Origin of the sequence: Burkholderia sp. MSMB1078WGS, from assembly GCF_001528895.1 — a bacterium.
Taxonomy (GTDB): Bacteria; Pseudomonadota; Gammaproteobacteria; order Burkholderiales; family Burkholderiaceae; genus Burkholderia.
The window spans coordinates 1-103,216 of record NZ_LPDI01000001.1 but is presented as its reverse complement, the minus strand read 5'-3'; the positions used below and the strand labels follow the sequence as shown (position 1 = coordinate 103,216).

General features: G+C 67.5%; 93 protein-coding genes, 1 tRNA gene, 1 pseudogene and 1 riboswitch. Of the genes and pseudogenes, 42 read left to right on the top strand and 53 right to left on the bottom strand.

The genetic code is table 11. From position 1 onward, the window contains the following. The 8 genes from WT24_RS00460 to recA form a co-directional block, all read right to left on the bottom strand. Nucleotides 1-864, bottom strand: an 864-nt coding sequence (locus WT24_RS00460; RefSeq protein WP_179949297.1) for a pilin glycosylation ligase domain-containing protein, incomplete at its 3' end; no start/stop codon positions are given. Between the two features lie 156 nt (nucleotides 865-1,020). Next, complete coding sequence (locus WT24_RS00455) at nucleotides 1,021-1,617, bottom strand: pilin (RefSeq protein WP_060030397.1); 597 nt, start codon at nucleotides 1,615-1,617, stop codon at nucleotides 1,021-1,023. Between the two features lie 102 nt (nucleotides 1,618-1,719). Next, a complete protein-coding gene (locus WT24_RS00450) occupies nucleotides 1,720-2,424 on the bottom strand; it encodes a TerC family protein (RefSeq protein ID WP_034208295.1) in 705 nt (234 codons plus the stop codon). 157 nt (nucleotides 2,425-2,581) lie between these two features. After that, nucleotides 2,582-3,463: a succinate--CoA ligase subunit alpha gene (sucD, locus tag WT24_RS00445; protein WP_006477916.1), complete on the bottom strand. Its 882-nt coding sequence runs from the start codon at nucleotides 3,461-3,463 to the stop codon at nucleotides 2,582-2,584. A gap of 146 nt (nucleotides 3,464-3,609) precedes the next feature. Further along, entirely contained in the window at nucleotides 3,610-4,776 is a 1,167-nt protein-coding gene (sucC, locus tag WT24_RS00440; RefSeq protein ID WP_006477915.1) for an ADP-forming succinate--CoA ligase subunit beta, read from the bottom strand. Between the two features lie 68 nt (nucleotides 4,777-4,844). Continuing rightward, nucleotides 4,845-5,453 carry a DUF2889 domain-containing protein gene (locus tag WT24_RS00435; RefSeq protein ID WP_059504556.1) on the bottom strand — a complete coding sequence of 203 codons (609 nt, stop codon included), beginning with the start codon at nucleotides 5,451-5,453 and terminating at the stop codon, nucleotides 4,845-4,847. Between the two features lie 145 nt (nucleotides 5,454-5,598). Beyond that, nucleotides 5,599-6,462: a recombination regulator RecX gene (gene recX / locus WT24_RS00430; RefSeq protein WP_060030395.1), complete on the bottom strand. Its 864-nt coding sequence runs from the start codon at nucleotides 6,460-6,462 to the stop codon at nucleotides 5,599-5,601. After that, nucleotides 6,462-7,532, bottom strand: a complete 1,071-nt coding sequence (gene recA, locus WT24_RS00425) for a recombinase RecA (RefSeq protein WP_059504553.1) — start codon at nucleotides 7,530-7,532, stop codon at nucleotides 6,462-6,464. The genes recX and recA overlap by 1 nt, the downstream gene beginning before the upstream one ends. Nucleotides 7,533-7,720: 188 nt before the next feature. Here recA and WT24_RS00420 point away from each other — a divergent pair, with 188 nt between their 5' ends. From WT24_RS00420 to WT24_RS00405, 4 genes are all read left to right on the top strand, one after another. Beyond that, on the top strand, nucleotides 7,721-8,449 hold the full coding sequence (locus tag WT24_RS00420; RefSeq protein ID WP_006497347.1) for a response regulator transcription factor: 729 nt from the start codon (nucleotides 7,721-7,723) through the stop codon (nucleotides 8,447-8,449). A gap of 17 nt (nucleotides 8,450-8,466) precedes the next feature. After that, a complete protein-coding gene (locus WT24_RS00415; protein ID WP_059504550.1) occupies nucleotides 8,467-10,014 on the top strand; it encodes a sensor histidine kinase in 1,548 nt (515 codons plus the stop codon). A 227-nt stretch (nucleotides 10,015-10,241) separates the two neighbouring features. Beyond that, a complete protein-coding gene (locus tag WT24_RS00410) occupies nucleotides 10,242-11,900 on the top strand; it encodes an MFS transporter (protein WP_034208301.1) in 1,659 nt (552 codons plus the stop codon). Between the two features lie 160 nt (nucleotides 11,901-12,060). Next, nucleotides 12,061-12,137, top strand: a tRNA-Met gene (locus WT24_RS00405). Nucleotides 12,138-12,610: 473 nt separating this feature from the next. Here the strand turns inward: WT24_RS00405 and WT24_RS00400 are convergent. From WT24_RS00400 to WT24_RS00390, 3 genes are read right to left on the bottom strand one after another with little or no spacing between them, the layout of a single operon-like run. Continuing rightward, a complete protein-coding gene (locus WT24_RS00400) occupies nucleotides 12,611-14,032 on the bottom strand; it encodes a TolC family protein (protein WP_060030393.1) in 1,422 nt (473 codons plus the stop codon). Further along, nucleotides 14,029-16,197, bottom strand: a complete 2,169-nt coding sequence (locus tag WT24_RS00395; protein ID WP_060030391.1) for a peptidase domain-containing ABC transporter — start codon at nucleotides 16,195-16,197, stop codon at nucleotides 14,029-14,031. The genes WT24_RS00400 and WT24_RS00395 overlap by 4 nt, the downstream gene beginning before the upstream one ends. An 11-nt stretch (nucleotides 16,198-16,208) precedes the next feature. Next, the gene (locus tag WT24_RS00390) at nucleotides 16,209-17,468 is read right to left on the bottom strand and encodes an HlyD family secretion protein (protein ID WP_060030389.1); all 1,260 of its coding nucleotides are present in this window, start codon (nucleotides 17,466-17,468) and stop codon (nucleotides 16,209-16,211) included. 609 nt (nucleotides 17,469-18,077) lie between these two features. On the opposite strand from WT24_RS00390, the gene WT24_RS00385 reads away from it, so the two are divergent. Further along, nucleotides 18,078-18,338: a hypothetical protein gene (locus tag WT24_RS00385; RefSeq protein ID WP_059794042.1), complete on the top strand. Its 261-nt coding sequence runs from the start codon at nucleotides 18,078-18,080 to the stop codon at nucleotides 18,336-18,338. 241 nt (nucleotides 18,339-18,579) lie between these two features. Here the strand turns inward: WT24_RS00385 and WT24_RS00380 are convergent, their stop codons facing one another. Together WT24_RS00380 and WT24_RS00375 are read right to left on the bottom strand one after the other, a co-directional pair. Beyond that, on the bottom strand, nucleotides 18,580-19,554 hold the full coding sequence (locus WT24_RS00380; protein ID WP_060030386.1) for a LysR family transcriptional regulator: 975 nt from the start codon (nucleotides 19,552-19,554) through the stop codon (nucleotides 18,580-18,582). Nucleotides 19,555-19,729: 175 nt separating this feature from the next. Further along, nucleotides 19,730-20,704: a GlxA family transcriptional regulator gene (locus WT24_RS00375; protein ID WP_059504539.1), complete on the bottom strand. Its 975-nt coding sequence runs from the start codon at nucleotides 20,702-20,704 to the stop codon at nucleotides 19,730-19,732. A 117-nt stretch (nucleotides 20,705-20,821) separates the two neighbouring features. On the opposite strand from WT24_RS00375, the gene WT24_RS00370 reads away from it, so the two are divergent. Continuing rightward, entirely contained in the window at nucleotides 20,822-21,505 is a 684-nt protein-coding gene (locus tag WT24_RS00370) for a DJ-1/PfpI family protein (RefSeq protein WP_060030384.1), read from the top strand. 59 nt (nucleotides 21,506-21,564) lie between these two features. Then, complete coding sequence (locus tag WT24_RS00365; RefSeq protein WP_060030403.1) at nucleotides 21,565-21,876, top strand: cupin domain-containing protein; 312 nt, start codon at nucleotides 21,565-21,567, stop codon at nucleotides 21,874-21,876. 87 nt (nucleotides 21,877-21,963) lie between these two features. Here WT24_RS00365 and WT24_RS34050 read toward each other — a convergent pair. Next, nucleotides 21,964-22,050: pseudogene (locus WT24_RS34050) on the bottom strand (PAAR domain-containing protein); the annotation flags it as partial. 324 nt (nucleotides 22,051-22,374) lie between these two features. Between WT24_RS34050 and WT24_RS00360 the strand changes: the two are divergent. Next, entirely contained in the window at nucleotides 22,375-23,262 is an 888-nt protein-coding gene (locus WT24_RS00360) for a LysR family transcriptional regulator (RefSeq protein WP_060030382.1), read from the top strand. Between the two features lie 245 nt (nucleotides 23,263-23,507). Then, the gene (locus tag WT24_RS00355) at nucleotides 23,508-26,615 is read left to right on the top strand and encodes a transglycosylase domain-containing protein (RefSeq protein ID WP_059794033.1); all 3,108 of its coding nucleotides are present in this window, start codon (nucleotides 23,508-23,510) and stop codon (nucleotides 26,613-26,615) included. 40 nt (nucleotides 26,616-26,655) lie between these two features. Here the strand turns inward: WT24_RS00355 and WT24_RS00350 are convergent, their stop codons facing one another. Then, entirely contained in the window at nucleotides 26,656-27,003 is a 348-nt protein-coding gene (locus WT24_RS00350) for a GFA family protein (protein WP_059504531.1), read from the bottom strand. 148 nt (nucleotides 27,004-27,151) lie between these two features. Here WT24_RS00350 and WT24_RS00345 point away from each other — a divergent pair, with 148 nt between their 5' ends. After that, nucleotides 27,152-27,397 carry a DUF1272 domain-containing protein gene (locus tag WT24_RS00345; RefSeq protein ID WP_006483256.1) on the top strand — a complete coding sequence of 82 codons (246 nt, stop codon included), beginning with the start codon at nucleotides 27,152-27,154 and terminating at the stop codon, nucleotides 27,395-27,397. 28 nt (nucleotides 27,398-27,425) lie between these two features. Here WT24_RS00345 and WT24_RS00340 read toward each other — a convergent pair whose 3' ends face one another. Continuing rightward, complete coding sequence (locus WT24_RS00340) at nucleotides 27,426-28,109, bottom strand: FadR/GntR family transcriptional regulator (RefSeq protein ID WP_034208310.1); 684 nt, start codon at nucleotides 28,107-28,109, stop codon at nucleotides 27,426-27,428. Nucleotides 28,110-28,254: 145 nt separating this feature from the next. Between WT24_RS00340 and dgoD the strand changes: the two genes are divergently transcribed. Then, nucleotides 28,255-29,403 carry a galactonate dehydratase gene (gene dgoD, locus WT24_RS00335; protein WP_059504527.1) on the top strand — a complete coding sequence of 383 codons (1,149 nt, stop codon included), beginning with the start codon at nucleotides 28,255-28,257 and terminating at the stop codon, nucleotides 29,401-29,403. Between the two features lie 165 nt (nucleotides 29,404-29,568). Here the strand turns inward: dgoD and WT24_RS00330 are convergent, their stop codons facing one another. Further along, nucleotides 29,569-30,501 (bottom strand): CopD family protein, encoded by a 933-nt coding sequence (locus tag WT24_RS00330; protein ID WP_059504525.1) that lies wholly within the window; start codon nucleotides 30,499-30,501, stop codon nucleotides 29,569-29,571. 378 nt (nucleotides 30,502-30,879) lie between these two features. On the opposite strand from WT24_RS00330, the gene WT24_RS00325 reads away from it, so the two are divergent. The 3 genes from WT24_RS00325 (at nucleotide 30,880) to WT24_RS00315 (ending at nucleotide 34,551) form a co-directional block, all read left to right on the top strand. Beyond that, entirely contained in the window at nucleotides 30,880-31,644 is a 765-nt protein-coding gene (locus tag WT24_RS00325; protein ID WP_034208313.1) for a c-type cytochrome, read from the top strand. Between the two features lie 19 nt (nucleotides 31,645-31,663). Next, nucleotides 31,664-32,962, top strand: a complete 1,299-nt coding sequence (locus tag WT24_RS00320) for a cytochrome c (protein ID WP_059794029.1) — start codon at nucleotides 31,664-31,666, stop codon at nucleotides 32,960-32,962. Between the two features lie 137 nt (nucleotides 32,963-33,099). Continuing rightward, on the top strand, nucleotides 33,100-34,551 hold the full coding sequence (locus WT24_RS00315; protein WP_059504521.1) for a DEAD/DEAH box helicase: 1,452 nt from the start codon (nucleotides 33,100-33,102) through the stop codon (nucleotides 34,549-34,551). Here the strand turns inward: WT24_RS00315 and WT24_RS00310 are convergent. From WT24_RS00310 to WT24_RS00300, 3 genes are all read right to left on the bottom strand, one after another. Then, the gene (locus WT24_RS00310; protein ID WP_060030380.1) at nucleotides 34,545-35,051 is read right to left on the bottom strand and encodes a hypothetical protein; all 507 of its coding nucleotides are present in this window, start codon (nucleotides 35,049-35,051) and stop codon (nucleotides 34,545-34,547) included. The genes WT24_RS00315 and WT24_RS00310 overlap by 7 nt on opposite strands. Before the next feature lie 69 nt (nucleotides 35,052-35,120). Next, on the bottom strand, nucleotides 35,121-35,948 hold the full coding sequence (locus WT24_RS00305; protein ID WP_034208317.1) for a ferritin-like domain-containing protein: 828 nt from the start codon (nucleotides 35,946-35,948) through the stop codon (nucleotides 35,121-35,123). Nucleotides 35,949-36,274: 326 nt separating this feature from the next. Next, nucleotides 36,275-37,915: a gamma-glutamyltransferase family protein gene (locus tag WT24_RS00300; RefSeq protein ID WP_060030378.1), complete on the bottom strand. Its 1,641-nt coding sequence runs from the start codon at nucleotides 37,913-37,915 to the stop codon at nucleotides 36,275-36,277. Between the two features lie 212 nt (nucleotides 37,916-38,127). On the opposite strand from WT24_RS00300, the gene WT24_RS00295 reads away from it, so the two are divergent. Both WT24_RS00295 and WT24_RS00290 read left to right on the top strand, forming a co-directional pair. Then, nucleotides 38,128-38,907 (top strand): DeoR/GlpR family DNA-binding transcription regulator, encoded by a 780-nt coding sequence (locus WT24_RS00295; protein WP_034208319.1) that lies wholly within the window; start codon nucleotides 38,128-38,130, stop codon nucleotides 38,905-38,907. A 301-nt stretch (nucleotides 38,908-39,208) separates the two neighbouring features. Next, nucleotides 39,209-39,406, top strand: a complete 198-nt coding sequence (locus WT24_RS00290; RefSeq protein ID WP_006477892.1) for a hypothetical protein — start codon at nucleotides 39,209-39,211, stop codon at nucleotides 39,404-39,406. A 90-nt stretch (nucleotides 39,407-39,496) separates the two neighbouring features. Here WT24_RS00290 and WT24_RS00285 read toward each other — a convergent pair whose 3' ends face one another. Then, nucleotides 39,497-39,865: a hypothetical protein gene (locus WT24_RS00285; protein ID WP_041489246.1), complete on the bottom strand. Its 369-nt coding sequence runs from the start codon at nucleotides 39,863-39,865 to the stop codon at nucleotides 39,497-39,499. A gap of 162 nt (nucleotides 39,866-40,027) precedes the next feature. Between WT24_RS00285 and glpD the strand changes: the two genes are divergently transcribed. The 3 genes from glpD to WT24_RS00270 all read left to right on the top strand — a co-directional run bounded on the left by glpD (nucleotide 40,028) and on the right by WT24_RS00270 (nucleotide 43,955). After that, nucleotides 40,028-41,551, top strand: coding sequence for a glycerol-3-phosphate dehydrogenase (gene glpD, locus WT24_RS00280; protein ID WP_059504515.1), 1,524 nt, complete (start codon nucleotides 40,028-40,030; stop codon nucleotides 41,549-41,551). 104 nt (nucleotides 41,552-41,655) lie between these two features. Further along, on the top strand, nucleotides 41,656-43,158 hold the full coding sequence (glpK, locus tag WT24_RS00275) for a glycerol kinase GlpK (protein ID WP_059794021.1): 1,503 nt from the start codon (nucleotides 41,656-41,658) through the stop codon (nucleotides 43,156-43,158). 80 nt (nucleotides 43,159-43,238) lie between these two features. Further along, nucleotides 43,239-43,955 carry an MIP/aquaporin family protein gene (locus tag WT24_RS00270; RefSeq protein ID WP_027785355.1) on the top strand — a complete coding sequence of 239 codons (717 nt, stop codon included), beginning with the start codon at nucleotides 43,239-43,241 and terminating at the stop codon, nucleotides 43,953-43,955. A 218-nt stretch (nucleotides 43,956-44,173) separates the two neighbouring features. On the opposite strand, the gene WT24_RS00265 is transcribed toward WT24_RS00270, so the two are convergent. Genes WT24_RS00265 through WT24_RS00255 form a run of 3 tightly spaced genes read right to left on the bottom strand, consistent with a single transcriptional unit; the run spans nucleotide 44,174 to nucleotide 46,857 of the window. Then, a complete protein-coding gene (locus WT24_RS00265) occupies nucleotides 44,174-45,427 on the bottom strand; it encodes an NAD(P)/FAD-dependent oxidoreductase (RefSeq protein ID WP_060030376.1) in 1,254 nt (417 codons plus the stop codon). Nucleotides 45,428-45,431: 4 nt separating this feature from the next. Further along, nucleotides 45,432-45,740, bottom strand: a complete 309-nt coding sequence (locus tag WT24_RS00260) for a non-heme iron oxygenase ferredoxin subunit (protein ID WP_059504510.1) — start codon at nucleotides 45,738-45,740, stop codon at nucleotides 45,432-45,434. A 34-nt stretch (nucleotides 45,741-45,774) separates the two neighbouring features. Further along, nucleotides 45,775-46,857, bottom strand: a complete 1,083-nt coding sequence (locus WT24_RS00255) for a fatty acid desaturase family protein (RefSeq protein WP_060030374.1) — start codon at nucleotides 46,855-46,857, stop codon at nucleotides 45,775-45,777. A 165-nt stretch (nucleotides 46,858-47,022) separates the two neighbouring features. Between WT24_RS00255 and WT24_RS00250 the strand changes: the two genes are divergently transcribed. The 5 genes from WT24_RS00250 to WT24_RS00230 all read left to right on the top strand — a co-directional run bounded on the left by WT24_RS00250 (nucleotide 47,023) and on the right by WT24_RS00230 (nucleotide 52,034). After that, nucleotides 47,023-48,087, top strand: coding sequence for a LacI family DNA-binding transcriptional regulator (locus WT24_RS00250; protein WP_060030401.1), 1,065 nt, complete (start codon nucleotides 47,023-47,025; stop codon nucleotides 48,085-48,087). A 140-nt stretch (nucleotides 48,088-48,227) separates the two neighbouring features. Continuing rightward, entirely contained in the window at nucleotides 48,228-49,283 is a 1,056-nt protein-coding gene (locus tag WT24_RS00245) for a hypothetical protein (protein ID WP_060030371.1), read from the top strand. Next, complete coding sequence (locus WT24_RS00240; RefSeq protein WP_060030369.1) at nucleotides 49,280-50,107, top strand: TIM barrel protein; 828 nt, start codon at nucleotides 49,280-49,282, stop codon at nucleotides 50,105-50,107. Before WT24_RS00245 ends, WT24_RS00240 begins: the two co-directional genes overlap by 4 nt. A 73-nt stretch (nucleotides 50,108-50,180) precedes the next feature. Next, a complete protein-coding gene (gene iolG, locus WT24_RS00235) occupies nucleotides 50,181-51,167 on the top strand; it encodes an inositol 2-dehydrogenase (protein ID WP_060030367.1) in 987 nt (328 codons plus the stop codon). A gap of 180 nt (nucleotides 51,168-51,347) precedes the next feature. Further along, nucleotides 51,348-52,034: an HAD-IA family hydrolase gene (locus WT24_RS00230; RefSeq protein ID WP_059504500.1), complete on the top strand. Its 687-nt coding sequence runs from the start codon at nucleotides 51,348-51,350 to the stop codon at nucleotides 52,032-52,034. Nucleotides 52,035-52,105: 71 nt separating this feature from the next. Here the strand turns inward: WT24_RS00230 and ribB are convergent, their stop codons facing one another. From ribB to WT24_RS00215, 3 genes are all read right to left on the bottom strand, one after another. Then, nucleotides 52,106-52,816, bottom strand: coding sequence for a 3,4-dihydroxy-2-butanone-4-phosphate synthase (gene ribB / locus WT24_RS00225; RefSeq protein WP_034208331.1), 711 nt, complete (start codon nucleotides 52,814-52,816; stop codon nucleotides 52,106-52,108). Nucleotides 52,817-52,934: 118 nt separating this feature from the next. Next, nucleotides 52,935-53,083: riboswitch (FMN riboswitch) on the bottom strand. A gap of 187 nt (nucleotides 53,084-53,270) precedes the next feature. Further along, on the bottom strand, nucleotides 53,271-53,957 hold the full coding sequence (locus WT24_RS00220) for a helix-turn-helix domain-containing protein (RefSeq protein WP_034208332.1): 687 nt from the start codon (nucleotides 53,955-53,957) through the stop codon (nucleotides 53,271-53,273). A 204-nt stretch (nucleotides 53,958-54,161) separates the two neighbouring features. After that, on the bottom strand, nucleotides 54,162-55,337 hold the full coding sequence (locus WT24_RS00215; RefSeq protein WP_059794093.1) for an MFS transporter: 1,176 nt from the start codon (nucleotides 55,335-55,337) through the stop codon (nucleotides 54,162-54,164). Nucleotides 55,338-55,484: 147 nt separating this feature from the next. Between WT24_RS00215 and WT24_RS00210 the strand changes: the two genes are divergently transcribed. The 8 genes from WT24_RS00210 to lnt all read left to right on the top strand — a co-directional run bounded on the left by WT24_RS00210 (nucleotide 55,485) and on the right by lnt (nucleotide 63,792). Next, on the top strand, nucleotides 55,485-56,417 hold the full coding sequence (locus tag WT24_RS00210) for a LysR family transcriptional regulator (protein ID WP_059504496.1): 933 nt from the start codon (nucleotides 55,485-55,487) through the stop codon (nucleotides 56,415-56,417). A 214-nt stretch (nucleotides 56,418-56,631) separates the two neighbouring features. Next, complete coding sequence (gene miaB, locus WT24_RS00205; protein ID WP_059504494.1) at nucleotides 56,632-58,017, top strand: tRNA (N6-isopentenyl adenosine(37)-C2)-methylthiotransferase MiaB; 1,386 nt, start codon at nucleotides 56,632-56,634, stop codon at nucleotides 58,015-58,017. Between the two features lie 33 nt (nucleotides 58,018-58,050). After that, nucleotides 58,051-59,097 (top strand): PhoH family protein, encoded by a 1,047-nt coding sequence (locus WT24_RS00200; protein WP_059504492.1) that lies wholly within the window; start codon nucleotides 58,051-58,053, stop codon nucleotides 59,095-59,097. 128 nt (nucleotides 59,098-59,225) lie between these two features. Further along, nucleotides 59,226-59,993, top strand: coding sequence for an rRNA maturation RNase YbeY (gene ybeY / locus WT24_RS00195; protein WP_059504491.1), 768 nt, complete (start codon nucleotides 59,226-59,228; stop codon nucleotides 59,991-59,993). A 12-nt stretch (nucleotides 59,994-60,005) separates the two neighbouring features. Continuing rightward, nucleotides 60,006-60,638 carry a gamma-glutamylcyclotransferase gene (locus WT24_RS00190; RefSeq protein ID WP_059794009.1) on the top strand — a complete coding sequence of 211 codons (633 nt, stop codon included), beginning with the start codon at nucleotides 60,006-60,008 and terminating at the stop codon, nucleotides 60,636-60,638. A gap of 71 nt (nucleotides 60,639-60,709) precedes the next feature. Continuing rightward, nucleotides 60,710-60,859 carry a hypothetical protein gene (locus WT24_RS34780; protein WP_164728356.1) on the top strand — a complete coding sequence of 50 codons (150 nt, stop codon included), beginning with the start codon at nucleotides 60,710-60,712 and terminating at the stop codon, nucleotides 60,857-60,859. Between the two features lie 292 nt (nucleotides 60,860-61,151). Then, nucleotides 61,152-62,039, top strand: coding sequence for an HlyC/CorC family transporter (locus WT24_RS00185; RefSeq protein WP_059504489.1), 888 nt, complete (start codon nucleotides 61,152-61,154; stop codon nucleotides 62,037-62,039). 52 nt (nucleotides 62,040-62,091) lie between these two features. Next, on the top strand, nucleotides 62,092-63,792 hold the full coding sequence (lnt, locus tag WT24_RS00180; protein WP_059794008.1) for an apolipoprotein N-acyltransferase: 1,701 nt from the start codon (nucleotides 62,092-62,094) through the stop codon (nucleotides 63,790-63,792). A 54-nt stretch (nucleotides 63,793-63,846) separates the two neighbouring features. On the opposite strand, the gene WT24_RS00175 is transcribed toward lnt, so the two are convergent. Continuing rightward, nucleotides 63,847-65,520: a tetratricopeptide repeat protein gene (locus WT24_RS00175; protein WP_060030399.1), complete on the bottom strand. Its 1,674-nt coding sequence runs from the start codon at nucleotides 65,518-65,520 to the stop codon at nucleotides 63,847-63,849. A 284-nt stretch (nucleotides 65,521-65,804) separates the two neighbouring features. Between WT24_RS00175 and glyQ the strand changes: the two genes are divergently transcribed. From glyQ to WT24_RS00150, 5 genes are read left to right on the top strand one after another with little or no spacing between them, the layout of a single operon-like run. Further along, a complete protein-coding gene (gene glyQ, locus WT24_RS00170) occupies nucleotides 65,805-66,809 on the top strand; it encodes a glycine--tRNA ligase subunit alpha (RefSeq protein WP_006477868.1) in 1,005 nt (334 codons plus the stop codon). Nucleotides 66,810-66,831: 22 nt separating this feature from the next. After that, nucleotides 66,832-68,931 (top strand): glycine--tRNA ligase subunit beta, encoded by a 2,100-nt coding sequence (glyS, locus tag WT24_RS00165; RefSeq protein ID WP_060030365.1) that lies wholly within the window; start codon nucleotides 66,832-66,834, stop codon nucleotides 68,929-68,931. A gap of 10 nt (nucleotides 68,932-68,941) precedes the next feature. Beyond that, complete coding sequence (gene gmhB / locus WT24_RS00160; protein ID WP_059504485.1) at nucleotides 68,942-69,505, top strand: D-glycero-beta-D-manno-heptose 1,7-bisphosphate 7-phosphatase; 564 nt, start codon at nucleotides 68,942-68,944, stop codon at nucleotides 69,503-69,505. A 43-nt stretch (nucleotides 69,506-69,548) separates the two neighbouring features. After that, nucleotides 69,549-70,313, top strand: a complete 765-nt coding sequence (locus tag WT24_RS00155; protein ID WP_059504483.1) for a 1-acyl-sn-glycerol-3-phosphate acyltransferase — start codon at nucleotides 69,549-69,551, stop codon at nucleotides 70,311-70,313. 45 nt (nucleotides 70,314-70,358) lie between these two features. After that, nucleotides 70,359-71,246, top strand: coding sequence for a M48 family metallopeptidase (locus WT24_RS00150; RefSeq protein ID WP_059504481.1), 888 nt, complete (start codon nucleotides 70,359-70,361; stop codon nucleotides 71,244-71,246). A gap of 108 nt (nucleotides 71,247-71,354) precedes the next feature. Here WT24_RS00150 and gloA read toward each other — a convergent pair whose 3' ends face one another. Further along, on the bottom strand, nucleotides 71,355-71,738 hold the full coding sequence (gloA, locus tag WT24_RS00145; protein WP_006477863.1) for a lactoylglutathione lyase: 384 nt from the start codon (nucleotides 71,736-71,738) through the stop codon (nucleotides 71,355-71,357). Nucleotides 71,739-72,196: 458 nt separating this feature from the next. Here gloA and WT24_RS00140 point away from each other — a divergent pair, with 458 nt between their 5' ends. Then, entirely contained in the window at nucleotides 72,197-73,132 is a 936-nt protein-coding gene (locus WT24_RS00140; RefSeq protein WP_060030363.1) for a DMT family transporter, read from the top strand. Nucleotides 73,133-73,217: 85 nt separating this feature from the next. On the opposite strand, the gene rsmA is transcribed toward WT24_RS00140, so the two are convergent. The 4 genes from rsmA to WT24_RS00120 are packed head-to-tail and all read right to left on the bottom strand — an operon-like array spanning nucleotide 73,218 to nucleotide 78,864. Then, nucleotides 73,218-74,045 carry a 16S rRNA (adenine(1518)-N(6)/adenine(1519)-N(6))-dimethyltransferase RsmA gene (gene rsmA, locus WT24_RS00135; protein WP_059794000.1) on the bottom strand — a complete coding sequence of 276 codons (828 nt, stop codon included), beginning with the start codon at nucleotides 74,043-74,045 and terminating at the stop codon, nucleotides 73,218-73,220. Nucleotides 74,046-74,092: 47 nt separating this feature from the next. Then, a complete protein-coding gene (gene pdxA, locus WT24_RS00130; protein WP_060030361.1) occupies nucleotides 74,093-75,082 on the bottom strand; it encodes a 4-hydroxythreonine-4-phosphate dehydrogenase PdxA in 990 nt (329 codons plus the stop codon). 11 nt (nucleotides 75,083-75,093) lie between these two features. Beyond that, nucleotides 75,094-76,452, bottom strand: a complete 1,359-nt coding sequence (locus tag WT24_RS00125; protein WP_060030359.1) for a peptidylprolyl isomerase — start codon at nucleotides 76,450-76,452, stop codon at nucleotides 75,094-75,096. Between the two features lie 51 nt (nucleotides 76,453-76,503). Continuing rightward, entirely contained in the window at nucleotides 76,504-78,864 is a 2,361-nt protein-coding gene (locus tag WT24_RS00120) for an LPS-assembly protein LptD (RefSeq protein WP_059793994.1), read from the bottom strand. A 221-nt stretch (nucleotides 78,865-79,085) separates the two neighbouring features. Here WT24_RS00120 and WT24_RS00115 point away from each other — a divergent pair, with 221 nt between their 5' ends. Both WT24_RS00115 and murU read left to right on the top strand, forming a co-directional pair. Continuing rightward, nucleotides 79,086-80,135, top strand: coding sequence for an aminoglycoside phosphotransferase family protein (locus WT24_RS00115; protein ID WP_059793992.1), 1,050 nt, complete (start codon nucleotides 79,086-79,088; stop codon nucleotides 80,133-80,135). 22 nt (nucleotides 80,136-80,157) lie between these two features. Further along, the gene (gene murU, locus WT24_RS00110; RefSeq protein ID WP_060030357.1) at nucleotides 80,158-80,880 is read left to right on the top strand and encodes an N-acetylmuramate alpha-1-phosphate uridylyltransferase MurU; all 723 of its coding nucleotides are present in this window, start codon (nucleotides 80,158-80,160) and stop codon (nucleotides 80,878-80,880) included. A gap of 234 nt (nucleotides 80,881-81,114) precedes the next feature. Here the strand turns inward: murU and WT24_RS00105 are convergent, their stop codons facing one another. Further along, nucleotides 81,115-82,986 carry an ABC transporter ATP-binding protein/permease gene (locus WT24_RS00105; protein WP_060030355.1) on the bottom strand — a complete coding sequence of 624 codons (1,872 nt, stop codon included), beginning with the start codon at nucleotides 82,984-82,986 and terminating at the stop codon, nucleotides 81,115-81,117. Between the two features lie 174 nt (nucleotides 82,987-83,160). On the opposite strand from WT24_RS00105, the gene WT24_RS00100 reads away from it, so the two are divergent. Next, nucleotides 83,161-83,556 (top strand): acyl-CoA thioesterase, encoded by a 396-nt coding sequence (locus tag WT24_RS00100; protein ID WP_006485741.1) that lies wholly within the window; start codon nucleotides 83,161-83,163, stop codon nucleotides 83,554-83,556. A gap of 35 nt (nucleotides 83,557-83,591) precedes the next feature. Here the strand turns inward: WT24_RS00100 and WT24_RS00095 are convergent, their stop codons facing one another. Further along, nucleotides 83,592-84,074, bottom strand: coding sequence for a nitrate reductase associated protein (locus WT24_RS00095; protein WP_059504464.1), 483 nt, complete (start codon nucleotides 84,072-84,074; stop codon nucleotides 83,592-83,594). A gap of 120 nt (nucleotides 84,075-84,194) precedes the next feature. On the opposite strand from WT24_RS00095, the gene fdhD reads away from it, so the two are divergent. Beyond that, on the top strand, nucleotides 84,195-85,019 hold the full coding sequence (fdhD, locus tag WT24_RS00090) for a formate dehydrogenase accessory sulfurtransferase FdhD (RefSeq protein WP_059504603.1): 825 nt from the start codon (nucleotides 84,195-84,197) through the stop codon (nucleotides 85,017-85,019). Nucleotides 85,020-85,071: 52 nt separating this feature from the next. Here fdhD and WT24_RS00085 read toward each other — a convergent pair whose 3' ends face one another. The 18 genes from WT24_RS00085 to WT24_RS35685 all read right to left on the bottom strand — a co-directional run. After that, the gene (locus WT24_RS00085; RefSeq protein WP_060030353.1) at nucleotides 85,072-85,839 is read right to left on the bottom strand and encodes an enoyl-CoA hydratase; all 768 of its coding nucleotides are present in this window, start codon (nucleotides 85,837-85,839) and stop codon (nucleotides 85,072-85,074) included. Nucleotides 85,840-85,930: 91 nt separating this feature from the next. Then, the gene (locus WT24_RS00080) at nucleotides 85,931-87,130 is read right to left on the bottom strand and encodes an acetyl-CoA C-acyltransferase (protein WP_059504460.1); all 1,200 of its coding nucleotides are present in this window, start codon (nucleotides 87,128-87,130) and stop codon (nucleotides 85,931-85,933) included. Between the two features lie 31 nt (nucleotides 87,131-87,161). After that, a complete protein-coding gene (locus tag WT24_RS00075; RefSeq protein ID WP_059504458.1) occupies nucleotides 87,162-89,597 on the bottom strand; it encodes a 3-hydroxyacyl-CoA dehydrogenase/enoyl-CoA hydratase family protein in 2,436 nt (811 codons plus the stop codon). Between the two features lie 113 nt (nucleotides 89,598-89,710). Next, nucleotides 89,711-91,498 carry an acyl-CoA dehydrogenase C-terminal domain-containing protein gene (locus WT24_RS00070; RefSeq protein WP_059504456.1) on the bottom strand — a complete coding sequence of 596 codons (1,788 nt, stop codon included), beginning with the start codon at nucleotides 91,496-91,498 and terminating at the stop codon, nucleotides 89,711-89,713. Between the two features lie 58 nt (nucleotides 91,499-91,556). After that, on the bottom strand, nucleotides 91,557-92,156 hold the full coding sequence (locus WT24_RS00065) for a TetR/AcrR family transcriptional regulator (RefSeq protein ID WP_006485742.1): 600 nt from the start codon (nucleotides 92,154-92,156) through the stop codon (nucleotides 91,557-91,559). A gap of 199 nt (nucleotides 92,157-92,355) precedes the next feature. Continuing rightward, nucleotides 92,356-93,630 carry a cardiolipin synthase ClsB gene (gene clsB, locus WT24_RS00060; protein WP_059793984.1) on the bottom strand — a complete coding sequence of 425 codons (1,275 nt, stop codon included), beginning with the start codon at nucleotides 93,628-93,630 and terminating at the stop codon, nucleotides 92,356-92,358. Further along, on the bottom strand, nucleotides 93,627-94,121 hold the full coding sequence (gene nudB / locus WT24_RS00055; protein WP_060030351.1) for a dihydroneopterin triphosphate diphosphatase: 495 nt from the start codon (nucleotides 94,119-94,121) through the stop codon (nucleotides 93,627-93,629). Before nudB ends, clsB begins: the two co-directional genes overlap by 4 nt. A gap of 157 nt (nucleotides 94,122-94,278) precedes the next feature. Then, nucleotides 94,279-96,081: an aspartate--tRNA ligase gene (gene aspS, locus WT24_RS00050; protein WP_006485737.1), complete on the bottom strand. Its 1,803-nt coding sequence runs from the start codon at nucleotides 96,079-96,081 to the stop codon at nucleotides 94,279-94,281. 67 nt (nucleotides 96,082-96,148) lie between these two features. Continuing rightward, a complete protein-coding gene (locus WT24_RS00045; RefSeq protein WP_012329208.1) occupies nucleotides 96,149-96,799 on the bottom strand; it encodes a DUF502 domain-containing protein in 651 nt (216 codons plus the stop codon). A 61-nt stretch (nucleotides 96,800-96,860) separates the two neighbouring features. Beyond that, on the bottom strand, nucleotides 96,861-97,214 hold the full coding sequence (locus WT24_RS00040) for an FmdB family zinc ribbon protein (protein ID WP_060030349.1): 354 nt from the start codon (nucleotides 97,212-97,214) through the stop codon (nucleotides 96,861-96,863). Between the two features lie 95 nt (nucleotides 97,215-97,309). Beyond that, a complete protein-coding gene (locus WT24_RS00035; protein ID WP_060030347.1) occupies nucleotides 97,310-97,936 on the bottom strand; it encodes an SAM-dependent methyltransferase in 627 nt (208 codons plus the stop codon). 17 nt (nucleotides 97,937-97,953) lie between these two features. After that, the gene (ubiB, locus tag WT24_RS00030) at nucleotides 97,954-99,531 is read right to left on the bottom strand and encodes a ubiquinone biosynthesis regulatory protein kinase UbiB (RefSeq protein ID WP_059504446.1); all 1,578 of its coding nucleotides are present in this window, start codon (nucleotides 99,529-99,531) and stop codon (nucleotides 97,954-97,956) included. A gap of 12 nt (nucleotides 99,532-99,543) precedes the next feature. Beyond that, on the bottom strand, nucleotides 99,544-100,170 hold the full coding sequence (locus WT24_RS00025) for an SCP2 domain-containing protein (protein WP_034208365.1): 627 nt from the start codon (nucleotides 100,168-100,170) through the stop codon (nucleotides 99,544-99,546). 164 nt (nucleotides 100,171-100,334) lie between these two features. Then, nucleotides 100,335-101,366 (bottom strand): Tim44 domain-containing protein, encoded by a 1,032-nt coding sequence (locus WT24_RS00020; RefSeq protein WP_059793978.1) that lies wholly within the window; start codon nucleotides 101,364-101,366, stop codon nucleotides 100,335-100,337. A 41-nt stretch (nucleotides 101,367-101,407) separates the two neighbouring features. Continuing rightward, nucleotides 101,408-102,139 carry a bifunctional demethylmenaquinone methyltransferase/2-methoxy-6-polyprenyl-1,4-benzoquinol methylase UbiE gene (ubiE, locus tag WT24_RS00015; RefSeq protein ID WP_059504442.1) on the bottom strand — a complete coding sequence of 244 codons (732 nt, stop codon included), beginning with the start codon at nucleotides 102,137-102,139 and terminating at the stop codon, nucleotides 101,408-101,410. Nucleotides 102,140-102,191: 52 nt separating this feature from the next. After that, nucleotides 102,192-102,605, bottom strand: a complete 414-nt coding sequence (locus WT24_RS00010) for a gamma-butyrobetaine hydroxylase-like domain-containing protein (protein ID WP_059504440.1) — start codon at nucleotides 102,603-102,605, stop codon at nucleotides 102,192-102,194. Next, nucleotides 102,602-103,045, bottom strand: a complete 444-nt coding sequence (locus tag WT24_RS00005) for an HIT family protein (protein WP_034208761.1) — start codon at nucleotides 103,043-103,045, stop codon at nucleotides 102,602-102,604. The genes WT24_RS00010 and WT24_RS00005 overlap by 4 nt, the downstream gene beginning before the upstream one ends. An 85-nt stretch (nucleotides 103,046-103,130) precedes the next feature. Next, the coding region (locus WT24_RS35685; RefSeq protein ID WP_124556541.1) for a DUF3400 domain-containing protein at nucleotides 103,131-103,216 on the bottom strand (86 nt) is incomplete at its 5' end.

Genomic DNA, 103,216 nt, shown 5'->3' with positions numbered 1-103,216 from the left:
CATCCGGTCGGCTGCCGACTCCGCGAGATTCAGGTGGTAGTGCACGTTGGCCCAGCGCACCGCGACGTTCACCGCGACGAACGCGACGGCGAGCACGACCGGTATCAGCCACGCACGCGCATTGCCCGGTGTGCGGCGCGATTCGACCCACGCCATCCAGAAGCCCGCGACGACCATCACCGCGACCTGCAGCCACGGCCCGCGCGACACCGTCAGCGCGAGACCGACCGACAGCACGAGCGACAGCGCGAGCCACGCCCACACCGCGAGCCGGCGAGTCTGCACCAGATACAGCGCGCCCGCGAGCGCAAAGGCGATGTAGCTGGCCAGGTGATTCGCCTGCGCCATGTTGCCGTACGGGCGGCGGTCGACTGCGATGTTGTACACCACGACGAACGGCGACACGGCCGACTCGAGGTGGAACAACTGCACGATCTGGGTACCGACCGCGAACACGCCGCCGACGAGCAGCGCACCGGCCATCATCCGCGACACGGTTTCCGCCATGCCGTCGCGCGCAAGCGCGTAGCCGGCCTGCATTGCAACCAGCGCGGCCGCGAGATAACCGACCGCCAGCCAGTTCATCGACGGCACCTTGAGCGGGATCAGCGCGACCTGCGCGATCAACACCGCCGCGAAGCCGAGCGGCGCGGCGAACGCAGCCGGCGCGGCAAACGGCTGGGCCGGCCGGCCGGTGCGCGCAAGCAGCACGACGGATATGCCCACCAGCAGATACAGCACCAGCGCGGAAAACTCGGAATAGAAGGTCGGGATCGGATACGTGTGATTCGTGATCGCGTACGGCACGATCAGGGCGACAGCCAGCGCAACGAGCGACAACGAACGGGAAAAAGTAGAAGGCATGAGCGAACCGGATGTCAGCAACCGGCGCACTATACAAAACTTTCCCTGCTCTGTGCGGGGCTGTCGCTGCGCGAGCCGGCGCGGCGCCGCAGCCCGCGCCGGCCGAATCGGCGGGCGGCGGGCCGCATGCGCGGCCGCCCTCCTTCTGCGCCAGCCTTACGCGCGGCACTCCGCCGGTGCATATTTCGCGGGCAGCGTCGCGGCGGCGCCAGGCAACGGCCCCGCTCCCGGTGCCGGCAGCGACGACGCGTCCTTGCCGGCGGCGAAGCATTCCCATGCAATCGCGCCCGCCTGTATCGCCCCCTTTTTGAGCGGCACGCGCGCGGTGGGCGCATCGGCCTTGTCCGGCGCAGACGGCACGAGCACCAGCGTATTCGCGCCGGCCGCGGCGACGCGTGCGGTGAACGCGACCGTGATCTGGCCGGTCGCGCCGTCGATCGTGACGGATTCGACGTTGCGGGTCGCGGCAGGCGGGCTATAGCCGCCGTCGAGGCTCGCGCCGCTCGCGGCATTGTCGGCGACCGCGAGCCGCGCGGACGACGCGAGCGCCAGCCCCTCGCCGACGCGCGACCGCGCGAGGTAATCCTGGTACGCGGGAATCGCATAGGCCGCGACGACGCCGACGATCGCCAGCACGATCATCAGTTCGATCAGCGTGAAGCCGGCCGGCCGCCAGCGCGGCGACGGCCGACGCGCGCGCCGGAGATCGGCGGCAACGCGACGGAACAGGGAAACGGAAAAGGCTTCGAACATGACAGGCTCCGGAAACGAAAAACGCCTGCCGATACAGGCAGGCGTCTCGATCGTAGCCAGCGGGCCGCGAGGCCGGCAGTCGGCCGGATGGCCAGTCAGTCGTCAATGCGCGTGCGGCACGCTGCGGCGTTTCCGGAGCGCGTAACCGATCGCGACGACGAACAGCGCGCCGGCGATGCTCGCGCCGTATACCACCGACGGCGTATCGAGCACCGGCCAGCGGTCGCCGACCGGGTCGTTCACGATCAGCCCGCCCGCGATCCAGCCGAGCAGCCCGGCGCCGAACGCCACGACGACCGGGAAACGATCGAGCAGCTTCAGCACCAGCGTGCTGCCCCATACGATGATCGGCACGCTGACGACGAGCCCGAATATCACGAGCGCGATCCGGTGCGACGGATCGGCCTGCTCGGCCGCGCCGGCGATCGCGATCACGTTGTCGAGGCTCATGACCGCATCGGCGATCACGATCGTCTTGACGGCGTCCCACAGCCGGTCGGCCGGCTTGATGTCGTCGTGCGCGTCGGCGGCCGGCGCCATCAGCTTGATGCCGATCCACAACAGCAGCAACCCGCCGCCGAGCTTCAGGAACGGCACGTCGAGCAGCGCGACCGCGAACGTGATCAGCGCGACACGTAGCAGGATCGCCCCCGCGGTGCCCCAGACGACGCCGCGCAGCCGCTGGTTCGCCGGCAGGTTGCGGCACGCAAGCGCGATCACGACCGCGTTGTCGCCGCCGAGCAGGATATCGATGATGACGATCTGGAGAATGGCGCCCCAGTGCAGCGAGGTCAGGAATTCGAGCATGGCGGTGAGGAAAGGACGGCGGCCGCCTCGCGGGCGACCCGGTTCATCGCCGGCACATGCAGGACGCATGCCCGGTGCTTACGAATTCATTGCGCGAGCATAACAAAAAACGCCGGCAAAGCCGGCGTTTTTTACAGGACGAGCCCAGTGGAAACAATTACAGCGCCTTCTTCAGCAGGCGGCCCATTTCCGACGGGTTGCGCGTGACGGTGATGCCGCACGCTTCCATGATTTCCAGCTTCGCTTCGGCCGTATCCGCACCGCCCGAGATCAGCGCGCCGGCGTGGCCCATGCGCTTGCCCGGAGGCGCCGTGACGCCGGCGATGAAGCCGACGACCGGCTTCTTCATGTTGTCCTTGATCCATTCGGCGGCGTTGGCTTCGTCCGGACCGCCGATTTCGCCGATCATCACGACCGCATCCGTATCCGGATCGTCGTTGAACATCTTCATCACGTCGATGTGCTTTAGACCGTTGATCGGGTCGCCGCCGATACCGACTGCCGACGACTGGCCGAGGCCGAGTGCCGTCAGTTGGGCGACCGCTTCATACGTCAGCGTGCCCGAACGCGACACGACGCCGATGCGGCCCTTGCGGTGGATGTGGCCCGGCATGATGCCGATCTTCAGTTCGTCCGGCGTGATCGTGCCCGGGCAGTTCGGCCCGAGCAGCAGCGTCTTGCGGCCTTCGCGACGCATGCGGTCCTTCACTTCGATCATGTCACGCACGGGAATGCCTTCCGTGATGCAGATCGCGAGATCCAGATCGGCCTCGACCGCTTCCCAGATCGCAGCGGCTGCGCCTGCCGGCGGAACGTAGATGACCGACACGGTCGCGCCGGTTTCCGCCTTCGCTTCCTTGACGCTCGCGTAGATCGGAATGCCTTCGAAATCTTCGCCGGCCTTCTTCGGGTTCACGCCCGCGACGAATGCTTCGCGGCCGTTTGCGTATTCACGGCAGGCGCGCGTATGGAACTGACCGGTTTTGCCGGTAATGCCCTGCGTGATGACCTTCGTGTCCTTGTTGATCAGAATCGACATGTATTTTGACCTCTGTTCGATCGGCGTCGCGTGCAAACCGCGCCGCCATACGTGTTCATTAGCGCGCCAAGAAAACGCCGGGCCGCCCCAAGTTTTCTTGACCCCCCGGGGGCCTGGCGCATAGCGCCAGGTCTGGGGGCGCTTCTTTACTTGCCTGCGGCAGCCGCGACGACCTTCTGCGCAGCCTCTTCCATGCTGTCGGCCGAGATGATCGGCAGGCCCGAATCGGCCAGCATCTTCTTGCCGAGGTCTTCGTTCGTGCCCTTCATGCGCACGACGAGCGGCACGTTCAGGTTCACGGCCTTCGAACCGGCGATCACGCCTTCCGCGATCACGTCGCAGCGCATGATGCCGCCGAAGATGTTCACGAGGATCGCCTTCAGGTCCGGGTTCTTCAGCATCAGCTTGAACGCTTCGGTGACCTTCTCGGTGGTCGCGCCACCGCCGACGTCCAGGAAGTTCGCCGGCTCGCCGCCGAACAGCTTGATGGTGTCCATCGTCGCCATCGCGAGGCCTGCGCCGTTCACGAGGCAGCCGATGTTGCCGTCGAGCGAGATGTACGCGAGGTCAAACTTCGACGCTTCGATTTCAGCCGGATCTTCTTCGTCCAGATCGCGGTACGCGACGATTTCCGGGTGGCGGAACAGCGCGTTCGAGTCGAAGTTGAACTTGGCGTCGAGTGCGGTGACCTTGCCGTCGCCGGAGACGTTCAGCGGGTTGATTTCAGCCAGCGATGCGTCGGTTTCCCAGAATGCCTTGTACAGGCCTTGCAGGATCGCGCGCGCTTGCGGGATCGAAGCGGCCGGCACGCCGATCTTCGCGGCGAGGTCGTCGGCCTGGGCGTCCAGCAGGCCCGTCGACGGCTCGACGATGACCTTGTGGATCAGTTCCGGATGCTTTTCGGCGACTTCCTCGATGTCCATGCCGCCTTCGCTCGAACCCATCAGCACGATCTTTTGCGAGATGCGGTCGACGACGAGGCTGACGTACAGTTCCTGCTTGATGTCGGCGCCTTCCTCGATCATCAGGCGGTTGACCTTCTGGCCTTCCGGGCCCGTCTGGTGCGTGACGAGCTGCATGCCGAGGATCTGGTTCGCGTATTCGCGCACCTGTTCGATCGACTTCGCCACCTTCACGCCGCCGCCCTTGCCGCGGCCACCCGCGTGAATCTGAGCCTTCACGACCCAAACCGGGCCGCCGAGCTCTTCCGCCACCTTGACGGCCTCGTCAACCGAGAACGCCGGCTTGCCGCGCGGTACCGCGACGCCGAATTTCCGCAGGATTTCCTTACCCTGGTACTCGTGAATCTTCATGCGTGATTCCCTTCAGTCTGAGAGTTGGATGAAATGTCGCTTGAGACGCTTCTTCGAATGATTTCCGTTCATTCCTTCGTGCTGCCTTCACCGGGCAGATCCGGCTGAATCGGGCCATACCAGCGCGGGTAGTACTGCCGCACGACCTCGCCGTCGAATCGCAGCGCTCGGCAGCGGCCGAGCTGAAACGGCGGTTCGGCGTGCACGCCGTCATTGGCCGGCCCTTCGCCGCCCTCCTCGCGCACGTTCCACACGTCACCGGCGAACGCCTGGATCGCGGCCGTCGGCAGCACGGCGCACAGTTCGGTGAGATGGGAACAGCCTGCGACGCCGGCGAGCAGCCGGTTCGCGTTGCGGCGGAAATTGCGGAAGAGATTGAGCCCGATGAGGGCCCGATAGGCAGGCGGGGCGGATTGACAGTGACCGGGATAGGGCACCCATTCCGAAGACGCTTCGGCGTCGACGACATTGAGGTCACGATCGATGGTCACGCGCAGCCAGAGTTCGTGGATCGGCAGGCCCTGGGGCCGGATGCCCGACGCAAGCGCGACATCGCGCGGCTTGTGGTCGGTCAGGCAGGCTTCGATGTCCCACAAGCCGTCGCCGCGCTCGTAGGCTTCCGCTCGGATTGCGCGTCGATGTCGCAACTGACGGGGCACGGGCTCGGATAGCGGCATGCTGGAGGTTGAGGCCGAAGAGGAAAACCCGTGGATTTTAGCATATCGGGTATTTGAGACAGTTTGCCGCGACGGCGGGTATTCCCGCCTGCCGGAAGCGGTTGCAATGCAGCAAAATCGCGCGCCACGCGCGCGACCGGGCGCGTCAGCCGTCGATCGGGAAATCGTCGCCGACTTTCAGCAACTTCACGATGGTCGCACTCGAGAAGCCGCGCGCGGCAAGGAAACGCGCCTGCTTCGCGCGCTCCGCGGGCGTTTGCGGCAGTGCACCGAATTTCTTGCGCCAGACGGCCTGCGCGCGCGTCAATTCGGTCTCGCGCAATTGAGCATGCACCTCTTCGACGAGACCGTCGCCGACCGCATGTCGCTTCAGCTCGCTGACGATGCGTGCGACGCCGACGCGCGACGCGCGACGATGTACGAGGCTCTCGGCGAAGCGCGCGTCGGACAGCCAGCCTTCCTTTTCCAGCGCATCGAGCACCGGCTCGACGGTCTCGTCCTCGCCGACGTAAGGCGCGAGCTTGCGCGCGAGCTCCGCGCGGCTGTATTCGCGCCTCGACAGATAGCCGAGCGCGCGCCCCTTCAACGAGCGCGGCGGCTTCGACGACTTGCGCTCGCCGGCGCCCGGCGCGTCGCTTGAAGCAGCGCCCGACGACGCACCGGCTGCACGGCGTGTACGGCGCGGATGCTGGCTGCTGCGCGTATAGACATCTTCTGCCGCGGGCGAATCGGCTGTGCGATCGCCCGGGAAACGGACACCGGACACGCGACGGCGCGAGCGATCGTGTGCATCGAACGACTCGTCGTCGTCGAACGGATCGTCCGGTACGGCAATCTCAAACGAAACGAGGGCATCGTCGGATGCCCTCGTCGCGGTGCGGTTCGCGTCGTTGCCGCCTGCGTCGCGCCGGTCGGCGCCCGAGGATCCGGTTCGCCGGCCGGAGCGCCCCGCCCTTTCGGGCGTGTCGCGCTCCTCCGGCTCGCCAGTCTGACCTCGGCGCGCAATCATTACTCTTCTTCGTCCAACGCCTCGGCTTCGTTGCCTACGCCATCGGGCATGCTGACGACACCGAGCGATTCGCGGATGCGGTTCTCGATCTCGCGCGCGATTTCCGGATTTTCGCGCAGGAATTCACGCGCGTTGTCCTTGCCCTGGCCGATCTTCTCGCCGTTGTAGCTGTACCAGGCGCCGGCCTTGTCGACGATCTTCGCCTGCACGCCGAGATCGATGATCTCGCCCTGACGTGAAATGCCCTCGCCATACAGGATGTCGAAGATCGCCTCGCGGAACGGCGGCGACACCTTGTTCTTGACGACCTTCACGCGGGTTTCGTTGCCGATTACCTCGTCGTTCTTCTTGATCGAGCCGATCCGGCGGATGTCGAGGCGCACCGACGCATAAAACTTGAGCGCGTTGCCGCCCGTCGTGGTTTCGGGGTTGCCGAACATCACGCCGATCTTCATCCGGATCTGGTTGATGAAGATCACGAGGCAGTTCGTGCGCTTGATCGTGCCGGTGAGCTTGCGCAGCGCCTGCGACATCAGGCGCGCCTGCAGACCCGGCAGCGAATCGCCCATCTCGCCTTCGATTTCGGCCTTCGGCACGAGCGCCGCGACCGAGTCGATGACGATCATGTCGATCGAACCCGAGCGCACCAGCGCGTCGGTGATTTCCAGCGCCTGCTCGCCGGTATCCGGCTGCGAGATCAGCAGTTCCGGCACATTGACGCCGAGCTTGGACGCGTACTGGACATCGAGCGCGTGCTCGGCGTCGATGAAGGCGGCCGTGCCGCCCAGCTTCTGCAGCTCGGCGATGACCTGCAGCGTGAGCGTGGTTTTACCGGACGATTCCGGACCGTAAATCTCGACCACCCGGCCGCGCGGCAGGCCGCCGACGCCGAGCGCGATATCGAGACCCAGCGAGCCCGTGGAGACGACCTGGATGTCCTCGGCCGCTTCGCCGTCGCCCATCCGCATGATCGACCCTTTGCCGAACTGCTTCTCGATCTGTGCGAGTGCGGCCGCCAGCGCCTTGCTCTTCTCGGCGGTCATCCCGGAGCCCTTCTTGCTATCTTCCATGAATCGTCCTTTGCTATGATGAGCAGCGTCTGTCAGAGGCGCGCCCGCTTCAAGCGCTGCCCACGAATGCAGACACTGTATAAAAAAACAGTGTTTTATGCAAGCCCGCAATGCAGGCTGCGTTGTACACGGATAATTTCGGAGACAGCCGCGCCGGCATGCACGCCCGCCGGCCATCGGTCAGCAACATGCGAATCCTCATCGCCGAAGACGACAGCATACTCGCGGACGGCCTCACCCGGTCACTCCGCCAATCGGGCTATGCCGTCGATCACGTGAAGAGCGGCGTCGACGCCGACACCGCGCTGTCGATGCAGACTTTCGACCTGCTGATCCTCGATCTCGGGCTGCCGAAAATGTCCGGGCTCGACGTGCTCAAGCGCCTGCGCGCGCGCAATTCCAATCTGCCCGTGCTGATCCTGACCGCCGCCGACAGCGTCGACGAACGCGTGAAGGGGCTCGACCTCGGCGCCGACGACTACATGGCCAAGCCGTTCGCGCTCAACGAGCTCGAGGCGCGCGTGCGCGCGCTGACCCGGCGCGGCGCCGGCGGCGGCCCGACCGTCGTGCGCCATGGCTCGCTCGCGTTCGACCAGGTCGGCCGCATCGCGTACGCGAACGATCACGTGCTCGATCTCTCCGCGCGCGAACTCGGCCTGCTCGAGGTGCTGCTGCAGCGGATCGGCCGCCTCGTGTCGAAGGAACAGCTCGTCGATCATCTGTGCGAATGGGGCGAGGAAGTCAGCAACAACGCGATCGAAGTCTACGTGCACCGGCTGCGCAAGAAGATCGAACCGAGCGGCGTGCGGATCTCGACCGTGCGCGGCCTCGGCTATTGCCTCGAGAAGGTCGCGCCCGCGACGCCGGCCGACACGGCGGCGCCCCAGCCCGCGGCGGCCGGCACGCCGCTGCGCTGACACCGCGCGGCGCCGCGATGGCCACGCCGGCCCATTCCCGCCACCCGACCGGCTCGCCGTCGTCGGCTGCCGACGAGGCGCGCGACGCGCGCTACGAGAACCCGTTCGCGCCGCCCGACGAAACCGAATCGCCCGAAACGCCGCGCCCCCGCTCGCTGTTCGGCGAAATCCTCGACTGGATGCTCGCGCCGCTGCTGCTGCTGTGGCCGATGAGCATCGCCGTCACCTATCTCGTCGCGAAAACGATCGCGAACAGCCCGTTCGACCGCGCGCTCGAGACCAACGCGTACGTGCTTGCGCGGCAGATCCATCCAGTCAACGGCGTCGCCGAGCTGACGCTGCCGGAGCAAACGCGCGACTTCCTGCGCGCGGACAACATCGACAGCGTCTACTTCCAGGTGCTCGGCACGCGCGGCGAGCTGGTCGCGGGCGAGGCCGACATGCCGCTGCCGCGCGACGAGGACCGCCCGCCGCCGGGCGTCGTCGTGTTCCGCGACGACCTGCTGCGCGGTAACGACGTGCGCGTCGCGTATACGACGGTCGCGCTGCCGCAGGCGAGCGGCGCGCAGCCCGTGCTCGTGCAAGTCGGCGAGACGCTCGACAAGCGCAACGCGCTCGCAAACGACATCATCAAGGGCGTGATCCTGCCGCAATTCGTGATCCTGCCGCTCGCGATCCTGCTCGTCTGGTTCGGGCTGTCGCGCGGGCTCGCGCCGCTCAACGCGCTGCAGGCGCACATTCGCGCGCGGCGGCCCGACGACCTGTCGCCCGTCGAGGCGCAGCGCGCGCCGCCCGAGATCGAACCGCTCGTCACGTCGTTCAACGACCTGCTCGCGCGCCTCGAACAGAACATGGCGCTGCAAAAACGCTTCATCGCCGACGCCGCGCACCAGATGAAGACGCCGCTCGCGGGCCTGCGCACGCAGGCGGAGTTCGCGCTGCGCCACCCGGTGCCGCCCGACGTGCAGCGCTCGCTCGAGCAGATCGCGACGAGCTCCGAGCAGGCCGCGCGGCTCGTCACGCAACTGCTGGCGCTCGCGCGCGCCGAGAACCGCGCGAGCGGGCTCACGTTCGAGCCGGTCGAGATCGCCGCGCTCGCGCGGCGCACGGTGCGCGACTGGGTACAGGCCGCGCTCGCGAAACGCATGGATCTCGGGTACGAAGGCCCGGACGACGACGCGCCGCTCGATGTCGACGGCAACCCGGTGATGCTGCGCGAGATGCTCGGCAACCTGGTCGACAACGCGATCCGCTATACGCCGGAAGGCGGCCGCATCACCGTGCGCGTGCGGGCCGAGCCCGCCGCGCGGCTCGTGCATCTCGAAGTCGAAGATACCGGCCCCGGCATCCCGGCCGGCGAGCGCGAGCGCGTCGTCGAGCGCTTCTACCGGATCCTCGGCCGCGAAGGCGACGGCAGCGGCCTCGGGCTCGCGATCGTGCGCGAGATCGCCACGCAGCACGGCGGCACGCTGACGCTCGACGATCACGTCTACCAGCACGCGCCGCGCCTCGCCGGCACGCTCGTGCGCATCAGTCTGCCGCTCGCCGCCCCCGCCCCGGATTAACCCTGACGCGCGCCGCCGCGGCTCAGCGCAAACACGTCGAAACCGGCGATTTACCGGCCGTTCGCACCACGATCGGCCCGCGAAGCGGCCGATTCGACACGGGTTAACGCGCAGTCGTTTTGTACGCGCGAGTCAGTGCGCCGTAAGTTTCCGTGCCAATAATCGTCGACAGGCCCGCCCCTCCCAAGGCGGCCGCACATCTATATCAAGGGACTTGGAGACGATTCATGGCAACGTTAGGCGGGCAAATTTCGCACTCGCCGATGACGGGCGAAGAGAAGAAGGTGATCTTCGCGTCGTCGCTCGGCACCGTGTTCGAGTGGTACGACTTTTACCTGGCCGGCTCGCTCGCGGCCTACATCAGCAAGAGCTTCTTCTCCGGCGTCAATCCGACCGCCGCGTTCATCTTCACGCTGCTCGGCTTCGCCGCCGGCTTCGCGGTGCGGCCGTTCGGCGCGATCGTGTTCGGCCGGCTCGGCGACCTCGTCGGCCGCAAGCACACGTTCCTCGTGACGATCGTGATCATGGGCGTCTCGACGTTCGTGGTCGGCTTCCTGCCCGGCTACGCGTCGATCGGCATCGCCGCCCCCGTGATCTTCATCGCGATGCGGCTGCTGCAGGGCCTCGCGCTCGGCGGCGAGTACGGCGGCGCGGCGACCTACGTCGCCGAGCACGCACCGGCCAACCGGCGCGGCTTCTACACCGCATGGATCCAGACGACGGCCACGCTCGGCCTGTTCCTGTCGCTGCTCGTGATCCTCGGCGTGCGCACGTTCGTCGGCGAGGAGGCGTTCGGCAACTGGGGCTGGCGCGTGCCGTTCGTCGCGTCGATCCTGCTGCTCGCGGTGTCGGTGTGGATCCGGCTGCAACTGAACGAATCGCCGGTGTTCCTGCGCATCAAGGCGGAAGGCAAGACGTCGAAGGCGCCGCTGACCGAAGCGTTCGGCCAGTGGAAGAACCTGAAGATCGTGATCCTCGCGCTCGTCGGCCTGACGGCCGGCCAGGCCGTCGTGTGGTACACGGGCCAGTTCTACGCGCTGTTCTTCCTCACGCAGACGCTGAAGGTCGACGGCGCCAGCGCGAACATCCTGATCGCGATCGCGCTCCTGATCGGCACGCCGTTCTTCCTGTTCTTCGGTTCGCTGTCGGACAAGATCGGCCGCAAGCCGATCATCCTCGCGGGCTGCCTGATCGCGGCGCTGACCTACTTCCCGCTGTTCAAGGCGCTCACGCACTACGCGAATCCGCAGCTCGAACTCGCGACGCAGAAGGCCCCGATCACGGTCGTCGCCGATCCGGCCACCTGCTCGTTCCAGTTCAACCCGGTCGGCACGTCGAAGTTCACCAGCTCGTGCGACATCGCGAAGAGCGCGCTCGCGAAGGCCGGCCTGAACTACGAGAACGTCGCGGCGCCGGCCGGAACGCCGGCCGAGATCAAGGTCGGCGACACGGTGATCCAGACCTACGACGGCAAGGCGGCCGACGCGAAGGCGCAGGGCGCGGCGTTCGACAAGACGCTCGCGGCGACGCTGAAGGGGGCCGGCTACCCGGCGAAGGCCGACCCGGCGCAACTGAACTGGCCGATGACGATCGTGATCCTGACGATCCTCGTGATCTACGTGACGATGGTCTACGGCCCGATCGCCGCGATGCTGGTCGAGATGTTCCCGACGCGGATCCGCTACACGTCGATGTCGCTGCCCTATCACATCGGCAACGGCTGGTTCGGCGGCTTCCTGCCCGCGACCGCGTTCGCGATCGTCGCGGCGAAGGGCAACATCTATTCGGGACTCTGGTATCCGATCGTGATCGCGCTGGCTACCTTCGTGATCGGCCTGTTGTTCGTCAAGGAGACGAAGGACTCGGACATCTACGCGCAGGATTGACGTTGTGCGTGGAGCGGGGAGACGGCCGGCGGATGCATGTGTTCCGGCGACCGCCCCCCGCCTGCAGTGAAGGCCGACACGGGCCGGCGGCAACTTTTTTCGGGAAAGATGGAAAAAGGTATTGACAGCCGGCCAGCCGATCGACATAATTCAAGTCTTCGGCGAATTAGCTCAGTCGGTTAGAGCGACGGAATCATAATCCGCAGGTCCGGGGTTCGAATCCCTGATTCGCCACCAAATGCAGAAAGGGCCCAGCGCAAGCTGGGCCCTTTTTCTTTGCTCCGCAAAGCCTACCCGCGCTCCGCAAACAGCATGCGACGGCAACACCAGCATCGCCAATCCTAACCTCGCGGCTCCGCACACGGGTTATCCGGAATCTGACTGGCCTGCTGCAGCCGGCCTATCGAAGTTCGCAACAACGGTTCCTTTTTCTAGCGCCCACAACGCGGCAGCTCTCGCTTCGCACGCCCTATCTTGCGATGCCGTTCGCTCTGGACCGACCGCAACGGCGCCCGTAACGACCTTGGCGGAGGTGGCGGCATAGGTCTTCGATTTCTTCTGACTGGTCTTATAGCCGTGCCTGCCAACCCATCGATCACTCCGACGACCACGCGCTCCGCTGCCCCTCGATCGCCCGCTCCGGAATGCATTGCGCCTCGCGGATCGTATAAGGCCTGCCTCGCCTGACTCTGGCTGGAACAGGATTTTTCCTATTGCTCGGTCGACATCCCCAACTTTCCCAGGCCGGCCGCGAGCCTGAGGCGCGCCGTTCGCCATTTCGCCACGGCGAGCACACGCTGCTTGCGCGCATCGACAAGCGCCGTCTGCGCATTCAGCAACTCGGTGAAGCTGCCGACGCCTTCCTTGTAACGCCCGCTCGCCACGTCCAGCGAGCGCTGCGCGTCGTCCAGCAGCGCACCGGACGTGGTCAGATTCGTGGTATCGGCTCGCAATTCCTGATAGCTCTTCCACACGTCGAGCGACACCTGCAGCTCGGCATTGCGCAGCTCCGCCTCCTGCCCGTCGGCCTGAGCCTCGGCCCGAGCGACACGATAGCCGGACGCAAAGCCCTCGAACAACGGAATCGTCACCTGGATGCCGATCGAGCTGCCGTGGCTACGCGAAATCGGAAACGATTCGGGTTGCTGTTGGTACGACGGATTGTTTTGCGTCAGACTGCCGGTCAGCGACACCGTCGGCCGGCCCTGCGCGCGGGCGGCGTCGACGTTCGCGCGCGCCGAGTCCAGTCGCGCGCGAGCTTCCAGAAGCTTCGGATTGCGATCCATTGCTTCCGCGATCAGGCGATCGACGTCTTCGACGTCCGCCACCTTCTGAATGGACTTCGTCGCGGCGATCCGAAACGGCGTGTTCGCATTGCGTCCCATCGCGACCGCGAGCGCGCCTGCCGCCACCTGTGCATCACCTTCGGCGCCGACACGATCGAGCACAGCTCGGCGATACAGTGTCTGCGCCTGCAACTGGTCGCTCAGCGTGCCGGCGCCGCCGTCGTGTTTCGCCGTGGCCGCCGCAAGGCTGTCGCTCGCGATGCGTTCCGCCTGCTTCGCCGCATCGACGGATGCTCGCGCGCTCTGCACCGCGTAGTACGCTTGTGCGGCATTGAAAAATACCGTCTGCAATGCGTCGCTTTGCGCGTCGTTGGCCGCCGCGAGCAATGCGCGCGCCCGCCGCAGCGCAGCGCCTCGCTTGCCGAAATCGAGCAATACCCAGCTCAGGTTGAGCGTGCCGTACTTGCTGGTCGATTTCTGCGACTGGCTCTGCGAACCGAGACCGAGCGCGCTGTAGTCGTAGGTCGTCGACAGCGTATCGCGCTGGACACCGGCCGTCCCGTTCAGCGTCGGCAGGTACGCCGCTTCGGCGATGCCGACGGCGGCCGCCTGCGCACGCGCGTTCGCCCATGCCTGACGTGCCTGCGGATGCGTGCAGATCGCCTGCAGGATCGCATCGTCGAGCTCGAGTGGACGGTCGTCCGGTACCGGGCTGCACGACGCGTCAACCAGCAGCGGCGTCGCGGGCCCGGCCGATACGTTCTCGCGTGTGCGAAACACGTCGAGCATCTGCGCGTCGGCGACGGCTGCCCACGCAATCGCGGCCAGCAAAAGCAGGCGTTTCATCGGCCGGCCTCCTCCGCGGCGGTCGGGGACGGGCTCGACGCGAGCGGCGCCGTCGGCCGGTCGAGCACGATCCGTCCGCCGTTCAGCATGACGACGCGCCCGGCGGACGCGATCGTCTCCGGTCGGTGCGCGATGATCACGCGCGTCATCTGCAGCGCGCCGATAGCCGCGTTGACCTGCTGTTCGCGGTGCAGGTCGAGATGGCTCGTCGCCTCGTCGAGCACGAGGATCTTTGGCCGTTTGTAGAGCGCACGCGCGAGTAGCACGCGCTGCTTCTGGCCGCCGGACAGCACGGTGCCCATGTCGCCGACCAGCGTGTTGTAGCCCATCGGCATCGCGACTATGTCCGCATGCACGGCCGCGAGCCGAGCGCACTCGACGATCCACTGCGGGTCGGCATCCGGATCGAAGAAGCCGATGTTCTCGGCGATCGATCCCGCGAACAGCACGTCGTCCTGCAGAACGGTACCGACTAGCGCGCGCAGCCGCTCGAGCCCGAGCAGGCCGACGTCGACGCCGCCGATCCGCACGCAGCCTGCGGTCGGCTGCAGCACGCCGAGCAACACGTTGACGAGCGTCGTCTTGCCGCAGCCGGACGGCCCGGCGACCGCGACCGATTCGCCGGGTGCGATCGCGAACGAAACGCCGTCGAGCACCGTCGGCTCGTCGTCCGCATAGCGAAAGGCGATCGCGTCGAACTCGATGCTCGCCGCGAGATCGTCCGCTTCGCCCGGCACATGGCGCATGCTCGCATCGGGTTCCGGCTTCGCGAACACGATGTCGGCGAGTCGCTCGCCCTGCAGTTGCAGCATCTTGACCTCGAAGTACTTGTCGATCAGGCTGCCGACGCGGCCATCGAACTGCCCTTTGTATGCGTTGAACGCCATCAGTACGCCAACCGTGAACTGACCTTCCATTATCATCCTGGCGCCGAGCCAGATGATCAGCAGCCCCTCGATGCCGAACAGCAGCCCGTTGAGCTGCTGGTAGAGCAACTGCAGCTTCTGCGCGTGCAGCCCCGCATTGACCTGCTCGACCAGCAGCGACAGCCAGCTCGCACGGCGCTCGTGCTGCCGGCCGAACAGCTTGATCGTCTTCACGCCGCGCACGGTCTCGAGGAAGTGGCTCTGCTGCTTCGCGGCCCGCACGATCTGCTCCTCGGTCGCGCGGCGCAGCGGCCGGTACCAGAGCCAGCGCAGCAGCGCGTACAGGGTCATCGCCGCGAGTGCGACACAGCCGAGCACGCGGCTGTACACGAACATCATCGCGAGCGTGACGATCGTCATCAGGCCGTCGATCACCGCGGTGAGAAACGACGTGGTCAGCGTCTGCTGGATCGTGTCGATCGAGCCGAAGCGCGACACGACGTCGCCGAGGTGCCGCCGTTCGAAGTAGCGCACGGGCAGGCTCAGCAGATGCGTAAACACGTTCGCGCGCCACTGCACGTTCAGCATCGTGCCGAAATACATCAGCGCCCACGCACGAATCGCGCTCGTCGCCTGCTGCATCAGCAGCAACAGGCCGAAACCGAGTGCGAGGACGGTGAGGAGATCGCGGTCGGCGCCGACGATCACCTCGTCGATCACCCACTGCAGGAAGAAGGGCTGCACCAGCGCGAACACTTCGAGCGCGAGCGCGAGCACCAGCACCTGGCCGAGCGAGCGAGACAGCCCGGACACGGGGCCAAGCAGCGCGCGCAGCTTGACCGCGGGTGCCGCGTCGCGCGTCTCGAAACCGCTCGTCGGCCACAGCTCCAGCGCGACGCCGGTGAACGCGCGCGACAGCACGTCGAGCGGTACCTTACGGATACCCTGTGCTGGATCGTGAATCACCGCGCCCCTGCCGCTCACCTCCATCAACACGACGAAGTGATTGAAATTCCAGTGCAGGATGCAAGGCATCCGCAACTGGCCCAGCTGGTCGAGGTCGAGCTTGAGTGCGCGCGTGCCGAAATCGAGCCGATGTGCGATCTCGATGACACGGGCGAGGCCGGTGCCTTTGAGCGACACCGGAAAGCGGCCGCGCAGCGTCGCAAGGTCCACGTGATGGCCGTGGTAACCGGCGATCATTGCGAGACAGGCGAGCCCGCATTCGGTCGCTTCGGTCTGCAGGATCATCGGCAGCTTGCCGCCAACGCCGAACGAGAGACGGTCGAGGAAGGACATGATCGATACGTTCAGAATTTTCCGGTGAGGCTGTACAGCGGTTCGAGCACCCATTCGTACAGGCGGCGGCGCTCCTGCAGGATGTCGGCCTTCAGCGCCATGCCGGCCTGCAACGGCTGCGGCTTTCCGTAGGCCGTCACGTGCTCGGATGCCAGCGCGGCGGTGATACGGTAGAACGAGCCTTCGCCGGCCGCGGGCGCGCCGCTCGTCGACAGTTCGGCCGTCGACAGCGCTGTGCGCGCGATCGACGTCACGCGTGCGCGATACTGGCCGAACTTCTGGTACGGATAAGCCTGATAGCGCACCAGCACGGCATCGCCGACGTGCACGAAACCGACCGCCGCGCTGGGCACGAAAAGATTCGCCTGCCAGTGCGCCCCGTCCGGCACGATGCTCGCGACCGGATGCGCGGCGTCGATCATCTGCCCCGGCTCGGCGATCACGGCCGTCGCCACGCCGGTCTCCGGTGCGGTGACGACGATTTCGCGCTTCGCCTCGCTCTCGATCAACGCCTGCTCGACGTCGATCACGCTGCGATCGATCTGCGACAGCCGGTTCTGCTGCTTGAGCGGCAGGCCATTGAGCTCGTTTGCGGTCTCATCGAGCGCCTGCGACACATTCGCTCGGTCGCGCTGCAGGCCCAGCAGCTTCGATCGCTGATCGAGCAGATCGGCTTCGCGCTGCTGGAACTGGTCGGTCGAGATGTAGTCCTGCGTGAGCAGGCGTCGATAGCGCGCGACGCCGTCCGCGGCAATGGATGTGCGCGAGCGTTGCTCGGCGAGCTGATCGTCGATGCGCGAAAGTTCGGCACGCAGGCTCGCGAGCTTGGCCCGCAGCGTGTCGCGCTCGTCCTGCTGCAACAGCCGCGTCTTGTCGATCTCCTGCAGCAGCGACGACTTGCGCCGCCGCGCCTGGTCAATCAGCGCGGCCTGGGTCCGGCCTCCGAAGGCACTCTGCAGGTCGGTGGAAACCGTATACAGCACCATCCCGCGCGTCACGTGCTGTCCTTCGAGCACGGCCTTGCGCAGCACGATGCCCGGCTGCTGTGCATACACCTTGACGAGACCCGCGTCGGGCACGATCACGCCGTCGACCGTCGTTCGGCGCGTATAACTGCCGAACGCAAACAGCAGCATGACGCCAAGCGCCATGCAGACAGCCGCGACCGCCAGGAACGTGAACGACACAGGACGCACCAGCACGATTTCGCCGAGCATCGATGTGCGTTGCGCTGCCCGCGCCTCCGGACGGAAAAGATTATCTATCGTCATAAGGCAATCGAGCTTTCCGACTGGGAATCGTTAGCCAACGAGAAGTTGAAATATTTAAACGAGCATTATTTACCTGAAATGCCAGCCCTCCAATGAGTAAAAATTCCCAGACCAATATGCGAAACCGATTTCACAACCGACTCCAAATTCTTTTTATAGATAACCCATTCAATCACTCGCGATACATAAGATCCGTATCTTTTCACAACCCACCCCCAGCCAGACGGCATGGACAGCATGCTTGAAATCATTGAATTCCATGCCGCAAACCAGTTTCATATTGCAGCAACCGCCCATCAAGCGGCTCGGATTTTGAAAGTTTTCGACATACCCACCAATCCAGTCAACTCATTCAGCAATTTATAACTTTAATTCAAAGAAGAAAGATATATAAAATTCTATAACGCTAATCGACAGTAACTTTCCGTATATAGAATCGATTCGTGTCACAACCGGCGATCCGGATTCTTTATATTGCTCAGCGCGATAGCACTCGATTGCGCAACGCGCTGCGACACGCGAGATTGGCCGGCGACCGCGACGGTCCGGGCCGATAACCCTGCCAGAAGGGGCATCTGGTAAGCATGCGACAATAAAGGAATACTAATCATGCAAGAACTCAACATGCAGGAAGTGAATGCCGTATCGGGTGCGGGCCTCGTCGGCGCCGTCCTGGGGCTGGTCAACGGTGCGCAATCGGGCGCGCTGACCACCGCCACGCTGGGCGGCTGGATTGCCGGCGAGTATGGAACCGCCGGCCTCGGCGCCCCGGCAACCTCGCTGACGGCCGCTGTTTTGGGCTATCTGGCAGGCGGAGCCGTGGGTGGGGTTGTCGGCGCAGTCGACGGGTTCTTCGCGCCGGGTGTGTAACTACACGGTGTAAGTCGGTCGGACAGCGTTCGCGCTGTCCGATTTCGTTTCCTGCGAGGCTAGCCCGATTTCCGTCCCGGTCGGCGTCCCCCGATCCGGACCATGCACAAATCCCTCCGCCTTACCCGCGCCCGCCCCCGGCGTGTACTACCTGTGCGCCTCACGCCCGGCGCTCCCTCGCGCGCGCCCCTTTTCGCAAGCCGCCTCGCCTGCTCGGAAAGGCCTCGCCCATTTACACCCACTACGCCGCCACCGAACTGCGCGGCCCCCGCGCCGCCTGCGCCCCCACCCGCCCCCGCCAATTCTCCCCACCCTCCAGCGCCGGCGTCGACTCGAACACCTCCGCGATCCAGTCGGCGAACACGCGCACCTTCTGCGACAGATGCCGGTTGTGCGGATACACGATCGAGATCGGTTTCGGCTTCGGATTGCAGTCCGGCAGCACCTCGACCAGCGAGCCGTCGAGCAGGTTCTGCAGCACCATGAACAGCGTCGGCTGGATCATCCCGAAGCCTTCGAGCCCGCATGTCACGTAGGCATCCGAATCGTTGACCGTGACGCTGCCGTTCATCCGCACCTCGAATGGTTTGCCGTCGATCATGAACACCCACGGAATCGCCCGCGCGCCGTGGCTCGAACGAAAATTCACCGCATGATGGTCGACGAGATCGGCGATCTCGTTCGGCTCGCCGTGACGGGCGAGGTAATCGGGCGACGCGCACGTCACACGCTTCAGCATCCCGATGCGCCGCGCGACCATCGACGAATCCTCGAGCGGCCCGACCCGGATCATGCAGTCGATGCCTTCCTCGACCGGATCGACGTAGCGATCGGACAGGCCCAGTTCGAGCGTGATGTCCGGATAGCGCTGCCGGAAGATCGACAGCGACGGCAGCACGATGCGGCGCCCGAGCGAACTGGGCATGTGGACGCGCAGCATGCCGCTCGGCTTGCGGTTGCCGGCCTGGAAGCTCGCGTCGGCCTCGGCGATCTCCGCGATGATCTTCATGCAATGCTCGTAGTACGCGGCGCCCTCCGGCGTCAGCGACAGCCGGCGCGTCGTCCGGTGCATCAGGCGCACGCCGAGCAGCGCCTCGAGATTCTGGATGATGGTCGTCACCGACGCACGCGGCATCGCAAGCGTGTCGGCCGCCCGCGTGAAGCTGTTCGCGTCGACCACGCGGGTAAAAACTTCCATTGCCTGGATGCGGTCCATGCTGCTTCCCCCTTCGAATCGCCAACGGAACAGAATAGAGCGCGCGGCGGGCGCGGCACAAGCCCCCGCCCATTGTTCTCAGATCCTGAATAGTTTCGACGCTTCGGACTGGAAACCGACCGGTTTCCGTTCAGTTCCGGGCGCCACCGCGCCGGCCTCGGTCATCCGCAGTACGTTACCGCACGAACCGCTCGCGATACGCCTGCGGCGACACGCCCAGCACACGCACGAAACTGCGCCGCAGCGTCTCCTCGGAACCGAAGCCGCAACGCCCGGCAATCCGCTTGACGGGCCACGCCGTTTCGCCGAGCAGGCGTTGCGCGGCTTCGACGCGGATCTGCTCGACCGCGCGCGCAGGCGTGCGGCCGGTCTCCGCGCGATAGTGGCGCACGAAGCTGCGCTCGCTCATGCTCACGCGTTCGGCGAGCGCGGGCACCGACAGGTCGGCCGTCAGGTGCTCGGCCATCCATGCGTGCAGCTCGCCGAACCGATCGGCGGTGCGCTGCATCGACAGCATCGTGCTGAACTGCGCCTGCCCGCCCGGACGCTTCAGGAACACGACGAGTTCGCGCGCGACGTCGAGCGCGGTCGCCCGCCCGAGATCCTCCTCGACCAGCGCGAGCGCGAGATCGATGCCGGCCGTCACGCCGGCCGACGTCCACAGCGCGCCTTCGCGGATGAAGATCGGGTCCGGCTCGACGCGCACGTTCGGGTAGCGCGCCGCGAATTCGTCGCAGCGCGCCCAATGCGTGACCGCGCGCCGCCCGTCGAGCAGGCCGGCCTCGGCGAGCAGGAACGCGCCGGTGCAGACCGAGGCCACGCGCCGCGCGCGTCCGGCCTGCTGCCGCACCCACCGCACCACCCGCGTATCCTTCGACGCCGCATGCACGCCCTTGCCGCCGGCGACGATCAGCGTATCCGGATGGCGCGCGGCCGCGCGCAGCGACTCGGCCATCACGACGAGGCCCGACGACGTCTCGACGGGCCCCGCTTCGACTGCCACCACGCGCGGCGCATACGGCGCCGGCTGCCCGCGCTCCAGCGCGAGCTCGTTGACCGACGCGAACACCTGCAGCGGCCCCGTCACGTCGAGCAGTTGCGCACGGGCAAACGCGAGGATCAGGATCGAACGCGGGGTGGCGGCAGGCATGACGATTGGCTGAAAACGTGGGTGATATGGCAATTTCGCCAAACACTACGCGCCTAGAATCGATCTGTCCATCCCGTGCCGAACGGCACACGTTCCCGTCCCTCCCGGAGCCTTCGCATGACCCTGCATATCGGCCTTCTCGTCTTTCCCGGCGTCCAGCAACTCGACCTCACCGGCCCGCACGACGTGCTCGCGTCGCTGCCGGACGCGGCCGTCCATCTGGTGTGGAAGTCGCGCGACGCGGTCGCGTCGAGCAGCGGCCTCGCGCTCGCGCCGACCTGTACGTTCGACGACTGCCCGCCGCTCGACGTGATCTGCATCCCCGGCGGGATCGGCATCAACGAACTGCTGCTCGATGCCGAAACGATCGCGTTCGTGCAACGGCGCGCGGCCACCGCGCGCTACGTGACGTCGGTCTGCACGGGTTCGCTGCTGCTCGGCGCGGCCGGGCTGCTGCGCGGGCGGCGCGCGACGACGCACTGGCGGTTCCACGCGCTGCTCGAACCGCTGGGTGCGATCCCCGTGCGCGAGCGCGTCGTGCGCGACGGCAACCTGGTCACGGGCGGCGGCGTGACAGCCGGCATCGATTTCGCGCTGACGATCGCCGCGGAGCTGGTCGGCGACGAAGAAGCGCAGGCGATCCAGTTGCAGCTCGAATACGCGCCCGCGCCGCCGTTCGACGCCGGCTCGCCCGACACCGCGCCGGCCGCGGTCGTGGAGCGCGTCACCGAGCGTTCGGCGGCCGGCTTCGCGAAGCGCAAGCAGATCGTCGAGCAGGCGCTGCGCGCCACGTCGCGCTGAATGCGGATGTCGGAAAAATCACCGGAAAGCGGCGCACACACGTGCAGGAGAACACATCGATGAACATCATCCGGAGCGCCGCATTCACGGCGGACCGCGCGTGGGGCGCCCTCGACATCGCGAATCTGAACGGCATCACGGTGCGGCTGCACTGGACCGACCAGCCCTATCGCTGGCATGTGAACGACGGCGAGGAGGTGTTCGCGGTGCTCGATGGCCGCGTCGAGATGCGCTATCGCGACGCAGGCGTCGAGCACGCGACGGTGCTCGAAACGGGCGACGTCTTCCACGCGACGGCCGGCACCGAGCACGTCGCGCATCCGCTCGGCGCCGCGCGCATCCTCGTGATCGAGACCGAAGGCAGCGTGTGACGGCTGGCGCGCGCGCATCGATGCCGCGCGGATGGCGACCGCGTCCGCGCGGCTGCATCCGCTTGGCGGGTTTCACGGCGAAATGGTCTAGGTGGGCTGCGACGCGATCAGTTTCGGCTGCGGCGTGCACTGGCACAGGTCGTGTTCGAGCGCGACGACCTTGCCCGTCACGGTCGGCACGATCGGACGAATCTGCCGGGGCGACAGGGACGCGTCCGGCTCGACATCGCGTTGCATCGAGAATGCCTGATGCTTTAAATAAAAAATCAGCCTATATTTTCGTACAATTACTAAATACAAAACCATCAAAAAGTTTTAATAGCGATCGAATCGAATCGTTGATTCGATGGCCGATTCACGCCGGAACCCTTTATTCTCAGGCTGCTCGCACACCGGATAAACAGGTGATTTCATAATAATCAATCGCCCAAACGAGTCGTTCAAATCACCAAATCGATAGATAGAATTCAATCACCGCTTTCTCTTTATCGACAAAAAATGGACGAACTCCTGCCGATGCGGTTATTTGTCAAGGTCGCCGAACTGCGCAGTTTTGCGCGCGCGGCCACGGAACTGAACATCTCCAATTCGTCGGCCACCCGGCTCGTCATGGGCATCGAGGACCGGCTCGGCGCACGCCTGCTGAATCGCACGACCCGCAGCCTGTCGTTGACCGACGCAGGCCATCTCTATCTGGCGCAGATACGTCACGTGATCGACGAAATCGACCGGGTCGAGGATACGATCGCATCGATGCATCACGAACCGATCGGATCGCTGAAGATCGCCGCGCCGGTCATGTTCGGCATGCACGTGCTCGCGCCCGCGATCGATGCATTCAAGACGTTGCATCCGGCCATCGTGCCGGAAGTCACGATCGTGGACCGCCACGTCGACCTCGTGTCCGAGGGCTTCGACATCGGGCTGCTGCTGTCCCAGCACATCAGCAACAACACCCTCGTGAAGCGCCCGCTCACGCGCATCGAACGGATCGTCTGCGCCGCGCCGCTCTATGTCGACCGGCATGGCGCGCCGGGCCATCCGCACGATCTCGCGTCGCACGCGTGCCTCGCATTCCATGCCGATTTCGCGGGCGAATACCTGTCGTTCGATCACGACCAGACGCGCATCACCGTGCGTCCGAACAAGTCCGCGTCGTCGAACAACGCCGGCCTGATCCGGAACTGGGCGCTGTCGGGCATGGGCGTCGCCGTGCTGCCCGACTTCCTCGTCGAGCGGGATCTCGACGACGGCCGGCTGCTCGCGCTGCTGCCAGGCTATCTGCTCGAGGCCCTCGAGATGAACGTCGCGTACCCGAGCCGCCGGCACTTTCCGCGCAAGGCCCGGCTTTTCGTCGATCACCTGATCGACCATTTCGTCAGTTGAATGAACGACGAAATCGCGCACCATTTTTCACGCCGACCCGCCGCCGCCCGCCCGGCCCTCGCGTCGCCGGGGCGGCCCGCCGGCAGGCGTTCGACGGCCGTCGGCCCATCGCCCGGCCGGCATGGGCACGCCTGTTGCGCCGGCGCATCTCGGTAGTCGACCGCCCTTGGCAGCCCGCCGCGGAGGACTACACTAATCCTTAATGGGGTGCGGCCGGATAACCGCGCCCTCAGGGAGACGCCGCCATGAATCGGCCGCTGAATCGTATCCTGCCGCGCGTGACCGGTCCGGCATCGGTCTGGACGTGGGTCAAGTGGTCTTTGCTCGCCGCATTGCTGATCGCGGTGGCGATCGTCGCGCGGCTCGTGCAGACCGAGATCGAAACGTCCCGGCTGCAGGCGCACTACCTGTCCGAGCTCACCCGCGACGTCGGCTACACGGTCGAAGCGGGGCCGAGCGACCACATCCGCTTCCCCGCCGACGGCCCGTACGACCGGCGCTTCGGCTACGCGATGATTCCCGCGTTCCAGCAACGACTGCTTGCACGCGGCTTCGTCGTTAGCGAACAGGCGCGCGATTCGCAGCGGATGCTGTCGCTCGGCCAGCGCGGGCTGTTTCTCCCTTACGAAGAGAAAGACCAGACAGGCCTGATGCTGTTCGATTCGACCGGCTCGCCGCTGTTCGCGACCGTGTTTCCGCAGCGCGTCTATGCCGACTTCGACACGGTGCCGCGCGTGATCGCCGATTCGCTGCTGTTCATCGAGGATCGCTACCTGCTCGATGCGAACGAACCGAACCGCAACCCCGCGATCGACTGGGGGCGCTTCGGCCGCGCGCTCGCCGACCAGGCGCTGCACGTCGTCAACCGCCACCAGGCACGCCCGGGCGGCAGCACGCTCGCGACGCAGATCGAGAAGTTCCGCCATTCGCCCGAGGGCCGCACCGCGACGCCGCCCGAGAAGCTGCGGCAGATCGCGTCCGCGTCGGTGCGCGCCTACCTGAACGGCCCGCAGACGATGCTCGCGCGCCGCACGATCGTCGTGCGCTACCTGAACTCGGTGCCGCTCGCCGCGCGGCCGCACGTGGGCGAAATCACCGGCATCGGCGACGGTCTCGCCGCGTGGTACGGCCGCGACTTCAACGACGTGAACCGCGTGCTGTCCGCGCCGACGACCGGCGACAACGTCGACCAGCAGGGCAAGACGTTCCGCGAGGTGTTGTCGCTGCTGATCGCGCAGCGCGCGCCGTCGTACTTCCTCAACCGCGGCTATCCGGCGCTGCAGAAGCTGACCGACAGCTACCTGCGGCTGCTGTCGAACGGCGGCGTGATCTCGCCCGCGCTGCGCGACGCCGCGCTCGCCGCGCAGATCGAACGCAGCGCACCGCCGGCCGCCGCGCGCGTGCAGTCGTTCGTGTCGCGCAAGGCCGTGACGTCCGCGCGCGCGTCGCTGCTGTCCGCGCTCGGCATCAGCGATCTGTACCAACTCGACCAGCTCGACCTGCAGGCCACCAGCACCCTCGACAACGGCGTACAGCAGGCGGTCGCCCAGCGGCTCGCGCAGGCGTCGACGCGCGACGGCGCGCAGGCCGCCGGCCTGTACGGTTTCGAGATGCTCGCGCCGAAGGACGATCCGTCGCATCTCACGTACAGCTTCACGCTGTACGAACACCGCAACGGCGCGAACCTGCTGCGGGTGCAGACCGACAGCGTGAACCAGCCGTTCGACGTGAATCGCGGCGGCCGCATCAACCTCGGCTCGACCGCGAAGCTGCGCACGCTGATCACGTACCTGCAGATCGTTTCCGACCTGCATGCGCGCTATGCGAACCTGTCGAACGCGGAGCTGGCGCGCGTGAAGCCCGATCCGATCGACGGGCTGTCGCGCTGGGCGCTCGACTACCTGTCGCATACGCGCGACCGCTCGCTGCAGGCAATGCTCGATGCAGCCGTCGAACGCAAGTATTCGGCGAGCCCGGACGTGTTCTACACGGGCGGCGGTGCGCAGGTGTTCTCCAACTTCGAGAAGTCGGACAACGGCCGCATCATGACGCTGCACGCGGCGTTCGAGCACTCGGTGAACCTCGTGTTCGTGCGGCTGATGCGCGACATCGTCCACTACGAAACGCTGCAGGCGGCCGGCCCGTCGTCGTCGTGGCTGGGCGATCCCGCGCAGCGCCAGCATTACCTCCAGCAATTCGTCGACGGCGAAAGCCAGGTCTACGTGAAGCGCTACTACACGCGCTATGCGGGCAAGGCGCCCGACGACGCGCTCGCGCTGATGCTGCGCGACGTACGCAAGTCGCCGCCGAAGATCGCGACGGTGCTGCGCAGCGTCGCGCCGAACGAATCGCTCGCGTGGTTCGATGCGCAGATGCGCGCGCAACTGAAAGGCACGCCGGCCGCGACGCTGTCCGACGACGATCTCGCCGCGCTCTATGCGAAGTACGCGATCGACCGCTTCAACCTCAACGACCGCGGCTATATCGCGAGCGTCCATCCGCTCGCGCTGTGGACGCTCAACTACCTGCGCGCGCACCCGGGCGCAGCGCTCGCCGACGTTCAGCGCGACAGCCGCGATGCGCGTTTCTACACGTATTCGTGGCTGTACAAGACCCGCTACCACGCGACGCAGGACCGGCGCATCCGCCGCATGGTCGAGCTGCGCGCGTATGCGGAAATCACGAAGTCGTGGCGCGCGCTCGGCTACCCGTTCGCGGAAGTGACGCCGTCCTATGCGGCCGCGATCGGCGCATCGGGCGACCAGCCCGACGCGCTCGCGAAACTGATCGGCCTGATCGCGAACGGCGGCCGGAAGGCGCCGACCGAGACGATCACGCGGCTCGATTTCGCGAAAGGCACGCCGTACGAAACCCGCTTCGTCCGCGCGGCCGCGCAGCCGCAGCCGATGCTGGCGCCGGAGATCGTCAACGTCGCGCACACGCTGCTGCGCGACGTCGTGCTCCACGGCACCGCGCGCCGCCTCGCGGGCGGGCTCACGCTGCCGGACGGCAAGACGCTCGACGTGTACGGCAAGACGGGGACGGGCGACCAGCGCTTCAACGTCTATGCGCGCGGCGCGCGGCTGATCGAGTCGCGCAAGGTCAACCGCAGCGGCACCTTCGTGTTCGCGATCGGCGACCGGTTCTTCGGGGTGCTGACGGCGACCGCGCATGAGCCGTATGCCGCGCGCTACGACTTCACGAGCGCGATGGCCGTGCAACTGCTGAAGTCGATGGCGCCGGCGCTCGCGCCGCTGATCGAACGCCCGGCCGACGCCGGCACGCGCACCGCCGGGCCCGCACCGCAGGCGGAAACGCCTGCGCCGAACGCGGCCGCCGTGCAACCGTCCTGAGCCGATTGCGGCGCATCGGCGCCCGCGCCCGGTGCGCTGCTCAGCGCGAGCGGCCGTCGTAGTGCGTGACGGGCAGCGCGTCGAGGTCGACGCCTTCGAGGCAACGCACGTTGATCGCGGCCATCGCGGTGCCGTCCGGGTGGATGCCTTCGCCGAACGCATGAATCCCGCAGCGCTTGCAGAAGCGATGCCGGATCACGTGCTTGTTGAACATGTAGGTCGCCAGATTCTCGTCGGGTGTCAGCAGCTTCATGCGGTCGCGCGGCACGAACCACATCAGCGCACCCTTGCGCTGGCAGATCGAGCAGTTGCACGCCATCACGCCCTGCAGGTCGCCTTCCGCGTCGAACGTCACGTCGCCGCAGTGACAGCTTCCGCGATAAAGCATGGTCGTCTCCCGGTGCGGCCCATGGGCGTCGTCGGCGCCCGGGCGGGCCGCCGTTGGCCGGGCCGATACAAACGCGTACAGTAGCGCTCGCATGCGCCGCACGCAATGTCCGGGCGGCGCCCATCCCTCACCGACCCAGGAGACCGTCATGCTCGAACTGCGCCCCGGCTGCGAATGCTGCGACAAGGACTTGCCGCCCGATTCGGCGGAAGCGCGCATCTGCACATTCGAGTGCACGTTTTGCGCGACCTGCGCGGACGACGTGCTGAAGGGCCGCTGCCCGAACTGCGGCGGCGACCTGGTCGCGCGCCCGCGGCGACCGGCGAGCCTGCTCGCGAAGTACCCGCCGTCGACGGAGCGCATCCACAAGCCGGGCGGCTGCGCGAACGCCTGACGCCGCGGCACCGGCCGCCCCGCTCCTGTCACGACGCTTCGATGCGCGCTCGCGTCACCGCGAGCAGCGTCGCCATCGCGCGGCGCGCGCCGTCCTCGTCGCGCACGCGGATCGCGTCGCTGACGGCCGTATGCTCGGCAAGCGACGCGTTGTATACGTCCGCCCGACGCGCATTCAGTTGCAGTTGCGCCTCGAGCGTGCGATCGATCAGCGCGCCGAGCGGCACCAGCAGCTCGTTGCCGCCGGCCTCCAGCACGCTCAGGTGAAAGCGCAGGTCGGCGCGCACCCATTCGTCGACGTTGCGCGCGGCGGCCATCGCGCGCGCCGCGCCCTCGATCGCGTCGAACGCGTCGGGCGTATGCGTGCGCGCGGCCAGCGCGGCCGCGTATGGCTCGATCATCTCGCGCATTTCCTGCAGCTTCAGCGCGAACGCGAGCGGCGGCGCGACGCGCGCATACCAGTCGAGCAGATCGGCATCGAGCAGGTTCCACGCACGGCGCGGCCGCACGCGCGTGCCGACTTTCGGCCGCGATTCGACCAACCCCTTCGACGTCAGCGTGCGCAACGCCTCGCGCATCACCGTGCGGCTCACGCCGTACATCTCCATCAGGTCGGGTTCCCTCGGCAGCAGCGATTCGGGCGGATAGTCGCCGCGCAGGATCGCCGTCGCGAGCCGGAAGGCCGTCTGTCCATGCAGGTCGCGTTGAATGATCGTTCTCCGTCGGGCGGGTGCCCACTATCTGCACATTAATGCTATTAATACTATTTTTTATTCGACTACGCTAGGATAACCGCGAAAGCACGGATCGCGCGCCGCGTCCGCACGGCCGCGCCGGTCAATCATGGAGACTCGCCTCATGAAAATCACCCGCCTCGAAACTTTCGTCGTCCCGCCCCGTTGGCTGTTCCTCAAGATCGAAACCGACGAGGGCATCGTCGGCTGGGGCGAGCCGGTCGTCGAAGGCCGCGCGCACACGGTCGAGGCCGCCGTGCACGAACTGGCCGACTACCTCGTCGGCCGCGACCCGCGCTTGATCGAGGATCACTGGCAGGTGATGTACCGCGCGGGCTTCTATCGCGGCGGGCCGATCATGATGAGCGCGATCGCGGGCGTCGACCAGGCGCTGTGGGACATCAAGGGCAAGCATCACGGCGTGCCGGTGCACGCGCTGCTGGGCGGCCAGGTGCGCGACCGCATCAAGGTGTATTCATGGATCGGCGGCGACCGGCCGAGCGACGTCGCGAACAATGCGCGCGCGGTTGTCGAGCGCGGCTTCAAGGCCTTGAAGATGAACGGCTCCGAAGAGCTGCAGATCGTCGACACCTACGACAAGGTCGAGCAGGTGATCGCGAACGTCGCGGCGGTGCGCGATGCGGTCGGCCCGCACGTGGGAATCGGCGTCGACTTCCACGGCCGCGTGCACAAGCCGATGGCGAAGGTGCTCGCGAAGGAGCTCGACCCGTACAAGCTGATGTTCATCGAGGAGCCGGTGCTGTCGGAGAACGCCGAGGCGCTGCGCGACATCGTCAACCAGACCAATACGCCGATCGCGCTCGGCGAACGGCTGTACTCGCGCTGGGATTTCAAGCACATCCTCGCGGGCGGCTACGTCGACATCATCCAGCCGGACGCATCGCACGCGGGCGGCATCACCGAATGCCGCAAGATCGCGACGCTCGCGGAAAGCTACGACGTCGCGCTCGCGCTGCACTGCCCGCTCGGGCCCATCGCGCTCGCCGCGTGCCTGCAGCTCGACGCGGTCAGCTACAACGCATTCATCCAGGAACAGAGCCTCGGCATCCACTACAACCAGGGCAACGACCTGCTCGACTACCTGCGCAATCCCGAAGTGTTCCGCTACGAAGACGGCTTCGTCGCGATCCCGCAGGGCCCGGGGCTCGGCATCGACGTGAACGAGGAAAAGGTGCGCGAGATGGCGAAGACGGGCCATCGCTGGCGCAACCCGGTGTGGCGCCACGCGGACGGCAGCGTCGCCGAGTGGTGAGTGCGATGCGCATCGCGCGCGGCTGCGGCCGGCGCGATACGCATTCGGTTGCCGACGGCCGGTTCCGGATGGCCGGTCTCGGATAGCCGGTTCCGAACGGCCGCCCGACAGGGCGGCCGTTTTACATGCGCGGCGCCATGACGTCGCGCCGCACGGAGCGCGCCGTCAGCCGAGCGCCGCGAACCCCGGCACGCTGAACGACAGCACGGCCGCCGCGACGAATACGCCGATCATCGTCATCCCTTCGAGATGCAGGATGTTGCGGAACGTGTACGCGTCCTCGGTCGACGCGGTGCGGCGCAGGCGCGGCAGCGCCGAGAAGCGGTTGAGCCCGCCGAGCACGAGCGCGAGCGCGACGAGCAGCAGCTTCAGCAGCAACACGCGCCCCCACGTGCTGCCGTCGAGCGGCGCGAGCGAGCCGCCGAGCCCGCGGATCGCGTTGAGCACGCCGGTGCCGAGCACGAAGACGACCGCGACGATCGACGTACGCGACAGGTGCTGGCCGATGCGGATCAGCGCGCCGCGCGCGACCGACGAGCCCAGCGCCGGCAGCACCGCGAGCCCACCCGCGAGCACGAGGCCGCCCCATACGGCGGTGGCCAACAGGTGCAGCGTCTGCACGCCGACCGCCGCGGACAGCACGCCGCTATCGGCCGCATGGCCGAGCGACGCCTTGCCGGCCGCGACCACGATCACCGCGAGCCACAGCACCGCATGCGCGAGCGGGCCGTCCGGCTTCGCGAGCGCGACGATCGCGAGCACCACCGCGCCGGCGAACGCGACGCTCCACGCGAAGCCCGTGTGCGTCTGCATCAGCATGACGGGCATCGCGGCGAACGCGCCGCCGAGCCCCGCGCCGCTCATCGCCGCGGCCTCGTAGACGAGCCAGCCGAGATCGGCGAGCACCAGTGCCAGCGCCGCCGCGACCAGCGAATGTTGCGCACGCAGCCATGCGGGGTGCGACGGCGCGACGACCGGCCGCGCACCGTCCTTGCCGAGCCACGCCTTGAGCAGCGCCGAGCCGACCGCCATCGCGAACGCCGCGTCCATCAGCGCCGCGAGCGCGACCTGCCCGATCCACAAGCTGTCGAACTTCATCGCGCATGCCCTCCCGCAAGCAGCAGGCCGGCAGTGCGGCGGCAACGGGACGGACGGCGTGAGGCAGGCAACGGCACGGTAAGAAACGTCATCGATGAATCCGGAAACGGGAGAAATGACTGGACCTGCGGCGGAGGCGGCGCCGCGCGACCCGCGAGTGTACGGTCTTCGAGGGTGAAAGCGCACGCCGGTTCACTCGCGCGTGGCGCAATGCGCGTCAAATTGTCGCAAGTCGCAAACAGACAGGAACCGATGTCCTTTCGTCAAATAGCCGTCATTACCCATCGATGATAGAATGCCGCGTCGCAGCAGCCCGGCTGTCCTGCCGTCCATGCGCCGAGCCGATCGTAGCCCGGACAAGGTCCCCGACGAATAATCATGGAGTCTCGTGTGTCTTCAAGACGCCTCTTCCGTCCGCTGCTCGCCGTTCTGATGATCGGCGGCGCGGGCCTTACGAGCGCTGCCCAAGCGCAGACCAAGCCCACGGAGCAAGCGCACGCCCAGCAGGCGCCGCTCAAGGCACCCGATACCATGGCCGAGCGCGTGCGCGGCTGTACCGCATGCCACGGCGTTCACGGCCAGGGCACGGACAACGACTATTTCCCGCGGCTTGCCGGCAAGCCGGCCGAGTACCTGTACAACCAGCTCGTCAACTTCCGTGACGGCCGGCGCAAGTACCCGCCGATGAATTACCTGCTGACGTACCTGAACGACGACTACCTGCGCGAAATCGCCGAGCACTTCTCGGCCGAACGTCCGCCGTACCCGACGCCGGCGAAGCCGACGCTGCCGGCCGCGACGCTCGCCCGCGGCAAGCAGCTCGTCACGCAGGGCGACCCGTCCCGCAAGCTGCCGGCCTGCGTGGCCTGCCACGGCGCAGGGCTGACCGGCATGCAGCCGGCGATCCCGGGCCTCGTCGGCCTGCACGCCGATTACCTGAGCGCACAGCTCGGCGCATGGCGCTCGGGCAACCGCCACGCGAAGGCGCCCGATTGCATGCACGACATCGCCGCGAAGCTTTCCGACGAAGACGTGACGGCCGTGACCGCATGGCTCGCCGCGCAACCGGCGCCCGCCAACCCCGTGCCGGCTCCGGCGCGTTCGATGAAGACTCCGCTCGCCTGCGGCAGCGAACCGCAATAAGGCAAGGGAGACAGACACAATGAAACGCAAGTCCCTGTTTGCACTCTCGGCCGTCGCGATCATCGCGGCCGCCGCCCTCGTGCCGGTTCTGTGGCCGGGCAACGACACGCTGCACGGCGCTGCCGCCGTCGCGGCCACGCCGGCCGACCAGGCGGCGCTGATCAAGAAGGGCGAATACCTCGCGCGCGTCGGCGACTGTATCGCGTGCCACACCGTGCGCGGCGGCAAGCCGTTCGCGGGCGGCCTGCCGATGGCGACGCCGTTCGGCACGATGTACACGCCGAACATCACGCCGGACGACCAGAACGGTATCGGCAAGTGGACGTCGGACGACTTCTACCGCGCGATGCACACCGGCCGTTCGAAGGACGGCAGCCTGCTCTATCCGGGCTTCCCGTTCGCGAGCTACACGAAGGTCACGCGCGCCGATTCGGACGCGATCTACGCGTACCTGCGCTCGGTGGCGCCGGTGTCGGTGCCGAGCCGCCCGCACGAACTGAAGTTCCCGTTCAACAACCGCAACCTGCTGATCGGCTGGCGCACGCTGTTCTTCAAGGAAGGCGAGTACAAGCCGGATCCGACGAAGTCGGTCGAATGGAACCGCGGCGCGTATCTCGTCGAAGGCCTCGGCCACTGCTCGATGTGCCACACGTCGATCAACATGATGGGCGGCCCAGTGAACTCGTCGGCGTTCGCCGGCGGCCTGATCCCGCTGCAGAACTGGTATGCGCCGTCGCTGACGAACGACAAGGAACTCGGCCTCGGCGACTGGCACGTGCAGGAGCTGTCCGACCTGCTGCAAGCCGGCGTGTCGCAGAAGGGCGCCGTGTTCGGCCCGATGGCGGACGTGGTCCACAACAGCCTGCAGTACATGACCGACGAAGATACGCGCGCGATGTCGACGTACCTGAAGTCGATCCCGCAGAAGGCCGAAGCGCCGAAGAACATGCAGTACGAGCCGTCGAAGCAGTTCGGCAACGCGCTGTTCGAGCAGGGCAAGAAGATCTACGCGGACAACTGCGCGACCTGCCACGCCGAAAACGGCGCCGGCAAGCCGCCGGCCTATCCGCCGCTCGCGGGCAACCACTCGATCATGATGGAATCGGCCGTCAACCCGATCCGCATGGTGCTGAATGGCGGCTACCCGCCGAGCACGTTCAAGAACCCGCGTCCGTACGGGATGCCGCCGTTCGCACAGTCGCTGTCGAACCAGGAAGTCGCGGCGGTCGTCACGTATATCCGGATGTCTTGGGGTAACAACGGTACGCCGATCTCGCCGCAACAGGTGAGCGATCTGCGTTCCGCGCCGCTCGACTAAGAAGCGGCTCACACACACGGGGCGCGGCTGCGGGAAACCGCGGCCGCGCCCTTTTGCTTTTTGGCTGTTTTGCGATGCAGGTTTGCCGCGCGGGCCGCGCGATGCATCGCCGATCATAAAACTCAAGAGTGGTATCTATGTCTTTCGAATCTCTCGGCCTGGCCGAACCGCTGGTCAAGGCGGTCAACGAACTCGGCTACACGTCGCCGACCCCGATCCAGCAGCAGGCGATCCCGGCCGTCCTCGGCGGCGGCGACCTGCTCGCCGGCGCACAAACCGGCACCGGCAAGACCGCCGGCTTCACGCTGCCGATCCTGCAACGCCTGCACACGTTCTATGCCGAGCACCGTGGCGCGAAGCGCGCAGTGCGCGCGCTGATCCTCACGCCGACGCGCGAACTCGCCGCCCAGGTCGAGGAAAGCGTGCGCGCGTACAGCAAGTACCTGAAGCTGCGCTCGACCGTGATGTTCGGCGGCGTCAGCATCAATCCGCAGATCGATGCGCTCAAGCGCGGCGTCGACATCGTCGTCGCGACGCCGGGGCGCCTGCTCGACCACATGCAGCAGAAGACCATCGACCTGTCGGATCTCGACATCCTCGTGCTCGACGAAGCCGACCGGATGCTCGACATGGGCTTCATCCACGACATCAAGCGCGTGCTCGCGAAGCTGCCGCCGCAGCGCCAGAACCTGCTGTTCTCGGCCACCTTCTCCGACGAGATCAAGGCGCTTGCCGACAGCCTGCTCGACTCGCCCGCGCTGATCGAGGTCGCCCGCCGCAACACGACCGCCGAGAGCGTCGCGCAGAAGATCCATCCGGTCGACCGCGACCGCAAGCGCGAGTTGCTCACGCACCTGATCCGCGAGCACAACTGGTTCCAGGTGCTCGTGTTCACGCGCACCAAGCACGGTGCGAACCGGCTTGCGGAGCAACTGACGAAGGACGGCATCAGCGCGATGGCGATCCACGGCAACAAGAGCCAGTCGGCCCGTACGCGCGCGCTGGCCGAGTTCAAGAACAGCACGCTGCAGGTGCTCGTCGCGACCGATATCGCCGCGCGCGGGATCGACATCGACCAGTTGCCGCACGTCGTCAACTTCGACCTGCCGAACGTGCCCGAGGATTACGTGCACCGGATCGGCCGCACGGGCCGCGCGGGCGCGACCGGCGAAGCCGTGTCGCTCGTGTGCGTCGACGAGAAGCAATTGCTGCGCGACATCGAGCGGCTGATCAAGCGCGAGATTCCGCAGGAAGTGATCGCGGGCTTCGAACCCGATCCGAACGCGAAGCCGGAGCCGATCCAGCAGCGCCGCGGGCAACAGCAACCGCGCGGCGGCGGCGGCAATCGCCCGCCGCGTGGCGGCGGCTCAGGCCAGCCGGCCGCGAAACGCGACGGCAACGCGCAACCGAAGGCCGGGCAACCGAAAGCGGCACCGCAAAAGGCAGCGAAGCCGCGCACGCAGGGCGGCGCCGGTGGTAACGGCGGCGGCCGTCCGGCGGGCGGCGGCAACGGCGCCCGGCCGGCGAGCGGCAACGCCGCGCACGCGAACCGCAACCGTTCGTCGCGCAGCGGCCAGCGCGGTCACTGAAGCCGCGCGGCCGCGCGCCGCAGGTGCTCGATCTGGCGCTGCCAGCGTGCGAGCACCGCGGCGCGCTCCCCTTCCAGCGTGAACGTGACGCCCGTCGCGAGACGCGCATAGCCGACCCGCTGCGCATCGCCGTGCGCGATCGTCGCAGCGAATCCGGCCAGTCCCCCGAAGTCTCCTTCGAGCGGCGCCATCTCCAGTTGCGCCTGAAAGAACGCACCGTCCGCGACGAGCGTCAACGCGGCCGTGCGCCGTTGCGCGATCGCGCGGGCCGCCCGCGACTGCGGCCAGAGCACGATCAGCAGCGTGCGCGCATCGTGCGCATAGATCTCGCCGACGCCGAGCAGCGTCGTGCGCAACTGGCCGTCGTCGGTCGCGACGATCAGCGACGCGGCGATATCGGCATGACGTTCGAGTGCGGTGCCGTCGAACAACGACACGACGGCGGACGGCCACGCGTCGAAGGTCCATTGTTCGAGCGCGTGGCGATGGGTATCGGTCATGATGGCGTGGCCCGGGTACGGATCGGACGAGGATGCGCCAGCATAGCGCGACGGGCCGCGCCGCGACGATCAGCGCAGGAAAACGTGCCGCGTGATCTTCGTGAGCGGATAGTGGACGCCCGGCTGGATCTTCGCGGGCAGATCGAGCGGCTTGAGCAGCATCTTCACGCACATGTCGGCCGACAGGTTGCGCCGCACGAGCCTGCTGATGCGCGCGGCGCGCTCGCGATTGTATTGGCTGTCGCCGACGCGGTCCGGATAGCGGATCGCGAATACGTGGCGCAGCGCGATCTCGGAATCCTCGTTCTTGATTTCCATCACGCGGCGCGCGAGCGCCCCGAGCACCGCGAGCCGGCCGTTGCCTTCGACCTGGTTGTACTTCTTGAAGAACTTGAAGAAGTGCTTGTAGTGGCGCACTTCGTCCGTGCGGATGTTGTCGGTGATTTCCTTCAGCACCGGCTCGTCCGAGCATTCGTTGATCGCGCGATAGAGCGTGGCCGTGCCCGTTTCGACGACGCAGCGTGCGACCATTTCAAGCGCGCGGGTCTTTTCGAACGCCTCGACCGAGCAGGTCTTCGAATACTCGGCAAAGAAATTCGCGAAGGCGGTATCCCAGTCGAACTCGGGCCACACGTGCGCGATGTACGCCTTCAGCGCGCGGCCGTGCTGCAATTCTTCGTGCTCCCACGCATTGTTGAGCCATGCGGAAACTTCCGGATCATCGTTGAAGAATTCGCTCAGATTGCTCGTATAGAGATCCGAGCCGCTTTCGATGAACGACGATGCGCACAGCAGCAACAACAGATCCTCGTTCGCGGCGGCACGCTGACGATCGATCCGGTTCAGGTCGATGTCCTCGATACGCCACGGCATCACATGCGTCGTTTTGGTGTCCATGGTGGTGCGCTCCCAGTCGTCGCGCGGAGGCCGGCCCATGCCTGGGGCACAGGCGCCAGCCGATCCGCAGGCGGCGTTTTACATGCGTTTATAGTGAATCGGTCCGGCCGAACCATCCTGGCATCTTAGCCGGACTTTGACGTTCGTGCTCCAAAGCACTGACCATACCCGGCAGGCGCAGTTCCACGGCGTCCGTTGCCGTTCGTTAGACGAGGCCTTCGAACCGCTTGCGCGCGTGCGACCGTATCCGCCGCGCGAAACGAAACGGGCGGCCGCCGGGCCGCCCGTGATGCGTGAAAATTGCCGGTAACGCTGGAAGCGATCCGTCAGAAACCGGCCGCCAGCCCGTCGCGCCGGCTGTCGCTCGCGGCCACGTAGCCGCGCTCCGGATCGTCGGGATCGAGGCGCCAGACGAACTGCCCCGAACCGAAATCCATGTAAGGATCGTCGATCGACTGGATCGTGTGGCCGCGGGCGGCCAGCGCGTCGACCGTCGCGCGGTTCATCGTCGCCTCGACGTCGAGCGTGAAGTCGCGGTTGACCTTCCAGCGCGGCGCGCAACATGCGGCCTGCGGCTGCTGGCCATAGCCGAGCATCCGCACGACGGTCTGCAGATGGCCCTGCGGCTGCATGTCGCCGCCCATCACGCCGAAGCTCATCACGGCCTCGGTGCGGCCGTTGGCTTCCTCGGTGACGAACGCCGGGATGATCGTGTGGAACGGCCGCTTGCCGCCCGCGACGACGTTCGGCGAAGCCGGGTCCATCGAGAAGCCGTGCCCGCGGTTCTGCAGCGCAATGCCCGTGCCGGGCACGACGAGCCCCGAACCGAAGCCCATGTAGTTCGACTGGATGAAGCTCACCATCATTCCGCGTTCGTCGGCCGCCGCGAGGTAGATCGTGCCGCCCGAATGCGGGCGGCCGGCGGCGAAGTGCGTCGCGCGGGCAGGATCGATCAGCTTCGCGCGTTCGGCGAGATAGGCATCGTCGAGCATCTGTTCGGGCGTGACGTCCATCGCGCGCGGATCGGCGACGTAGCGATAGACGTCCGCGAACGCGAGCTTCATCGCCTCGATCTGCAGATGCTGCGAATCGACCGAGTCGACCGGCCATTCGGTCGCGCCCGCATGCTCGGCGATGCCGAGCGCGATCAGCGCGGCGATGCCCTGCCCGTTCGGCGGGATCTCGTGAATCGTGTGGCGGCCGAAGCGCTTGCCGATCGGCTCGACCCATTCCGGCCGGTACGCGCGCAAGTCGGCTTCGGTCAGCGCGCCGCCGCCTTCGCGCGCGAACGCGGCGATACGCTCGGCGAGCGCGCCTTCGTAGAACGCACGGGCACCGTCCTTCGCGAGCGTGCGCAGCGTCTGCGCATGCCCGGGCAGGCACATGCGTTCACCGACGAGCGGCGCGCGGCCGCGCGGCATGAAGGTGTCCGCGAAGCCGGGCAGGCCCTGCAGTTCGGGAACGGCCGCCGCCCACTTGTGCGCGACGATCGGCGACACCGAATAGCCGCGCTCCGCGATCTCGATCGCCGGCTCGAGCAGGTCCGCGAACGGCAGCGAACCGAACTTCGCGTGCAGCGCTTCCCAGCCCGCGATCACGCCCGGCACGGTGACGGTGTCCCAGCCGCGCGTCGGCTTGTTCGCGATGCCGCGCGCGTTGGCGCCGTGGCGCTTGCGGAAGTAGTCGACGTTCCACGCGGCCGGCGCGACGCCCGATGCATTCAGCCCGGACAGCCGCTCGCCGTCCCACACGAGCGCAAATGCATCGCCGCCGAGCCCGCACGACACGGGCTCGACGACCGTGATCGCGGCGGCCGCGGCCAGCGCCGCGTCCACCGCGTTGCCGCCCTTCCACAGCATCCGCAGCCCGGCCTGCGCGGCAAGCGGGTGCGACGTCGACACGACGTTGCGCGCGAACACCGGGATGCGGGTCGACGGATACGGGTTGTGCCAGTTGAAATCAGTCATCGATACCACCTCGTCGAAAGCCGAATGAACGCGCCCGCGCGAGCGGGCAATCCGCCATTCCAGCGCGATCGGCGCAATCGCACAAATTCATTTGTCACATGAATCCATGCAATTTCTACATGATTCATGTGCGCCGACGGCCGGCTGGCCGGCCGAACGCCCGTTGCCGCCCTTACAATACCCGCTCCGTCTCACGCCCCGACCATCGAGCCATGACCCGAGATCCCCGCCTCACCCTCAACGCGCGCCAGCAGGAATTGCTCGAATGGGTGCAGCGCGACGGCTTCGTGACCGTCGACGATCTCGCCGCGCATTTCGCGGTGACGCCGCAGACGATCCGCCGCGACGTGAACTGGCTCGCCGACCTGAACCTGCTGCGCCGCTACCACGGCGGCGCGAGCCTGCCGACCAGCTCGGAGAACGTGTCGTATACGGCGCGCCAGCGGATGTTCCACGACGAGAAGCGGCGCATCGCGGCGCTCGCGGCGTCGCACATCCCCGACCAGGCGTCGCTGTTCATCAACCTCGGCACGACGACCGAGGAAGTCGCGCGCGCGCTGAACCGCCATCACGGGCTGCACGTGATCACGAACAACCTGAACGTCGCGTCGATGATGAGCGGCTACCCCGACTGCGAGGTGCTGATCACGGGCGGCATCGTGCGGCCGTGGGACAAGGGCATCGTCGGCGAGCTCGCGATCGACTTCATCCGCCAGTTCAAGGTCGACTACGCGATCATCGGCACGTCGGCGATCGAGGCCGACGGCACGCTGCGCGATTTCGACACGCGCGAGGTGCGCGTCGCCGAGGCGATCATGCAGCATGCGCGCACGGTCTACCTCGTGACCGACCATTCGAAGGTCGGCCGCCCGGCGCTGGTGCGCCAGGGCCATCTGAGCCAGGTGCACGCGCTTTTCACCGACAAGCCGCTGCCGCCCGACATGGCCGACACGGTGGCCGCGGCCGGCACCCAGGTGTACGTCGCGGAATGACGCTCGCGATGTTGCAGCGCACCTGAAACTTCAAGTGAAATCCAGAAGTTGACGCCGCGCGCGAACCGCTCGCGGCGGGCCCTTCTGTCAAACGGAAAATTAACGGGGCACGATTTGTCGTTGCCTGCGCGCTCGACTAGACTCCAGTTCCCCGGCCCGTTCGCCGATCCGCCTGTGCCAGGGCGGTGCGAATCGCAGGCCGGCGAATGCAGCTTTTCCCCCCAAGCCATACCCTCGCGGGGTATCGCGCGGCGGCGTATGCGCCGGCCGCGCGGGCAGTCCGATTGCCATGGAGAGAACGATGCTGAGTCCGCATGAATTCGCCACGCTCTTGCTTGTGAAGGACGCGCCTGATCAGCGCGACATGGATCGGGATGAACTGGACATCCTGCTCGAACAACAGCTCGTCCGCCTGGAAGGGCTCGGCTCGGGACGCAAATACTGCGTGACCGAGACCGGCGACGCCGCGCTGCGATCCATCAAGTACCGCTATTCGTAAGCCCCGCCGCTTTGACCCGAACGCGCGGCCGGACTCCGGCCGCGCGTTCGTTTCGGCCTCCCGCCTGCCCGCCGTTCGCCGCCCCCGGCATCAGCCGCCGCGCAGCGTCGGATCGACCGCCGCCCGCCAGCTGATGGCCTGCGCACGCGCCCCGTTGAAATAGGCGATCCAGCCGGCGCGCGCCGCCGCGTCGGGCGCCACATAGTGGGTCGAAAGTTCGTTTACGAACGCACAATAGTTCGCCTCGGTCAGCCCGCGATACCGTTTCGCGACGTACGCGTCGTACAGCGTCGAATAGACCGGCTGCGCGTCCGCGCCCCAGTCGCGCGCCGCGCCGCCGCACGACGTCTGCAGGTCGACGAACGACGGCGCCCGCCAGTTGCCGGCGAGCGGCGGCATACCCGCGCTGCACCCCGCCAGAAGGACGGCGCACACGCCGGCCCACATCCCAATACGCATGATTCACCTCGCGAAACGGTCGATTTCGTCAGTATCGTCCGGGATCGGCTGGCGCGCTACTGGCCCCGCTTTTTCGAACTTTACTTTTTCGATTTCGTTCGTTAAATTTCGAATTCGAACATTTCATGTTCGCCCTATTTCAACAGACGATAAGGACAGCAGGTGACCCAACCGAATCGCTACGATCTGCTCGTCGTCGGCGGCGGCATCAACGGCGCGGGGATCGCGCGCGATGCGGCCGGCCGCGGCCTGTCGGTCATGCTCTGCGAGCAGGACGACCTCGCGTCGCACACGTCGTCGTCCAGCACGAAGCTGATTCACGGCGGCCTGCGTTACCTCGAGTACAACGAGTTCGGGCTGGTGCGCAAGGCGCTGCAGGAACGCGAAACGCTGCTGCGCGCGGCGCCGCACATCATGTGGCCGCTGCGCTTCGTGATGCCGCACATGCCGAACCTGCGCCCGGCCTGGCTGATCCGCATCGGCCTGTTTCTCTACGATCACCTCGCGAAACGCGAGCTGCTGCCCGGCTCGCGCGGCATCGACATGCGCCGCCATGCGGCCGGCGCGCCGCTGATCGACTCGATCAAGCGCGGCTTCGTGTATTCCGACGGCTGGGTCGACGACGCCCGCCTCGTCGTGCTGAACGCGATGGATGCGAAGGAGCGCGGCGCCGAGATCCTGACGCGCACGAAGCTCGTTTCCGCCGAGCGCCGCGGCGACGCATGGGAAGCACGGCTGCAGCAGGCCGACGGTTCGATCCGCGTCGTACACGCGAGCGCGATCGCGAACGCGGCCGGCCCGTGGGTCGGCGAAGTGCTGCACGGCGCGCTCGGCCGCGGCGCGCATCACAGCGTGCGGCTCGTGAAGGGCAGCCACATCATCACGCGCCGCCTGTTCGATCACGATCACGCCTACATCTTCCAGAACCCGGACAAGCGGATCATCTTCGCGATTCCGTACGAGCACGATTTCACGCTGATCGGCACGACCGACGTCGAATACACGAACGATCCCGCGAAGGTCGCGATCGATCGCGACGAGACGCAGTACCTGTGCGATTCGATCAACCGCTACTTCAAGCGCAAGATCTCGCCGGCCGACGTGCACTGGACCTATTCGGGCGTGCGCCCGCTGCTGGAAGACGAGAACGCGGCGAACGCATCGGCCGTCACGCGCGACTATCGCCTCGAGCTCGACGACGGCGCGGGCGCCCCGCTGCTGTCGGTGTTCGGCGGCAAGATCACGACGTTCCGCAAGCTCGCGGAAGAAGCCGGCGACATGCTGTGCCGCGCGCTCGGCCGCGACGCGAAGCCCTGGACGGCCGGCGTCGCGCTGCCGGGCGGCGACATCGCGAACGCGAAGTTCGACGGGTTCGCCGGCGCGTTCGCGAAACGCCATCCGTGGCTGCCCGCCGCACTCGCGCGCCGCTATGCGCGTGCGTACGGCACCCGTGCGGAGCGTGTGATCGACGGCGCGAAGTCGCTTGCCGATCTCGGCGCCGAAATCGCGCCGGGCATCCACGACGCGGAACTGCGCTACCTGCGCGACGCCGAATGGGCGACCTGCGCGCAGGACGTGCTGTGGCGGCGCTCGAAGCTCGGGCTGCACGTCGCGCCCGGCACGCTCGATGCCGTGACCGCCGCGGTCGACGCATGGTTCGCCGCCGCGCATGCGCCGCACGCCTGATTCGAATGCAGTTGCAGTTGCCTGACCGACGTTGATTCACCGACGCGCCGCCCACATGCGGCGCGCATCACAACTAAGCCAATCCACGGATGGAGATGAGAGACATGCAGGACCAGTACATCCTCGCGCTTGACCAGGGCACCACGAGTTCCCGCGCGATGCTGTTCGATCGCCAGGGCAATATCGTATCGATTGCCCAGAAGGAATTCGAACAGATCTACCCGCAACCCGGCTGGGTCGAGCACGACCCGCAGGAAATCTGGTCGACGCAAGCCGGCGTCGCCGCGGAAGCCGTCACGCGCACGGGCCTGAACGGCACGTCGATCGCCGCGATCGGCATCACGAACCAGCGCGAAACGACGATCGTCTGGGATCGCGAGACGGGCCAGCCCGTCTACAACGCGATCGTCTGGCAGGATCGGCGCACGGCCGACTTCTGCGATTCGCTGAAGCAGCAGGGCCTCGAAGCGAAGGTGCGCGCGAAGACCGGCCTGCCGATCGACTCGTACTTCTCCGCGACCAAGATCCGCTGGATCCTCGACAACGTGCCGGGCGCGCGCGACAAGGCCCGCCAGGGCAAGCTCGCGTTCGGCACCGTCGACAGCTGGCTCGTGTGGAACTTCACGAAGCACGAGCTGCACGTGACCGACGTGACCAACGCGTCGCGCACGATGCTGTTCAACATCCACACGCGCGAGTGGGACAACGAGCTGCTCGAACTGCTCGACATCCCGCGCAGCATGCTGCCGGAAGTGAAGGCGTCGTCGGAGATCTACGGCCACACGAAGACCACCGTGTTCGCGTCGAAGATCCCGCTCGCCGGGATCGCCGGCGATCAGCACGCCGCGCTGTTCGGCCAGATGTGCACGACGTCGGGCATGGTGAAGAACACCTACGGCACCGGCTGCTTCCTGATGATGAACACCGGCGACAAGCCGATCGAGTCGAAGAACAACCTCGTCACGACGATCGCGTGGCAGATCGGCGACGACGTGCAGTACGCGCTCGAAGGCAGCATCTTCATCGCGGGCGCGGTCGTGCAGTGGCTGCGCGACGGCGTCGGCCTCATCAAGACGGCCGCGGAAATCGAGGCGCTCGCAGCCAGCGTGCCGCATACCGACGGCGTCTACCTCGTGCCCGCCTTCGCCGGCCTCGGCGCGCCGCACTGGAACGCGCGGGCGCGCGGCTCGGTGTTCGGCGTCACGCGCGGCACGAGCGCCGCGCATCTCGCCCGCGCGGCGCTCGATGCAATCGCGTACCAGTCGCTCGACGTGCTGGCCGCAATGGAAGCCGATTCGGGCATCAGCATCGGCGAGCTGCGGGTGGACGGCGGCGCAAGCGCGAACGACTTGCTGATGCAGTTCCAGGCCGACCTGCTCGGCGTGGATGCGGTGCGTCCGCAGATCACCGAGACGACCGCGCTCGGCGCGGCCTACCTCGCGGGCCTCGCGATCGGCTACTGGAAGAATCTCGACGAAGTGCGCGACCAGTGGCAGCTCGATCGCCGCTTCGCGCCGTCGATGCCGAAGGAGCAGGTCGAGCAGCGCATGGCCGGCTGGCAGCGTGCGGTGCGCGCCGCGAAGGCATGGGCCGACGACACGCAGTAACCGCAACACCCTCGAACGAAATACAACAACACCGGCGGACCGCGCAGCGCGCGAGTCCGCCGCACTCTACGAGAGACAACATGTCACCTTATATTGCGGAATTCATCGGCACGGCGATCCTCGTGCTGCTCGGCAACGGCGCGGTCGCGAACGTGCTGCTTGCGAAGACCAAGGGCAAAGGCGCGGATCTGATCGTGATCGTGATGGGCTGGGCGATGGCGGTATTCGTCGCCGTCTACGTGACCGCGTCGTTCAGCGGCGCGCATCTGAACCCGATCGTCACGATCAGCCTCGCGCTCGCGGGCAAGTTCGCGTGGTCGAAAGTCGGCGGCTACGTGCTCGCGCAGATGCTCGGCGGGATGGCCGGCGCGTTGCTCGTGTGGCTCGCGTATCGCCAGCACTTCGCGAAGGAAGCGGATGCGGACCTGAAGCTCGCGGTGTTCTGCACGGCGCCGGCGATCCGCAGCGTCACGCACAATGTGTTGACCGAAGCGATCTGCACGTTCGTGCTGATCCTCGGCGTGCTGTACCTCGCGTCGCCGCAGGTCGGCCTCGGCGCACTCGACGCGCTGCCTGTCGGCCTGCTGGTGCTCGGCATCGGCATCTCGCTCGGCGGCCCGACCGGCTATGCGATGAGCCCCGCGCGCGACCTGTCGCCGCGCATCATGCATGCGCTGCTGCCGATTCCCGGCAAGCGCGACAGCGACTGGCGCTATGCATGGGTGCCAGTCGTCGGCCCGCTGCTCGGCGGCGCCGCGGCAGCCGGCCTGTATCTGCACCTGCACGCGACGATCTGATCGCGGTTTCGCTCGAGCTTGCGCGCGGCAGCGGTTGCCGCGCGCTGCCGCTCTCCCCGCACCTTCCCCCCGCTTCATTCTCACGTCGTCGTCGACTGTCGCCGCTCGCCGCTCGTCGGTCGTCGTCGGATGCCTGTCGTCGGCCGTCGCTGTCTTCGTCGCCGTCTTCGTCGCTGTCGACTCGGGTGAGGCCGCGCTCGGGCCGGCACCGCAGCGCGTCACCGCCGATCGCTCGCGGCCGATACCAGCGACTTCAGCTTCACCGTCGCATCCGCGACCGCGCCCGGCGTCACGTCGATCCCGCGCTCGACCAGCATGCGCGCGACGCGCATTTCCTTCGCGAATCCCGCTGCACGGCCGAAGCCGCTCGCCGCGACGAGCCGCTCGCTCGCGTCGAAGTGGAAATGAATCTCGGCGTCCTCGCCGAGCACACGCGCGACCGTGTGCTCGCCGAGCGCCGGTTCGCCGGCCACCTGCAGCTGCGCATCGTATTGATCGGACCAGAACCACGGCGTGTCGCGATACGGTTCGTCGGCACCCAGCATGTTGAGTGCGGCGGCGCGTGCCTGCGTTTCGGCGCCGTGCCAGGTTTCCTGACGCACGAGCCGCCCGGACGACCCGCTCGGGAACACCGCGACATCGCCGGCCGCATAAATGCCGGGCGCCGACGTCTCGAGCCGCGCATTCACGACGATCCCGCGATCGACGGCGAGGCCCGCCGCACGCGCCAGCTCGTCCGCGGGTTCGATCCCGATGCCGGCGACCACGGTATCGGCGATCAGCGTATCGCCGTCATCGAGCACGACGGCCAGTGCGCCGTCCGGCCTGCGTGCGATCGCGACGGGCCGGCGGTTCAGGCCGATCGCGACGCCCCGCTGCACATGCAACGCATGCACGCGTGCCGCGATCGGCTCGGGCACCGCGCGGCCGAGCAGCCGCGGCGCCGCATCGAGCACGGTCACGCGGCAGCCGCGCTGCCGCGCCGACGCCGCGACTTCGAGACCGATGAAGCCGCCGCCGATCAGCACGATCCGCGCGTCGGGCACGAGCCGCGCGCCGAGCGCGGCCGCATCGTCGAGCGTGCGCAACGCGACTACGCCGTCGAGCGCCGCGCCCGGCACGCCCAGACGGCGCGCGCGGCCGCCGGTGGCGAGCAGCAGCGCGTCGTAGCGGAGCACGTGCCCGCCCGACATGCGCACTTCGCGTGCGGGCGGATCGATGCGCTCGACGGTCGCGACGATCCGCTCGATACGATCGGCCGCCCATGCGTCGGCATCGCGCAATCGGCATTGCGCCGCGCTGCGCTCGCCGGTCAGCACGCCCTTCGACAACGGCGGCCGCTCGTACGGCAAATGCGGCTCCGCGCCGATCAGCACGATGCGCCCGCGCCAGCCGGACGCGCGCAGCACCTGCGCCGCGCGGCCGCCCGCATGGCCCGCGCCGACGATCGCCATCACCCGGTCGCCGGTCATCGCGTCATACCTCGATCAGGATGCGGCCGTCCTCGACCTTCGCCCGGTAGGTGCGCAGCTTCTCGCACGCGGGCGCCGACAGCGGCCGGCCGTCGCGCACGTCGAAGCGGCCGTTGTGCTTCGGGCATTCGATCACGTGATCGATCACGAGCCCGTCCGCGAGATGCACGTGCTCGTGCGTGCACAGGCCGTCGCTCGCATAAACCTCGCCGTCGATCCGGTAGATCGCGTACGTGCGGCCGGCATGATCGAAGCGCGCGACGTCTTCGTCGTCGATGTCGTCGAGCGCGCCGGTGTCGATCCATTGCGTCATGGTGTGTCTCCTTCGTCGGGATAGTCGATAACTGCTAGGCGCGCGCGGCACCGGGCACCGGCCGCACGACGTAATCGGACGGGTCGCGCGTCTGCCGGACCAGCGCCGGCACGATCTCCGCATACGCCGCCAGCGTGCTGCGGTACGGCGGCGGCATGTCGGCCTTCACGGCTTCGTGCAGCTTCGGCAGTGCATGGAACGGCACCATCGGGAACATGTGGTGCTCGACGTGATAGTTCATGTTCCAGTACAGGAAGCGGAACACCGGATTCATCATCACGGTCCGGCAGTTGCGCCGGTGATCGAGCACGTTCTCCGGCATGCCCGCGTGCTGCGTGAGGCCGAAATACAGATACAGCCATGCGCCGTAGAGGCTCGGCAGCCCGATGTAGAGCAGCGGCAGGATCGTGCGCCAGTACAGCGCGGCGCCCGCCACGAGCACGTAGATCGCGAGATGCATGCGCGACTCGCGCACGACCTTCGGCCATTCCGATTCGGGCACGTAGGTGCGCTCCTCGTCGTCGAGCCGGCCGGTGACCGACACCGCGATCATCTTGCGCAGCTCGCCGGCCACGTGCTTCAGCGCGACGACGTTCAGCGCGAGCGCAAGCCAGTCGGTCGGCTTCGGCGCGGCGATTTCCGGATCGCGCCCGACGACCAGCGTGTCGGTGTGATGGCGCGCATGGCTCCAGCGCCATGCGGTCGCGCGGCGGAACACCTGGAACGACGCGACCTGGTACAGCACGTCGTTCATCCAGCGCGTGCGGAACGCGGTGCCGTGCCCGCATTCGTGCCAGCGCGAATCGGCGGGGCTGCAGTAAAGCGTGCCGTACACGAAGAACGCCGGGATCGCCCACGCCGAATGCGCACGCCACGCCAGCCACGCGAGCGCGCCGCTGATCGCGATCGCCGCGTACCAGATCAGCGTGTCGCGAATCGCACGCGCATCGCCGCGCTGCATCAACTGCTTCATCAACGGCCGCGGCACCGCGCACCGGTACCACGCGGCGTTGACGAGCCCGGCCGCGTGCGCGCGCTCGCCGGCGCCGCCGATCATTCTGTATTCCTGACGGCGCGCTGCCGTGCGCACGCGTGCCGGGTCGTCGGTATGGGCCACTTCTGTCTCCTCGGGTTTCTGTGCGCGGCAAGCGCTTCGCAACAAGACCGAAATTAGGCGACCGGCCGCCCCGCCTCAATCGAAACGTTGACGAAATTTCGCCATCGCTTTAGCGTTCCCGACAACGCCACGCGATCGATGGCGACCCTCACGATGGAGACGACCATGGCAGGTGAATCCGGGCCGCGCTGGCGCAAGCGCACCGCGCGCTTCGACGAGATCGCGGCGCTCGCCGGCGTCAGCACGACGACCGTCGACCGCGTGCTGAACGAACGCGGCAGCGTCTCCGCGCAGGCGCGCGAACGCGTGGTCGCAGCCGCTCGGCAGCTCGGCGTGCCGCGGCAGCTGCCCGACACGCGGCACGGGCTGATCCACGTCGACGTGCTGTTGCCGGATACCGACGCGCCGTTCTTCCGGCGGTTGCAGCAGGCGCTGCAGCGCTCGCTGCAGATGCTCGACCGGCGCGTGGTCGTGCACCGGACGATCCTGCCCGCCGCCGACGACGAGCGCGCCGCCGCGCTGATCGAGCGGCCCGCGTACCGGCGCGCGGCGCTGATCGTCACCGCACACGACAAGGCCCGCATGCGCGACGCGCTCGCCGGCGCGATCGCGCGCGGCGAGACCGTCGTCACGATGGTCACCGACATCGGCGGCATCGACCGCGTGCACTTTGCCGGCATCGACAACTACCGCGCCGGACGCACGGCCGGCTACTACATCGGCCGCCTCGCGGCGCGCCCCGGCCGCGTGCTGCTGCTCGGCGGCCGGATGGGCTACCGCGCGCACGCCGACCGGATGGCCGGCTGCCGCGACCAGCTCGCCGCCGCGTTCGCCGCCTTGCGCTGCGACGACGCGCCGGTCGAGACGCTCGACCAGGACGACCGTTGCTACCGCGCGGTGTCGAAGGCCCTGCAGGCGCACGACGACGTGGTCGCGATCTACAACAGCGGCGCCGGGTCGGCCGGGATCGAAGCGGCGCTGCGCAAGGCCGGTGCGATCGGGCGCGTCGTGTGGATCGGCCACGAGATGATCGACCTGCACCGCACCTTCATCGAAGCCGGCGCGATGGATCTCGCGATCGATCAGGATCCCGACGGGCAGGCGATTTCCGCGCTGCAGCACGTGCTGCATGCATGCGGCATCGTCGAACAGCCGCCGCCGGACGACCCGGTCGAATTCCGCGTGTTCTGTCCGGCGAACGTGAGAACGAGCGCGTACCTGCAGGCGTGAATCGCGCCGCACGGCGTGCCGCAGCCTCGCGGCGAAAAAATCGATCGTCGCATTGGCGATTTTTCGTCAACGTTTGTCATGCGGCCCGCGCCGCGCATCCGTACAGTGGTCAGCCATCGATAGACGACGGACAGGAGACGATGGCTGAACCGATCCTCATCGGCGTGAACCTCGACGGCGTGCTCGAGCACGACGGGCTGCCGCCGCCCGCGCCCGCCGAGCGCTTCCGGATGGTCGCCGCCGCCGGCGTGTTCGATTACGTCGAAAAGAACCCGGTGCGCGGCGAGGACCTGTCGCCGTATTTCGCGCTGGTCGACCGCCACGCGCTGCCGATTCGCGTGATCGGCGGCATCTGGCGCGCGGGCTCCGACGAAGCGCATGTCGCCGAGATCGTCGCGGCGGGCGCCCGCTTCGGCAGCACCGTGCTCAACTGCCAGTTGTTCGCGCACCACGCGGACGGCCATCCGCTGTCGGATCGCGAAGTCGCCGATTTCTACCTGCGCGCCTACGCATGGGGCGAGCCGGTCGGCTGCCTGCCGAGCCTCGAAGTGCATGTCGACATGTGGAGCGAGCATTTCGCGCGCGTGGCGCGCGTCGCACGGCACGTCGAGCAAGCCGGCGCACCGTTTCGGATCACGCTCGATCATTCGCACCTGCTGTTCAAGATCGGCAATCGCGCCGAACTCGACGCGGCGGGCCTGCGCGGGTCGGCCGACGGCGGCCGCGCGATGCTCGACCCGGCATCGCCCGCCCCGATCTACGCCGACTGGATCGCGCGCGGCTGGGTCCAGCATGCGCATGCGCGCAGCGTGACGCCGAACAACCCCGACAATCGCTGGATGCGCCGCGCGAACGGCAGGCCCGGCCGCGGCATCCAGTATCCGTTCGTCGCACCCGTGCCGGGCGCCTATCACGGCGAATGGCATGCAGCGTCGCTCGATCCGTGGAAAACCGCGCTGCGCCAGTTGCTGCACGCGCAAGCGCAGGCGCCCGCTGGCGCGCGGCCGGCACGACTCGAACAGATCAGTTGCGAGTTCATTCCGTTTCCCGACTACGGCGGCGGCGCCCGCTATTCGATCTTCGACAACAACGTCGCATGCGCGCAATGGCTGCGCGACGCCTGGCAAGCGCTTGCCGCACACGCCGACACCCGATCCGGACCCCGCCCCACTCAAGCCCCAAGGACAGAACGATGACACAAGACTTCCACTTTTCGCTGAACCGGATGAGCGCGCCGCGCTTGCCGTTCGACCGCTACGTCGCGCTGTGCCGGCGCCTCGGCGTCGACGCGATCGAGATCCGCAACGATCTCGATGGCGTCGAGCTCGCCGACGGCACGCCGGCGGCCGCCGTACGCGCGACGGCCGAAGCCGGCGGCGTGACGATCCTGACGATCAACGCGCTGCAGCGCTTCGAGCAATGGAACGCCGAGCGCGCGGACGAGGCGACCGCGCTGGCCGACTACGCCGCGCAATGCGGCGCGCGTGCGCTGGTGCTGTGCCCGACCAACAGCCGCGGCGACACGCGCGGCGCGGACGCGCGCCATGCGGATCTCGTGACGGCGCTGCAGGCGTTGAAGCCGATCCTCGCGGCCCGCGGCCTGCTCGGCTTCATCGAGCCGCTCGGTTTCGAGGAATGCGCGCTGCGCCGCAAGTCGGACGCGGTGAAGGGCATCTACGCGGCGGCGGGCGAACCGGTGTTCCGGCTCGTGCACGACACGTTCCATCATCACCTCGCCGGCGAAGACATTTTCTTCCCGAACCTGACGGGCCTCGTGCACCTCTCGGGCGTCGAGGAAATCGACCTGCCGGTCGACCGCATGCGCGACGGCCACCGCGTGCTGGTCGGCGGCGCCGACCGGCTCGGCAACATCCGGCAACTGCGCGCGCTGCTCGCGCGAGGCTACCGCGGCGCGTTGTCGTTCGAGCCGTTCGCGAGCGAGATCGCCGAAGCCGGCGACATCGAGGACCGGCTGCGGGCGAGCATCGACTACGTGCGCGACGCGCTGACGGATCGCTGAGCGGACGGTCGTGACGGTGCGTGGCCCACGCCGGGCGCGCATCGTGAAAAAACATCATCCCAAGGAGCACGAAATGATCGAATTCGCTTTGTTCGGCGCGGGCAGAATCGGCAAGATCCACGCGGCGAATCTCGCGCGCCATCCGGGCGCGACACTGAAGTACGTGATCGACCGGCACACGCCGTCGGCGGAAGCCCTCGCCCGCACGCATGGCGCGCAAGCCGCCGATATCGAGCGCGCGCTCGGCGATGCGTCGGTGCGGGCCGTCGTGATCGCGTCGAGCACCGACACGCACGCGGACCTGATCGTCGCGGCCGCGAACGCGGGCAAGGCGGTGTTCTGCGAGAAGCCGGTCGACCTCGCCGTCGAACGCGCGCGTGCGTGCGCGGACGTCGTGCAGCGCACCGGTGTGACCTGCATGATCGGCTTCCAGCGCCGCTTCGACCCGACCTTCGCGGCGCTGAAGGCGCGCGTCGAGCGTGGCGAAATCGGCGCGCCGGAAATGCTGGTCGTCACGAGCCGCGATCCGGGCGCGCCGCCGGCCGACTACATCCGCAGCTCGGGCGGCATTTTCAAGGACATGCTGATCCACGACTTCGACGTGTTCCGCTGGATCCTCGGCGACGAAGCGCAGACGCTGCACGCGACGGGCAGTTGCCTGACCGATCCGGCCGTGCGCGACGCCGGCGACATCGATTCGACCGCCGTGACGATCCGCACGCGGCGCGGCTTGCTGTGCCAGATCAACACGTCGCGGCGCGCGGCCTACGGCTACGACCAGCGCTTCGAGCTGCTCGGCAGCCACGGGATGCTCCAGGCCGGCAACGTGCGGCCGACCGAGGTGAGCGCATGGCTCGCGGGCGGCATCGCGACGGACGTGCCGGAGCCGTTCTTTCTCGAACGCTACCGGCACGCATACGCGGCCGAGATCGCGCATTTCGTCGACGCGCTGCGCGACGGCACGCCGGTCCGGACGACGATCGACGACGGGCTCGCCGCGCTCGAACTGGCCGAAGCCGCGACGACGTCGTGGAAAACGGGGCACGCGATCGAGCTGTGACACAGCATACGACGGCGGCGATCCGGGCAAGCGGGCCGCCGTCGCGCGATCGGCGGCACGGCATGCCGCACCGGCACGGCCGCATCGGGCGAATTTGCCGCCACGTCGCGCGGCCTGCGCGCGAAAGCACGTATGATGGCGAATCGATCGGCGTCGCCGATATCCCGCATTTTCATCACCATGCTCGATCACCTCATCTGCGACTGCGACGGCGTGCTCGTCGACAGCGAAGTCATCGCCGACCGCGTGCTGCTCGACACGCTGTCCGCCACGTTCCCGAACCTCGATTTCGAAGCCGCCGCGAAGTCGGCATTCGGCCAGCAGACGTCGCGCTTCCTCGCCGGCATCGAATCCCGCTTCGGGGTCGAGATGCCCGCCAACTTCATCGAGACCATCGAGCACAACATCGAAGTCGCGCTCGCGCAATCGCTCGCGCCGATCGGCGGCGTGCGCGACGCGCTGCTGAAGGTCACGCTGCCGGCCGCCGTCGTGTCGAACAGCCGGCTCGTGCGCGTGCGCAACTCGCTGAAGCGCGCATCGCTCACCGAGATCTTCGGCGAGCGCGTGTTCAGCTCCGAACAGGTCGCGCGGCCGAAGCCCTACCCCGACGTCTACCTGCATGCGGCGCACACGCTCGGCGTCGCGCCGGCGCGCTGCGTCGTCGTCGAGGACAGCATCTCGGGGTTGAATGCCGCGCGGGCGGCCGGGATGAAGACGATCGCGTTCGTCGGCGCGAGCCACATCCCCGACAACTACGCGGACGCGCTGCGCGCGATGGGCATCACGCGGATCATGCGCAGGATGGACGAACTGCCGGCGCTCGTCGAAGCCGGCATGCGCGGCGAATTCGGCGACGTGCAGTCCTGATCGTCATTCGGGCCGGATCCGGTCGATCCGGCCGCGCCACGGGCGCGCGAACGCGCCCGCCTTGCCTTCGCTCAGGCCGGCTCGCAGCAGCGTTCGCGCGCCGCCGCCAGCGCCTCGCGGAACTCGACGAGTTCCGCGATCGTCAGCATCGGCAGCCCGTGCCGTTGCGCGAAGCGCTCGACGTCGTCGCCGCGCGTCATCGTGCCGTCCGGATTCATCAGCTCGCACAGCACGCCGGCCGGCTTCAGGCCCGCGAGGATCGACAGGTCGACGGTGCCTTCGGTGTGGCCGCGTCTCGCCAGCACACCGCCCGGTTGCGCACGCAACGGAAACACGTGGCCGGGGCGCACGATGTCGTACGGCTTCGCATCGTCGGCGATCGCCGCGCGGATCGTCGTCACGCGATCGGCCGCCGACACGCCGGTATGCACGCCTTCGCGCGCCTCGATCGACACGGTGAACGCGGTGCCGTTGCGGCTTTCGTTGGTCTGCACCATTGGCGGCAGTTCGAGCGCGCGCACCGTGTCGTCGGTCAGACACAGGCACACGATGCCGCTGCACTCGCGAATCAGCAGCGCCATCGTCTCGGGCGTGATGCGCTCGGCGGCGACGATCAGGTCGGCTTCGTTCTCGCGATCGTGGTCGTCCTGCAGCACGACCGCGCGGCCGGCGCGCATCGCGTCGAGCGCAGCGGCGATGCGCGGCGGCACCGGTTCGGAATCCAGCAGCGGGAGATCGGCAAAGGCGTCGGCAGGCGCCGACGAAACGGACATCAAGGACATGTGAAACGCTCCTCGCAAATACGATTTGGGCGAAAAACGTTTCAGGGCATTGCAAACAGACAGAACGACAACCCGCTTCGCATGCAGCGCGAAGCGGCCCTGACGGACATGACTATCTGCACATCTTCTCTCATCCGGACTGTGACCGTCGGCTCTGGCATTCGACCAGATCTGCTGACCCCGCGCGGATGCGCGGGCGCTCGCGGGCTCGCCGGCTTACGCCGGCCTACCGCCGGTGGGGAATTTCGCCCCGCCCTGAAGACGCACTGATTGCCGGACGGGAACGCCCCGTCATCGGCGGGCCAAGCATACAACAGCCGCGCGCGACGCGCAGCGAACTACCGGTAAAACCTTACTGACGACTCCGTCTAACGGCGTCGTCCGAACGGCCGGCGGACCGACCCGCGACGCCGCGACGGCCGGGAAACGCAGTCGCGCCGCGCGGCGCGCACGATCAGTTGGCGGCGGCGTGCGCCGCGTCGGGCACGAGCCAGCGCGGCGGCACCTCGGGGCTCACCGTCACGCGGAACGCACGCGCTTCGCTGTCGCCCGGGTTGCGCAGGCTGTACGGCTGGTCGGCATCGAACACGATCGCATCGCCGGTCGCGAGCAACTGGCGGCGGTCGTGCACGCTGACTTCGAGCGTGCCTTCGCTGACGACGAGGTTGACCGTCGTGCCGGGTGCGCGGCGCGTGCCGGGCTCCGTATGCAGCGGCGCGATCCGCAGCTCGTGGAATTCGGCCGCGGCCGGCTCGCCTTCCGGGTACAGCGCACGTGCCGAGAAGCGGCCGTTCGAGCTGACGACGCGCGACGCGCGCTCGGCCGCCAGATGCTCGAAACCGTTCACCGCATGGCGCCGCAGGAACGCGGCGACCGATACCTTCAGCGCCGCCGCGATCTTGCAGAGGACCTTGATCGACGGCACGCTGCGCGCCGATTCGATCTGCGCGAGCATCGCGCGCGACACGCCGGACAGCCGCGCGAGCGCATCGAGCGACAGTTGCCGCTCGGCGCGCAAGCGCGCCAGGTTCACGCCGACGACCTGCTCGAGCGCGTCGAGCGACGCGGACGCGCGCAGGTCGGCGGCATTGCCGGACTCGAAGGAAGACACGTCGCGCACGAGCGCCAGGGATGAAGACATAGCATGGCCTCCGGGCCGCCGCGCGGCCCTGCGTAGGGGGTAAGCCGGAATCGGGTTGCGCCGGTCATGGCGCGTATCGAGACGCTATCACCCGCCCTTGCACGGGCAAACGAAGTTATCTTCACACCGTTATCAGCATTGCGGAGGAATGCGTTTCTCGCGAACCTTTTCCTGCCGCCATGGCGTCGCCGCGCAAGGCGCCGCTCACTGCGCCGCCTGCGCCGCGCCGCGCGCCGGGCCGCGCGCATCGAGCCGCATCGCGAGCCACGTGACGACGAGCGCCGCGAACGTCACCGCGACCGCGACCCAGGGCAGCGCATCGAGCGCGAAGCCGTGTTCGAGCGCGAGGCCGCCGAGCCACGCACCGCCCGCATTGCCGACGTTGAACGCGCCGATGTTCAGCGTCGACGCGAGATGCGGTGCGCTCGCGGCCTTCTCGACCACGCGCGCCTGCAGCGGCGGCACCGTCGCGAACGCGGCGATCCCCCAGACGAATACGGTGACGGCAGCCGCGACCGGCAGGTGGCTCGTCTTCGCGAACGCGGCCATCACGGCCATCAGCGCGACGAGGATCGCGATCAGCGACGGCATCAGCGCGCGGTCGGCGAGCTTGCCGCCGATCGTATTGCCGATCGTCAGCCCCGCGCCGAACAGCACGAGGATCAGCGCGACCGCGCGCGGCGAATAGCCCGATACGGTCTCGAGAATCGGCGCGATGTAGGTGAACACGACGAACACGCCGCCGAAGCCGAGCACGGTCATCAGCAGCGCGAGCCATACCTGCGGCTCCTTCAGCACGCGCACTTCGTGGCCGAGGCCGACCGGCCCGCTGTCGTGGCGGTTCGGCACGAGCGCGGCCACGCCGCCAAAGGCGAGCACGCCGAGCGCCGCGACGATCCAGAACGACGCGCGCCAGCCGAGCAACTGGCCGACGAACGTGCCGAACGGCACGCCGAGCACGTTCGACAGCGTGAGCCCGGTGAACATCAGCGCGATCGCGCTCGCGCGCTTGTCGGCCGGCACGAGCGACGCGGCGACCACCGCGCCGATGCCGAAGAACGAGCCGTGCGCGAACGACGTGACGACGCGCGCGACCATCAGCATCGCGTAACCGGACGCGATCGCGCACAGCACGTTGCCGACGACGAAGATCGCCATCAGCAACTGCAGCGCGGCCTTGCGCGGCATGCGGCTCGTCAGCACCGCGAGCAGCGGCGCGCCGACCGCGACGCCGAGCGCGTAGCCGGTGACGAGCAGGCCGGCCGACGGCAGCGACACGGCCAGGTCGTGCGCGACTTCGGGCAGGAGGCCCATGATGATGAATTCGGTGGTGCCGATGGCGAAGGCGCTGATCGCGAGCGCCAGTAACGGAAGGGGCATGACGTTCTCCGGAAGGCGGCGGCCGCGGCGCCGGTTCGGTGCCGCACCGCACAAGAAAGCGGGATGTGCGCGCATTGTCCCGAAGACGCCTATATTTGATAATTGGCGTGGCATTTGAACCATTTTCAAATATCTCTGGAAAATCGCATGGACCGACTGGGCGACATCCGGCTGTTCGTCGAGGCGGCGGAACTGGGCAGCCTGTCCGCCGCTGGACGCAAGCTGAACCTCACGCCGGCCGCCGCGAGCGCGCGGCTCGCGAAGCTCGAGGCGAAGATCGCGACGCGGCTGTTCGAACGCTCGACGCGGCAATTGCGGCTCACCGACGAAGGCAAGCTGTACCTGAACTGCTGCCGCCAGGCGCTGCAGGCGCTCGACGACGCGGATGCGATGCTGCAGGAAGGCCGCAACGTCGTGAGCGGCAAGGTGCGGCTGTCGTCGACGTCCGATTTCGGCCGCCACCAGTTGCTCGACTGGCTTCACGAATTCACGACGCTGCATCCGGGCGTCACGTTTTCGCTCACGGCGTCCGATTCGTCGTCGAACCTGTGGCAGGACGAGATCGATCTGGCGATCCGCTTCGCCGCCCCGCCCGACGGTGCGCTGATCGCCCGCCGGCTCGCGACCAACCGGCGCGTGCTGTGCGCGGCGCCGTCGTTCGTCGAACGCCATGGCGTGCCGGCCGATCCGCATGATCTGGCCCGCTTTCCGTGCAACGTGATCACGATCGCGTCCGGCCCGATGAACACCTGGCACTTCACGCGCGGCGACGAAGTGCAGATCCACACGGTGCCCGTGTCGACTGCGTTCGAGACCAACGACGGCGGCCTCACGCGCGAATGGACGCTGCGCGGCCACGGCATCGCGCTGAAGTCGCTGTGGGACATCGCCGACGACGTCCGTGCGGGCCGGCTGCGCGTGCTGCTGCCCGACTGGCGGCACCAGGATGCGCCGCTGCACGCGATCTATCACAGCAAGCGCTACATGGCGCCGCGCGTGCGCGTGCTGCTCGATTTTCTCGCCGAACGCTTCGCGCGCGAGGAAGCGGCGCTCGACGACTTGCTGAACGCGTGCCGCTGACGGCCGGCCCGCCTTCATCGAGGGGTCGGAACCCACGATCCTGCGTCGCGCGTCTGCGACCGGCCGCCCGTCCGTCGTGGCGCGAAAAGCTATAATGGAAGGCTTTCCCGACGGCCTTTCCTGCCTGCTGCGCGCGATTCGCGTGCCGCGCACGGCCGTCCCGACTCACCCTTGACGACGCCCCCAGGTCAACCACTGCGAACGGCGAATCCCCATGACCAAGAAAGTTTACGTAAAGACCTTCGGCTGCCAGATGAACGAGTACGACTCGGACAAGATGGTGGACGTGCTCAACGCGGCCGAAGGCCTCGAAAAGACCGACACGCCGGAAGACGCGGACATCATCCTGTTCAACACGTGTTCGGTGCGCGAGAAGGCGCAGGAGAAGGTGTTCTCCGATCTCGGCCGCGTGCGCGAGCTGAAGGAAGCGAAGCCGGGCCTCCTGATCGGCGTCGGCGGCTGCGTCGCGAGCCAGGAAGGCGCGTCGATCGTGTCGCGCGCGCCGTACGTCGACCTCGTGTTCGGCCCGCAAACCCTGCACCGCCTGCCGCAGATGATCGACGCGCGCCGCGCGAGCGGCCGCGCGCAGGTCGACATCACGTTCCCCGAAATCGAGAAGTTCGACCACCTGCCGCCCGCGCGCGTCGAGGGGCCGAGCGCGTTCGTGTCGATCATGGAAGGCTGCTCGAAGTACTGCAGCTACTGCGTGGTGCCGTACACGCGCGGCGATGAAGTGTCGCGCCCGCTCGACGACGTGCTGACCGAAATCGCCGGCCTCGCCGATCAGGGCGTGCGCGAAGTCACGCTGCTCGGCCAGAACGTGAACGCTTATCGTGGAAAATTCGGCGGCGCGCTGACGGCCGGCTCGACCGACATCGCCGATTTCGCGACGCTGATCGAATACGTCGCCGACATCCCCGGCATCGAGCGGATCCGCTACACGACGTCGCACCCGAAGGAATTCACGCAGCGCCTGATCGACACCTACGCGAAGGTGCCGAAGCTCGTGAGCCACCTGCATCTGCCGGTCCAGCACGGCTCCGACCGCATCCTGATGGCGATGAAGCGCGGCTACACGGTGCTCGAATACAAGTCGGTGATCCGCAAGCTGCGCGCGATCCGCCCCGATCTGTCGCTGTCGACCGACATGATCGTCGGCTTCCCCGGCGAGACCGAGGAGGATTTCGACAAGATGATGGCGCTCGTGCACGAGATGAGCTACGACACCAGCTTCTCGTTCATCTACAGCCCGCGCCCGGGCACGCCGGCCGCGAACCTCGCCGACGACACGCCGCGCGAAGTGAAGCTCAAACGCCTGCAACATCTGCAGGCGACGATCGAGGAGAACGTCGCGCGCATCAGCCAGTCGATGGTCGGGAAGGTCGAGCGGATCCTCGTCGAGGGCCCGTCGCGCAAGGACCCGAACGAACTCGCGGGCCGCACCGAGAACAACCGGGTCGTGAATTTCCCGGCGCCGCTCGCGTCACACCCGCGCCTGATCGGCCAGATGATCGACGTGAGGATCAACCATGCGTACCCGCACTCGCTGCGCGGCGAGCTCGTGCTCGTCAGCGACGACGCGAGCGCGGCCACCCACTGACCGACCGACGCCCGACAGGAGCCCGACGCTACTTTGAAGACCGTCCAAGCACTGGAATTCACCGCCCCGCGCGACGACAACGCGCGCCTCGCCAACCTCTGCGGCCCGCTCGACGAAAACCTGCGGCAGATCGAACAGGCGCTCGACGTCACGCTCGCGCGGCGCGGCCACCGGATCACGATCCGCGGGCGCGGCGCCAAGCTCGCCCTCGCCGCGCTCGAAAACTTCTACAACCGCGCGCGCGATCCGCTGTCGGTCGACGACATCCAGCTCGCGCTGGTCGAGGTGCGCCACACGGCCGGCAACGGCCGCCAGGAACCGCTCGACGTGCGCTTTCGCGGCGACCCCGACCATCCGTTCGACGAACCCGTCGTGCAGCTCGACGCGGACGAGCCGGACGAAGAACCGGCGCCGAAGCTCTACACGCGGCGCGCCGACCTGCGCGGCCGCACGCCCGCGCAGCGCGAATACCTGAAGCAGATCCTGTCGCACGACGTGACGTTCGGCATCGGGCCGGCCGGCACCGGCAAGACCTACCTCGCGGTCGCGTGCGCGGTCGACGCGCTCGAGCGCGACCAGGTCAAGCGGATCGTGCTGACGCGCCCGGCCGTCGAGGCCGGCGAGCGGCTCGGCTTCCTGCCGGGCGACCTCGCGCAGAAGGTCGACCCGTACCTGCGGCCGCTGTACGACGCGCTGTACGACCTGCTCGGCTTCGACAAGACGGCCAAGATGTTCGAGCGCCAGATGATCGAGATCGCACCGCTCGCGTACATGCGCGGCCGCACGCTGAACCACGCGTTCATCATCCTCGACGAGGCGCAGAACACGACGCCCGAGCAGATGAAGATGTTCCTCACGCGGATCGGCTTCGGCTCGAAGGCGGTCGTGACCGGCGACACGAGCCAGGTCGACCTGCCGCGCGGCCACAAGAGCGGCCTCGTCGAGGCGCAGCAGGTGCTCGGCGGCGTGCGCGGCATCGCGCTCACGCGCTTCACGAGCGCGGACGTGGTGCGCCATCCGCTCGTCGCGCGCATCGTCGAGGCGTACGACGAATTCCACGCGCAGCACCAGGACGGCTGAGCGGCGGCGCGCTGCCCCGGCCGGCCCGGCCCGCCACACGGCGCGCCGGGCTTTTTTTCGCCCGGGCGAATTCGGGCGCGATCGGCCGTTTGGTGTATCCTCAACGCGTCCCAATCGCCGCACGCGTCATGAAATCCTCCCGTTCCCGCAAATCCGGCCGCGCCGCGTCCGACTCCCCCCGCCTTTCGCTGTTCGACGCAAAGGGCAAGGCCCGGACCGTCAACGCACAAGGGCTGCGAATCGACTTCCCGGACGGCCGCAGCCTGATGTTCGACCTGTCGGGCAGCTCGGGCGACGCGGCTGTCGCGATCGTCGCGCAGCACAACGATCCGGCGATGCGCGCGAAGCTCGCGCTGCAGCCCGAGCACTACGACAGCGTGACGCTGCACGTCGGCGCCGAATTCGCCCCGCGCGAGGACGACCCGGAAGACGAGCCGCGCGCGCTGGAATTCGACCTGTCCGTGCAGTACGGCGACGAGATCACGAGCGAGCTGCGCAAGACGCTGCCCAAGCGCAAGCTGATCGCCGAATGGATCGAGCCGGCGCTGTTCGCGAGCGCGCAGTTCACCGTGCGCTTCGTCGGCGAAAACGAAGGCCGTACGCTGAACGCCGGCTACCGCCACAAGGACTATCCGACCAACGTGCTGACCTTCGCGTACGACCCGGCGCCCGACGGCACCGTGATCGGCGACCTCGTGCTGTGCTGCCCGGTGGTCGAGAAGGAAGCGCACGACCAGGGCAAGCCGCTCATGGCCCATTACGCGCACCTGCTGGTGCACGGCGCGCTGCACGCGCAGGGCTACGACCACGAGACGAGCGACGAGGACGCGGCCGAAATGGAAGCGCTCGAAGTCGACATCCTCGCGAAACTGGGTTTTCCGAACCCGTACCAGTAAGCCATCCGTCCGATGCGTCACGCCGCGATGCTGCCGCCCGCCTACCCGCCGTCGATCGGCGAAGGCCGTCTGCTGACGGAAGACGAACTCGCCGCGTCCCTCGCGCATACGATGCGCGACTGGGACGGCCGGCAGGATCTCTGGCTGTTCGGCTATGGCTCGCTGATCTGGAACCCCGGGCTGCCGACCGTCGCTGCCGTGCGCGGCAAGGTGCACGGCTATCACCGCGGGCTCTACCTGTGGTCGCGCGTGAACCGCGGCACCCCCGAACGGCCGGGCCTCGTGCTCGCGCTCGATCGCGGCGGCTCGTGCACGGGCATCGCCTTCCGGCTCGCCGGGCCGACCGCGCAGCCGCACCTCGAGACATTGTGGAAGCGCGAGATGCCGATGGGCTCGTACCGGCCCGCGTGGCTGCCGTGCTCACTCGAAACCGGCGAACGCGTGACCGCGCTCGCGTTCGTGATGCGCCGCGACGCACCGACCTATACGGGCAAGCTGACCGACCCCGTCGTGAAGGAAGTGTTCGGCTGCGCGGCCGGCCGCTACGGCACGACGCTCGACTACGTGAGCCGCACGGTCGACGCGCTGCGCGCGAGCGGCATCCCCGACCGCGCGCTGGAAGGGTTGCTCGCACGATGCCGATGATCCGACACGACACCCGGCCTGCCGCCATGCATGCGGCACTGCGCCGCCCACCCTTCCCGAGGACACTGCCGATGAAACCGTCACGCCGGTCACGTTGCAGGATCGCCGCGCTGCTCGTCGCCGCGAGCGTCGCGCTGTCCGGCTGCGGGATACTCGGTTGCGGCGGCGCCGCGACCAACGGCGCGGCAGCCGGCGGCTGCTCGGCCGGCATGCGGTTCTGAACCGCGCGCCGGCGGCGCCCGCCTGCGGCGGAATGCCGCCGTCACGGCCGTTTCCCGCGTCGGGCCGCGTCGCCCTTCCCGCCGCCGATTTTTGGCCGCCGCGCCCCGCCGGCTCTTTCTGCGATAGGATGAGCCCGAGGACGCCGCCGCGCCCGGCGCGGCCGTCCGCGAGCGGGGCAGCGCGAGCCGCCCGCCCTGGCCGTGCGGCCGGGTGACACGGCCGCGTCGTGCCCTTGGTGTATCCTTGCCTACTCCGTGACCGCGCGCCCCGGCATGACCCGGGCGCACCACCATGAACGATTCGTATCCCAGTCGTAAGCCAACCGACAAACCGCAAGAAAAGCGCTCGCTGCTCGAGCGCCTGACCGACTTCATCTCGCCCGAGCCCGAATCCCGCGGCGAGTTGCTGGAAATCCTCCAGGACGCTCACGAACGCAACCTGATCGACGCCGATTCGCTGTCGATGATCGAAGGCGTGTTCCAGGTATCCGATCTGTGCGCGCGCGACATCATGGTGCCGCGCGCGCAAATGGACGCGATCAACATCGCCGACAAGCCCGAGGATTTCATCCCGTTCGTCCTCGAAAAGGCGCACTCGCGCTATCCCGTGTACGAGGAGAACCGCGACAACGTGATCGGGGTGCTGCTCGCGAAGGATCTGCTGCGCTTCTACGCCGAGGAAGAGTTCGACGTGCGCGGGATGCTGCGCCCGGCCGTGTTCATTCCGGAATCGAAGCGCCTGAACGTGCTGCTGCACGACTTCCGCGTGAACCGCAACCACCTGGCGATCGTCGTCGACGAATACGGCGGCGTCGCTGGCCTGATCACGATCGAGGACGTGCTCGAACAGATCGTCGGCGACATCGAGGACGAATACGACTTCGACGAGGAAGCCGGCAACATCATCTCGGGGCCGGACGGCCGCTACCGCGTGCGCGCGCTCACCGAGATCGAGCAGTTCAACGAGGTGTTCGGCACCGATTTCCCTGACGACGAAGTCGACACGATCGGCGGGCTGATCACCCATCATTTCGGACGCGTGCCGCACCGCGGCGAGAAGCTGCAGCTCGGCAACCTCGTGTTCGAAATCCAGCGCGGCGATGCGCGCCAGGTTCATGTGCTGCTGGTGCGCCGCAACCCGCTCGCCAGCCGTCGCGCCGAAACCTCGCACGAAGACTGACCGCCCCGCGCCGGCCGCGCTTCCTTCAACCGCTCGCCCTCTTCCGCTTCACATGGACGATCCGATCCCGTCCCGCCCGGCTGGCGGCCTTCTCGCGCCGGCGCCCGGCCGCGCGCTGCCGCGCTGGCACTATCCGGCCGCGCTGCTCGCCGGCGCGGCCAATACGCTCGCCTTCGCACCCACGCCGCATGGCGGCTGGCTGCAGCTCGTCGTATTCGTCTGGTTTTTCGCGCAGCTGACGCGCACGTCGAGCTGGCGCGGCGCCGCGCTCACCGGCGGCGCGTTCGGCTTCGGCAACTTCATCAGCGGCGTCTGGTGGCTCTACATCAGCATGCACGTGTACGGCGAGATGGCCGCGCCGCTCGCGGGCGGCGCGCTCGTGCTGTTCTCGCTGTATCTGTCGCTGTACCCGGCGTTCGCGGCCGGGCTGTGGTCGTTCTGCGCGGGCCATGCGTGGCATCGCCGCGAGCCCGACCCGCGGCCGTTCTCGCCGACCTGGCACGGCGCATTCGCGTTCGCGAGCGCGTGGGCGCTCGGCGAATGGCTGCGCGGCACCGTGTTCACCGGCTTTCCCTGGCTCGGCAGCGGCTACCCGCAGGTCGACGGCCCGTTCGCGGGCTTTGCGCCGGTGGTCGGCGTGTACGGGATCGCGTGGGTGCTCGCGCTGTTCGCCGCACTGGTCGTGCAGGCGCTCGCCGCCGCGCGCCCGTCGCCGCTGCGGGTCGGCGGCGCCGGCGCATCGAGCGGCAACGCGCGCGTACGCATCGCCGCGCCGGCCGGCATCGCCGCCGCGCTCGTCGCGGCCGGCCTCGCGCTGTCGCAGGTCACGTGGACCGTGCCCGCGAACGCGCCGCTCACCGTGCGGCTGCTGCAGGGCAACGTGAAGCAGGACATCAAGTTCGAGCAGGAAGGCATCGACGCGGCGATCAAGATGTACCAGCAGATGATCGTCGAGAAGCCGGCCGACCTGATCGTCACGCCCGAGACCGCGATCGCGGTGATGATCCAGGAACTGCCCGAACCGTTCGCCGTCGCGATCCGCAAGTTCAGCGACACGACCGGTTCGGCCGTGCTGTTCGGCGCGGTCGGCGCGTCGGTGACCGAGGACGGCCGGTACGTCGATTACACGAACAGCCTGTACGGCGTGACGCCGAACTCGCGCGACATCTATCACTACGACAAGCATCACCTCGTGCCCTTCGGCGAATTCATTCCGTGGGGCTTCCGGTGGTTCGTCAACCTGATGAAGATGCCGCTCGGCGACTTCGCGCGCGGCGCGCCCGTGCAGAAGCCGTTCCTCGTGCACAACCAGCCGGTGATGGCCGACATCTGCTACGAGGATTTGTTCGGCGAGGAAATCGCCGCGACGATCCGCGACAATCCGCAGCCGCCCGGCGTGCTCGTCAACGTGACGAATCTCGCGTGGTTCGGCGACACGATCGCGCTCGACCAGCATCTGCAGATCGCGCGGATGCGCTCGCTCGAAACGGGCCGGCCGATGCTGCGCTCGACCAACACGGGGATGACGGCCGCGATCGACGCGCACGGCCGCGTGCTCGGCCAGTTGAAGCCGTTCACGATCGGCTCGCTCGACGTGCGGATCGAAGGCACCAGCGGCTTCACGCCGTACGTGACGAGCGGCAACAACATCGTGCTCGCGGTGTCGTTCGTGCTGCTCGCGTTCGGCTTCACGTTCGGGCCGGGCTTGCGCCGGCGCAACGGCCGACGCCACGGCGACGACGAAGCGCAATGACGCAACGGGCCGCCGTCGAGCGCGGCGGCCCGTGACCGCGGGCGGGCCGGCGGTTCAGGCCTGCCGGGCCGATTGGGCCGATCGGTTCGATCGATCCGATGGTTCCCACTGCGCAGCGACGTGCCGCAGGTCGCGGCTCACTTCCTCCATCACCGGCGCCCACGCGCCGAACGTCGGCTGCCGGTACAACGTCGCGGTCGGATACCACGGGCTGTCCCGGCGATCGAGCAGCCATGGCCAGTGCGGATTCACGTCGAGCAGCACCCAGGTACGCGCGCCGAGCGCGCCGGCCAGGTGCGCGACCGACGTGCACACGGTGATCACGAGATCCAGCGCGCCGATGAACGCCGCCGTATCGTCGAAGCTCTTCAATTCGGCCGTATAGTCTTCGATCGCGAAACCCGCCGCGCGCGCGGCGGCGACATCCGCGTCCGCGCCCGGCTGCAGCGAATAGAACGCGACGCCGTCGATGCCGCGAAACGCGTCGGCATAGCGCTCGAGCCCGACGCGCCGGAACGGATTGCGCTGATGGCCCGCGCTGCCCGTCCACACGAGCCCCACCTTCGGCCGGCCGTCGCCCGCGAGCCGCGCGCGCCATGCGTCGCATGCGCCCGGCTCGGCCCGCAGGTACGGCACCGACGCGGCGAGCGTCGATGCCTCCATGCCGAGCATCAGCGGCAGGCCGATCAGCGGTACTTCGTAATCGAATGCCGGCAGCGCGTCGACGCCGCCGCCCGCGCCGAATGTGTCCGCGTGCGCGCCGAGGCTGCGCTGCATCAGCGTGCCGAGCGCCGGAAACGTATTCCACGCGAGCCGGCCGCCCTCGCGATGCACGCGTTCGGCGAGCGGCGCGACGAAGCGGCAGAACTGCAGCACGTCGCCGAGCCCCTGCTCGCCCCACACCAGCAGCGTCTTGCCGGCGAGCGGCTCGCCCTGCCAGCGCGGGCCCGGCAGCGCCGGCCGGCGGCCGCGCAACTCGCCCGCGCCGTCCCAGCGTGCCTCGTGGCCGCGCCAGCCGGCTGCGTGGTTGCCGCGCACGAGCTGGATGATCGCGAGATTGAAGCGGAACGACGCATCGTCGGGCGCCAGTTCGCACGCCCGCGCCGCATGGCGCTCGGCATCGTCCCAGCGCTGCGCCTCCTTCATCGCCATCGCGACGTTGTTCATCGCGAGCGCGTTGTCGGGCGCGAGCTCGGCGAGCCGCTCGGCGCACGCGAGCGCACCGTCCAGATCGTGCGTCGCGATCCGCGCGACGACGAGATTGATCCACGCCTGCACGTCGTGCGGATCGTGCTTCACGGCCGCGTCGAGCAGCGCGATCTCTTCCGCGCGGTCGCCGCCCGACAAGCGCAGCGCGATCGCGAGGTTGTTGCGCAGCGACGGCCAGCCGGCATCGAGCGCCAGCGCCGCGCGGTACGGCGCGACCGCATCCGCGTGACGGCCGGCCATCTGCAGCGCGTAGCCGTGATTGAAGTACGCGTCAACACCCGGCTGCGCACGCGCCGCGCATTCGGCGAGCGCAACCGCATCGCCCGTGCGCTGCCGCGCGACGAGCGTGGCCGTGAGCTGCGCGATCGCCGCCGCATCGACCGCGTGCAGATGGGCGGCGGCGGCGAGCCAAAGATCGTGCGCGGAGCGCTCGCCGCGCGCCTGAGCGTCGGCGGCGTGCCCGAGCAGGGCGAGGAACGGCGGAAGCAGCGGAATCAGAATGTCGGTCGGTTCGTCCATGCAATCGGCATCGGCAAGCGGTGACGCGGCGCGCAGCGCGCACCGCAATACGCGCATCATAACGCCCGCGCGAAGCGCCGCGGCATGGGCGCCGGCGCCCGTGTGCGCGGGCCGCCGGACCGGTGCGGCAACGCCCGCATCCGCCTTCCGGCCGCATCCGGTCGCCGATCCGGTAAAATTACGCGTTTCAGCACACTAACAAGCCGCGCCGCCGCGCGAGCCGACCCTCCGGGCCCGCCCGGAGCGCCGTCCGCAACGGAGCGCCAGCGCCACGAAGGCTCTTCATGCTTACGTTTCAGCAAATCATCCTGACGCTGCAGTCCTACTGGGACAAGCAGGGTTGCGCCCTGCTCCAGCCCATCGACATGGAAGTCGGCGCGGGCACGTCGCACGTCCACACGTTCCTGCGCGCGGTCGGCCCCGAGCCGTGGCGCGCCGCGTACGTGCAGCCGTCGCGCCGCCCGAAGGACGGCCGCTACGGCGAAAACCCGAACCGCCTGCAGCACTACTACCAGTACCAGGTCGTGCTCAAGCCGGCGCCCGAAAACATCCTCGACCTGTACCTCGGCTCGCTCGAAGCGCTCGGCTTCGACCTGAAGCAGAACGACGTGCGCTTCGTCGAGGACGACTGGGAGAACCCGACGCTCGGCGCGTGGGGGCTCGGCTGGGAAGTGTGGCTGAACGGGATGGAAGTCACGCAGTTCACGTATTTCCAGGAAGTCGGCGGCCTCGAATGCAAGCCGGTGCTGGGCGAGATCACGTACGGCCTCGAGCGCCTCGCGATGTACCTGCAGAAGGTCGAGAACGTGTACGACCTCGTGTGGACCGAGTGGGAGGAGCAAGGCCCGAACGGCCCCGAGCTGCGCCGCCTGTCGTACGGCGACGTGTACCACCAGAACGAGGTCGAGCAGTCGACCTACAACTTCGAGCACGCGAACGTCGACCTGCTGTTCACGTTCTTCAACAGCTACGAAGCCGAAGCGAAGAAGATGATCGACGCGCAGCTCGCGCTGCCCGCGTACGAGCTCGTACTGAAGGCCGGCCACACGTTCAACCTGCTCGACGCGCGCGGCGCGATCTCGGTCACCGAGCGGGCGGCGTACATCGGCCGCATCCGCGCGCTGTCGCGTCTCGTCGCGCAGGCTTACTACGACTCGCGCGAGAAGCTCGGCTTCCCGATGCTCGGCAACCCGCCGGGCGTGCCGGGCCTCACCACCGACGCCCAGGACGCCGCGCAGCCGGCATGGGCGCCGCCGCTCAAGGTCGAACGCAAGATCGATCAGGACTGACGAGACGAGATTCATTCCAACCATGACGCATAATCATCCCGCCCCCCTGCTCGTCGAACTGCTGACCGAAGAGCTGCCGCCGAAGGCCCTCGCGCGCCTCGGCGACGCATTCGCCGAAGGTCTCGCGCAACGCCTCGCGGCGCGCGACCTCGTCGAAGGCGAACTCGTGTTCGAACGCTACGCCACGCCGCGCCGCCTCGCGGTCGTCGTGCAGAACGTGCGCGCCGTCGCGCCCGACCGGCAGGTCCGCGAAAAGGTTCTGCCCGTGTCGGTCGCGCTCGACGCCGAAGGCAAGCCGACGGCCCCGCTCGCGAAGAAGCTCGCGGCGCTCGGCCACCCGAACCTGTCGATCGCCGATCTCGAGCGCGCGCAGGACGGCAAGGCCGAAGCGTTCTTCATCAACTATTCGGCGGCCGGCGTCACGCTCGCCGACGGCCTGCAGGCCGCGCTCGACGAAGCGCTCGCGAAGCTGCCGATCCCGAAATTCATGACCTACCAGCGCCCGGACGGCTCGGACGTGAAGTTCGTGCGCCCGGTGCATCGCCTGACGGTGCTGCACGACGACCGCGTCGTGCCCGTCACCGCGTTCGGCGTCGACGCCGGCGACACCACGCTCGGCCACCGCTTCCTGTCCGACGGCCTCGTCGCGATCCAGCATGCGCGCGCGTACGCCGACACGCTGCGCGACAAGGGCCGCGTAATCGCGCACTTCGCCGATCGCCGCGAAACGATCCGCACGCAGCTGAACGAACATGCGAACGGCGACACGGTCGTGATGCCCGAATCGCTGCTCGACGAAGTGACGTCGCTGGTCGAATGGCCGGTGGTCTACCCGTGCCGTTTCGAGGACGAATTCCTGCAGGTGCCGCAGGAATGCCTGATCCTCACGATGCAGACGAACCAGAAGTATTTCGCGCTGACCGACGTCGGCGGCAAGCTGCGCTCGCGCTTCCTGATCGTATCGAACATCGAGACGAAGACGCCGGGCGAGATCATCGAAGGCAACGAGCGCGTCGTGCGCCCGCGCCTCGCCGATGCGAAGTTCTTCTTCGAGCAGGACAAGAAGAAGCCGCTCGCCGAGCGCGTGCCGCAGCTCGCGAACGTCGTCTATCACAACAAGCTCGGTTCGGCGCTCGCACGCGTCGAGCGCCTCGAGGCGCTGGCCGGCGAGATCGCCCCGGCGATCGGCGCCGACACCGCGCATGCGAAGCGCGCCGCCCGTCTCGCGAAGGCCGACCTGCTGACCGACATGGTCGGCGAGTTCCCCGAATTGCAGGGCACGATGGGCACGTACTACGCGCGCCACGACGGCGAACCCGACGACGTCGCGCTCGCCTGCGCCGAGCACTACCAACCGCGCTTCTCCGGCGATGCGCTGCCGACCACCCCCGTGTCGACCGCCGTCGCGCTCGCCGACAAGCTCGAGACGATCGTCGGCATCTGGGGCATCGGCCTCGCGCCGACCGGCGAAAAGGATCCGTTCGCGCTGCGCCGCCACGCGCTCGGCGTGCTGCGTCTGCTGCTCGAAAAGCAGTTGCCGCTCGATCTCGTGGCGCTGCTGCGCACGGCCCACGCACGCTTTGACGGCGTGCCGGGCGTCGCCGAATCGACCGACGCCATCTTCGCGTTCTTCATGGATCGCCTGCGCGGCCTGCTGCGCGAGCGCGGCTATTCGGCTGGCGAAATCGACGCGGTGCTGAGCCTGAACCCGACGCGCATCGACGATCTCGTCGCGCGCCTCGACGCGGTGCGCGAATTCACGCGCCTCGCGGAAGCCGAAGCGCTCGCGGCCGCGAACAAGCGGATCTCGAACATTCTGAAGAAGTCGGAAGGCGTCGCGAACGGCGCGGTGCAGTCGACGCTGCTCGTCGAGGCCGCCGAGAAGGCGCTGCACGAACAGCTCGCGGCCGTCACGCCGCGCGTGCAGTCGCAGCTCGAGGCGCGTGCGTACACGGGCGCGCTCTCGGCGCTCGCCGCGCTGCGTGCGCCGGTCGACACGTTCTTCAACGACGTGATGGTCAACGCGGAAGATCCGGCACTGCGCGCGAACCGTCTCGCGCTGCTGTCCGCGCTGCACCAGCAGATGAACTGCGTCGCCGACATCTCGAAGCTCGCCGCATAAGGGCCGAACGATGCCGATCAGCCCCAACCGAAAGCTCGTCGTCCTCGACCGGGACGGCGTGATCAACGTCGATTCGGACGCGTTCATCAAGACGCCCGACGAATGGATCGCGCTGCCCGGCAGCTTCGAGGCGATTGCGCGGCTCAACCACGCGGGCTACCGCGTGGTCGTCGCGACCAACCAGTCCGGCATCGGTCGAGGGCTGTTCGACATGGCTGCGCTCAACGAGATGCACCTGAAAATGCATCGCGCGGCGGCCGCGGTCGGCGCGCGCATCGACGCGGTGTTCTTCTGCCCGCACACGGCCGAGGATCGCTGCGACTGCCGCAAGCCGAAACCCGGCATGATGCAGATGATCGCCGAGCGCTTCGAGATCGATCCCGCCAACACGCCGGTCGTCGGCGATTCGCTGCGCGACCTGCAGGCCGGCGTCGCGGTCGGCTTCCAGCCGCACCTCGTGCTGACCGGCAAGGGCAAGAAGACACTCGCCGCCGGCAATCTGCCGGACGGCACGAAAGTCCACGACGACCTGCGCGCCTTCGCGCTCGATTTTCTTTCACACGAATACGAGTGATGCGGCTGCCGCGCGCATCCTCCCCAACGCCAGACTCACACCGATGCGCTTCGTCCGCTCACTGCTGCTGCTGATCTACTTCATCCTGTACACGGTGCCGTACGCCACCGCGTGCTTCATCGCGTTTCCGTTCATGCGCCCCGACGCGCGCTACTGGATGGCGGCCGGCTGGTGCAAGTCGACGCTGTGGGTCGTGCGCTGGCTGAACGGCATCCGCTACCGGATCGAAGGGATGGAGAACCTGCCCGACGGCCCGGCCGTGCTGCTGTCGAAGCACCAGTCCGCGTGGGAAACGCTCGCGTTTCCGGCGCTGATGCCCAAGCCGCTCTGCTACGTGTTCAAGCGCGAGCTGCTGTACGTGCCGTTCTTCGGCTGGGCGCTCGGGATGCTGCACATGGTCAACATCAACCGCAAGGAAGGCAAGAACGCGTTCGCGTCGGTGATCCGCCAGGGCAAGAAGCGCCTGTCGGAAGGCGCATGGATGATCATGTTCCCCGAAGGCACGCGCACGCCGGTCGGCAAGCAGGGCAAGTACAAGACGGGCGGCGCGCGTTTCGCGATCGAAACCGGTACACCGGTCGTGCCGATCGCGCACAATGCAGGTCATGTGTGGCCGCGCAACTCGTTCACGAAATTCCCGGGCGTCGTCACCGTGTCGATCGGCAAGCCGATCGCGAGCGAAGGGCTGACGCCCGATGCATTGAACTCGCAGGTCGAAGCATGGATCGAAGCGGAAATGCGCCGCATCGATCCCGATGCGTATCGTCAGGCGGGCAACGCCGGCACCCGCGATGCCGCGCGCGCCTGAAGCCCCGGATTGCAGCCGTTGCGTACGACAAAAAGAAGCGAACTGATGAAACAGCGTCCGCGGCCACGGCCTGCCGTCGTGGCCCTCGATCATCGCCAGATGGATCTGCCGCTCTTCGACGGGCCGGCCGCGGCCCCGTCGGCGCCTGCCGCGCCGCCGGCACCGCCCGAAGCCGCCCCCGCCGCGCCGCTCGATCCGGGCCCGGCGCCCGATCGTTCACGCGTGCGCACGTTGGCGCTCGACAGCCGTGTGCTCGAATACCGGCTGAAGCGCTCGGCGCGCCGCACGATCGGCTTCACGATCGACGGCAGCGGGCTGTCGATCACCGCGCCGCGCTGGGTCACGCTCGCCGACATCGAAGCGGCGATCGCCGAGAAACAACGCTGGATCTTCGCGAAGCTCGCGGAGTGGAAGACGCGCACCGAGCAGCGCGCGCTGCCGCAGATCGACTGGCGCGACGGCGCGCAACTGCCGTATCTCGGCAAGACGGTGACGATCGCGCTCGGCGCGGGCGCCGTCGGCTTCGATGCCGATGCGCTGCGGCTGTCGCTGCCGCTGCCCGTGCAGGCCGACATGCAGCAGATCAAGGATCGCGTGCAGGGCTGGCTGCAAGGCGAAGCGAAACGCATCTTCGGTGAGCGCCTCGCGGTCTACGCGGAAAGGCTCGGCGTCACGTATTCGATGTACGCGCTGTCGTCGGCCGCGACGCGTTGGGGCAGTTGCTCGAGCGACGGCAAGATCCGCCTGAACTGGCGGCTGATCCATTTTCCGATGTCGATCATCGACTACGTCGTCGCGCACGAGCTGTCGCACCTGCGCGAGATGAACCACAGCCCGGCCTTCTGGCAGACCGTCGAATCGATCTTCCCCGAGTTCCGCGAAGCGCGGCACACGCTCAAGCATCACCCGCCCGAGCTGCTGCCGTCGCTTTGACGCGCACGGCTTCGCCGCCAACGAAACAGGGCGGTACGGGTTACCCCGCACCGCCCTGTTTCGTTGCTGCGGCGGGCATCGCATGCCGCAGCCCCGTTCATCGCGCGCTTACTTCTTCTGGATGAACTCGATCTTGTAGCCGTCCGGATCCTCGACGAACGCGATCACGGTCGTACCGTGCTTCATCGGGCCCGCCTCGCGCGTGACCTTGCCGCCTTGCGCCTTGATCTTCTCGCAGGCCGCGTACGCATCGTCGACCGCCACCGCCAGATGGCCGAAGCCGTTGCCCAGATCGTAGGACGGCGTCTCCCAGTTGTGGGTCAGCTCGATCACGGTGCCCGTGCTCTCGTCTTCGTAGCCGACGAACGCGAGCGTGAACTTGCCTTCCGGATAATCCTCGCGACGCAGCAGCTTCATGCCGAGCAATTCGGTGTAGAACTTGATCGAGCGGTCGAGATCGCCGACTCGCAGCATCGTATGCAGCAAACGCATGTGTTGTACTCCTGTGGGGACTTTCCAGAGCCGGAAATTCTACCGGAGTCGGGTGAATTTCGCCGGGGACGCCTAGTCGGGGACGCCTAGTTGGGAACGCCTAGTTGGGAACGCCTAGTTGGGGACGCCTAGTTGGGGCGTCTGGCCGAGGGCACCTAGCCGGGAGCGCCTGGCCAGATGCACCGGGTCGGGGCGCGGCCCGATGCGGTGCATCGGTTGCCTGTCGCGAGCACGAGCGCGGCGGCGGAAAACGGCACGATCCGCCTCCCCCGGCCACCGCGCCGATCGGGTAACATCCTTCCACTTCGCACCAAAATCGGGCATGCATCCTGCCGCCCGACCGCGACCACCCACTCTTCCGTACGCCCCACTGCCGTGCGAAACCATCGATTCGAGCGCGCCGGGCGCGCCGCCCACCTGAGCGCGCCGTCGCCGTACCGCATCCGCGAGGTGCGCCGATGACCGCGCTCGCCGCCGCCCCCGTGCGCCGCACACTCGATACGCGCGCCGTCGGCCTGATGCTGCTGCTGTGCGCGATCTGGGGCTTCCAGCAGGTCGCGATCAAGAGCACGAACGCCGCGATCGCGCCGATGTTCCAGGCCGGGCTGCGTTCGGTGATCGCCGCGCTGCTGCTATGGGGCTGGGCCCGCACGCGCGGCACGCCGCTGTTTCAGGCGGACGGCACGTTCGGCGCGGGGCTCGCGGCCGGCGCGCTGTTCGCCGGCGAATTCGTCTGCGTGTTCTTCGGGCTGACGCTGACGAGCGCGTCGCACATGGCGATCTTCCTGTACACGGCACCGTGTTTCACCGCGCTCGGCCTGCATCTGTTCGCACCGGGCGAGCGGCTGCAGCGCACGCAATGGGCCGGCGTCGGCCTCGCATTCGCCGGCATTGCGCTCGCGTTCGCCGACGGCTTCCTGAAGCCACGCGCGCCCGGCGCGTCGGTGCTGGCCGGGCTCGCCGGCGACGCGCTCGGGATTCTCGGCGGCGCGATGTGGGCCGCGACGACGGTCGTCGTACGTTCGACGACGCTCGCGCGGGCGAGCGCGAGCAAGACGCTGTTCTACCAGCTTGCGGTATCGGCGGTCGTCCTGGTCGCGCTCGCCGCGCTGCTCGGGCAGATGTCGCTCGCGCAGGTCACGCCGCTCGCGATCGCGAGTCTCGCGTACCAGTCGGTGATCGTCGCGTTCGTCAGCTACCTGTCGTGGTTCTGGCTGCTGACGCGCTACAGCGCGTCCCGGCTGTCCGTCTTCACGTTCCTGTCGCCGCTGTTCGGCGTCGCGTTCGGCGTGCTGCTGCTCGGCGAAACGGTCGGCTGGCGCTTCATGTCCGCGGCCGCGCTCGTGCTGACCGGCATCGCGCTCGTCAACGCGCCGCCGCGCCGGCGGTCGTGACGACCGGCGCAAGACGCGCGGGCAATAAAAAAGCTGCCGGTCAGGCAGCCTCTTCGATACAGCCGACAGGCTTGCGCCACGCGCATCATCCGGCCTTGCGCCGCGCCGCGAGCGCCTGTGCGACGCCGACGTATTCGGCCACGCTCACGTCCTCCGCACGGCGCGCGAGATCGAAGCCGAGCGCATCGAAATCGACGGTCTCGCGGTAATCGCCGAGCGTATTGCGCAGCATCTTGCGGCGCTGCGAGAACGCGGCCGTGACGATTTCGCCGAGCAGCACCGGATCGACGTCCGGCAGTTCGTGCGGCTCGTACGGAATCATCCGGACGATCGCCGAATCGACCTTCGGCGGCGGCTGGAACGATTCCGGCGGCACGTCGAGCATCTTTTCCATCACGTAGCGGTACTGCAGCATCACCGACAACCGCGAGAACGCCTTCGTGCCCGGCTCCGCGACCATCCGCTCGACGACTTCGTTCTGCAGCATGAAATGCTGGTCGATGACCGCATCGGCGAACGTCATCAGGTGAAACAGCAGCGGGCTGGAGATGTTGTACGGCAGGTTGCCGACGATCCGCAGCGACGGCTTGTCGCCGGGCGCCGCGAGCGAACGGAAGTCGAACGCGAGCGCGTCGCCCGCATGCAGCTCCAGCAGCGCGCCGAAGCGCTGCTGCAGGCGCCCGATCAGGTCGCGATCGAGCTCCACCGCGTGCAGCGGCGACTCGGGCGTCGCGAGGCGCTCGATCAGCGGCTCGGTCAGCGCGCCGAGCCCGGGGCCGATCTCGACCATCCGCTGGCCGCGCGCGGGGCCGATCGTCGCGACGATCGAATCGATCACGCCGTGATCGACGAGGAAGTTCTGCCCGAAGCGCTTGCGCGCGAAATGGCCTTGGTGCTGTCTGCTGTTCGACATCGACTGAGTAAAACGAAAAATACGACGAATGGGGTAAGCCGGCAGCGTCAGGCTGCGCGACGATGGCGCGCCATCGTGACGGCCGTATCGAGCGCGGCGATCATGCTGCCCGGATCCGCGCGGCCCGTGCCGGCCAGATCGAGCGCGGTGCCGTGATCGACCGACGTGCGGATGATCGGCAGCCCGAGCGTCACGTTGATGCCCTCGCCGAACGTCGCGTACTTCAGCACGGGCAGGCCCTGGTCATGGAACATCGCGAGCACGCAGTCGGCATCGGCCAGATGGCGCGGCTGGAACAGCGTGTCGGCCGGATACGGGCCGCGCGCGTCGATGCGTTGCGCGTTCGCGCGGGCCAGCGCCGGCGAGATCACGTCGATCTCCTCGCGGCCGAGATAACCGTTCTCGCCCGCATGCGGGTTCAGGCCCGTCACGAGGATGCGCGGCGCGGCGAGACCGAAGTCGCGCCGCAGGTCGCGATCGATGATCGCGAGCGTCTCGACGAGCCCGTCGATCGTCAGCGCGGCCGATACTTCCTTCAGCGGCAGGTGCGTGGTCGCGAGCGCGACGCGCAACGGCCGGTCGCCGGTGCCCGCCAGCATCATCACGACGCGCGGCGTATGCGTGCGCTCGGCCAGGTATTCGGTATGGCCGGTGAACGGCACGCCCGCGTCGTTGATCGTGCTCTTCTGCAGCGGCGCGGTGACGATCGCGTCGTACCGGCCCGCCAGCGCGCCGTCGATCGCGGCATCGAGCAGCCCGAGCACGTAGCGGCCGTTCGCCGCGTCCAGCTTGCCCGCCTGCGCCGGCACCGCCAGCGCATGATGCGCGACCGACACCTGCGTGCCACCGGCCCACGCGGCCCGGTCGGCGCCGACCGCCGCGGCCCGCGCGTCGAGCAGCGCTGCATCGCCGAGCACGGTGAAATGCGCGTCGGGCCAGCGCTGCGCGGCGTCACGCAACGCCTGCACGGTCAGTTCCGGGCCGACCCCCGCGGGTTCGCCGGTCGTGATCGCGATCTGCAGCGCGGGCGTGGTCATCCGATGCTCGCTCAGTTCGCCGGGCCGACGCCGCCGATCTTGTACTGCACGTACGACGAATCGCGCAGTTCGCGCAGCCAGTCGGCATATGCCTGTTCCGCCTTGCGCTGGCCGATCGCCTGACGGGCGATGTCCATCTGCTGCTGCACCGACCCTTCGGCCTCGCGGCGGTTCAGCACCTGGATCAGGTGGTAGCCGTACTCGGTACGAATCGGCTGGCTGATCTGGCCGTCCTGCAGGTTGTTCATCGCGCGCTCGAATTCCGGCACGGTCTCGCCCGGGCTGATCCAGCCGAGATCGCCGCCCTGCGATGCGGAACCGTCCTGCGAGTAGGTGCGCGCGAACTTCGCGAAATCGCCGCCGGCCTCGACCTGGTTGCGGATGTCGATCAGTTGCTGACGCGCCTGGCCTTCCGACTTGCCTTCGCCGACACGCAGCAGGATGTGGCGCACGTGCGTCTGCACGATCTTCGGCGCGGCGGCACTCGCGCCCTGGCTCTGGCGGCGATCGACCAGGCGCACGATCTCGAAGCCGTCCGGCACGCGGATCAGCGTCGGATTGACCTGGCCGGGGCGCAGCTTCGACGCGGCGTCGACGACGTCGGCCGGCAGCGCGCTCGGCGACTTGAAGCCGAGATCGCCGCCCTTCTTCGCGTCGTTCGCTTCGGAGTTGTTCTTCGCGAGCCGCTCGAAATCGGCGCCCGACTTCGCCTGCTGCAGCAGCGCTTCGGCCTTCTTCTGCGCGGCTTCGATGTCGGCCTGCGGCGCGTTGGTGGGCGCCTTGATGAAGATGTGCTGGAAGCGCAGGTCCTGCTGCTGCGACGCGTTCGGCCCGCGCTGGCTCGCGATGTAGTTCGCGACCTCGGCGTCCGACACCGTGATCTTGCCGTCGACCTCGCGCTCGCGCAGCTTCGACAGCATCAGCTCGGTGCGTGCGTCGTTCGTGAAGATGCTCCAGGGCACGCCCTGCGCCTCGAGACGCGCACGGTACTGGTCGAGCGTCATCCCGTTCGCCTGCGCGAGCCGCTGCAGCGTGGCCTGCACGGTCGCGTCGTCGATGCGGATTCCGTCGTCCTTGGCCTTCTGCACCTGGATACGTTCGAGCACCATCTGGTTCAGCACCTGCGCGCGCAACTGGTCGGCCGGCGGCACCGGCGCGTTCTGCTGCTGCAGCCGGCGGGCGATCAGGCCCACGCGCTGGTCGAGTTCGCGGCCCGTGATCACGTCGTTGTTGACGACGGCGACGACTTCGTCGGCGAGCTGCGCACCTTGCGAACCGAGCGCCTGCGCCGCGGCCGGCGCGGCGGCGAGCAGCGCGGCGGACGCGGCGAGGCTGGACACGACTGCCGCGAAACGAAGGGTTTTCTTCATTGCCACTGAAACTCCATTGAAATCGTGCTGACCGGTGCAGACATGCCGGCGTTACTCGTAGTTGCTGAAGCGGGACATCGGCGGCGGCGGCGGCGGCAACGGCGTGTAGCCCGGCACCCCGGCGCGGAATGCGGACACGAGGCCGTTGTCGATGGTCGACAAGCCCTTGAGCGTCAGCTGCATCATGAATCGCGTCGACGAGTTCTGCTGTCCCGACGAATTGATGCCGTTCGCGGCCCGCTGCACCCCGACCCCGAGCGCCCAGCAATCCGCGTCGTATTGTAAGCCGACCAGACCGTCGACCACGCGATCTCCGGCGAGGTCGTAGTTGAAACGGCCGATCGCATACAGGCGGCGCGTGAGCGGCCATTGCGCGGACACCAGGAACTGGTTGATCGGCTGATTGTCGAGCGTGGTGTTCGCGCGCGTATAGCGGTAGCCGACGTTGATCACGCGGCGCTCGCCCGGGCTGTAGCCGAAACCGACGCTCGACTTCACGAGCTGGTTGTTGTTCTGGTTGTACTGGAACGCCGTTTCCGACATGAAGCCCGAACCGAGCTTCAGCGCGGCGCCGACGATCAGGTCCGAGTGGCGCGCCAGCACGGCGCTCTGCCCGGGGTTCAGCGTGACGCGCTGATCGGCGAAGTAGTACTGCTGCGCGATCACGAAGCGCGCGCGCTCGTCGCCGGTGCGCGGATCGATGAAGCGCGACGTGAGGCCGGCCGTGATCCGGTTCGCATCGGCGATCCGGTCGTTGCCGACGAACGTGTTCGGCTGGTAGATCTCCGCGAGGCCGAAGTCCGATTCCGCGGTGTCGAACAGCGGCGCGTTCGACTGATCGCGATACGGCGTGTACACGTAGTACAGGCGCGGCTCGAGGGTTTGAATGAAGTCCTGGCCGAACAGGCGCACCGAACGATCGAAGATCAGCCCCGAATCGAAGCTCACGGTCGGGATCGACTCGGTGAAGCGCTTCGGGTTGTTCGGCGTGGTCGACGACAGGTAGTTCAGGTCGTACGACGCGAAGTGGTACTGGACCTTCGGCACGACGAAGTAGCCGGGGCCGTACACGCCGTACGAGATGTACGGGTTGAAGACGATCCGGTCGCCCTGGGTCGCATCGGCGGTCGTGATGCGGAACCGCGAATAGTCGGCTTCCGCGCCGAAGTCGAAGCCGCCGACGTTGTACTTCGTGTACTTCACGTTCAACTGCGGCTCGCGGCTGTACGGCGCGATCGACGGCGGCAGCGTCTGCCAGTGCTGGTAGCGCGCGAGCACCGACCACGGGCCGTTGTTGTACGTGAGGCCGGCTTCCTGCTGGTACAGCGTCTGCGTGCCGTTGATGAACTGGTTCGACGACCCGAGGTCTTCGGGATACGTGTTGTCCGAGACCTTGTTGAAGTAGACGTAGCCGCCGAAGCCGCCGCCGAAGTTCTGCTGGTGCTGCCAGTAGATCGCGTAGCGGTTGCGGTGCGCGAGCCGGTCGTCCGGCAGGTAATTGGCCGTAAACGTGCCCGAATACGACGGCGACAGGTAGCGGAACGTCGCTTCGGTCATCACGCCGCGCCGCGAGATGATGCGCGGCGTGAGCGTGAGATCGCGGTTCGGCGCGATGTTGAAGTAGTACGGCAGCGTCAGCTCGAAGCCGTTGCTCGAGTTCATCGAGAACGTCGGCGGCAGCAGGCCGCTGCGCCGCTCGCCCGACAGCGGGAACGTCATCCACGGGCTCGCGAAGATCGGCACGCCCTGGAAGAACAGCACGCCGTTGCGCGCGGTGCCCTCGTCGGCGCCCGTATCGAAATCGAAGCGGCTGCCCTTGATGTACCACGCGGGGTTCGTCGAGCACTGGCACGCCGTATACGTGCCGTTGACGAACACCGAGCGCTCGTTGTCGACCATGTCGACGCGCTCCGCGCTGCCCGACCCGCCCGTCACGTTGAAGTGATACTTCGGCGCGGTCATGAAGCCCTGGTTCGCCTCGATCTTCAGGTGCGCCTCGGGGCCCGCGAACGACGTGCCGCCGTTGATCACCTTGACCTGGCCGTACGCATCGGCCATGTCGGTATCCTGATCGTAGTGGATCGCGTCGGCCTTCACGACGGCGTCGCCGCGCCGCAGCTCGGCCGAACCCTTCGCGGCGAGGTCCTGCTCGGCGGTGCCGCTCGTATGGTCGGCGATCACGAAAGCGGCCGGCTTCGCGCCGTCCTTCAGCGGATGATCCTCGAGCTGGGGCGCGAGACGCAGATCCCACGGCGAGTCGAGCGGCTGCGGCTGCGCAGCCGCACCCGTCAGCTGCGCGTACGACACGGCCGGCACGAGGCCGGGCACGGCCAGGAGCGCGAGCGCGAGCCGCCGTTTGCGCGGCGCCCCGTCACCGGGGAAAACATTCGGGAATAGCGGTTTGGGCGGCATCTATCGTTTGGCGAATCGCCCCTTGTCAACCGCGCCTGCACGGCACCGTCGCGCGGCAGCCCGCGCCGTCGAGCCGCGACTGCGGCTCTTCGCAAACCGGGGAGGCGATCGGGCGGACGGCGCGACAGGCGGCGAGCCTGCACGGCGGAAGCTGACGCGGGGCGCGTCAAAAAAGTCGTGGGGTATTATATGGCAAGACGTTCCCCCCTCCGCCGAGTTTCATGACGCCCCCATCCGCCGCATCCCAGCCCGACGCCCGCCTCGAAGCGCTCACCGCGTGGCTGCGCCCGCTCGCCGAGCGCTACGCGCTCGATCTGTCGACCCTCGCGCCCGCGTCGTCGGACGCCAGTTTCCGCCGCTATTTCCGCGTCGCATCGGCCACCAGCGCCGGCGGCACGCTGATCGCGGTCGATGCGCCGCCGCCCGAGAAGTGCCGCGAGTTCGTCCAGGTCGCGCAGTTGCTCGCCGCGGCCGGCGACCACGTGCCGGACGTGCTGGCCCACGATTTCGACGCGGGCTTCATGCTCGTGACCGACCTCGGCCGCACGTCGTACATCTCGGTGCTCGATCCGGCCGATCCGGCCGCCGCGCGAACGCTGATGCGCGCCGCGCTCGATGCGCTGATCCGCTTCCAGCTCACGTCGAAGCCCGACGTGCTGCCGCCGTTCGACGAAGCGTTCCTGCGCCGCGAAATGGAGCTGCTGCCCGAATGGTTCATCGGCCGCCACCTCGGCAAACCCGTCACCGACGCGATGCGCGGCACGCTCGACCGCACGTTCGCGCTGCTGGTCGCGAGCGCGCATGCGCAGCCGCAAGGCTTCATGCTGCGCGACTTCATGCCGCGCAACCTGATGGTGTGCGAGCCGAACCCGGGCGTGCTCGACTTCCAGGACGCCGTGTACGGGCCGCTGACGTACGACGTCGTGTCGCTGCTGCGCGACGCATTCATCAGCTGGGACGAGGAGTTCGAGCTCGATTGCTTCGCGTACTACTGGGAAAAGGCGAAAAAGGCCGGCCTGCCGGTCGATCCCGACTTCGGCGAGTTCTACCGCCAGCTCGAATGGATGGGGCTGCAGCGCCATATCAAGATCCTCGGCCTGTTCGCGCGCATCAACTACCGCGACGGCAAGCCGCATTACCTCGCCGACCTGCCGCGCTTCCTCGCGTACGCGCGCAAGGTCGCGCTACGCTACCGCCCGCTCGTGCCGTTCGCGAAGCTGCTCGACGAGCTCGAGGGCAACGCGCCGGCCGACGTCGGCTATACGTTCTGACCGTCCTCACACCCCGTCGAACATGAGCACTACCCTGACCACGGCGATGATCTTCGCCGCCGGACGCGGCGAGCGGATGCGCCCGCTCACCGACACCTGCCCGAAGCCGCTGCTCGAAGCCGGCGGCAAGCCGCTGATCGTGTGGCAGATCGAGGCGCTCGCGCGTGCGGGCATCGAGACCATCGTGATCAACCACGCATGGCTCGGCGAGCAGATCGAGGCCGCGCTCGGCGACGGTTCGCGCTGGGGCGTGCGGCTCGCGTATTCGGCCGAGGGCGACGCGCTGGAAACCGCCGGCGGCATCGCGCAGGCGCTGCCGCTGCTCGAGCGCGACGGGCAGCCGGCCGTGTTCGCGGCCGTCAGCGGCGACGTGTACTGCGCGTTCGACTACCGGACGCTCGCGCCGCGCGCCGCCCGGATGGCCGCGCTCGACACGCCGGCGATGCACCTCGTGATGGTGCCGAACCCGCCGTTCCATCCGGCCGGCGACTTCGCGCTCGGCGACGATGGCCGTCTCGCGCTCGACGGCTCTGCGCGCTTCACGTTCGGCAACATCGGCCTGTACGACACGCGGATGTTCCGCGACCTCGCGCCCGGCACGCGGCGCGCGCTGACGCCGTACTATCGCGCGGCGATCGAAGCCGGCCGCGCGAGCGGCGAACTGTACGAAGGGATCTGGGAGAACGTCGGCACGCCCGCGCAGCTCGGCGAACTCGACGCGCGGCTGCGCACCGCCGCGGGCTGATCGTTTCGCGGCCGACTGCCGACTACCGGTTCGCCGGCGCGGCGGCCGATGGGGTGACGGTGACGGCTCGATGAGGTGACGGGCCGATGTGGCGCCCGGTCGACCGGCCGCGAACCGATCCGCGATCGAATGTCGGGAACGCCCCGCCGGCTCACCCGGCGGTGACGACCCCACGCTGCCCGACAGCCGGCACACCGCCCGCTCCCGCCCCACGCCGCGTCGCGACACCCGCGCTCACGCGGCCTCGGCCTCTTCCCCGCCGGCCGCCGCGCGTTGCTGCTGCAACGCCCACATCTGCGCATACAGCCCGTCGGCGCGCACGAGTTCGTCGTGCGTGCCGCGCTCGACGATCCGCCCGTGGTCCATCACGAGAATCTGCTGCGCGTGCACGACCGTCGACAGCCGGTGCGCGATCACGAGCGTCGTGCGATGCCGCGCGATCTGATCGAGTTCGTGCTGGATCGCGCGTTCCGAGCGCGAATCGAGCGCCGACGTCGCTTCGTCGAACAGCAGCACCGGTGGATCCTTCAGCAGCGTCCGCGCGATCGCGACGCGCTGCTTTTCGCCGCCCGACAGCTTCAGCCCGCGCTCGCCGACCGGCGTGTCATAGCCCTTCGGCAAGCTCTCGATGAAGTCGTGGATGTGCGCGGCGCGCGCGGCCGCGATCACTTCGTCGCGGCTCGCGGTCGGCCGGCCGTACGCGATGTTGTAGTAGATCGAGTCGTTGAACAGCACGGTGTCCTGCGGCACGATCCCGATCGATGCGCGCAGCGATTCCTGCGTGACGTCGCGGATGTCCTGGCCGTCGATCCGGATCGCGCCGCCCGCCTGCCGGTCGAGATCGTAGAAGCGGAACAGCAGCCGCGACAACGTCGATTTCCCCGAACCGCTGTGGCCGACCACCGCGGTCGTCGTGCCGGCCTCGATCGTAAACGTCACGTCGTGCAGGATCTGCCGCGACGGCTCGTACGCGAAGTTCACGTGCTCGAAGCGCACCTGCGCGCCGGCCACCGCGAGCGGCGGCGCATCGGGCCGGTCGGCCACTTCCTTCGGCGCCGTCAGCAGCCCGAACATCCGGTCCATGTCGGTCAGGCTCTGCTTCAGCTCGCGATAGACGACGCCGAGGAAGTTCAGCGGAATGTACAGTTGCAGCATGAACGTGTTGATCAGCACGAGATCGCCGAGCGTCAGCTTGCCCGCGAGCACGCCCTGGGTCGCGCGCCACAGGATGAACACGAGCCCCGTGCCGATGATCGCCTGCTGGCCGAAGTTCAGCACCGACAGCGAGTTCTGCGAGCGGATCGCGGCCTTGCGGTAGCGCTTCAGGTTCTCGTCGTAGCGTTGCGCCTCCCACTCCTCGTTGCCGAAGTACTTCACCGTCTCGTAGTTGATCAGCGAGTCGATCGCCCGCGAGTTCGCGCGCGAATCGAGTTCGTTCATCGTGCGGCGGAAATGCGTGCGCCAGTTGGTGACCTTCACGGTGAACACGATGTACGTGATGAGCGCCGCGAACGTCACGTACGCGTAGTAGGCCTCGTACTTGACCACGAAGAAGCCGAGCACAAGCCCGACCTCGACGAGCGTCGGCAGGATGCTGTACAGCGAATACGAAATCAGCTGCTGGATGCCGCGCGTGCCGCGCTCGATGTCGCGCGACATGCCGCCCGTCTGGCGTTCGAGGTGAAACCGCAGCGACAGCCCGTGCAGATGCCGGAACACCTGCAGCGCGAGCTGACGCACCGCGCTCTCGGCGACCTTCGAGAACAGGATTTCGCGCAGCTCGGTAAAGAGCGACGTCGACAGCCGCACGAGCGCATACGCGACGACCAGCAGCCCGACGCCGCCCGCGAGCACGATGCCGGCCGACTGCTCGGCACGCCCGAGCGCGGTGAGCTGCTGCACGGCGGACAGATGATCGACGATGCGCTTCATCACGACCGGCACGCCGAGGTTCGCGACCTTCGCACCGATCAGGCAGCCGAGCGCGAGCGCGACGCGCCATTTGTAGGTGGCCAGGTACGGCAGCAGCGACCGGATGGTCTGCCAGTCGTTGCGAGGCCCGGTCGAAGCCGGCGCGGGCTCGCCGGAAGCGGGAAATCGGCGCATGGGGGAAGGGTTGTGCGGCGGTACGGGACGCGCATATCGGCGGCCGGCTCGCGCGCTTTCTCGTACAATTTGCGAACGTTGTATTGTCGCAGAAGCCGCTTCGCGCCGCTGCCGGCGCCCTCGCCGGCCACGCTGCGCGCGGCGGCCCATTTATTACAGGATGAAAGCCCCGCCATGACCGATTCGACCCTCGAACTCCCGCAGAAGCAGCCCGCGCTGCGCGTCGTCCCGCAACCGCACGACGCGAACGTTCACGGCGACGTGTTCGGCGGCTGGATCATGTCGCAGGTCGACATCGCCGGTTCGATCCCCGCGAGCCAGCGCGCGAACGGCCGCGTCGCGACGGTCGCGGTCAACTCGTTCGTGTTCAAGCAGCCGGTGTTCGTCGGCGATCTGCTGAGCTTCTACGCGACCATCATGCGCACCGGCAACACGTCGATCACGGTCGACGTCGAGGTGTATGCGCAGCGCATGCGCCTGATGGGCGAAGTCGTGAAGGTCACCGAAGCGACGCTCACGTACGTCGCGACCGGGCCCGACCGCAAGCCGCGGCAACTGCCGCCGCTCTGACGGCAGGCGGCGCACCGCAGCGCGGCAGGCGGCCGTCAGTGCGCGGCCGTCAGCCCGAACTCCCGCATCGCGGGCACGAAATCGTGATTCAGCGCCGGCTTGCGCGACAGCTTGACGAGCACGTAGCGCTGGAACGGCGCGAGCCGCTGCCACTGCGCGAGCGCGGGCGCCGGCAGCCCGGCCAGCGCGCTTTGCTGCACGAGCGACTCCGGCACCGCGTCGACGGCGCGCCAGGCCGGCTGCTCGTCCGGCTGGAACCATGACGGCTCCAGATCGGCGTGCGTGCGCAGCATTTCGAACAGCGCGTGATCGAAGTTGGGCTCGATCGCGGTGTCGTCGTCGGCCGGAAAGCGCGCGAGCAGCTTGCGGTCCTCGAGCGGCAGCAGTTGCCACTGCTCGAGCGATATCCGCAGCCCGAAGCGGTCGAGATTGAAACGCACGATCATCGGGATGTACGTGAAGTTTTCCGACGAATCGTGTTCGAAGTTGAAGAGCAACGGAGCGTCGCTGAGTCCCATGGTCGTTACCTGACGTGGCGGATGCCGGCGCGGCCGGCTTGCCTGGGGTATTTTAGAACCTCTGCGCGCGGGCGGCGGCACGATCGTCGCCGACCGTGCTTCGAATCAACGGGAGTGCTCGTGAATCCGACCCAATCAGACGAACCGCGCGGCGCGATCGAGCTGCCCGTGAGCCGCACGCGCGGCGGCGCGGTCGAGACCGCACACGACTTCGTCGGCCAGGAATGGCCGGTCGCCCTCGTCTTCAACGGTATCTCGCACGCGGTGATGATGTGTACGCCATGCGATCTCGAAGCGTTCGCGGTCGGCTTCGCGATCTCGGAAGGGATCGTCGCGCGCGGCAGCGACATCAAGGACATCGAGGTGATCCTGCACGCCGACGCGCCGCTGCCGCATGCGGAAGTCCACCTGGAAGTCGTCCAGCAGGCGTTCGCCGCGCTGAAGGACCGGCGCCGCGCGCTCGCGGGGCGCACGGGCTGCGGCGTCTGCGGAATAGAAAGCATCGACCTGCTCGACCTTGCGCCCGAACGCGTGCCCGATACCGGCTTTCTCGCGCGCCTCGCGCCCGACGCGCTGGCGCGTGCAGCGCATGCGCTGCCGGCACACCAGGCGCTCACGAAACTGACCGGCGGCCTGCATGCGGCCGCATGGTGCGACGCAACAGGCGCGATCCGGACGGCATTCGAGGACGTCGGCCGCCACAATGCCCTCGACAAGCTGATCGGCTCGCTCGTGCTGTCGCGTGCCGATCCCACCGACGGCTTCGTGTTCCTGTCGAGCCGCGCGAGCTACGAGCTCGTACGCAAGGCCGCGCGGGTCGGCATCCCGCTGGTCGCGACCATCTCCGCGCCGTCGTCGCTCGCGATCGAGATCGCGAAGGCGGCCGGCTTGCGGCTCGTCAGCTTCTGCCGCGAAACGGGGTACGTCGACTACGGCACGGCCTGATCGCGATCGCGGCCGCGCAGCGGCGAGCCACCGCCGGCGCGGCCTGCTCCGTTCAGTCGAACTGACGGAAATCCGGCTTGCGTTTCTCGAAGAACGCCGTCATCGCCTCGCGCGCCTCCGGCGCGCGCAGCATCGCGCCGAAGTGGCGCGCTTCCTCGGCCATCCGCGCGGGCGTCGCCACGCCCCCCGTATCCTTCAACAGCGCCTTCGTCACACGCAGTGAAGCCGCCGGCAACGCCGCCAGCTTCGCCGCCTGCTTCGCCGCGAATGCGTCGAGTTCGGCCGCCGGCAGCACGCGATTGACGATGCCGATCCGGTGCGCTTCCAGCGCGTCGAACGCCTCGCCGAGCAACAGCTTCTCGGCGGCGACCTGATGGCCGGCCAGGCGCGGCAGCAGGGCGCTCGACGCCGCTTCCGGGCACAGCCCGAGCTGCACGAACGGCAGCGAGAACGTCGCGGTGTCGGCCGCGTAGACCAGATCGCAGTGCAGCAGCATCGTCACGCCGACCCCGACCGCGATGCCCGGCACGGCCGCCACGATCGGCTTGCTCGCGCCGCTGATCCGCGCCAGAAACTGGAAGACCGATGCGGTGTCGTCCTTCGGCGGCGACTTCAGGAAATCCTCGAGATCGTTCCCCGAGCTGAAATTGCCGTCGCTACCGCGCAGCAGGATCGCGCGGACCGCCTTGTCTTCCTGCGCGTCGGCGAGCGCATCGGCCATCGTCTGGTACATCGCCGCCGTCAGCGCATTCTTCTTCGCCGGGCGCGCGATCGTGATCGTCATCACGCCGTCGGCGCGTTCCACTTGAATGTCGGCCACAACCGTCTCCTTGAACTGTCCTCTACCGGAATGAAAAACGGTGCGCGAGCTCGTGGCCCGCGCACCGTCGTCGCTCTTCGTCGCGTCCCGCTTACAGGCGTTCGATGATGCCCGCCGCGCCCATGCCGGTGCCGACGCACATCGTGACCATCCCGTATTTCAGGTTGCGGCGGCGCAGGCCGTGCACGACGGTCGCCGCGCGGATCGCGCCGGTCGCGCCGAGCGGGTGGCCCAGCGCGATCGCGCCGCCCATCGGGTTGACCTTCGACGGATCGAGGCCGAGATCGCGCATCACCGCCAGCGACTGCGCGGCGAACGCCTCGTTCAGCTCGATCCAGTCGAGGTCGTCCTGCTTCAGGCCGGCGGCCTTCAGCGCGGCCGGAATCGCTTCCTTCGGGCCGATGCCCATGATTTCCGGCGGCACGCCGCGCACCGCGAAGCTCACGAAGCGCGCGAGCGGCGTCAGGTTGAATTCCTTGAGCACCTTCTCCGACACGACGAGCAGCGCGCCCGCGCCGTCCGACGTCTGCGAGCTGTTGCCGGCCGTGACCGAGCCCTTGTTCGCGAACACCGTGCGCAGCTTCGCGAGGCCTTCGAGCGACGTATCCGCGCGCGGGCCTTCGTCGAGCTTGATCTCGCGCGTCTTCACGTCGATTTCGCCGGTCGCGAGATTCGGGAAGCGCTCGGTGATCGTGTACGCAGCGATTTCGTCGCCGAACTCGCCGGCCTGCTGCGCAGCGAGCGCCTTGCGGTGCGACTCGACCGAAAACGCGTCCTGGTCCTCGCGGCTCACCTTCCACTGCTCGGCGACGCGCTCGGCCGTCAGGCCCATCCCGTATGCGATGCCGAAATCTTCGTTGCGATCGAAGATGTGCGGCGACATCGACGGCTTGTTGCCCATCATCGGCACCATGCTCATCGACTCGCAGCCGCCCGCGAGCAGCGCGTCCGATTCGCCGACGCGAATCCGGTCGGCCGCCATCGCGAGCGCGGTGATGCCTGACGCGCAGAAGCGGTTGACCGTCACGCCGCCGACCGTCTGCGGCAGGCCTGCGAGCAGCGCGCCCATCCGCGCGACGTTCAGCCCTTGTTCGGCTTCGGGAATCGCGCAGCCGATGATCGCGTCCTCGATCACCTTCGTGTCGAGACCGGGCACCTGCGCGACCGCCGACTTGATCGCGTGAACCAGCAGCTCGTCCGGCCGCGTGTTCTTGAAGACACCGCGCGGGGCCTTGCCGATCGGCGTGCGGCTGGCGGCGACGATGTATGCGTCTTGCAATTGTTTGCTCATTTCAGACTCCTTGTCCGCTCTGTCCGCTCGCTCAGTTACGCACCGGCTTGCCGGTCTGCAACATGCCCATGATCCGCTCCTGCGTCTTCTGCGTGCCGAGCAGCTCGACGAACGCGCGGCGCTCGAGCGCGAGCAGCCACTCTTCGTCGACCAGGCTGCCGGCTTCGACGTCGCCGCCGCACACGGCTTCGGCGATGCGGCTCGCGATCAGATAGTCGTGGTCGCTGATGAAGCGGCCGTCGCGCATGTTGACGAGCGATGCCTTGATCGTCGCGATCGCCGAACGGCCCGCAACCGGCACGTCCTTCGCGCGCAGCGGCGCACGGTAGCCGGTGGCGGCCAGCGCACGCGCTTCCTTCTTCGCGGTGTCGAGCAGTTCGAACACGTTGAAGACGATCGTGTCGGACGGCTTCACGTAGCCCATCGCGCGCGCATCGTGTGCCGACGACGAGACCTTTGCCATCGCCGCGTTCTCGAACGACTTCGTGACGAATTTCAGGATGTCGGTGGTCGCATTCGCGGCCGTCGCGGCTTCCGCCGCGCGCAGCGCCGCTTCCTTCAGGCCGCCGCCCGCCGGCACGAGGCCGACGCCCACTTCGACGAGGCCGATGTAGCTCTCGACGTGCACGACGCGCTTCGCGCTGTGCAGCATCAGCTCGCACCCGCCGCCGAGCGCGATGCCCGACACGGCCGCCACGACCGGCACGTTCGCGTACTTCACGCGCAGCATGCCTTCCTGGAACTTCTTCACGAACGGCTCGATCCCCTTCGCGCCGCCCATCATGAACGCGGGCATCGCCTCTTCGAGGTTCGCGCCGGCCGAGAACGGGCCGCCCGGCGTGCCGAGCTTCAGCGACGTCGGCTGCCAGATCACGACGCCCTTGTAGTCCTTCTCCGCGAGTTCGATCGCCTGCACGAGGCCGTCGATCACGCTCGGCCCGATCGTGTTCATCTTCGACTTGAACGACACGATCACGACGTCGTCTTCACCCGCACGGTCGTCGACCCACGCGCGCACCGCGTCGGTTTCGAACAGCGTCTTGCCGTAGGTCTTAGGATCGGCTCCCGCTTCGCCGATCAGCGGCGCGCGGAATACCTGCTTGCCGTAGACGGCCAGATCCGAGCGCGGCACGAAACGCTTCGACGCCGGCGCCCACGAGCCTTCGGCCGTGTGCACACCGCCCTTCTCGGCGACCGGGCCTTCGAGCACCCACGACGGCAGCGGCACGTTCGCGAGCGCCTTGCCGGCCGCGATGTCTTCCTGCACCCATTCGGCGACCTGCTTCCAGCCGGCGGCCTGCCAGCCTTCGAACGGGCCTTCGTTCCAGCCGAAGCCCCAGCGGATCGCGAGGTCGACGTCGCGCGCGTTGTCGGCGATCGATTCGAGATGCACGCCGATGTAGTGGAACACGTCGCGGAAGATCGACCACAGGAATTGCGCATGCGGATGATCCGTCTCGCGCAGGAGCTTCAGGCGTTCCGCCGGCGGACGCTTCAGGATGCGGCCGACCGTTTCGTCCGCCTTCGCGCCCGAATCGACGTAGGTGCCCGTCTTCGCGTCGAGCACCTTGATCGCCTTGCCTTCCTTCTTGTAGAAACCGCCGCCCGTCTTCTGGCCGAGCGCGCCCTGCTTCACCAGTTCGGCGAGCACGGCGGGCGTCTGGTAGACCGGGAAGAACGGATCGTCGGCGAGGTTGTCCTGCATCGTCTTGATCACGTGCGCCATCGTGTCGAGGCCGACCACGTCCGCGGTCCGGAACGTCGCCGACTTCGCGCGGCCGAGGCGGCTGCCGGTCAGGTCGTCGACTTCGTCGAAGCGCAGGCCGAATTTCGCGGCTTCGGTGATCACCGCGAGGATCGAGAAGATGCCGACGCGGTTCGCGATGAAGTTCGGCGTGTCCTTCGCGCGCACGACGCCCTTGCCGACGACGCTCGTCAGGAAGGTTTCGAGCTGGTCGAGGATCTCCGGACGCGTGTGCGCAGTCGGGATCAGCTCGACGAGGTGCATGTAGCGCGGCGGATTGAAGAAGTGCACGCCGCAGAAGCGCGACTTCAGCTCGTCCGAGAAACCTTCGGACAACTTCGTGATCGACAGGCCCGACGTGTTGGTCGCGAAGATCGCGTGCGACGCGATGTGCGGCGCGACCTTCTTGTACAGGTCGTGCTTCCAGTCCATCCGCTCGGCGATCGCTTCGATCACGACGTCGCATTCGGCCAGCTTCGCGATGTCGTCTTCGTAGTTGGCCGCTTCGAGGTACTTCGCGTCGTCCTTCACGCCGAACGGTGCGGGCGACAGCTTCTTCAGGTTCTCGATCGCCTTCAGCGCGATCGCGTTTTTCGGGCCTTCCTTGGCCGGCAGGTCGAACAGCAGCACCGGCACGCGCGCGTTGACGAGGTGCGCGGCGATCTGCGCGCCCATCACGCCGGCGCCCAGCACGGCGACCTTGCGAATCAGGAAATTGCTCACGGGATGTCTCCGGATAGTGTCGTGCAGCGCGGAATGTGAGGGCTGCACGGCGAAGTGAGTACCAGGAACCGTTGCATTCGGGCGGCGTGCGGCGCGCACCGCCCGGACTTGCATCAGAACAGCGATTCGTCGACTTCCATCAGCGTCTTCGAACCGGCGCGCGCGGCGCGGATCGTCGCGGCCGTCTCGGGCAGCAGGCGCGCGAAGTAGAAGCGTGCGGTCGCGAGCTTCGACTTGTAGAACGGGTCGCCGGATGCTTCGTTGTCGAGCGCGATGCGCGCCATGCGCGCCCAGAAGTACGAGAACACCAGGTGGCCGACGGTACGCAGGTACGGCACGGCCGCAGCACCGACTTCGTCGGGATTCTGCATCGCCTTCATGCCGATTTCCATCGTCAGCTTCTGGACCTTTTCACCGATGTCGGCGAGCGGGTTGATGAACTCGGCCATCTCCGGCTTCACGCCTTCGGCTTCCGCGAATTCCGTCACGAGCTTGCCGAACTTCTTCAGCTTCGCGCCCATGTCGCCGAGCACCTTGCGGCCCAGCAGGTCGAGCGACTGGATCGAGTTCGTGCCTTCGTAGATCATGTTGATCCGCGCATCGCGCACGTACTGCTCCATGCCCCACTCGGAGATGAAGCCGTGGCCGCCGTAGATCTGCATCGCGTGGTTGGTCGACTCGAACGCGTTGTCGGTCAGGAACGCCTTGATGATCGGCGTGAGCAGCGCGACGAGGTCGGCCGCTTCCTTGCGCACCGCTTCGTCGGCGTGCGACAGCTCCTTGTCGATCTGCAGCGCGGACCAGTACGTGAACGCGCGCGCGCCTTCCGCGTAGGCCTTCTGCGTGAGCAGCATGCGGCGTACGTCCGGATGCACGATGATCGGGTCGGCCGGTTTGTCCGGTGCCTTCGGGCCCGTCAGCGAGCGCATCTGCAGGCGTTCCTTCGCATACGCCAGCGAGTTCTGGTACGCGACTTCCGTGAGGCCGAGGCCCTGCATGCCGACGCCGAGGCGCGCGGCATTCATCATCACGAACATCGCGTTCAAGCCCTTGTTCGGCTCGCCGACCATCCAGCCCTTCGCGCCGTCGAGGTTCATCACGCACGTCGAGTTGCCGTGGATGCCCATCTTGTGCTCGATCGAGCCGCACTTGATGCCGTTGCGTTCGCCCGGCTCGCCCGAAGCATCCGGAATGAACTTCGGCACGATGAACAGCGAGATCCCCTTGGTGCCTTGCGGCGCGTCCGGCAGGCGCGCGAGCACGAGGTGGACGATGTTCTTCGACATGTCGTGCTCGCCGCTCGAGATGAAGATCTTCGTGCCGCTGATCGAGTACGAGCCGTCGCCGTTCGGTTCGGCCTTCGTGCGCAGGATGCCGAGGTCGGTGCCGCAGTGCGGCTCGGTCAGGCACATCGTGCCCGTCCATTCGCCCGACACGAGCTTCGGCAGGTATTGCTGCTGGAGTTCCGGCGCGCCGTGCGCGTGCAGGCATTCGTACGCGCCGTGCGACAGGCCCGGATACATCGTCCATGCCTGGTTCGCCGAGTTCAGCATTTCGTAGAGCGCGTTGTTCACGAACGCGGGCAGGCCCTGGCCGCCGTAGTCCGGATCGCAGCCGAGCGCCGGCCAGCCGGCCTCGACGTACTGCCGATACGCTTCCTTGAAGCCGGTCGGGGTCTTCACGACGCCGTCGCCTTCATACGTGCAGCCTTCGCGGTCGCCGACCTGGTTCAGCGGGAACAGTACCTCGGAGCAGAACTTGCCCGCTTCCTCGAGGACCTGGTTGATCGTGTCGGCGTCGAGGTCCGCATGCCTGGGCATTTGCTTGACTTCGGCTTCGACGTTCAGAAGCTCGTGCAACACGAATTGCATGTCGCGCAGCGGCGCGGCGTACTGTCCCATGACTCTCTCCAAAGGTGGGCAAAACGGCTCGAGCTCCTGGCGGGCGGATCACGCGCCGCTAACGGCTCTCGCTCTGATACGAAACGATCGTCTTTTCCAGCGCGGCCCACGTGAGGCGCACGGCGTCCGGCGAATGCAGGAAGCGTGCGTCGTGATGCAGGCCGAGCGTGAAGCTGTACAACTCGAAGAGCATCAGTTCCGGATCCGTGTCCGTGCGCAGATGCCCTTCTTCCATCGCCTGCGAAATGGCGCGCAGCAACGCGGCACGCCAGGCGGTCACGCTCGCGATCAACTGCTCGCGCACGGGGCTGTCCGGCCGGTCGTCATACTCCACCGCGCCGCTGATGTAGATGCACCCGGTCGTCACCTCCTGGATGCGCTTCTCGATCCAGCGCGCCAGCATCGCCCGAAGACGCGGCAGACCGCGCGACTCGCGCAGGCTCGGAAAGAACACCTCGTTCTCGAAACGATGGTGATACTCGCGGACGACCTCGACCTGCAGGTCTTCGCGCGAACCGAAGTGCGCGAACACGCCGCTCTTGCTCATCTGCATGCGCTCGGCCAGCAGGCCGATCGTCAGCCCCTCCAGCCCGTCACGGCTGGCGAGATCCAAAGCAGCTTCGAGTATCGCGGCACGCGTCTGTTCGCCTTTTCGCATAGCTTTTTCTGTAACCGTTCGGGGGTTCGAATAAAATCGAACGGCCGTACTATTATTGAGTGCGGCCGCTCTCGAAACAAGGAAATTATTAGAAACCGGTGTCTAACCGAGCCGCTATTTTGCGCGATTCCGGCGGGACCGGAGCGGCTTTTCCGCACGAACGTGCGGACAGATTTTTGAAGCGAATGCTTAGTCTGCGTCAGTCGTAACCGCCGACCGTCAGTGCCTTCATCACGACACGATACGCGGTGTACGCGAGCCAGTTCAGCAGCCGCTCGACGCGCGGGCGCGCGGCGTAGCGCGCGGCGTCGATCTCGCGGCCTTCGGCGAACGCAGCGGCGATCGCGTCGCGCAACTGGTTCGTCACTGCATCGTAGCGCACCAGCACGACATTCGCTTCATTGTTCAGCATCAGGCTCAGCGCGTCCAGATTCGACGAGCCGACCGTCGCCCAGTTGTCGTCGATCACGGCGACCTTGCCGTGCAGGATCGTCTTGTCGTATTCGGCGACGCGCACGCCCGCGCGCAGCAGCGTGTGATAGAGGAACGGCACGGCCGTATCGAGCGCCGCGAACTCCTTGCGGCCGATCAGCACCCGCACGTCGACGCCGCGTCGCGCCGCGCCCGTCAGCGCGCGGCGCAGCTTGCGGCCCGGCATGAAATACGGATTCGCGAGCAGGATCCGCTGGCGGGCCTGGCCGATCGCCGCGAGATAGGCCTTCTCGATCGCGCGGCGATTCACGACGTTGTCGCGCGCGACGAACGCGACGCTCGGCTCGGTCACGACCCGGAGCGCGCCGGCCTTGATCCACCGGTGGCTGCGCATCCAGCGCCGGAACATGTCCGGGAACGCTTCGCCGCCGTGCAGCCCGGCCGCGTACTGCGCATACGGCTTGTGGCCGAACTGGATCCGGTGCCACTGCAGCTCGAATGCGGCGCGCACGTCCGACACCGCGGGGCCGGCCATCTCGACCGCGAAATCCCAGCGCGGAAACGGCAGCGTCGCGCTGCCTTGCGTGTAGTCGTCGACGATGTTGATGCCGCCGCAGAACGCGACCGCATGATCGATCACCGCGAGCTTGCGGTGCGTGCGCGAGAAGCCGAAGCGGCCGAACAGGAAGCGGTTGTAGATGCAGTGCTCGACGCCGGACTCGGCCCACGTGTCGAACAGCGGCAGGCGCGCGGTGCCGATGCCGTCGGTGATCACGCGCACGCGCACGCCGCGCTGCGCCGCGCGGATCAGCGCGTCCGACACCGGGCGACCGGCCTCGTCGTCGCAGAAGATGTAGGTTTCGAGCATCACCTGCTCGCGGGCGGCGTCGATCCGTTCGATGAGCGCCCGGAAGAATTCGCCGCCGGTTTCGCACAGCCGCACCGTATTGCCGGCCGTAAACGCGAGCCGCGACGCGGAGCCGCGCTCCTGCAGGAACATCTGCCGCAATTGCGCGAAGCGCTTGCGGGTTTCCGCATTCATGCGGACGAGCCGTGCGGCGCCCGCGCGAGCGCCACACGCGCGGGCAATTGCAGGATCGCTTCGGCGTTCGACGGCGAGAAGCAACGTGCAGCCGCTTCGCGGAACGGCAGCCACGCATGATCGACATGCTCGCGCGGCGACAGCGTCACGTCGATGCGATGCGGCACGCACAGGCCGAACCAATGCTCGACGTTGCGCGTGACGCCCGGCGCATAGCGGTGCAGGTATTGCGGATAGATCGTGTATTCGATCCGGTGATGCCAGTCGACGAGCGCGGTGGGCGGCACGTCCGGCGTGCCGATCGCGATGCCGGTCTCCTCCGCCACTTCGCGCGCGGCGGTGACTGCGAGCGGCTCGTCGAGCGCGTCCTTCGAGCCGGTCACCGATTGCCAGAAATCGGGCTGGTCGGCACGCTTGATCACGAGCACATCGAGCTCGGGCGTGTAGATCACGACGAGAACGGATTCGGGGATTTTCGGCGGCTTCGTCATCTTTGTTTCATGCGGCACAGGGCCGTGCATGGACCCGTGCTCCGAACGTGCGGCAAGTGCTGCGACTGTACCGCAAAAAACGAAAAAGGCGCATCGCTGCGCCTTTTTCATCGGTGCCGCGTGGGCGTGACCGCTCACACGACCTGCGAAGAGCACGTTACGCCTTCGGCTGCTCCGGCTGACGCAGACGGATGTGCAGCTCGCGCAGTTGACGCTCGTCGACCGGGCTCGGCGCCTGCGTGAGCAGATCCTGCGCACGCTGCGTCTTCGGGAATGCGATCACGTCGCGGATCGAATCGGCGCCGGCCATCATCGTGACGATGCGGTCGAGACCGAATGCGATACCGCCGTGCGGCGGCGCGCCGTACTGCAGCGCGTCCAGCAGGAAGCCGAACTTCGCCTGCGCTTCCTCGGCGCCGATCTTCAGCGCGCGGAACACCTTGCTCTGCACTTCCTCGCGGTGGATACGCACCGAGCCGCCGCCGATTTCCCAGCCGTTCAGCACCATGTCGTACGCCTTCGCGAGGCAGCGGCCCGGGTCGGTCTCGAGGTACTCGAGGTGCTCGTCCTTCGGGCTCGTGAACGGATGGTGCGCGGCGACGTAGCGCGCATCTTCGTCGTCGTACTCGAACATCGGGAAGTCCACGACCCACAGCGGCTTCCAGCCGGCCTGGACGAGACCGTTCGCCTTGCCGAATTCCGAATGGCCGATCTTCAGGCGCAGTGCGCCGAGGCTGTCGTTGACGACCTTCGCGCGGTCGGCAGCGAAGAAGATGATGTCGCCGTCTTCGGCGCCGGTACGCTCGAGGATCGCCGCGATCGATGCGTCGTGCAGGTTCTTGACGATCGGGCTCTGCAGCCCGTCGCGGCCCTTCGCCTTCTCGTTGACCTTGATCCATGCGAGGCCCTTCGCGCCGTAGATGCGCACGAATTCCGTGTAGCCGTCGATGTCGCCGCGCGACAGCTCGCCGCCCTTCGGCACGCGCAGCGCCGCGACCCGGCCGTCCTTCGCGTTGGCCGGCGTGCTGAACACCTTGAAATCGACGTCCTTCATCGCGTCGGTCAGCTCGGTGAATTCGAGCTGCACGCGCAGGTCCGGCTTGTCCGAACCGAAGCGCGCCATCGCTTCCGAGTACGGCATCACCGGGAATTTCGCGTCGAGCTCGACGTCGATCGTCGTCTTGAAGATATGACGGATCATGTCTTCGAACAGATCGCGAATTTCCTGCTCGCCGAGGAACGACGTCTCGCAGTCGATCTGCGTGAATTCCGGCTGACGGTCGGCGCGCAGGTCCTCGTCGCGGAAGCACTTGGTGATCTGGTAGTAACGGTCGAAGTTCGCGACCATCAGCAACTGCTTGAACAGCTGCGGCGACTGCGGCAGCGCGAAGAACTGGCCCGCGTTCACGCGCGACGGCACGAGATAGTCGCGCGCGCCTTCCGGCGTGCTCTTCGTCAGCATCGGCGTTTCGATGTCGATGAAGCCCTGCTCGTCGAGGTACTTGCGCGCCTCGATCGCGACGCGGTAGCGCAGGCGCAGGTTGTGCTGCATCTGCGGGCGGCGCAGGTCGAGCACGCGATGCGTGAGACGCGTCGTTTCCGACAGGTTGTCGTCGTCGAGCTGGAACGGCGGCGTGACCGACGCGTTCAGCACGTTCAGTTCGTGGCACAGCACTTCGATCTTGCCGCTCTTCAGGCCGGCGTTGACCGTGCCCTCCGGACGATTGCGCACGAGACCCTTGATCTGCACGCAGAACTCGTTGCGCACGCCTTCGGCGGTCGCGAACATCTCGGCGCGATCCGGATCGCACACCACCTGCACGAGGCCTTCACGATCGCGCAGGTCGATGAAGATCACACCGCCGTGATCGCGGCGGCGCTGCACCCAGCCGCACAGCGACACGGTTTGGCCCAGCAGGTGTTCGGTCACGAGACCGCAGTATTCAGTACGCATCGACATGATGTTTGCTTTCGTTCGGTTTGATCAACGGGCGCCGCAACGCGCGGCCCGGGCGATGATTCTTTACTTACAGCGGCGGCTCGACGGGACGGCGGGCGGGCGCCGGAACCGGCGCCGAAGGCGCCACGACGCCCATCGAGACGATGTACTTGAGCGCGGCATCGACCGACATGTCGAGTTCGATGACTTCGCTCTTCGGCAGCATCAGGAAGAAGCCCGACGTCGGGTTCGGCGTCGTGGGCACGTACACGCTCACGTACTCTTCCGTCAGATGGTTGACCACGTCGCCACCGGGCGTGCCGGTCAGAAACGCGATCGTATACGAGCCGCGGCGCGGGTATTCGATCAGGAGCGCCTTGCGGAACGCATTGCCGCTGCTCGACAGCAGCGTGTCCGATACCTGCTTGACGCTCGTGTAGATCGGCCCGACGACCGGGATGTGACGCACGACCGCGTTCCACCACGTGACGAGCTTCTGGCCGATGAAGTTCTGCGTGGCCAGCCCGACCACGAAGATGAACGCGAGCGTCAGCACCGCGCCGATCCCCGGCAGATGGAAGCCGAGCATCCGCTCGGGCTGCCACGATTCGGGCAGCAGGAGCAGCGTCTGGTCCATCGTGCCGATGATGAGGCCGAGCACCCACAGCGTGATCGCGAGCGGGACGAGAACCAGCAGGCCGGTCAGGAACACCGTTTTCAGGGTCGTCTTTTTCATCATCTGCCGTCAATGAACCGCGCCGGAAGCGCGGGTTGGTCGCGACCCGGCCGGGCCGCGACGGTCAACTGCCGGCGGCGGGCGTCGCGGCCGGAGCCGGCGCGGCGCTCGTCGTCGTGGTGCTGCCCGAACCGCTCGCCGCAGCAGACGCGGCCGCGGCAGGTGCGGCTTGCGCCGCGGGCGCTGCCGGCGCCGCGTCGCCCGACGCCGTCGCCGGTGCGCTGGCGCCGCCCGAGCCGCCGCGGAAATCGGTGACATACCACCCCGAGCCCTTCAACTGGAAACCGGCGGCGGTCACCTGTTTGCGAAAAGTATCCTTCCCGCATTCAGGACATTGCGACAGCGGCGCGGCGCTCATCTTCTGGAGCACGTCCTTCGCGAAACCGCACGCTTCGCATCGATAGGCGTAGATCGGCATGATATTTTTCCCGCAGAAACTGGAAACGGCTTGCAAAACCTTGAATTATAGCCGAAACCCCGGCGCGCTCCGGCAATGGCCGCGGCGCCCGCGCATCAGCGGCGACGCCACGTGAGCCAGCGCTCGTGCCCGTCGAACACGGCCAGCGAATCGGTCACCGGCAAATCCTCGACCAGCTCGAAGTGCGGCGCGAGCAACGCGTCGAGTTCCGCTCTCTCGATCCCGAATGGCGGCCCCTTCGGTTTCGCCACCAGGAAGAAATAACCGGCCAGCAATCCGTCCGCGGGCAGCAGCTCGGCCATCCGCGCCGCATAGCCGGCGCGCAGGCTCGGCGGCAACGCGCACAGGAACGCACGCTCATACACCCACTGCACGTCGAACGGCGGACGGTACTGAAAGAAATCGGCCTGTTCGACGACGCCCGCATGCGCGCCGAGCTGCGCCTTCGCAGCAGCGACCGCCTGCGCGGCGAAATCGATCGCACGCACCGGCCAGCCGGCTTGCGCGAGCCATCCGGCCTCCTGCGCGCTGCCGCAGCCGGGAATCAGCACCGCGCACGGCTCGAGCCGATGCGCGAACACGCGGAACCCGTCCGGCACGCCGCCGAATTCCCACGGCGTCACGCCGCGTTCGAAGCGCTCGTTCCAGAACGACGCGCTGCCCGGGTCGCGCGTCGCGAATTCGGCGGCCGACGGTGCGGCTGGTTGCTTCGGATCGGACATCGCCGTGCTCCTTTCGATCAAGCGCCGTACGCGAGCGCGAGCAGCACGCGCGCGACGAGCGCGCCGACGCCGACGGCCAGGCCGAAGACCAGTAACGCCTGCAGCAGCCGGTTCGTCCGTTTCTGCTCGACGAGGATCTGGCGCATCAACTCCTCGCTCGCGGCGCGCGGCGCGTCGTGGCGGGCGGCCATCGCATGGTGGATCAGGCGCGGCAGTTGCGGCAGCGTCTTGCTCCACTGCGGCGCCTCGACCTTGAACCGCTCGTACCAGCCGCGCAGGCCGATCTGCTCGGTCATCCAGCGCTCGAGATACGGCTTCGCGGTCTTCCACAGGTCGAGCTCGGGGTCGAGCGAGCGGCCGAGCCCTTCGACGTTCAGCATCGTCTTCTGCAGCAGAACGAGCTGCGGCTGGATCTCGACGTTGAAGCGGCGCGACGTCGAGAACAGCCGCATCAGCACCTGGCCGAGCGAGATGTCCTTCAGCGCGCGGTCGAAATACGGCTCGCACACCGCGCGGATCGCGCTTTCGAGCTCCTCGACGCGCGTCTCGGGCGGCACCCAGCCCGATTCGAGGTGGAGCGTCGCGACGCGGTGGTAGTCGCGCTTGAAGAACGCGAGGAAGTTCTGCGCGAGGTAATTCTTGTCGAAATCGGACAGCGCGCCGACGATCCCGAAATCGAGCGCGATATAGCGGCCGAACGTCTCCGGATCGAGGCTCACCTGGATGTTGCCGGGGTGCATGTCCGCATGGAAAAAGCCGTCGCGGAACACCTGCGTGAAGAAGATCTCGACGCCCTCGCGCGCGAGCTTCTTGATGTCGACGCCAGCCGAGCGCAACGTCTCGACCTGGCTGATCGGCACGCCCGTCATGCGCTCCATCACGAGCACCTGCGACGTCGAGAAATCCCAGAACATCTCGGGCACGAGCAGCAGGTCGAGGCCCGCGAAGTTGCGGCGCAGCTGGCTGCCGTTGGCGGCCTCGCGCATCAGGTCGAGCTCGTCGTGCAGGTACTTGTCGAATTCGGCGACGACCTCGCGCGGCTTCAGGCGCCGGCCGTCGGCCCACATGCGCTCGGTCCACGTCGCAATGTCGCGCATCAGCGCGAGGTCGGAATCGATCACCGGCAGCATGTTCGGGCGCAGCACCTTGACGGCGACGGCCTTACCCGCATGCGTGCCCTGCTTCAGCTTCGCAAAATGCACCTGCGCGATCGACGCGCTCGCGATCGGCTCGCGCTCGAATTCGTCGAACAGCTCGTCGACCGGCGCACCGAGCGACTTCTCGATGATCGCGATCGCGACCGCCGAATCGAACGGCGGCACCTGGTCCTGCAGCTTCGCGAGCTCGTTCGCGAAATCGACCGACAGCAGGTCGCGGCGCGTGGACAGCACCTGGCCGAACTTCACGAAGATCGGGCCGAGGCTTTCGAGCGCGTGGCGCAGCCGCACGGCGGGCGGATCGGAGTAGCGGCGGCCGATCGTCGTGATCCGCAACAGCAGCTTCACGCGCCGGTCGTCGATCCGGGACAGCATCACTTCGTCGAGACCAAAACGGATGACGGTGTAGACAATCTTGATGAAACGGAAAATGCGCATGCCCTGCGGCCCTCAGTGCGCGCCGCGCGGGCCGGAACCCGTGCGCGCGCCGATTTTTTGTTCGAGTCGCTCGACCCGCTTTTCGACCCGCGCGAGCGCATCGCGTGCGCGCGCCAGTTCGGCGTCGAAGCCGCCGAGCGACGCGCGCCGGACGACTTGCGGGTTCTCGTCGAGCCAGTATTCGGCGACGGAATCGAGCACGTTGCGGCCGGTGCGGCGTGCGCGCGCGCCGGCGTCGCGCACGACCGTCGCGATCCGGTGCGCCGCCGCGTCGCCGACCAGCTTCGCGAGATCTTCTTCCGGTTCCCAGCGCAGGTGCTCGGCCAGCTTCGCGATCTGCGTCGCGAACTCCGCGTCACCTTCGATCTTCACGTGCTTCATCACGGCCGCCTGGCCGCCCTGCAGAAATGCGGCGACCGTGTCGCCGGCCAGCGCGATCGACACGTCGACCCGTTGCGCATCGTGCGCGTCGACGGCCGACAGATAGCCGTCGGGCTGCACCAGCAGCGTGAGCGTGACGGGAGACACGTCGATCCGGGCAGTCTTGCCCGCATAGGGAATCAGGCGATCGCGCGCCCATGATTCGCGCGCGAGCAAGTGATTGACGGCAGCAGCAAAAGGCTTGGCGGCAAAGGTCATCGGGCTGGGAAAGAAAAAACCCGCGCAGGCCGGGCGCCCACGCGGGTTTCTATTGTAACGTCGGATCGGCGGCAGACCGTGCCTGACCGTACACCCGGGCGGCAAGCGGTCGCAGTGCGGCGGCCGTCACCCAAGCGCCCGGCGGGGCGGGCCGCCGGCCACGCTCAGTGCGTGTTGATCTGCTGGATACCCGCGAGCAGCCAGCCCTGACCGCCCGACTTCGACAGGTTCCACACCTCGTCGAACGGCGCAGCCGACGTATTCGCCGATTCGCGGATCAGGCCGTGGAAGCGCACGCTCGCCGACTGCTCGATGCCGCGATCCTCGATCGCGACCAATTCCGCGTCGAGCTGCACGACATCGGTCTGGTTCGCGTCGTTGCCGCGCGAATCGAGGTCGATCTTGATCTCGGCGAACATTTCGGGCGTCGTGAACTCGCGGATGTCGGCCAGGTTGCCCTGGTCCCATGCCGCCTGCAGGCGCACGAAATAGACTTTCGCGCTGCGCAGGAACGCTTCGGTGTCGAAGCCAGCCGGCACCTGCAGCGGTGCCGTTGCCGCCGCGGCCGCGCCGGCGGCCGCCGCACCGCCGCCGAACACGCCCTGCGCTTCGTTCGCGTAGCTGCTGCCGCTACCCGCGTAGTTGCTGCCGGTGTTGCCCTGCTGGAACGACGGGCTTTGCGAGTAGCCGCCGGACGACGATGCGGCACCGCCGACCGAATACGCCGGCTCCTGCGGGCGACGGCGGTTCATGAACTTGCGGATCAGCCAGATGCCGACCATCGCGAGCAACGCGATCACGATGACGTTCGCCATCATGCTCGCGAATGCGCCGCCGAGGCCGAAGTGCGACAGCAGTGCCGCGATGCCGAGGCCGGCCGCGAGACCGGCGATCGGCCCGAGCCAGCGCGAGCGGTTGGGCTGCGCGGCCGGCGCGGGCGCAGCCGGGTTCGCGCGCTGCGCCTGCGACGGCGCGGCCTGCTGCATCGGCTGCTGCGCGGGCGGCGTGGCCTGGCGCTGCGTGACGGCGGAATTCTGGCGGCCGATGCTGCGCCCGCCGCCCATGCGCCGGGCTTCGGCGTCGAGCGATGCGAACGTGCCGGCCGTGAGCAGGCCGACCATCAGCAGCGTGCCGACCCGTCGAGCCCACGGCTTCGACGGCTTGCTACGGTTGAACAACGAACGCGATTCGGACATCAGCTTCTCCAGATGTAAGGCGAATGTATGGAAAGAACCCCTTAGTACTTGGTCCCTAGGTGTAAAGCTACCACGCCACCTGACAAATTGTAATATTTGACGGCGTCGAGGCCCGCTTGTTCCATCATCGTCTTCAGCGTGTCCTGATCGGGGTGCATCCGGATAGATTCAGCAAGATACCGATAACTTTCAGCATCTTTCGCGAACTTGTCGCCAAGCCACGGTAATACTTTGAAAGAATACAGATCGTACGCTTTTTTCAGCGGATCCCAGACTTTCGAGAATTCCAGCACCATCACGCGGCCGCCGGGCTTCGCCACGCGGCGCATCTCGGCCAGCGCGGCATCCTTGTGCGTCATGTTGCGCAGCCCGAACGCGACGGTGACCACGTCGAAGTAGTTGTCCGGAAAGGGAATTTTCTCGGCGTCGCACAGCAGCGACGGCGTCACGATACCCTTGTCGAGCAGCCGGTCGCGGCCGACGCGCAGCATCGATTCGTTGATGTCGGTATGCCAGACCTCGCCCGTCGGCCCGGCCGCCTTCGCGAACGACTTGGTCAGGTCGCCGGTGCCGGCCGCGATGTCGAGCACCTTGAAGCCGGGGCGCACGTTCGCCTGCGCGATCGTGAACGCCTTCCACGCGCGGTGCATGCCCGCCGACATCAGGTCGTTCATCAGATCGTAGTTGCTCGCGACCGAATGAAACACGCCCGCCACTTTCTTCGCTTTTTCGTTTTCCTCGACGCTTTCGAAGCCGAAGTGGGTTTTGCTCATCGCGTTGATCCTCAGTAAATGCCAAGACGGCGCCGAGCGGGCGCCGTCGATTTCAGTGGCAGTGGCCGTGCGGCGCGCTGGCCGCCTGCATCGGCGCGTCGCGCTCGACGCCCGCCGCCTTCAGTTTGTCGAAATAGTCGCGCCACAGCGCGTCCTGCCGCGTCGCCAGTTCGTACAGCAGGTCCCACGAGTAGATGCCGGTCGAATGGCCGTCGGAGAACGTCGGCTGCAGTGCGTAGTTGCCTACGCCTTCGAGCGCGGTGATCGTCACTTCGCGCTTGCCGGTCTGCAACGTCTCCTGGCCGGGCCCGTGGCCACGCACCTCGGCCGACGGCGAATACACGCGCATCAGCTCGAACGGAATCCGGTAACTCTCGCCGTTCGGGTACTGCAATTCGAGCACGCGCGATACCGCGTGCACGACGACGCCGGACGGAATCGGCGTCGTGGAAGTCAAACCGCTCATGGCTGCCTCGAATCGGTCATGCGTTGAATTTCCTCGCGCACCGCATTGTGCAGCAGCGAGGCCTGCGCCGCGCGCGAGCGCAGGAGCGCCTCGGACACGCTGCGCTGGCGCGGCGCCCACACGGGCTGCGGGAAATGGGCATCGTTGGAAAAGCGCGGAATTACGTGCCAGTGCACGTGCGGAACCATGTTGCCGAGGCTCGCGAGATTCACCTTGTTCGGCTGCATCACGCGGCGCACGGCCCGCTCGACCGCATAGACCACGCGCATCAAGTGTGCCCGCTCGGGCTCGCCGAGATCGGAAAACTCGGCCACGTGCGCGCCCCAGATCACCCGGCAGAAACCCGGGTAGTCGTGCTCGCCCGTCGCGAGCACGACGCGCAGCGCCTCGTCCTGCCAGAGCACCTCGCCGCCGTCTTCACGGCAAAACACGCATTCCATCGTCGCTCCCATGTGGACCGGCGCCGGCATGGCTGCGCCGGCGCCCGCTCATTTCCGGCCCGGTCGGGCGGTCGTCATGTCCGCATTAGACCAGCACGCGCTCGATCCCGCCATGGTTCGCCCGTGCGACATAATCGGCCATCCAGTTCTCGCCGAGCACCTGGCGCGCGA

Bases quoted from the DNA above. Each gene is read 5' to 3' on its own strand.
- WT24_RS00380 (WP_060030386.1), bottom strand. From the start codon at position 19,554: ATGGACCGCATCCAGGCAATGGAAGTTTTTACCCGCGTGGTCGACGCG.
- WT24_RS00065 (WP_006485742.1), bottom strand. From the start codon at position 92,156: ATGCGAAAAGGCGAACAGACGCGTGCCGCGATACTCGAAGCTGCTTTG.
- WT24_RS00240 (WP_060030369.1), top strand. From the start codon at position 49,280: ATGACACAAGACTTCCACTTTTCGCTGAACCGGATGAGCGCGCCGCGC.
- glpK (WP_059794021.1), top strand. From the start codon at position 41,656: ATGCAGGACCAGTACATCCTCGCGCTTGACCAGGGCACCACGAGTTCC.
- WT24_RS00410 (WP_034208301.1), top strand. From the start codon at position 10,242: ATGGCAACGTTAGGCGGGCAAATTTCGCACTCGCCGATGACGGGCGAA.
- WT24_RS00350 (WP_059504531.1), bottom strand. From the start codon at position 27,003: ATGCTTTATCGCGGAAGCTGTCACTGCGGCGACGTGACGTTCGACGCG.
- WT24_RS00260 (WP_059504510.1), bottom strand. From the start codon at position 45,740: ATGACGCAATGGATCGACACCGGCGCGCTCGACGACATCGACGACGAA.
- WT24_RS00150 (WP_059504481.1), top strand. From the start codon at position 70,359: ATGAAACAGCGTCCGCGGCCACGGCCTGCCGTCGTGGCCCTCGATCAT.
- WT24_RS00120 (WP_059793994.1), bottom strand. From the start codon at position 78,864: ATGCCGCCCAAACCGCTATTCCCGAATGTTTTCCCCGGTGACGGGGCG.
- WT24_RS00270 (WP_027785355.1), top strand. From the start codon at position 43,239: ATGTCACCTTATATTGCGGAATTCATCGGCACGGCGATCCTCGTGCTG.
- WT24_RS00450 (WP_034208295.1), bottom strand. From the start codon at position 2,424: ATGCTCGAATTCCTGACCTCGCTGCACTGGGGCGCCATTCTCCAGATC.
- recA (WP_059504553.1), bottom strand. From the start codon at position 7,532: ATGGAAGATAGCAAGAAGGGCTCCGGGATGACCGCCGAGAAGAGCAAG.
- gmhB (WP_059504485.1), top strand. From the start codon at position 68,942: ATGCCGATCAGCCCCAACCGAAAGCTCGTCGTCCTCGACCGGGACGGC.
- WT24_RS00215 (WP_059794093.1), bottom strand. From the start codon at position 55,337: ATGCCCCTTCCGTTACTGGCGCTCGCGATCAGCGCCTTCGCCATCGGC.
- WT24_RS00005 (WP_034208761.1), bottom strand. From the start codon at position 103,045: ATGGAATGCGTGTTTTGCCGTGAAGACGGCGGCGAGGTGCTCTGGCAG.
- gloA (WP_006477863.1), bottom strand. From the start codon at position 71,738: ATGCGTTTGCTGCATACGATGCTGCGAGTCGGCGATCTCGACCGCTCG.
- WT24_RS00375 (WP_059504539.1), bottom strand. From the start codon at position 20,704: ATGCCTGCCGCCACCCCGCGTTCGATCCTGATCCTCGCGTTTGCCCGT.
- WT24_RS00420 (WP_006497347.1), top strand. From the start codon at position 7,721: ATGCGAATCCTCATCGCCGAAGACGACAGCATACTCGCGGACGGCCTC.
- WT24_RS00140 (WP_060030363.1), top strand. From the start codon at position 72,197: ATGACCGCGCTCGCCGCCGCCCCCGTGCGCCGCACACTCGATACGCGC.
- WT24_RS34780 (WP_164728356.1), top strand. From the start codon at position 60,710: ATGAAACCGTCACGCCGGTCACGTTGCAGGATCGCCGCGCTGCTCGTC.
- WT24_RS00105 (WP_060030355.1), bottom strand. From the start codon at position 82,986: ATGCGCCGATTTCCCGCTTCCGGCGAGCCCGCGCCGGCTTCGACCGGG.
- WT24_RS00245 (WP_060030371.1), top strand. From the start codon at position 48,228: ATGGCTGAACCGATCCTCATCGGCGTGAACCTCGACGGCGTGCTCGAG.
- WT24_RS00080 (WP_059504460.1), bottom strand. From the start codon at position 87,130: ATGAGCAAACAATTGCAAGACGCATACATCGTCGCCGCCAGCCGCACG.
- miaB (WP_059504494.1), top strand. From the start codon at position 56,632: ATGACCAAGAAAGTTTACGTAAAGACCTTCGGCTGCCAGATGAACGAG.
- WT24_RS00305 (WP_034208317.1), bottom strand. From the start codon at position 35,948: ATGGACACCAAAACGACGCATGTGATGCCGTGGCGTATCGAGGACATC.
- WT24_RS00190 (WP_059794009.1), top strand. From the start codon at position 60,006: ATGCGTCACGCCGCGATGCTGCCGCCCGCCTACCCGCCGTCGATCGGC.
- clsB (WP_059793984.1), bottom strand. From the start codon at position 93,630: ATGAATGCGGAAACCCGCAAGCGCTTCGCGCAATTGCGGCAGATGTTC.
- WT24_RS00325 (WP_034208313.1), top strand. From the start codon at position 30,880: ATGGAGTCTCGTGTGTCTTCAAGACGCCTCTTCCGTCCGCTGCTCGCC.
- WT24_RS00230 (WP_059504500.1), top strand. From the start codon at position 51,348: ATGCTCGATCACCTCATCTGCGACTGCGACGGCGTGCTCGTCGACAGC.
- murU (WP_060030357.1), top strand. From the start codon at position 80,158: ATGAGCACTACCCTGACCACGGCGATGATCTTCGCCGCCGGACGCGGC.
- WT24_RS00355 (WP_059794033.1), top strand. From the start codon at position 23,508: ATGAATCGGCCGCTGAATCGTATCCTGCCGCGCGTGACCGGTCCGGCA.
- WT24_RS00185 (WP_059504489.1), top strand. From the start codon at position 61,152: ATGAACGATTCGTATCCCAGTCGTAAGCCAACCGACAAACCGCAAGAA.
- glyS (WP_060030365.1), top strand. From the start codon at position 66,832: ATGACGCATAATCATCCCGCCCCCCTGCTCGTCGAACTGCTGACCGAA.
- ribB (WP_034208331.1), bottom strand. From the start codon at position 52,816: ATGTCCTTGATGTCCGTTTCGTCGGCGCCTGCCGACGCCTTTGCCGAT.
- WT24_RS00390 (WP_060030389.1), bottom strand. From the start codon at position 17,468: ATGACGATAGATAATCTTTTCCGTCCGGAGGCGCGGGCAGCGCAACGC.
- WT24_RS00455 (WP_060030397.1), bottom strand. From the start codon at position 1,617: ATGTTCGAAGCCTTTTCCGTTTCCCTGTTCCGTCGCGTTGCCGCCGAT.
- pdxA (WP_060030361.1), bottom strand. From the start codon at position 75,082: ATGACCACGCCCGCGCTGCAGATCGCGATCACGACCGGCGAACCCGCG.
- WT24_RS00175 (WP_060030399.1), bottom strand. From the start codon at position 65,520: ATGGACGAACCGACCGACATTCTGATTCCGCTGCTTCCGCCGTTCCTC.
- WT24_RS00285 (WP_041489246.1), bottom strand. From the start codon at position 39,865: ATGCGTATTGGGATGTGGGCCGGCGTGTGCGCCGTCCTTCTGGCGGGG.
- WT24_RS00315 (WP_059504521.1), top strand. From the start codon at position 33,100: ATGTCTTTCGAATCTCTCGGCCTGGCCGAACCGCTGGTCAAGGCGGTC.
- WT24_RS00125 (WP_060030359.1), bottom strand. From the start codon at position 76,452: ATGAAGAAAACCCTTCGTTTCGCGGCAGTCGTGTCCAGCCTCGCCGCG.
- WT24_RS00035 (WP_060030347.1), bottom strand. From the start codon at position 97,936: ATGTCCGATCCGAAGCAACCAGCCGCACCGTCGGCCGCCGAATTCGCG.
- WT24_RS00070 (WP_059504456.1), bottom strand. From the start codon at position 91,498: ATGGGACAGTACGCCGCGCCGCTGCGCGACATGCAATTCGTGTTGCAC.
- WT24_RS00400 (WP_060030393.1), bottom strand. From the start codon at position 14,032: ATGAAACGCCTGCTTTTGCTGGCCGCGATTGCGTGGGCAGCCGTCGCC.
- WT24_RS00095 (WP_059504464.1), bottom strand. From the start codon at position 84,074: ATGGGACTCAGCGACGCTCCGTTGCTCTTCAACTTCGAACACGATTCG.
- nudB (WP_060030351.1), bottom strand. From the start codon at position 94,121: ATGACGAAGCCGCCGAAAATCCCCGAATCCGTTCTCGTCGTGATCTAC.
- WT24_RS00115 (WP_059793992.1), top strand. From the start codon at position 79,086: ATGACGCCCCCATCCGCCGCATCCCAGCCCGACGCCCGCCTCGAAGCG.
- sucC (WP_006477915.1), bottom strand. From the start codon at position 4,776: ATGAAGATTCACGAGTACCAGGGTAAGGAAATCCTGCGGAAATTCGGC.
- WT24_RS00370 (WP_060030384.1), top strand. From the start codon at position 20,822: ATGACCCTGCATATCGGCCTTCTCGTCTTTCCCGGCGTCCAGCAACTC.
- lnt (WP_059794008.1), top strand. From the start codon at position 62,092: ATGGACGATCCGATCCCGTCCCGCCCGGCTGGCGGCCTTCTCGCGCCG.
- recX (WP_060030395.1), bottom strand. From the start codon at position 6,462: ATGATTGCGCGCCGAGGTCAGACTGGCGAGCCGGAGGAGCGCGACACG.
- WT24_RS00265 (WP_060030376.1), bottom strand. From the start codon at position 45,427: ATGACCGGCGACCGGGTGATGGCGATCGTCGGCGCGGGCCATGCGGGC.
- WT24_RS00010 (WP_059504440.1), bottom strand. From the start codon at position 102,605: ATGAGCGGTTTGACTTCCACGACGCCGATTCCGTCCGGCGTCGTCGTG.
- WT24_RS00100 (WP_006485741.1), top strand. From the start codon at position 83,161: ATGACCGATTCGACCCTCGAACTCCCGCAGAAGCAGCCCGCGCTGCGC.
- WT24_RS00415 (WP_059504550.1), top strand. From the start codon at position 8,467: ATGGCCACGCCGGCCCATTCCCGCCACCCGACCGGCTCGCCGTCGTCG.
- WT24_RS00395 (WP_060030391.1), bottom strand. From the start codon at position 16,197: ATGTCCTTCCTCGACCGTCTCTCGTTCGGCGTTGGCGGCAAGCTGCCG.
- WT24_RS00045 (WP_012329208.1), bottom strand. From the start codon at position 96,799: ATGATGAAAAAGACGACCCTGAAAACGGTGTTCCTGACCGGCCTGCTG.
- WT24_RS00250 (WP_060030401.1), top strand. From the start codon at position 47,023: ATGGCAGGTGAATCCGGGCCGCGCTGGCGCAAGCGCACCGCGCGCTTC.
- aspS (WP_006485737.1), bottom strand. From the start codon at position 96,081: ATGTCGATGCGTACTGAATACTGCGGTCTCGTGACCGAACACCTGCTG.
- WT24_RS00155 (WP_059504483.1), top strand. From the start codon at position 69,549: ATGCGCTTCGTCCGCTCACTGCTGCTGCTGATCTACTTCATCCTGTAC.
- ubiE (WP_059504442.1), bottom strand. From the start codon at position 102,139: ATGAGCAAAACCCACTTCGGCTTCGAAAGCGTCGAGGAAAACGAAAAA.
- dgoD (WP_059504527.1), top strand. From the start codon at position 28,255: ATGAAAATCACCCGCCTCGAAACTTTCGTCGTCCCGCCCCGTTGGCTG.
- WT24_RS00385 (WP_059794042.1), top strand. From the start codon at position 18,078: ATGCAAGAACTCAACATGCAGGAAGTGAATGCCGTATCGGGTGCGGGC.
- rsmA (WP_059794000.1), bottom strand. From the start codon at position 74,045: ATGTCGAACAGCAGACAGCACCAAGGCCATTTCGCGCGCAAGCGCTTC.
- WT24_RS00435 (WP_059504556.1), bottom strand. From the start codon at position 5,453: ATGCCGCTATCCGAGCCCGTGCCCCGTCAGTTGCGACATCGACGCGCA.
- WT24_RS00300 (WP_060030378.1), bottom strand. From the start codon at position 37,915: ATGACTGATTTCAACTGGCACAACCCGTATCCGTCGACCCGCATCCCG.
- sucD (WP_006477916.1), bottom strand. From the start codon at position 3,463: ATGTCGATTCTGATCAACAAGGACACGAAGGTCATCACGCAGGGCATT.
- WT24_RS00020 (WP_059793978.1), bottom strand. From the start codon at position 101,366: ATGTCCGAATCGCGTTCGTTGTTCAACCGTAGCAAGCCGTCGAAGCCG.
- WT24_RS00220 (WP_034208332.1), bottom strand. From the start codon at position 53,957: ATGTCTTCATCCCTGGCGCTCGTGCGCGACGTGTCTTCCTTCGAGTCC.
- WT24_RS00320 (WP_059794029.1), top strand. From the start codon at position 31,664: ATGAAACGCAAGTCCCTGTTTGCACTCTCGGCCGTCGCGATCATCGCG.
- ubiB (WP_059504446.1), bottom strand. From the start codon at position 99,531: ATGCGCATTTTCCGTTTCATCAAGATTGTCTACACCGTCATCCGTTTT.
- WT24_RS00025 (WP_034208365.1), bottom strand. From the start codon at position 100,170: ATGACCTTTGCCGCCAAGCCTTTTGCTGCTGCCGTCAATCACTTGCTC.
- WT24_RS00210 (WP_059504496.1), top strand. From the start codon at position 55,485: ATGGACCGACTGGGCGACATCCGGCTGTTCGTCGAGGCGGCGGAACTG.
- WT24_RS00290 (WP_006477892.1), top strand. From the start codon at position 39,209: ATGCTGAGTCCGCATGAATTCGCCACGCTCTTGCTTGTGAAGGACGCG.
- WT24_RS00345 (WP_006483256.1), top strand. From the start codon at position 27,152: ATGCTCGAACTGCGCCCCGGCTGCGAATGCTGCGACAAGGACTTGCCG.
- glyQ (WP_006477868.1), top strand. From the start codon at position 65,805: ATGCTTACGTTTCAGCAAATCATCCTGACGCTGCAGTCCTACTGGGAC.
- WT24_RS00295 (WP_034208319.1), top strand. From the start codon at position 38,128: ATGACCCGAGATCCCCGCCTCACCCTCAACGCGCGCCAGCAGGAATTG.
- WT24_RS00360 (WP_060030382.1), top strand. From the start codon at position 22,375: ATGGACGAACTCCTGCCGATGCGGTTATTTGTCAAGGTCGCCGAACTG.
- ybeY (WP_059504491.1), top strand. From the start codon at position 59,226: ATGAAATCCTCCCGTTCCCGCAAATCCGGCCGCGCCGCGTCCGACTCC.
- WT24_RS00365 (WP_060030403.1), top strand. From the start codon at position 21,565: ATGAACATCATCCGGAGCGCCGCATTCACGGCGGACCGCGCGTGGGGC.
- WT24_RS00040 (WP_060030349.1), bottom strand. From the start codon at position 97,214: ATGCCGATCTACGCCTATCGATGCGAAGCGTGCGGTTTCGCGAAGGAC.
- WT24_RS00330 (WP_059504525.1), bottom strand. From the start codon at position 30,501: ATGAAGTTCGACAGCTTGTGGATCGGGCAGGTCGCGCTCGCGGCGCTG.
- WT24_RS00310 (WP_060030380.1), bottom strand. From the start codon at position 35,051: ATGACCGATACCCATCGCCACGCGCTCGAACAATGGACCTTCGACGCG.
- iolG (WP_060030367.1), top strand. From the start codon at position 50,181: ATGATCGAATTCGCTTTGTTCGGCGCGGGCAGAATCGGCAAGATCCAC.